Source organism: Rothia sp. HMSC065C12 (assembly GCF_001812085.1).
GTDB lineage: Bacteria > Actinomycetota > Actinomycetes > Actinomycetales > Micrococcaceae > Rothia > Rothia mucilaginosa.
In genome coordinates this window covers 125,689-241,031 of record NZ_KV807679.1, presented here as the reverse complement: position 1 = coordinate 241,031, position 115,343 = coordinate 125,689, and the positions used below count along the sequence as shown (strand labels likewise).

Annotated in this window: 98 protein-coding genes and 1 pseudogene; 83 read left to right on the top strand and 16 right to left on the bottom strand. The window is 58.1% G+C overall.

The window, feature by feature from the left end:
- Positions 1-58 precede the first annotated feature (58 nt).
- From rplK to HMPREF2836_RS06985, 9 genes are all read left to right on the top strand, one after another.
- A complete protein-coding gene (gene rplK / locus HMPREF2836_RS07025) occupies positions 59-487 on the top strand; it encodes a 50S ribosomal protein L11 (protein ID WP_005504870.1) in 429 nt (142 codons plus the stop codon).
- Positions 488-624: 137 nt separating this feature from the next.
- Positions 625-1,320, top strand: a complete 696-nt coding sequence (rplA, locus tag HMPREF2836_RS07020) for a 50S ribosomal protein L1 (protein WP_005504876.1) — start codon at positions 625-627, stop codon at positions 1,318-1,320.
- A 305-nt stretch (positions 1,321-1,625) separates the two neighbouring features.
- Positions 1,626-2,600, top strand: a complete 975-nt coding sequence (locus HMPREF2836_RS07015; RefSeq protein ID WP_005504877.1) for a TDT family transporter — start codon at positions 1,626-1,628, stop codon at positions 2,598-2,600.
- Positions 2,601-2,701: 101 nt separating this feature from the next.
- The gene (locus HMPREF2836_RS07010) at positions 2,702-3,829 is read left to right on the top strand and encodes an ABC transporter ATP-binding protein (RefSeq protein WP_070629937.1); all 1,128 of its coding nucleotides are present in this window, start codon (positions 2,702-2,704) and stop codon (positions 3,827-3,829) included.
- 399 nt (positions 3,830-4,228) lie between these two features.
- On the top strand, positions 4,229-4,759 hold the full coding sequence (gene rplJ / locus HMPREF2836_RS07005; RefSeq protein WP_005504882.1) for a 50S ribosomal protein L10: 531 nt from the start codon (positions 4,229-4,231) through the stop codon (positions 4,757-4,759).
- Between the two features lie 155 nt (positions 4,760-4,914).
- The gene (rplL, locus tag HMPREF2836_RS07000; protein WP_005504884.1) at positions 4,915-5,289 is read left to right on the top strand and encodes a 50S ribosomal protein L7/L12; all 375 of its coding nucleotides are present in this window, start codon (positions 4,915-4,917) and stop codon (positions 5,287-5,289) included.
- A gap of 322 nt (positions 5,290-5,611) precedes the next feature.
- Positions 5,612-7,153, top strand: a complete 1,542-nt coding sequence (locus HMPREF2836_RS06995) for a glycoside hydrolase family 32 protein (RefSeq protein WP_070629936.1) — start codon at positions 5,612-5,614, stop codon at positions 7,151-7,153.
- Positions 7,154-7,392: 239 nt separating this feature from the next.
- Positions 7,393-9,381 (top strand): PTS sucrose transporter subunit IIABC, encoded by a 1,989-nt coding sequence (locus tag HMPREF2836_RS06990; protein WP_070629935.1) that lies wholly within the window; start codon positions 7,393-7,395, stop codon positions 9,379-9,381.
- Between the two features lie 273 nt (positions 9,382-9,654).
- Positions 9,655-10,308 (top strand): GNAT family N-acetyltransferase, encoded by a 654-nt coding sequence (locus HMPREF2836_RS06985; RefSeq protein WP_070629934.1) that lies wholly within the window; start codon positions 9,655-9,657, stop codon positions 10,306-10,308.
- Between the two features lie 103 nt (positions 10,309-10,411).
- On the opposite strand, the gene HMPREF2836_RS06980 is transcribed toward HMPREF2836_RS06985, so the two are convergent.
- From HMPREF2836_RS06980 to moaA, 5 genes are all read right to left on the bottom strand, one after another.
- The gene (locus HMPREF2836_RS06980; RefSeq protein ID WP_005504892.1) at positions 10,412-11,503 is read right to left on the bottom strand and encodes a LacI family DNA-binding transcriptional regulator; all 1,092 of its coding nucleotides are present in this window, start codon (positions 11,501-11,503) and stop codon (positions 10,412-10,414) included.
- A gap of 136 nt (positions 11,504-11,639) precedes the next feature.
- Positions 11,640-12,953 (bottom strand): molybdopterin molybdotransferase MoeA, encoded by a 1,314-nt coding sequence (locus tag HMPREF2836_RS06975; protein WP_005504899.1) that lies wholly within the window; start codon positions 12,951-12,953, stop codon positions 11,640-11,642.
- A gap of 150 nt (positions 12,954-13,103) precedes the next feature.
- Complete coding sequence (locus HMPREF2836_RS06970; RefSeq protein ID WP_005504901.1) at positions 13,104-13,796, bottom strand: molybdenum cofactor guanylyltransferase; 693 nt, start codon at positions 13,794-13,796, stop codon at positions 13,104-13,106.
- Positions 13,796-14,062 carry a MoaD/ThiS family protein gene (locus HMPREF2836_RS06965; RefSeq protein ID WP_005504902.1) on the bottom strand — a complete coding sequence of 89 codons (267 nt, stop codon included), beginning with the start codon at positions 14,060-14,062 and terminating at the stop codon, positions 13,796-13,798. The genes HMPREF2836_RS06970 and HMPREF2836_RS06965 overlap by 1 nt, the downstream gene beginning before the upstream one ends.
- A gap of 126 nt (positions 14,063-14,188) precedes the next feature.
- Positions 14,189-15,400 carry a GTP 3',8-cyclase MoaA gene (gene moaA, locus HMPREF2836_RS06960; protein ID WP_005504903.1) on the bottom strand — a complete coding sequence of 404 codons (1,212 nt, stop codon included), beginning with the start codon at positions 15,398-15,400 and terminating at the stop codon, positions 14,189-14,191.
- A 227-nt stretch (positions 15,401-15,627) separates the two neighbouring features.
- Between moaA and modA the strand changes: the two genes are divergently transcribed.
- From modA to tuf, 22 genes and pseudogenes are all read left to right on the top strand, one after another.
- Entirely contained in the window at positions 15,628-16,434 is an 807-nt protein-coding gene (gene modA, locus HMPREF2836_RS06955) for a molybdate ABC transporter substrate-binding protein (RefSeq protein WP_005504904.1), read from the top strand.
- Between the two features lie 43 nt (positions 16,435-16,477).
- Complete coding sequence (locus HMPREF2836_RS06950) at positions 16,478-17,350, top strand: ABC transporter permease (protein ID WP_044145744.1); 873 nt, start codon at positions 16,478-16,480, stop codon at positions 17,348-17,350.
- 122 nt (positions 17,351-17,472) lie between these two features.
- Positions 17,473-18,852 carry a molybdopterin molybdotransferase MoeA gene (locus tag HMPREF2836_RS06945; protein WP_070629933.1) on the top strand — a complete coding sequence of 460 codons (1,380 nt, stop codon included), beginning with the start codon at positions 17,473-17,475 and terminating at the stop codon, positions 18,850-18,852.
- Positions 18,853-18,960: 108 nt separating this feature from the next.
- Positions 18,961-19,461 carry a cyclic pyranopterin monophosphate synthase MoaC gene (gene moaC, locus HMPREF2836_RS06940; RefSeq protein ID WP_044150196.1) on the top strand — a complete coding sequence of 167 codons (501 nt, stop codon included), beginning with the start codon at positions 18,961-18,963 and terminating at the stop codon, positions 19,459-19,461.
- A 65-nt stretch (positions 19,462-19,526) separates the two neighbouring features.
- Entirely contained in the window at positions 19,527-20,045 is a 519-nt protein-coding gene (locus HMPREF2836_RS06935; protein WP_005504911.1) for a MogA/MoaB family molybdenum cofactor biosynthesis protein, read from the top strand.
- Complete coding sequence (locus tag HMPREF2836_RS06930; protein WP_005504913.1) at positions 20,035-20,541, top strand: molybdenum cofactor biosynthesis protein MoaE; 507 nt, start codon at positions 20,035-20,037, stop codon at positions 20,539-20,541. The genes HMPREF2836_RS06935 and HMPREF2836_RS06930 overlap by 11 nt, the downstream gene beginning before the upstream one ends.
- 113 nt (positions 20,542-20,654) lie before the next feature.
- Positions 20,655-21,847, top strand: a pseudogene (locus HMPREF2836_RS09530) (ThiF family adenylyltransferase).
- 78 nt (positions 21,848-21,925) lie between these two features.
- Positions 21,926-25,645, top strand: a complete 3,720-nt coding sequence (locus HMPREF2836_RS06920) for a nitrate reductase subunit alpha (protein WP_049349235.1) — start codon at positions 21,926-21,928, stop codon at positions 25,643-25,645.
- The gene (narH, locus tag HMPREF2836_RS06915) at positions 25,645-27,258 is read left to right on the top strand and encodes a nitrate reductase subunit beta (RefSeq protein ID WP_005504921.1); all 1,614 of its coding nucleotides are present in this window, start codon (positions 25,645-25,647) and stop codon (positions 27,256-27,258) included. The genes HMPREF2836_RS06920 and narH overlap by 1 nt, the downstream gene beginning before the upstream one ends.
- Before the next feature lie 3 nt (positions 27,259-27,261).
- Complete coding sequence (gene narJ, locus HMPREF2836_RS06910) at positions 27,262-28,002, top strand: nitrate reductase molybdenum cofactor assembly chaperone (RefSeq protein WP_005504922.1); 741 nt, start codon at positions 27,262-27,264, stop codon at positions 28,000-28,002.
- A gap of 26 nt (positions 28,003-28,028) precedes the next feature.
- Complete coding sequence (gene narI, locus HMPREF2836_RS06905; RefSeq protein ID WP_049341119.1) at positions 28,029-28,862, top strand: respiratory nitrate reductase subunit gamma; 834 nt, start codon at positions 28,029-28,031, stop codon at positions 28,860-28,862.
- Positions 28,863-28,892: 30 nt separating this feature from the next.
- Positions 28,893-30,113: an MFS transporter gene (locus HMPREF2836_RS06900; protein ID WP_005504924.1), complete on the top strand. Its 1,221-nt coding sequence runs from the start codon at positions 28,893-28,895 to the stop codon at positions 30,111-30,113.
- 286 nt (positions 30,114-30,399) lie between these two features.
- Positions 30,400-33,240 carry an aminomethyl-transferring glycine dehydrogenase gene (gcvP, locus tag HMPREF2836_RS06895; protein WP_070629932.1) on the top strand — a complete coding sequence of 947 codons (2,841 nt, stop codon included), beginning with the start codon at positions 30,400-30,402 and terminating at the stop codon, positions 33,238-33,240.
- A gap of 172 nt (positions 33,241-33,412) precedes the next feature.
- Positions 33,413-34,531, top strand: a complete 1,119-nt coding sequence (gene gcvT, locus HMPREF2836_RS06890; RefSeq protein WP_049353778.1) for a glycine cleavage system aminomethyltransferase GcvT — start codon at positions 33,413-33,415, stop codon at positions 34,529-34,531.
- A 276-nt stretch (positions 34,532-34,807) separates the two neighbouring features.
- Positions 34,808-36,304, top strand: a complete 1,497-nt coding sequence (locus HMPREF2836_RS06885; protein WP_005504931.1) for an L-serine ammonia-lyase — start codon at positions 34,808-34,810, stop codon at positions 36,302-36,304.
- Positions 36,305-36,561: 257 nt separating this feature from the next.
- On the top strand, positions 36,562-40,068 hold the full coding sequence (rpoB, locus tag HMPREF2836_RS06880) for a DNA-directed RNA polymerase subunit beta (RefSeq protein ID WP_005504932.1): 3,507 nt from the start codon (positions 36,562-36,564) through the stop codon (positions 40,066-40,068).
- Between the two features lie 110 nt (positions 40,069-40,178).
- Entirely contained in the window at positions 40,179-44,081 is a 3,903-nt protein-coding gene (locus HMPREF2836_RS06875) for a DNA-directed RNA polymerase subunit beta' (RefSeq protein ID WP_070629931.1), read from the top strand.
- Between the two features lie 592 nt (positions 44,082-44,673).
- Positions 44,674-46,704 carry a neutral/alkaline ceramidase gene (locus HMPREF2836_RS06870; RefSeq protein ID WP_070629930.1) on the top strand — a complete coding sequence of 677 codons (2,031 nt, stop codon included), beginning with the start codon at positions 44,674-44,676 and terminating at the stop codon, positions 46,702-46,704.
- A 637-nt stretch (positions 46,705-47,341) separates the two neighbouring features.
- Complete coding sequence (rpsL, locus tag HMPREF2836_RS06865) at positions 47,342-47,716, top strand: 30S ribosomal protein S12 (RefSeq protein ID WP_004005292.1); 375 nt, start codon at positions 47,342-47,344, stop codon at positions 47,714-47,716.
- Complete coding sequence (gene rpsG / locus HMPREF2836_RS06860) at positions 47,716-48,186, top strand: 30S ribosomal protein S7 (RefSeq protein WP_005504941.1); 471 nt, start codon at positions 47,716-47,718, stop codon at positions 48,184-48,186. Before rpsL ends, rpsG begins: the two co-directional genes overlap by 1 nt.
- Before the next feature lie 72 nt (positions 48,187-48,258).
- Positions 48,259-50,373 carry an elongation factor G gene (gene fusA / locus HMPREF2836_RS06855; protein ID WP_005508395.1) on the top strand — a complete coding sequence of 705 codons (2,115 nt, stop codon included), beginning with the start codon at positions 48,259-48,261 and terminating at the stop codon, positions 50,371-50,373.
- A gap of 200 nt (positions 50,374-50,573) precedes the next feature.
- Positions 50,574-51,764, top strand: coding sequence for an elongation factor Tu (gene tuf / locus HMPREF2836_RS06850; RefSeq protein ID WP_005508397.1), 1,191 nt, complete (start codon positions 50,574-50,576; stop codon positions 51,762-51,764).
- A 716-nt stretch (positions 51,765-52,480) separates the two neighbouring features.
- Here tuf and HMPREF2836_RS06845 read toward each other — a convergent pair.
- Complete coding sequence (locus HMPREF2836_RS06845) at positions 52,481-55,900, bottom strand: Fe2+/Zn2+ uptake regulation protein (RefSeq protein WP_070629929.1); 3,420 nt, start codon at positions 55,898-55,900, stop codon at positions 52,481-52,483.
- 486 nt (positions 55,901-56,386) lie between these two features.
- Here HMPREF2836_RS06845 and rpsJ point away from each other — a divergent pair, with 486 nt between their 5' ends.
- The 37 genes from rpsJ to glmM all read left to right on the top strand — a co-directional run bounded on the left by rpsJ (position 56,387) and on the right by glmM (position 85,031).
- On the top strand, positions 56,387-56,695 hold the full coding sequence (gene rpsJ, locus HMPREF2836_RS06840) for a 30S ribosomal protein S10 (RefSeq protein ID WP_004005287.1): 309 nt from the start codon (positions 56,387-56,389) through the stop codon (positions 56,693-56,695).
- A 13-nt stretch (positions 56,696-56,708) separates the two neighbouring features.
- Entirely contained in the window at positions 56,709-57,365 is a 657-nt protein-coding gene (rplC, locus tag HMPREF2836_RS06835) for a 50S ribosomal protein L3 (RefSeq protein ID WP_005504955.1), read from the top strand.
- A 6-nt stretch (positions 57,366-57,371) separates the two neighbouring features.
- Positions 57,372-57,989, top strand: a complete 618-nt coding sequence (rplD, locus tag HMPREF2836_RS06830) for a 50S ribosomal protein L4 (protein WP_005504957.1) — start codon at positions 57,372-57,374, stop codon at positions 57,987-57,989.
- Entirely contained in the window at positions 57,989-58,291 is a 303-nt protein-coding gene (gene rplW, locus HMPREF2836_RS06825) for a 50S ribosomal protein L23 (RefSeq protein ID WP_005504959.1), read from the top strand. Before rplD ends, rplW begins: the two co-directional genes overlap by 1 nt.
- A gap of 40 nt (positions 58,292-58,331) precedes the next feature.
- Positions 58,332-59,168, top strand: coding sequence for a 50S ribosomal protein L2 (gene rplB, locus HMPREF2836_RS06820; RefSeq protein WP_005504961.1), 837 nt, complete (start codon positions 58,332-58,334; stop codon positions 59,166-59,168).
- A gap of 12 nt (positions 59,169-59,180) precedes the next feature.
- Positions 59,181-59,462, top strand: a complete 282-nt coding sequence (rpsS, locus tag HMPREF2836_RS06815; RefSeq protein ID WP_004005282.1) for a 30S ribosomal protein S19 — start codon at positions 59,181-59,183, stop codon at positions 59,460-59,462.
- 60 nt (positions 59,463-59,522) lie between these two features.
- Entirely contained in the window at positions 59,523-59,888 is a 366-nt protein-coding gene (gene rplV, locus HMPREF2836_RS06810; protein WP_005504964.1) for a 50S ribosomal protein L22, read from the top strand.
- Positions 59,889-60,686: a 30S ribosomal protein S3 gene (rpsC, locus tag HMPREF2836_RS06805; RefSeq protein WP_005504966.1), complete on the top strand. Its 798-nt coding sequence runs from the start codon at positions 59,889-59,891 to the stop codon at positions 60,684-60,686.
- Positions 60,687-61,106: a 50S ribosomal protein L16 gene (gene rplP, locus HMPREF2836_RS06800; protein WP_005504968.1), complete on the top strand. Its 420-nt coding sequence runs from the start codon at positions 60,687-60,689 to the stop codon at positions 61,104-61,106. It begins immediately after the preceding gene.
- Between the two features lie 5 nt (positions 61,107-61,111).
- Positions 61,112-61,351: a 50S ribosomal protein L29 gene (gene rpmC, locus HMPREF2836_RS06795; RefSeq protein ID WP_005504969.1), complete on the top strand. Its 240-nt coding sequence runs from the start codon at positions 61,112-61,114 to the stop codon at positions 61,349-61,351.
- Positions 61,348-61,620, top strand: coding sequence for a 30S ribosomal protein S17 (gene rpsQ / locus HMPREF2836_RS06790; protein ID WP_005508401.1), 273 nt, complete (start codon positions 61,348-61,350; stop codon positions 61,618-61,620). The genes rpmC and rpsQ overlap by 4 nt, the downstream gene beginning before the upstream one ends.
- A gap of 472 nt (positions 61,621-62,092) precedes the next feature.
- Positions 62,093-64,825 carry an LPXTG cell wall anchor domain-containing protein gene (locus HMPREF2836_RS06785; RefSeq protein ID WP_070629928.1) on the top strand — a complete coding sequence of 911 codons (2,733 nt, stop codon included), beginning with the start codon at positions 62,093-62,095 and terminating at the stop codon, positions 64,823-64,825.
- Positions 64,826-65,747: 922 nt separating this feature from the next.
- Positions 65,748-66,938, top strand: coding sequence for a YncE family protein (locus HMPREF2836_RS06780; protein ID WP_070629927.1), 1,191 nt, complete (start codon positions 65,748-65,750; stop codon positions 66,936-66,938).
- Positions 66,939-67,602: 664 nt separating this feature from the next.
- Complete coding sequence (gene rplN / locus HMPREF2836_RS06775; RefSeq protein WP_005504986.1) at positions 67,603-67,974, top strand: 50S ribosomal protein L14; 372 nt, start codon at positions 67,603-67,605, stop codon at positions 67,972-67,974.
- A gap of 3 nt (positions 67,975-67,977) precedes the next feature.
- The gene (gene rplX, locus HMPREF2836_RS06770) at positions 67,978-68,313 is read left to right on the top strand and encodes a 50S ribosomal protein L24 (RefSeq protein WP_005504988.1); all 336 of its coding nucleotides are present in this window, start codon (positions 67,978-67,980) and stop codon (positions 68,311-68,313) included.
- Positions 68,313-68,873: a 50S ribosomal protein L5 gene (gene rplE / locus HMPREF2836_RS06765; protein ID WP_005505001.1), complete on the top strand. Its 561-nt coding sequence runs from the start codon at positions 68,313-68,315 to the stop codon at positions 68,871-68,873. The genes rplX and rplE overlap by 1 nt, the downstream gene beginning before the upstream one ends.
- A 73-nt stretch (positions 68,874-68,946) precedes the next feature.
- Positions 68,947-69,345 (top strand): 30S ribosomal protein S8, encoded by a 399-nt coding sequence (rpsH, locus tag HMPREF2836_RS06760; RefSeq protein ID WP_005505003.1) that lies wholly within the window; start codon positions 68,947-68,949, stop codon positions 69,343-69,345.
- Positions 69,346-69,372: 27 nt separating this feature from the next.
- Entirely contained in the window at positions 69,373-69,909 is a 537-nt protein-coding gene (gene rplF / locus HMPREF2836_RS06755; protein WP_070629926.1) for a 50S ribosomal protein L6, read from the top strand.
- A gap of 2 nt (positions 69,910-69,911) precedes the next feature.
- A complete protein-coding gene (rplR, locus tag HMPREF2836_RS06750; protein ID WP_005505006.1) occupies positions 69,912-70,271 on the top strand; it encodes a 50S ribosomal protein L18 in 360 nt (119 codons plus the stop codon).
- Positions 70,272-70,300: 29 nt separating this feature from the next.
- Positions 70,301-70,945: a 30S ribosomal protein S5 gene (gene rpsE, locus HMPREF2836_RS06745; protein WP_171840195.1), complete on the top strand. Its 645-nt coding sequence runs from the start codon at positions 70,301-70,303 to the stop codon at positions 70,943-70,945.
- A 2-nt stretch (positions 70,946-70,947) separates the two neighbouring features.
- Positions 70,948-71,154, top strand: a complete 207-nt coding sequence (gene rpmD, locus HMPREF2836_RS06740; protein WP_004005265.1) for a 50S ribosomal protein L30 — start codon at positions 70,948-70,950, stop codon at positions 71,152-71,154.
- A gap of 2 nt (positions 71,155-71,156) precedes the next feature.
- Positions 71,157-71,603 (top strand): 50S ribosomal protein L15, encoded by a 447-nt coding sequence (gene rplO, locus HMPREF2836_RS06735; RefSeq protein ID WP_005505008.1) that lies wholly within the window; start codon positions 71,157-71,159, stop codon positions 71,601-71,603.
- 281 nt (positions 71,604-71,884) lie between these two features.
- Positions 71,885-73,192, top strand: coding sequence for a preprotein translocase subunit SecY (gene secY / locus HMPREF2836_RS06730; RefSeq protein WP_005505014.1), 1,308 nt, complete (start codon positions 71,885-71,887; stop codon positions 73,190-73,192).
- Entirely contained in the window at positions 73,189-73,752 is a 564-nt protein-coding gene (locus HMPREF2836_RS06725; RefSeq protein ID WP_070629925.1) for an adenylate kinase, read from the top strand. Before secY ends, HMPREF2836_RS06725 begins: the two co-directional genes overlap by 4 nt.
- 120 nt (positions 73,753-73,872) lie before the next feature.
- Complete coding sequence (gene map / locus HMPREF2836_RS06720) at positions 73,873-74,712, top strand: type I methionyl aminopeptidase (protein WP_070629924.1); 840 nt, start codon at positions 73,873-73,875, stop codon at positions 74,710-74,712.
- 124 nt (positions 74,713-74,836) lie between these two features.
- Positions 74,837-76,051: a dual-specificity RNA methyltransferase RlmN gene (gene rlmN / locus HMPREF2836_RS06715; protein ID WP_070629923.1), complete on the top strand. Its 1,215-nt coding sequence runs from the start codon at positions 74,837-74,839 to the stop codon at positions 76,049-76,051.
- A 286-nt stretch (positions 76,052-76,337) separates the two neighbouring features.
- Positions 76,338-76,559 carry a translation initiation factor IF-1 gene (gene infA / locus HMPREF2836_RS06710; protein WP_005505018.1) on the top strand — a complete coding sequence of 74 codons (222 nt, stop codon included), beginning with the start codon at positions 76,338-76,340 and terminating at the stop codon, positions 76,557-76,559.
- 124 nt (positions 76,560-76,683) lie between these two features.
- Complete coding sequence (gene rpmJ / locus HMPREF2836_RS06705; RefSeq protein WP_004005257.1) at positions 76,684-76,797, top strand: 50S ribosomal protein L36; 114 nt, start codon at positions 76,684-76,686, stop codon at positions 76,795-76,797.
- Between the two features lie 179 nt (positions 76,798-76,976).
- Positions 76,977-77,345 (top strand): 30S ribosomal protein S13, encoded by a 369-nt coding sequence (gene rpsM, locus HMPREF2836_RS06700; RefSeq protein WP_005505026.1) that lies wholly within the window; start codon positions 76,977-76,979, stop codon positions 77,343-77,345.
- A 68-nt stretch (positions 77,346-77,413) separates the two neighbouring features.
- Positions 77,414-77,821, top strand: coding sequence for a 30S ribosomal protein S11 (gene rpsK / locus HMPREF2836_RS06695; protein ID WP_005505028.1), 408 nt, complete (start codon positions 77,414-77,416; stop codon positions 77,819-77,821).
- Between the two features lie 138 nt (positions 77,822-77,959).
- A complete protein-coding gene (locus HMPREF2836_RS06690; RefSeq protein ID WP_005505031.1) occupies positions 77,960-78,952 on the top strand; it encodes a DNA-directed RNA polymerase subunit alpha in 993 nt (330 codons plus the stop codon).
- 105 nt (positions 78,953-79,057) lie between these two features.
- Positions 79,058-79,711 (top strand): 50S ribosomal protein L17, encoded by a 654-nt coding sequence (gene rplQ, locus HMPREF2836_RS06685; protein ID WP_005505032.1) that lies wholly within the window; start codon positions 79,058-79,060, stop codon positions 79,709-79,711.
- A 175-nt stretch (positions 79,712-79,886) separates the two neighbouring features.
- Positions 79,887-80,852: a tRNA pseudouridine(38-40) synthase TruA gene (gene truA, locus HMPREF2836_RS06680; RefSeq protein WP_070615115.1), complete on the top strand. Its 966-nt coding sequence runs from the start codon at positions 79,887-79,889 to the stop codon at positions 80,850-80,852.
- 364 nt (positions 80,853-81,216) lie between these two features.
- The gene (gene rplM, locus HMPREF2836_RS06675) at positions 81,217-81,660 is read left to right on the top strand and encodes a 50S ribosomal protein L13 (RefSeq protein WP_005505035.1); all 444 of its coding nucleotides are present in this window, start codon (positions 81,217-81,219) and stop codon (positions 81,658-81,660) included.
- A gap of 31 nt (positions 81,661-81,691) precedes the next feature.
- Positions 81,692-82,183, top strand: a complete 492-nt coding sequence (rpsI, locus tag HMPREF2836_RS06670; RefSeq protein ID WP_070541455.1) for a 30S ribosomal protein S9 — start codon at positions 81,692-81,694, stop codon at positions 82,181-82,183.
- A 180-nt stretch (positions 82,184-82,363) separates the two neighbouring features.
- Positions 82,364-83,431, top strand: a complete 1,068-nt coding sequence (ppk2, locus tag HMPREF2836_RS06665) for a polyphosphate kinase 2 (protein ID WP_070541458.1) — start codon at positions 82,364-82,366, stop codon at positions 83,429-83,431.
- A 241-nt stretch (positions 83,432-83,672) separates the two neighbouring features.
- A complete protein-coding gene (gene glmM / locus HMPREF2836_RS06660) occupies positions 83,673-85,031 on the top strand; it encodes a phosphoglucosamine mutase (protein ID WP_070629922.1) in 1,359 nt (452 codons plus the stop codon).
- A 179-nt stretch (positions 85,032-85,210) separates the two neighbouring features.
- Here glmM and mscL read toward each other — a convergent pair whose 3' ends face one another.
- The 3 genes from mscL to coaA all read right to left on the bottom strand — a co-directional run bounded on the left by mscL (position 85,211) and on the right by coaA (position 87,948).
- Positions 85,211-85,591, bottom strand: coding sequence for a large conductance mechanosensitive channel protein MscL (gene mscL, locus HMPREF2836_RS06655; protein WP_049331947.1), 381 nt, complete (start codon positions 85,589-85,591; stop codon positions 85,211-85,213).
- 292 nt (positions 85,592-85,883) lie between these two features.
- A complete protein-coding gene (locus HMPREF2836_RS06650; protein WP_070629921.1) occupies positions 85,884-86,840 on the bottom strand; it encodes a M15 family metallopeptidase in 957 nt (318 codons plus the stop codon).
- A gap of 151 nt (positions 86,841-86,991) precedes the next feature.
- On the bottom strand, positions 86,992-87,948 hold the full coding sequence (coaA, locus tag HMPREF2836_RS06645; protein ID WP_070615103.1) for a type I pantothenate kinase: 957 nt from the start codon (positions 87,946-87,948) through the stop codon (positions 86,992-86,994).
- 183 nt (positions 87,949-88,131) lie between these two features.
- Here coaA and glmS point away from each other — a divergent pair, with 183 nt between their 5' ends.
- From glmS to HMPREF2836_RS06630, 3 genes are all read left to right on the top strand, one after another.
- Positions 88,132-90,015 (top strand): glutamine--fructose-6-phosphate transaminase (isomerizing), encoded by a 1,884-nt coding sequence (glmS, locus tag HMPREF2836_RS06640; RefSeq protein ID WP_049353762.1) that lies wholly within the window; start codon positions 88,132-88,134, stop codon positions 90,013-90,015.
- Positions 90,016-90,292: 277 nt separating this feature from the next.
- On the top strand, positions 90,293-90,730 hold the full coding sequence (locus tag HMPREF2836_RS06635; RefSeq protein ID WP_005505045.1) for a holo-ACP synthase: 438 nt from the start codon (positions 90,293-90,295) through the stop codon (positions 90,728-90,730).
- Positions 90,731-90,800: 70 nt separating this feature from the next.
- Positions 90,801-92,387 carry a bifunctional ADP-dependent NAD(P)H-hydrate dehydratase/NAD(P)H-hydrate epimerase gene (locus tag HMPREF2836_RS06630; RefSeq protein WP_070629920.1) on the top strand — a complete coding sequence of 529 codons (1,587 nt, stop codon included), beginning with the start codon at positions 90,801-90,803 and terminating at the stop codon, positions 92,385-92,387.
- Positions 92,388-92,603: 216 nt separating this feature from the next.
- On the opposite strand, the gene HMPREF2836_RS06625 is transcribed toward HMPREF2836_RS06630, so the two are convergent.
- The 3 genes from HMPREF2836_RS06625 to HMPREF2836_RS06615 form a co-directional block, all read right to left on the bottom strand.
- Positions 92,604-94,085: a sugar transferase gene (locus tag HMPREF2836_RS06625; RefSeq protein ID WP_070615092.1), complete on the bottom strand. Its 1,482-nt coding sequence runs from the start codon at positions 94,083-94,085 to the stop codon at positions 92,604-92,606.
- 507 nt (positions 94,086-94,592) lie between these two features.
- Complete coding sequence (locus HMPREF2836_RS06620; protein WP_070615091.1) at positions 94,593-95,375, bottom strand: phosphatase; 783 nt, start codon at positions 95,373-95,375, stop codon at positions 94,593-94,595.
- 28 nt (positions 95,376-95,403) lie between these two features.
- Positions 95,404-96,666, bottom strand: coding sequence for a glycosyltransferase (locus HMPREF2836_RS06615; protein ID WP_070629919.1), 1,263 nt, complete (start codon positions 96,664-96,666; stop codon positions 95,404-95,406).
- Positions 96,667-96,810: 144 nt separating this feature from the next.
- On the opposite strand from HMPREF2836_RS06615, the gene alr reads away from it, so the two are divergent.
- From alr to tsaD, 5 genes are all read left to right on the top strand, one after another.
- The gene (alr, locus tag HMPREF2836_RS06610; RefSeq protein WP_070629918.1) at positions 96,811-98,124 is read left to right on the top strand and encodes an alanine racemase; all 1,314 of its coding nucleotides are present in this window, start codon (positions 96,811-96,813) and stop codon (positions 98,122-98,124) included.
- The gene (gene tsaE / locus HMPREF2836_RS06605) at positions 98,124-98,729 is read left to right on the top strand and encodes a tRNA (adenosine(37)-N6)-threonylcarbamoyltransferase complex ATPase subunit type 1 TsaE (RefSeq protein WP_070629917.1); all 606 of its coding nucleotides are present in this window, start codon (positions 98,124-98,126) and stop codon (positions 98,727-98,729) included. Before alr ends, tsaE begins: the two co-directional genes overlap by 1 nt.
- Before the next feature lie 23 nt (positions 98,730-98,752).
- Positions 98,753-99,556 carry a tRNA (adenosine(37)-N6)-threonylcarbamoyltransferase complex dimerization subunit type 1 TsaB gene (gene tsaB / locus HMPREF2836_RS06600; protein WP_070629916.1) on the top strand — a complete coding sequence of 268 codons (804 nt, stop codon included), beginning with the start codon at positions 98,753-98,755 and terminating at the stop codon, positions 99,554-99,556.
- Positions 99,557-100,081, top strand: coding sequence for a ribosomal protein S18-alanine N-acetyltransferase (rimI, locus tag HMPREF2836_RS06595; RefSeq protein ID WP_070629915.1), 525 nt, complete (start codon positions 99,557-99,559; stop codon positions 100,079-100,081). It begins immediately after the preceding gene.
- Between the two features lie 144 nt (positions 100,082-100,225).
- Positions 100,226-101,326, top strand: a complete 1,101-nt coding sequence (gene tsaD, locus HMPREF2836_RS06590) for a tRNA (adenosine(37)-N6)-threonylcarbamoyltransferase complex transferase subunit TsaD (protein ID WP_005508428.1) — start codon at positions 100,226-100,228, stop codon at positions 101,324-101,326.
- Between the two features lie 170 nt (positions 101,327-101,496).
- On the opposite strand, the gene HMPREF2836_RS06585 is transcribed toward tsaD, so the two are convergent.
- Positions 101,497-102,645, bottom strand: a complete 1,149-nt coding sequence (locus HMPREF2836_RS06585; RefSeq protein ID WP_070629914.1) for a glutamate--cysteine ligase — start codon at positions 102,643-102,645, stop codon at positions 101,497-101,499.
- Positions 102,646-102,966: 321 nt separating this feature from the next.
- On the bottom strand, positions 102,967-104,454 hold the full coding sequence (locus tag HMPREF2836_RS06580) for a class I SAM-dependent methyltransferase (RefSeq protein WP_246822840.1): 1,488 nt from the start codon (positions 104,452-104,454) through the stop codon (positions 102,967-102,969).
- A gap of 226 nt (positions 104,455-104,680) precedes the next feature.
- On the opposite strand from HMPREF2836_RS06580, the gene groES reads away from it, so the two are divergent.
- The 6 genes from groES (at position 104,681) to HMPREF2836_RS09325 (ending at position 111,938) form a co-directional block, all read left to right on the top strand.
- Positions 104,681-104,968 carry a co-chaperone GroES gene (gene groES, locus HMPREF2836_RS06575; protein ID WP_005505066.1) on the top strand — a complete coding sequence of 96 codons (288 nt, stop codon included), beginning with the start codon at positions 104,681-104,683 and terminating at the stop codon, positions 104,966-104,968.
- A gap of 105 nt (positions 104,969-105,073) precedes the next feature.
- Positions 105,074-106,660 carry a chaperonin GroEL gene (gene groL / locus HMPREF2836_RS06570; RefSeq protein WP_012903087.1) on the top strand — a complete coding sequence of 529 codons (1,587 nt, stop codon included), beginning with the start codon at positions 105,074-105,076 and terminating at the stop codon, positions 106,658-106,660.
- A gap of 309 nt (positions 106,661-106,969) precedes the next feature.
- Entirely contained in the window at positions 106,970-108,487 is a 1,518-nt protein-coding gene (guaB, locus tag HMPREF2836_RS06565) for an IMP dehydrogenase (RefSeq protein ID WP_070629912.1), read from the top strand.
- A 145-nt stretch (positions 108,488-108,632) separates the two neighbouring features.
- Positions 108,633-109,763 (top strand): GuaB3 family IMP dehydrogenase-related protein, encoded by a 1,131-nt coding sequence (locus HMPREF2836_RS06560; RefSeq protein ID WP_005505070.1) that lies wholly within the window; start codon positions 108,633-108,635, stop codon positions 109,761-109,763.
- A gap of 219 nt (positions 109,764-109,982) precedes the next feature.
- Complete coding sequence (gene guaA / locus HMPREF2836_RS06555) at positions 109,983-111,575, top strand: glutamine-hydrolyzing GMP synthase (protein WP_005505071.1); 1,593 nt, start codon at positions 109,983-109,985, stop codon at positions 111,573-111,575.
- 201 nt (positions 111,576-111,776) lie between these two features.
- The gene (locus HMPREF2836_RS09325; protein ID WP_160311328.1) at positions 111,777-111,938 is read left to right on the top strand and encodes a hypothetical protein; all 162 of its coding nucleotides are present in this window, start codon (positions 111,777-111,779) and stop codon (positions 111,936-111,938) included.
- Positions 111,939-112,143: 205 nt separating this feature from the next.
- Here the strand turns inward: HMPREF2836_RS09325 and HMPREF2836_RS09245 are convergent, their stop codons facing one another.
- Positions 112,144-112,632: a hypothetical protein gene (locus tag HMPREF2836_RS09245; RefSeq protein ID WP_141744451.1), complete on the bottom strand. Its 489-nt coding sequence runs from the start codon at positions 112,630-112,632 to the stop codon at positions 112,144-112,146.
- Positions 112,633-112,926: 294 nt separating this feature from the next.
- Between HMPREF2836_RS09245 and HMPREF2836_RS06550 the strand changes: the two genes are divergently transcribed.
- Complete coding sequence (locus HMPREF2836_RS06550) at positions 112,927-113,901, top strand: AEC family transporter (protein ID WP_070616180.1); 975 nt, start codon at positions 112,927-112,929, stop codon at positions 113,899-113,901.
- Between the two features lie 141 nt (positions 113,902-114,042).
- On the opposite strand, the gene HMPREF2836_RS06545 is transcribed toward HMPREF2836_RS06550, so the two are convergent.
- The coding region (locus HMPREF2836_RS06545) for an alpha-amylase family glycosyl hydrolase (RefSeq protein ID WP_070629911.1) at positions 114,043-115,343 on the bottom strand (1,301 nt) is incomplete at its 5' end.

Genomic DNA, 115,343 nt, shown 5'->3' with positions numbered 1-115,343 from the left:
CCGTCTTGCCGGCGTACGCTCCTGTGCGTCGGTTCCCAGCTAAGAAAAGGACCCTACATTGGCTCCCAAGAAGAAGGTCACTGGCCTCATTAAGCTGCAGATCCAGGCAGGCGCCGCTAACCCGGCTCCCCCCGTCGGCCCCGCACTGGGCTCGCACGGTGTGAACATCATGGAGTTCTGCAAGGCATACAACGCTGCAACTGAGTCGCAGCGCGGTAACATCATCCCCGTTGAGATTACCGTCTACGAGGATCGCTCCTTCACCTTCATCACCAAGACCCCTCCGGCTTCCCAGCTGATCAAGAAGGCTGCTGGCGTTGCTAAGGGCTCCGCTGTTCCTCACACCACCAAGGTTGGTTCGCTGACCGAGGCTCAGGTGCGCGAGATTGCTGAGACCAAGATGCCCGACCTGAACGCAAACGACCTGGATGCTGCTTCCAAGATCATCGCAGGTACCGCTCGTTCCATGGGTATCACCGTCGAGTAATTTCGGTTCGCCGAATAGCCGAGTAATCGGCACCGTAGATTTTTCTACACAGAACTTGTAAATGCCCGTCGTATGGACGGGATGTGGCAGAGCCGAGCGCGGCTCACGAGACCACAACTGCATAAGGAGAAAAGCAGATGGCAAAGCGCAGCAAGGCGTACAAGGCAGCTGTAGCCAAGATTGAAGAGGGTAAGCTCTACACCCCCGCTGAGGCAGTTGCCCTGGCGAAGGAAACCTCTTCCACCAAGACCGACGCAACCGTTGAGGTTGCAATGCGTCTGTCCGTTGACCCCCGTAAGGCAGACCAGATGGTTCGCGGTACCGTGAACCTGCCCCACGGCACCGGTAAGACCGCTCGCGTGGTCGTTATCGCAGCAGGCCCCAAGGCTGCTGAGGCTGAGGCAGCTGGCGCTGACTACGTTGGTTCCGACGAGCTGATCGCAAAGATCGCTGGCGGCTGGACTGACTTCGACGCAGCGGTTGCAACCCCCGACATGATGGGCAAGGTCGGCCGCCTGGGTAAGATCCTGGGTCCCCGTAACCTGATGCCGAACCCCAAGACCGGTACCGTGACCATGGATGTTGCAAAGGCTGTTGCAGACATCAAGGGCGGTAAGATCGACTTCCGCGTTGACCGTAACTCCAACCTGCACTTCATCATCGGTAAGGCTTCCTTCACCGCTGAGCAGCTCGAGGAGAACTTCCAGGCAGCTCTGGAAGAGGTTAACCGTCTGAAGCCCTCTTCGGCTAAGGGTCGTTACATCTCCAAGGCAACCGTTGCTACCACCTTCGGCCCCGGCATCCCCGTTGATCCGGCTGCCGTTGCTGCCTAAGGTATGCACCTGTAGCTTCTAGCATTTAGCTAGTAGTCGCCCCCGACGTTTAGGCGTCGGGGGCGATTTTTTTGTGCATGATTTTGTCTGTGCGAAGATTCAAAACACAGCGTGAAGATTCAAGACATTGCGTGACCGGAATCGGTTAAAGTACGTCACGGACTTCCAGCTTGTATAGGCTTAAAAACATAGAATGATTTTCTGGTCCCTGGTTCCTATGGCGTTGCCCATGCTCCGGTACCGTCGAAACACATATTGGGGCTGCGTGCCCCATCCTGCCCTACAACTATGAGAGGTAAAACCTAATGCCTTCTTCCCTTCAGAGCGAGCAGAGCGCCCGTCGCGGTCTCAGCGTGCCGGTCAATTATTTTGCGGTGGCGCTGGGCACCGGTGCTTTGGGTGCTGCCTGGCGTACCGGTGCGTCGAAGGGAATGGCGCCTGAATGGGTGGGGGAGAGCATCCTGGCTTTTAACGCTGTGGTGTGGCTGCTCCTTGTGGGGTTTTTGGTTCATTCGGTGGTGAAGTACCGTGCGTGGGTGCGTAGTTTTTGGGAGCATCCGGCGCGTACCTGCTTCTTTTCGCTGATTCCGGCGACGACGGCGCAGATGGGTGCGGCTCTCTACCCGTATGCTGAGGTTCCGGCTCTGACCCTGGTGGTGCTGGGAGCTGTGGGGCAGCTGTACTTTGCCTCTCACCGCATTGCCGGTACGTGGCGTGGTGGGTATGTGCCTGAGGCCGCTTCGCCGGTGCTGTATCTGCCGACTGTGGCGACGAATTTTGCGACCGCTACGGCGATGGGCTTTGTGGGGTGGCACGATATGGCGATGCTCTTCTTCGGTGCGGGCCTGATTTCGTGGTTCAGTGTCGAGGCCGCGATTCTGAGCCGCCTGCGCACCTTGACTCCGCTACCTCAGGGGGAGCGCGGCATTATTGGTATTCAGATGGCGCCGCCTTTTGTGGGTGGTAACGCGTACCTGGCGGCTAATGGCGGCACGGTGGACTGGTTCTTCCTGGTGCTGACCGGTTATGGCATTCTGCAGCTGTTCTTCTTGATGCGTTTGCTCCCGTGGACTCTTGAGGGTGGTTTCTCGATGAGCATGTGGGGTTTCTCGTTCGGTATGGCTTCCATGGCGGCGAGCGGTATTCGCTTGGCGGCTGCTGGCTCGCTGGGGTTGGTGGGTCCTGCGCTAACGGTGGCGGGTACGGCTTTCCTCATTTTCCTGTGGGTGGGTACGTTGCATCTGGGGTTGAAGGGGCGTTTGCTGGTACGACCGAGCTAGGGCGCTCACATGAGACTCTGGTGCGAGGCTCGCGCGCTGTTTTATGACGGTGCTTATCTTCTGCACCCGTGCCGGGCACAAGTTTCGGCGATAATGGGGGAATGACTTCTGCATCCTACTCTTCTGCCGCGGCGGAGCCTTTTGAAGGCCTGCGTATTCGAGGTGTCGCTAAGACCTTTGGCACCGATACGACGGTTCTGAATGAGATTGACCTGGATGTGCACCCTGGCGAGTTGATTTCTCTGGTTGGTTCTTCGGGCACGGGTAAGTCGACTCTGTTGCGCATTATTGCCGGCCTGGAGGAGCCGAGCGCCGGTCGGGTGACCTACGCCGGTCAGCCTCTGGAACGCGGCTCGGTGGGTGTGGTTTTTCAGCGCCCTATTCTGTACCCGCACCTGAGCGTGAAGGACAATATTCTGTTTCCGACCCGGCTGGGTGCGTTCGCCGGTCGGGTTGATATGGACTACTACCGTGAGCTGCTGGAGGCTTTGAAGCTTGAGGGGCTGGAATCCCGTAAGCCTTCGCAACTGTCGGGTGGTCAGGCTCAGCGTGTGGGTATTGCGCGTGCTTTGATTCGTCGTGCTCCGGTGGTTCTTTTTGATGAGCCGCTGGCGAGTGTGGATGAGCAGATGAGTGCGAGTATCCGCGCCGACATTGTGCGCCTGCATGAGCGTTACGGTTTTACGGGCCTGTACGTGACCCATGATCAGAATGAGGCGCTCATGCTGGGTCAGCGGGTGGCGGTGATGGATGCTGGCTACCTGGTGCAGGTGGACACTCCGGAGCGGTTGCTGGCGCATCCGCATACTCTGCAGGTGGCGAAGCTTTTGGCGGCGCCCGCACTGAACCTTTTGGCCCTTGAGGATTCGGAATCGCTTCCTGCCGGGTGCGAGTTGGCGATTCGTGCGACCGCTTTGTGCCCCGTGGCGGCAGACGCTGCTCATGCTCTGCCGGTGCAGGTGCTCGGTAGCCGCCATCTGGTGGGTGGCATGCTGTACCGCGCGCGTCTGTTGGATGCGGTGTCTCTGCCTCTGGAATCTCGGTGGGCTTCGGCGGATTCTGAGCTGAGTGCCCGAACGTGTGCCCGAGTGCGTGCCGGTCAGGAGCTTGAGTTCTTTATCTCGGATACGCAGGGCGGCTCCTCCCTAAGTGTTGGGGAGCGGGTGCACCTGGGGGTGGCGGCGGAGCGTTGCTTCTTGTTCTCAGGCGGAAAGCGTTTTTACCTCTAGAACACGGTTTCTAGGCTTTTCAACCGGACCTTTTAGGTTGGAGAAAGAGCGGTTAATTGGCTTAAAAGGGGTCTTTAAGTGATTAATCCCGCTTAATCACGTTTTTAACTTGCGACTCGGGCTTTAACCTGAGATGATGAATGAACCAAAGACCGCCGGTCTAGAACTATGTCCTTTATCGCCACCTCGATGGAGACGAAGAACAGAGTTCTGATAAGAGCAGATTTCACTAGAAATCGCCGCCCGCGTAGGTAACTCGAAGTGAATAGCCGTCGCCCTCATGCAGGGTTCCGTCTATCGTGCCTCGTACGCCTACGCGTCGGGGCATTTTTTATTGCTTGCAATAAATACTTCGAGGCTCTACCGGCGACCTTACAAGAATCGGAAGAAGGAACTACCATGGCGACTCAGGAAAAGATCGCTGCAGTATCCGAGCTGAAGGAACTCTTCGAAGCTTCGAACGCAGTCATCCTGACCGAATACCGCGGTCTCACTGTTGCACAGCTCAAGGAGCTGCGCCGCGCACTCGGTGCAGAGACCGAATACGCCGTGGTGAAGAACACGCTGGCTGCTATCGCAGCTAAGGAAGCTGGCATCGACGCATTCGAAGGCCACCTCCAGGGTCCCTCCGCACTGGCATTCATCAAGGGCGACCTGATTGATGCTGCTAAGGGCCTGCGTGACTTTGCCAAGGCTAACCCCCAGCTGATCGTGAAGAACGGTTACTACGAAGGTGCCGCTCTGACCGAGGACGACGTCAAGCGCTACGCTGACCTGGAATCCCGCGAGGTTCTGCTGTCCAAGGTTGCAGGTGGTGCAAAGGCTACCATCGCACGCATCGCACAGGTTGTGGACGCACTGCGCGTCAAGCTGGAGGAGCAGGAAGGCGCAGCTCCCGCTGCAGCCGAGGAGGCTTCGGAAGAGGCATAAGCCCCTTTCGTGCTACTGCACCAGCGCTGAGATACTCAGCAGCGTGAACGCGAATAGCGTGTAACGCACCCTAAATTTGACCGACCCTTTCGGGTAGGTACTGAAGATTTACACCGCGGGCGTCAGCCCGCACCAGATAGTGAAGGAGCCAAACAATGGCTAAGCTGTCCATCGAAGAACTCATTGCAGCATTCAAGGAACTGTCCCTCGTTGAGGTTTCCGAGTTCGTCAAGGCATTCGAGGAAGAGTTCGACGTCACCGCAGCTGCTCCCGTTGCAGTTGTAGCAGGCGGCGCAGCAGGCGAGGCTGCTGAAGAGAAGTCCGAGTTCGACGTTATCCTGGAGTCCGCTGGCGACAAGAAGATCGCAGTGATCAAGGAAGTTCGTGCCCTGACCTCCCTCGGCCTGAAGGAAGCAAAGGACCTGGTTGACAGCGCTCCCAAGGCTCTGCTCGAGGGCGTTTCCAAGGAAGACGCTGAGAAGGCTAAGGAGCAGCTCGAGGCTGCTGGCGCAACCATCACCCTCAAGTAATCGACTTCTTCTCGATTCTTACGCGGGCGGTGCATCCATCGGATGTGCCGCCTCGCGGCATTTAACAGCCCCGAACCCGCCCGGTATGAAGACTGGGGAGGTTCGGGGCTTTGCCGTGTCCGCTCTTTTCTCCTGTAGCAAACGGGGTATGCGCTACATATTCGGCAGGTGGCGGTATAAGCCGCTGTGACCACCCTGTGCCCCGGGTGAGAGAGGCTGAGAGCACTGTGGTGCCTCTCTCCTAGAGCCCGGCAACGGGGCAGAGGTGCCGTATGATGGGATGAGACAACCCAGACATTCCTTTGCACGAAAGCGGATAGACATGAGCGAGCAGAAGAAAAAGAAGAAGAGCGCAACCGAGCGACCCGCCCGCGACTTGGCGGCTGAAGCACAGCAGGTCCTGGACGCTTTCGGTGCCGGTGTTCGTGAAGACCGCGATTACCCGGCTCTACACCTGGCGCCTCCCGTGGGCCGTCTGAATGACCCGAACGGCCTGGTCTTCGATGGTAAGCGTTATCACGCCTTCTACCAGTACTCGCCCCTGCACCCGGAGCGTATGGTCTACTGGCGCCATGCGGTCAGTGAGGACCTGACCCACTGGACCGATGAGGGTACCGCGCTGGTTCCCGATAGCCGCTACGACTCGCACGGCTGCTACTCCGGCTCCGGTATTAAGGTTCCCGGCGGTTTTGAGTTCTTCTACACCGGTAACGTGAAGGACGAAAAGGGCAACCGCGAAACCTACCAGATTCTCGCAACCGCTGGTGAGGACGCGAAGCCGACCCGTCAGCTGCCCCCGCTGATTTCCGGCCCCGCAAAGGGCTACACTGCACACTACCGCGATCCGCACGTTTTTGAGCGTAACGGCGAATGGTGGATGGTCATTGGTGCTCAGCGTGAGGACCTGACCGGCGCTGTGGTCGTGTACACCTCCAAGGATCGCCGCGAGTGGACCTTCCGCGGCGAGCTGGGCATCAAGGACAAGACCCTCAAAGGCACCTACATGTATGAGTGCCCCTCCCTGCTGAGCATGCGCGATGAGCTGACCGGCGAAATCCGCGACGTGCTGATTTTCAGTCCGCAGGGCATGGAGCCCCTCGGCGAGAAGTACAACAACATTTTCCAGAGCGGCTACATTGTTGGTTCGCTGGATAACGAGACCCTCAAGTTCACCGTGGAGACCCCCTTCACCGAGCTGGATGCAGGTTTCGAGTTCTACGCTCCGCAGACCATCTCCGGTACCGGCCTGACTGCTGACCCGAAGGCACCGCACACCGTGAGCGGCGATGCCCCGGTGATGATTGCGTGGCTGGGTAACGCAGCCCAGGACGACCTGCCCTCGTGGAGTCACCGCTGGGTGCACATGTTCACCTACCCGCGTGAGCTGCACCTGCGTAACGGCAAGATTTTCCAGCGTCCGGTTCCGCAGCTGAATGACGCGATGGAGATGAACCCTCTGTACCGTGAGGAGGAGAAGGGCAAGCTCGTGGAGCTGAAGAACGCCCTGACCTTCCGTCTGCGTGGCCGCGTGAACGTCTCTGATGAGCGCGTGAAGCTGAAGATTAAGGACACTCACGGCGTGGCTCTGAGCATTGTGCTGGATAAGGACTTTGTGCAGATGGACCGTGGCGGTACCCGCTACACCGAGGGTGGTAGCCTGCGCCGCCGTACCCTGAAGCGTTCGAAGATTCGCGAGTTTGATCTGCTGGTGGATGGCTCGGCTACCGAACTGTACGTGGGCGGCAAGTTGGTCGCGTCCATGGGTGCTGAGGTTATGACCGCGCGCACCTTCTTCAAGGGTGATAAGCGCCGCGTCCGCTTGACCGGTGGCGAGGTGCTGTCCCTGGAGTACGGCCGTCTCTAAGCCGTTTTCTAAGCGTTAGGAGCCGCCTGCACGGGTGGTTTCTGGTAATTTCTGAACATGTCTGAGGGCTCACTTTCCGTATGGAGGGTGGGCCCTCGCTTTTAAGAACTTTCCCGTGATACCATGTTTTACATCCGATATGTCAAACGTATGACATATGCATGACATGCACACACAGACATATCTCACCTCATTCACAAAGCATCATACGGTGGTGCTCCAAACAAAGGAGAGCGAGCGTGGACCACAAGTCAGTGGCACAGCGCGTGCTGAAGGACGTCGGTGGCGCCGGCAACATCGTTGCAGCCGCACACTGCGCAACCCGCCTTCGCCTCGTCCTGAAGAACCAGGATAAGGTCGACCAGGCAGCAATTGACAACGACGAAGACCTCAAGGGCAGCTTCCTTAACGCTGGCCAGTTCCAGATCATCGTCGGCCCCGGCGACGTCAACGAGGTGCATAAGCACCTCATCGCTGCTGGCGCGCCCGAGGCGTCCAAGGACGAGCTCAAGGAAATTGCCTCCAAGCAGGGCAACATTGTCTCCCGCTTCATCAAGACCATTGCTGACATCTTCGTGCCGCTCATCCCGGTGCTTGTCGGTGGCGGTATGCTGATGGCGCTCAATAGCCTCCTGACCTCTAAGGGTATTTTTGGCCCCCAGGCAGTTATTGAACTTTTCCCTGAGTGGGCTGACTTCGCGGATATCGTTAACCTGCTCTCCGCAGCTCCCTTCGCCTTCCTGCCCGTGCTGGTCGGCTTCTCCGCCACCAAGGTCTTCGGTGGTAACCCCTACCTGGGTATGACCATGGGTGCCGCAATGGTATCCCCGGCACTGATGAACGGCTACAGCGTCGCAGCATCCCTGGCAGGTGCTGAAGGCACCGACCCGATGAAGTACTGGAACCTCTTCGGTCTGCAGGTTCAGCAGGCGGGCTACCAGGGTACCGTGCTGCCCATCATGCTGGTCGCATTTATCCTGTCCCACGTCGAGAAGTTCTTCCACAAGGTCCTCAAGGGAACCATCGACTTCATCTTCACCCCGACCCTCACCATCCTGATCACCGGCTTCCTGACCTTCCTGTTGGTTGGACCCCCGATGTTCCAGCTGGGCACCTGGCTGGGTGAAAGCATCAACTGGCTCTACACCGTTGCCGGCCCGCTCGGCGGTCTGCTCTTCGGTACTGCTTACGCATTCATCGTGATGACCGGTATGCACCAGGCATTCCCGCCCATCGAGATGAGCCTGTGGGCAACCGGCGGTTCCTTTATCTTCGTCGTTGCCTCCATGTCTAACGTGGCTCAGGGTGGTGCCGCAGCCGGTGTTGCACTGACCACCAAGAACAAGAAGATTAAGGGTATTGCTTCGGCAGCCGCACCCTCCGCGTTCCTGGGCATTACCGAGCCCGCAATGTTCGGTGTGAACCTGGCTCTGCGCTGGCCCTTCTACATTGCAATCGTTTCCGCGGGTATTGGTTCGATGGTTACCTCTATTCTTGGAATTAAGGCGGGTAAGCTGGGCGCTGCTGGTTACCTTGGCTTCCCCTCGATTGAAGCAACCGTCGGTGCAGGTATCCCGGGCTTCTTCGGCTGCCTCATTCTGACCACCGTCATCGCTTTCGTTGCCTCCTTCATCTGGGGTAAGAAGGTCGAAGCTGGCAACACTGAGGAAGCTGAGGCACCCGCTGCTGCAGCTCCCGTGGCAGCTACCGCAGCCCCCTCTACTGCTGTAGCAGCTGAGGCTGGCGAGAGCGTCGAAATCGGCTCCCACATGGTCGGTTCCGTGGTTCTGCTGGCTGACGTCAAGGACCCCACCTTCTCCTCCGGCGCACTGGGTGCAGGCACTGCAGTGGAGCCCACCGAAGGTAAGCTCTACGCACCGGCTGACGGCAAGATTACCGTCGCATTCCCCACCGGCCACGCCTACGGTCTGCGCACCGAGGACGGTCTGGATCTGCTGATGCACATCGGCATGGACACCGTTGAGCTCGACGGCAAGCACTTCGAGCCCAAGGTTGCTAAGGGTGACACCGTCAAGCGCGGTGACGTGATCGCTGAGTTCGATATTCCCGCGATTAAGGCTGCTGGCTACCCGCTGGCAACCCCCATGGTGATCACCAACTCCAAGAAGGCAGCTGCTTCGGTTGAAGATGTCCAGGCTTCGGGCGCTTCTGTGACCAACGCGGATTCGCTCCTGAAGGTTGCACTGAAGGCAAAGGCTAACGCATAGTCTGCACTCTTGATGAGTAGATAACCTCAACGTGATGTGCACCCCGTACCGCTCTCCCTAGAGTTGGTGCGGGGTGTTCAATTTTTCCTGCAAGAGCGTGCAAAAAGTGTGTGAATAAATATTCACTAAAATTATGCATATTGGTGCAATATAAGCTGGCACACATTGGTGCATAGCCATGAAAAATGTCTTGATAAGGAACAATTTATTAGCCAGGAGTGAATAATCCAGCTAATATTTATGTATAGTTTCAAGCTTTTGTAAAGGGTGAATATGACCTCAGCTTCCTATACCGTCCGCACCGCCGAGTCTCATGAATATGCAGATGCGCTCGAGGTGCTGATTGCCGCATTCGACGGAGACCCCGCCATGATGGCAGTCATTGCAGGTGGTAGCCGCCGACAGGAACTTGCCAAGCTCCGCGCAATCATGACCCTGCAGGTCTACGGTAACTTCCAGGGCCGCGGACGTATCGACATTGCTATTGATAACACCACCGGAAAAATCGTGGGTGTCTGCCTCTGGAACACCCCCGAATCCCAGGAAGGTTCCTTCGCTAACGAACTCAAGCAGATTCGCGCCTACTACAAGGCGCTCGGCTGCAAGACTCTGCTGAAGGCGATCCTAATGGAGCTACATCTGCTCAAGTACCGCCCCGCGTACAAGCACTGGTACCTCTTCAACATTGGTGTTCTCGAAGAGTATCGTAGCCGGGGCATTGGCTCCCAGCTACTCGACTACGGTACCGAACGCATTGGCGACTACCCCGCCTACCTCGAAGCATCGACCTACGACAGTGCACGCCTCTACGAGCGCCGCGGATTCTTCTCCCTCGGCCCGTTCCACGGCATCTTCTCCAAGGCGCACGCCGTCGGCATGGTCTACCCTGGAACCGGCCCGGCCGAGATTGTGCAGCGCAACTCCTAAAACTTCCGGACGCTCACAAAACCGATAAATGTATATACAAAATCCGCCCCACCGTGAGCACTCGCACGGTGGGGCGGATTTTTATTCTCAGAAGACGAGATTCTTATTGGAGCTCATCCGGAGCAGACATATCAGGCTGAATCTGATCCAGATCTGGGATGGAACGCACCGTCGCCCCCAGATGAAGCTCAACGGGGAGCACATCCTCAGGCTGGCTTATCGGGGGCTGGCTGTTTGGGGGAGCAGCTTCCTCCGCGGATTCTCCCTGCTGCAGCTCAACCAACTCCAGCAGACGCTGCGCGGTACGCTTCGCTATACCCTCAATCGGCTGAACCACGGTCGCTAGTTCCGGCATGAGTAACTGAACGCTCTGCGTGCCGTCATAGCCAATCACCTGGAAATCCTCAGGAACGCGAATGCCTCGAGCACGCGCCCACCCCAGGGTGAGTGCGGCGTAATTATCGTTGGAGGCGAAGACCGCGTCCACCGGCTCGGGGCTATCGGCACGCTCATCCAGGTAGCGGTAGAGCACCTCACGCTTAATGCCCAGCGAAGGGCGGAAGCCCAGCTCTACGAACTCCGGCATGAGCCCCGCCTCAAGCATTGCCTCACGGTAGCCGCGCTGACGCTCATTGTGCTCACCCATGGTAGAAGTTACGTGCACAATATTCTGCGCACCCGTGGCGATGAGGTGCTCCGTGGCGGCGCGGGCACCTCCGTAGTTATCAGAGCGAATATTCGGATAGAAACCGCTTTCGAGACGGTCTACGGTCACTAGGGGAGCCTGCGCATGCGGAATGTTAACCAGCGCGTCTGAGTGGGCGCCGCTGATGATGCCGTCCACCTGATTGGAGAAGAGCATCTCCAGGTAGCGCTTTTCTTGCTCGGGGTGATCATCGCTATTGCAGAGAATGACCCGGTAGCCCTCTTCGGCGAGGTAGCTTTCGAGGCGGTACACCATCTCCCCGTAGAAGGGGTTTGCGACCGTGGGGAAGATGAGGCCCACCATCTGCGAGCGCTGACCCTGCAGGCTACGGGCGATGGCATTGGGTCGGTAGCCGAGTTCCCGCATCGCTTCGTGGACCTTGGTACGGGTATTTTCGCTCAGATAGCCGCGGTTATTGAGTACGCGGGAGACCGTGGTGGGGGAGACGCCCGCTAGGGCTGCAACGTCGCTGAGTTTGGGCTTTGCCACGGGGGCTCCCTTCGATATGTTAAACGATTGACATATCTCTCTACTATACCTTCTTCACAGAAGCTAACGGAGCCTCGAAAATCAGAAAAAGTGCTTTTCCCCTGTGCTATCAAACGCACCGATTCGTCGTACTGGTCTACAGCACCGGAATAATCGGAACGCGAGCCCCCACCTCATGCGCAGAACCCCGCACCGAAGAATCATCCAACACCGCGCAGTGAGTAGCCGCCGCCAACGAGGACAACATATGCGACGCCGACTTCGGCAGAGGATACGCCACTCCATCACGCACCGACACCGGAAGCAGACGAGCCCCCGCCGGCTTACGCAAAGTATCCACCGGATCACCCAGAACCGCCGAATCTAGCTCAGGAAGAGGCATATCCCTCATACCAGCCAAAAGCGGCGGCAAATACGAATACAAAGCCGTGTACGCAGCCAAAGGATTACCCGGCAGACCCAACACAAAACGCTCACGACCCGAATTCGGACCCTTCTCCGGAACCGGCAAACGCGCAGCCAATGCAGGATGACCCGGACGCACATCCACCGACTCAAACAGGTACGTCGCACCCATATCGTTGAGCACCTTACGCACCAAATCAACACCCGAAGTACTCGACCCGCCCGTAAACACCAGCACACGAGCCGTCGATGTGGACAAGAACGTGCGGAACTCAGACTCAACATCCGCCAGGCGAATCGACGGGCGCGCCTCGCAGCCTGCAGAAATAATCGCGTGCTCCATGAAGCCGCCAAAGGCATCACGCACCTGACCCGGCGCAGGCACACCAAAGGTAATGACCTCATTACCCGTAAACGCGCAACGCACCGGAATCGGGGCATACACCGGCAACTCATCAAAACCATTCGTGCCCAAGAATGCCGCCATACGAGCAGATACACGGTCACCGTGGCGCGCCAACAACTCGCCACGTTCCAGCTCAGCACCAGCATGGCGAATATCAGCACCCGGTGCCGGAGGCTCAAAACCCTCCGCCATATCCAGGTAATGAATGCTCGCCTGAGTCTCCAAATGGGCGCTCACGCCCGGATGCGAAGAACCCTCCGCACCTTCATACAGACGCGAATGCTCCTCACGCACAATCGCCTCGGCACCCTCAGGGACCAAACCACCCGTCAGAATCGGGGTCGCCTCACCCGGAACAATCGGCACCGTCAGGCGGTGAATATTCGCGCGAGAATCCTCCGGATACGCCGGAGTCACCAGACGCCACGGAGGCGTACCCGCCACAGCATAGCCGTCCATCGCCGAAGAACTATAGTGGGGCACCGGCATCACTGAATAAATATCGGCCGCCAAATAATGGCCAATCGTCGCCAACAGCGGCAAAGATTCCGTCTTAACATGGGGCGCAACCTGCTGGCCCTCCTCATGCAGAATCTGGCGGGCCTGCTGCCACGAAACAGAAGGAATATGGTGAGACATCGTACCTCGTAAAAGTGTGTGCGGGACGCGCAACAGCGCGCGAGCTCAAAAACATCGCCCGGTCGGGCGTTAAGAACTGAGACCTACCACTAGGGTACTCGTAGCTTGGCGACTAGCGCTCCTGGGCGCCTCAGATGCTAATAACTCGTGCTAATAACTCGACCAGAGCGAAGTCGTATAGCCAAGAGCCTGCGCCTGCTCCCACGTATCAACATCGGCGGTATCAGCGGCAGACATCTCCACCGCCGCGGGGTTCAAACGGCGCAAAAAAGAACGAACAGAAGCGTCAGTCGTGCCGGTCGAAAAGACCGAACGGATCGCCTCAAAACGGTAAATACCCACCAGCGGCTGATAGATGCCCTCAGCGACACCCCAAAAACCTGCAGATGCTTCAGAAGCAGCGGGGGCTGACTGCCCTACAGAAGCCTGCTCGGCAACCCGCGCGGCGGCAATCAACAGCTGAACCGCCGGGGCAATACGCGGAGTATCCACACCCAAAATCAGACACCATTCAGGCAGAGGCACCTGCGATCGCTCGCAATCCGCCGCAATACACTCCAACCCGGCATGAATCGCAGCGGCAGGACCCGAAAACGGTGGATCCTCACGAGTGCGCAACACACCGGACGGCAACGGCAAGCTCTCAGGACCCACCACCACGCGCGGGGACGCGGCGTCCACCGCCTCCAGGGCACAACCCAGCAGGGTATTCGTGCCATCAGACAGGGACGCCTTCGGCACGTGGTTCAGGCGGCGAGAAGCGCCTCCGGCAACAACGACCGCGGCGCACGAAAAATCACCCTCAGCGGCAAGCTCAGAACCGGGTATCTTATCCGCCCGCATTATCCACCCGCAAAGGGAGGCAGAACGTCCACACGATCGGTATCCTGCAGCGGAGCCTGCGCATCAGAACGGGCACCGTTGACCAGGAACGAGCACTGCTCCATGACCTGCGCAAGAGTCAGACCCGAAGGGGTTGTGCCCTCCAAGCTCTGGCCCAGATGCTCAATCAGCGCGCCAAGAGTTGCAGACGACAGCTCAGCCAGGGGCACCGACAGCTGCGCGGTACCCGCCGCAGAACGCGCGGCAGCGAAAAAATGAACCTGCATAATGCTCCTCAATCCTTGAATAAACTCTGAGCAGGGTAGCCGAAAGCCAGGGGGTAAGGTGGCAGTAAAAGACCTTGTCCCACGCATATTTGGGTGTATATCCGGCTAATAAATAGGGTAGCTTCCTTAGCCGCCAATAGCGCTCATCGAGCGGCTCGCCTTGGCGAACTCCTCAATATCGAAGTCAGCGTCTTCCTTGCCGTGAGCGCGCGGCTTGAACCACATGCCTTCACGCCAACGCAGAGCCAGCTGCTGATCGTCAGCACCGGAACGTAGAAGCTGCATCAGGTCAGTCTCAGTGTCAGAGAACAAACACGAGCGAATCTTGCCGTCCGCCGTCAGGCGGGTGCGGGTGCACGCATTGCAGAACGACTCCGTCACCGAAGCGATAATGCCCACACGGCCCAGCGACTCGGTACCGTCAGCCGGGAAGCCCGCCTCATCCAGGGCAGTGCCGAGCGGGTACACCTCCCACAGCTGAGCGGGGGAATCGCCACGTGCCTCAGCCACCGAACCCAGAACGTACTCAGCCGATAGCTTCTCGCGAATCTCAGCGGCAGTAATCGTGCCCTCGCGGGTCCAACGGTTATCGGCATCCAGCGGCATCTGCTCAATAAAACGCAGCTGATAGCCACCCGCCAATGCCCAGCGCAGAAGCTCCGGAGCCTGATCATCATTCAGACCCGGCATCAGCACAGCATTAATTTTGATGGGCCACAGGCCAGCCTCAGCAGCACCGTCAATACCCTTGAGTACAGCATCGAGCTTGTCGCGGCGGGTCAACTCGGCAAAGGTTTCACGGCAAATCGTATCCAGAGAAACATTGATGCGGGTCAGGCCAGCCTCCGCCAGGGCGGTGGCACGCTTCTCCAAACCAATACCGTTCGTCGTAATAGCAAGCGGAACATCCGGATGCGCCTGATGGATACGGGAAATAATGTCCACCAAATCGGCGCGCACCAGCGGCTCGCCACCGGTAAAGCGGATCTCCTCCACGCCCAGCTCAGTAATCGCAATATCGGCAAGGCGTGCAATCTCCTCTGCAGAGAGCAGATTCTCCTTGGGAAGCCACTGCAAACCATCCGCCGGCATGCAATAAATGCAACGAAGATTACATTTATCGGTCAGAGAGATACGAAGATCCGTCGCCACGCGACCCCAACGGTCCAAGAGCGGACCGCTATTCGTAATATTCGGAAGTTTACGCTGGGCCTTTACGCCACTCTCAGATTTTTGGGGCGTCACAAAAGCAGCCCCGTTACCCTCCGCAGAAGATAAGGTGCTTAACATTGGGCCCGCAATGAGCTCAGAAGAAGCTGAATTTGCCGTGTACGCCATGTAAAACCTATGTGGAAAATTTGCATATTTCAGGTGACAATATGATTATTCCATGTTCCGGCGCCCCGCACATAGTGTGTGCAGGGTAAGTTACAACTGCGCCACCGCAGACCACGTGACGAAAACAACGTGTACAAGCTAGGGACGTACACGGAACGTCACACAGAGCCCGAACAGGAAAACACCTCACCACCGCAAGAGTACGAACCACCAAGGAAACAAATTTCATGAAGACCCCCCTCGCAGCCCTCAGCGCGCTCGCCGCCGCAACCCTCGCCCTCACCGGATGCGGCGCCACCCAGAGCTCCTCTTCGTCCACTGCCTCCTCATCGAGTAGCCAGGCTGCCTCCGGCAAGGTCGAAGTCTTTGCCGCCGCCTCCCTGAACAACGCAGGTGCAGACCTTGAAAAGGCATACGAAGCCGCCAACCCCGGCGTAGACGTCACCTTCGTCTACGAAGGCTCCGCAAAGCTCGTCAACCAGATTGAGCAGGGCGCAACCCCCGACCTGCTCATCACCGCAGACACCAAGAACATGGACAAGGCAAAGAAGCTCGACCAGTTCTCCGACTCCAAAACCAACGTCCTGGTCACCAACAAACTCGTGCTCGTCACCGCCGAAGGCAACCCCGGCAAGATCAACAGCCTCGACGACCTCAAGACCACCGACGGCGTCGTCGCAGTCTGCAAAGAAGACGTCCCCTGCGGTACCATCGCTCACCAGGAACTGAAGAAGCACGACATTACCCTCAAGAACGCAACCACCGAAAGCAAGGTCACCGACGTAGCAACCAAGGTCACCACCGGTAACGCCGATGCGGGCTTCATCTACACCACCGACCTCGCCGCCGCCAAGAAGAAGGGTGTCAACCTCGGCTCCGTCGAGCTGACCGATGTGGAACGCAACGAATACCCCGCGGCGCTCAGCAAGACCGGCTCTTCTTCCGAAACCGCGAAGAAGTTCAACGAATGGCTGAAGAACTCCGACGAGGCGAAGAAGATCCTCACCGAGTACGGCTTCAACACCGCACAGTAATTCAACACCGCCACAGTAGGGAACAACCCGCGTCTCATCACCCATGACAGACACTACCGCTACCCATCGCAACGCCGGAACCTCACGCACACCCGGAAGCAGGCTCTTCGCCTCCGTGCCCGTGCTCTTCCTGGTTCCGGCGTCGCTGGGTATTTTCCTCATTGCCGGACCGCTCCTCGGGCTCTTCCTCAATATCCCCTGGAACCAGCTCGGCAGCATCTTCACCCCGCAGGTGCTCGGGGCGGCAAACCTCTCCCTCAGTACTGCCGCCGCCTCCACCCTCATCTGCGGGCTTCTCGGTGCACCCCTGGCGCTCGTGCTCTCCAAAGTGCTCAACCGCTCGCGGCTGCACCGATTCGGATCGGTCCTCTACGCCATCATCTACACCCCGGTGATTCTCTCCCCGGTCGTCTCCGGACTCGGTCTGCTCTTCTTCTGGGGACGCAAAGGCATGATCGGCACCTACCTCTACCAGGCAGGAATCTCTATCCCCTTCACCCCCAACGCGGTGATTATCGCCCAGGTCTTCGTCGCCCTACCCTTCTTCGTTGCCACAGCGGTCACCACCCTGCAGGCTATTCCCCGCGAATATGAAGAAATCGCCCTCGTCGAAGGCGCTAAACCCGCAGAAATCACCTTCAAAGTGCTCCTACCCCTCGCCGCGCCCGGCCTCGCCACCGCCTTCCTGCTCTCCTTCGCCCGCGCCCTCGGCGAATACGGCGCAACCGTCACCTTCGCCGGCAACGTGCAAGGCAAAACCCAAACCATACCCCTCGCCATCGACCTAGCCATCAATAGCAGCGACATCCCCAGCGCCCTCGGAAGCGCCCTGATACTCATCAGCCTCTACTTAGGAATCTTCGGGGTCCTCGGCCTAATCCGCGCCCTCAAAAAACTACGCGAAAGCACCCGATAAGCCACCCCGCCGCTCACCCCACCCACCCTGGCATGCAGAGAGCCTTAGGACAAGCTCCATTTACCAGTCCACAAACACACACCTACACTAGTCATAACCGCCGTCGCACGATTGGAACCGCCATGATTTCCCCCGAATTCATTGGAACCCCCAGCACCGAGGAATACCGCGCCTACCTGGCGCTACTGCTACGCGAAGTCTTCATCGGCACAGCAGAAACGGTTTCCCTCTACCACGCGGCAGGACGCATCCTCGCCCAAGACGTCACCGCACGCATGGACGTACCCAGCTTCGACAACTCCCAAATGGACGGCTACGCCCTCACCGCTGAAGCCGCAGGACGCGAAGACCGCATCTTCACCGTAGGACGCGAAATCCCCGCCGGCCGACCCCTCCAGCGTTCCCGCTCCTCCGACGACCTGACCTACCCCATCATGACCGGCGCGCCCATGCCCAAGGGCTACGATGCCGTTATTCCCGTCGAACAGTCCGAACGCATCGAATACCCCGACCTGCCCGAATCCTTCGGCCGCCCCAGCGAAAAGGTCAAACTTGCCCCCGGCAAGCCCGGGCAGTTCGTGCGCCGCCGCGGTGAAGACGTCGTCACCGGTCAGGTCCTCGCACGCGCCGGTGAACGCGTCACCCCCGCTCTGCTCGGTGCGCTCGCATCCCAGGGCTATGCCCGCTTGACCGTCGCGGCAGGTCCCCGCGTGCTCGTCTGCACCGGCGGCGACGAGATCCTCTCCGGTGTTGAAGAAGACGGCAGCGCCACCACCCAGGAACTCGGCCAGGGCCAGATTTTTGACGCCAACGGCCCCATGCTCACCGCCATGCTCCGCGAAGACGGAGCGGAGGTGCGGCGTATCGCTATTGGTGATGATCCCATCGAGCTGTTGCACCGCCTCACGGCAGAATACGAGAGCTTCAAACCGGACATCATCATTACCTCAGGCGGTATTAGCCACGGTAAATACGAGGTGGTGCGCAACGCCATCGCCAAGGCGCACGAAGCCGATATTCTGGTGCCCGTCTCCTGGTTCGGCCACGTCAGCCAGCAGCCCGGCGGCCCCCAGGGCGTAAACGTTCTCGCTTTCAAGGGTCACCGCGTGCCCATGATTTCCTTCCCCGGCAACCCGGTGAGCACCCTCATCTCGTACGCGCTGATTCTTCGCCCCTACCTGCGTGCCGGTGGCCCCTACGGCGTGCCCCACGCGGTTGCCTCCGAACAGGCAACCCTGAACAACGCACCACGAGGCGTGCTCGTCACCGACACCCCGCTCACCGCACCCGCAACCAAGCGCCAGTTCCTACGCGGCACTCTCGCTATGGTTGAGGTGGAGCCCGGAACCTACAGGGTGGAGCTCTACCCTGATGTGCTCTCCGGCTCGCATCTGCTGCACCGCGCCGCCCATGCGGATGTGCTGATTGAACTGGCACCCGGAACCACCTACACCGGGGGAGAGGCGGTACACTACCACCGCATTCGCCTCACCGATAATTAGGGGCAACACCCCCGCATTGTTCCTTGGTCGAACGACAAGGAATAATTGAGACTCACACTAAGTAACGATTCGCGGCAGAAGAATACCGCGCAGAAGCCAGGAGAAACGATGACCTCTACCTCGCAGCCCAACCAGGAACTGACCCACGTGCGCGCCGACGGCTCAGCACACATGGTGGACGTTACGGAGAAGTCGGTCACCACCCGAACCGCCCTGGCTGAGGCGACCGTGCGCACCCGCGAAGACGTGATCGCCATGATTTTCGACGCTGACCTGCCCAAGGGCGACGCTCTTCCCGTCGCACGCGTCGCGGGCATTATGGGTGCTAAGCGCACCCCGGAAATCATTCCTCTCTGCCACCCGCTGCCCTTGGGTAAGATCACGGTGGACTTTGAGCGCGGCACCGACTTCGTGCGTATTGAGGCGTCCGTGAAGACCCGCGGCGTCACCGGCGTAGAGATGGAGGCGCTCACCGCCGTCTCCTCGGCGGCGCTGACCGTTTTCGACATGATTAAGGCAGTCGATAAGCACGCCGTCATTACCGATATCCGTGTTCTGGAGAAGAGCGGCGGCAAGTCCGGCGACTGGTCCGTCCGCGAGGACTCCTAAGTTACGGCGGCACACCGCCCCCACCGATTCCACCGTCACCTGATAGATACAGAAAAGGAAAGCCAATGAGTAGCGAAGACTACACCATGCCCGAGAACCTCACCGGCCTGGTTATTGTCGCCTCCACCCGCGCAGCCCGCGGCGTGTACGAGGATAAGTCCGGCCCCATCGCCGTGGAGTGGCTGCGCTCGCGCGGCTTCGACACCCCGGATGCCGTGGTCATTGAAGACCGCGATATTGTCGAGTACTTCAACACCTTGGTGACCGAAGGTAAGAAGAACGGTAACCTGCCGACCTTCATCCTGACCAGCGGTGGTACCGGTCTGAACTCTGACGACCAGACCGTGGAGGCGGTTCGCCCCCACCTGGACAAGGAAGTACCCGGCATCATGCACGCTTTCTGGATGAACGGTCTGAAGAACGTTCCCGCGGCGGTGCTTTCACGTGGCGTGGCGGGTGTCATTGACCGCACCTTCGTGATGACCCTGCCCGGTTCTCGCGGCGGCGTGAAGGACGGCGTGGCAACCCTCGACCCGCTTGTTGAGCACATTTGCCGTCAGATGGAGGACTACCATGACCACTAAGCCGCAGAACGAAGAATCCCTGGACCATTCGGGTGCGCACGGTGCTGAGCCGAGCGGCTCGACCGTGGTGTTCACCGATATTACGGAAGCGCCCCTGGAGCCGCTGTACGCGGCGGCTAAGGCTGAGGTCATGACTGACGCTATGGGTGCACTGGTAATTTTTGACGGCATTGTGCGCAACCATGATCACGGTAGCGCGGTGCGCGGGCTGTCCTATAGCGCGCATCCGCAGGCTCGTGAGTATATTGCGGAGGTTGCCGCCGAGGTTGCTGCCGAGCTGGACGGTGTGCGTCTGTGGGCTGTGCATCGTGTAGGTCCGATTGCTATTGGTGAGTCGGCTCTGACCGTGATGGCGGCGGCTGCTCACCGTGGCCGCGCGTTTGATGCCTGTGAGCTGGTGGCTGACCGGGTGAAGGCTCGTGTGCCGATTTGGAAGGAACAGGAACTGCTCGATGGAAGCATCGAGTGGGTTGGTGTGGATACTTCGCCCGCTTAGCCTTCTGAATATTCTGATATCTCTATATAAGCCTGTCAGGGGGATTTCTCTCGGGCAGGCTTATTCTCCTTGAATGCTCAAGTCACCTCTACCACTAGACGCGAGGAATCCCTATGTCTTCTCAGCCTTCAACCGGCACGGGCGCGCTCTCTGCCGCTGAGCGTGCGTTCTATTCTCGTCAGCTGATTCTGCCCGAAATGGGCTACGAGGCTCAGCTGGCGCTCAAACGCGCACGCGTGGTGGTGCTGGGTGCTGGCGGTTTGGGTGCTCCCGCGCTGCTGTACCTGGCGGGTGCCGGGGTCGGTCAGATTGTGGTGGTTGATGATGACGTCGTGGATGCCTCGAATCTGCACCGCCAGGTGATTCATACGCACGCCAGAGTGGGTAATTCTAAGGCTGAGTCTGCCGCAGAGTCTTTGCGCTCGCTGAATCCTTTTATTGAGGTTGTGCCTGTGCGTGAGCGTTTGACGGAGGCGAATGTTGATGAGCTTCTGTCTGGCGCTGACCTGGTGCTGGATGGTAGCGATAATTTTGAATCGCGTTATGTGGTGTCGGCGGCGGCTGCGCGTGCTGGGATTGCGCATGTGTGGGCTGCGATCCTTGGTTTTGATGCGCAGTTGAGTGTGTTTTGGGCTGGTCGCGGTCCGGTGTATGAGGATTTGTACCCTCATGCTCCTGCTGTCGGTAGCGTGCCGTCGTGTAGTACTGCTGGCGTGGTGGGTGCTATGGCTGGCGTGGTGGGTGCTGCGATGGCCATGGAGGCGGTGAAGCTGCTGACCGGGGGGGGGGGCCGCTCATGGGGGAGGTTGGCCTATATTCGGCATTAAGCGGAAGGTGGGAATATATACCTCTTGTAGCTAGCGTGCAAGCTGTACCTAAGAAAAGCGCTGTTTTGCCCCAAGAAACGAGTCATAAGCCCAAAAATCATGTAACAATTCGTAATATTTCTCAGGATTTTACAAGCTCTTCTGCTGACTCGAAGCCCCGCTCGATGAGCGCTCAGGACCTTAAAAAGATGTCATCGGGTGAAAATATTGCCCTTTTGGATGTCCGTGAGCAGGTGGAGTTCAATGCCTTTGCGATTGACGGTGCCATTAATCTACCCCTCACTGAATTGCTTGAAGCGGCTCGAAATGACTCCCTCAAAGCCCTAATTGAGCGTAAAATCCCCGCAAATGCCCAGAAAATCGTTATTTACTGCACCGGATACACCCGAACGGTTGAAGCGGCTCGTGAAATAGCGCCTCTGGAGGAGCGTTCTGTGTACATGCTTGAGGGTGGAATTTCCGCCTGGCTTACGGTCTAAAACACCCTTATTTCGCATGAATTAGGCAAGGTTTTTATCTCGTATTTTCTATGCCAAATTTCCGATATATTGGGCAGTATGGAACAAGCATCACAGATTAAGGGCCCGGATGGCCCCCTTACCGATCAGCTGATCAAGTTCGGTAAGTTCTTCTCCCGCTGGGATGAGACTGAAGACGGCCGCGCCGTCTTCCGTGAAGGCGGCCGCGAAGGTGACGCCTTCTACCGCGACCGTTGGAGCCACGATAAGGAAGTTCGCTCTACCCACGGCGTGAACTGCACCGGCTCCTGCTCCTGGAAGGTGTACGTCAAGGACGGCATTATCACCTGGGAAGCACAGGAAACCGATTACCCCTCGGTTGGTCCCGACCGCCCCGAGTACGAGCCCCGCGGTTGCCCCCGCGGTGCAGCATTCTCGTGGTACACCTACTCTCCCACTCGCGTTAAGTACCCCTACGTTCGCGGTCTCCTGCTGGAGATGTACCGCGAAGCGAAGGCAATCCACAACGATCCCGTGGACGCCTTCCACTCCATCGTGTCCGACCCCGCCAAGCGTGCACGCTACGTGAACGCACGTGGTAAGGGTGGTCTGGTGCGCTCGACCTGGGCTGAGGCTCTCGAGCTGATGGCTGCTGCTCACGTGCACACCATCAAGTACTACGGTCCCGACCGTAACACCGGCTTCACCCCGATTCCGGCAATGTCCATGGCGTCCTTCAGCGCGGGTGTTCGCTACATCCAGCTGGCCGGTGGCGTCATGACCAGCTTCTACGACTGGTACGCTGACCTCCCCGTGGCTTCCCCGCAGGTCTTCGGCGACCAGACCGACGTTCCCGAGTCCGGCGACTGGTGGGACGCTGCATACCTCATCATGTGGGGTGCAAACGTTCCGCTGACCCGTACCCCGGACGCTCACTGGGTCTCCGAGGTTCGCTACCGCGGTACCAAGGTTGTCACCGTGAGCCCCGACTACGCCGACAACACCAAGTTCGCTGACGAGTGGCTGCCCGCACAGGCAGGTACCGACGCGGCACTGGCTATGGCGATGGGCCACGTCATCCTCAAGGAGAACTATGTCGACCAGCGTGTCGAGTTCTTTGAGGACTTCTCCCTGACCTACACCGACCTTCCCTTCCTGGTCACCCTGGAAACCCGTGAAGACGGCATTAAGGTTCCCTCCAAGTTCCTGACCGCTGCAAAGCTCGCTGGCGAGGCTGAGCAGGCTAACGCTGACTTCAAGCCCGTCCTGATGGACCGCGAGACCGGCGAGGTCTTCGTGCCCAACGGCACCATGGGTCACCGTTACGCTCAGGAAGACCAGGGCAAGTGGAACCTGGATTTGCAGGGTCGTAAGCCGATTCTGTCGATTCGCGACCTGCCTCAGGGCCAGTCCGCAGCGGTTGAGATTAAGATGCCGACCTTCGATAACCCGAAGGGTCACGGCGACGTCATTACCCGCGGCGTGCCCGTAACCTACGTTGATGGTCACGAAGTTACTACCGTCTTCGATATCATGCTGGCACAGTACGGTGTGGGCCGTGAGGGTCTGCCCGGTACCTGGGCTAAGGACTACGAGGACTGGAACGTTCAGAATACCCCGGCATGGCAGGAGCAGATTACTTCTGTCCCCGCCGAGGCTGTTATTCGCGTTGCCCGCGAGTTCGCCAAGAGCGCCCTGGATTCCGGCGGTCGCTCCATGGTCATCTTCGGTGCAGGTATTTGCCAGTGGTACCACGCTGACACCACCTACCGCGCTATCCTCGCTCTGCTGAACCTGACCGGTTGCCAGGGCCGTAACGGTGGCGGTTGGGCTCACTACGTGGGCCAGGAGAAGGCACGTCCTCTGACCGGTCTGACCAACATCGCGAACGCTCTGGACTGGAGCCGCCCGCCGCGTCACATGATTGGTACCGGCTTCTGGTATATGCACACTGACCAGTTCCGTCAGGATGCGTACTCCACCGACTACCTGCAGTCCCCGCTGGCTAAGGGCGAGCTGCGCGACGTTCACACTGCTGACGTTGTGGCACGTTCTACCCGTATGGGCTGGATGCCGTTCTACCCGCAGTTCCCTGAGAACTCGCTGGACCTGGCAGACAAGGCAGAGCAGGCTGTGGCACGCGGCGAGGCTTCCTCGAACGCGGACTACATTGCACAGCGTCTGAACTCCGGTGACCTGGAGTTCTCCGTTGAGGACGTTGACAACCCCGTCAACTGGCCTCGTACCCTGACCCTGTGGCGTTCGAACCTGTTCGGTTCCTCCGCTAAGGGTGAGAGCTACTTCCTGAAGCACCTGGTCGGTAGCATGGACAACGTCCAGGGCTCCGACTCGGAGAAGCTGCCGAACGAAGTGAAGTGGGTTGACGACGCGCCTCAGGGCAAGCTGGATCTGCTGGTCACCTCGGACTTCCGTATGACCTCCACGACCCTGCTGTCTGACATCGTTCTGCCGACTGCTACCTGGTACGAGAAGCACGATATCTCCTCGACCGATATGCACCCGTTCCTGCACGCGTTCTCCCCGGCAATTGACCCGCCGTGGGAGGCAAAGACCGACCACGAGACCTTCAAGGCACTGGCGTTTGAGTTCAGCCGCCTGGCTAAGAAGCACCTCGGCGTCCGTAAGGACATCGTTTCGGTCCCGCTGTTGCACGACACCCCCGGCCAGATTGCTCAGCCCGGCGGCCACGCACCCGACTGGAAGAACACCCCCGGTATGGTGGGCGTACCCGGCAAGAACATGCCGAACTTCGTCACCGTCGAGCGCGACTACGGCGCACTGTACGACATGTACACCACCGTTGGCCCGCTGTTCGATAAGCTCGGTGCAACCACCAAGTTCATCACTTACGACCTGAAGGACGAAGTCGCGAAGATGGCTAAGGAATTCGGTGTGATGGACTCCGGTAAGGGCGCAGGTCGTCCGGCACTGGATACCGACGTGAAGATTTCTGAAGCAATCCTCATGATTTCCGGTACCTCCAACGGTGAGGTCGCTGTCAAGGGCTTCAAGGAGCTTGAGAAGCAGACCGGTCTGCACCTGATGGACCTGGCAGAAGGTAACGAGGAACGTCGTATCACCTTCCCCATGACCCAGGCCGCACCGCAGCCCGTGATGACCTCCCCCGAGTGGTCCGGTTCGGAGACCGGTGGTCGCCGTTACGCTCCGTTCACCGTCAACATCGAGAAGAAGAAGCCGTTCCACACCCTGACCGGCCGTATGCACTTCTTCCTCGACCACGACTGGATGCACGAAATGGGCGAGGCTCTGCCGATTTACCGTCCGCCGCTGGATATGACCGGCCTGTACAACGAGCCTGAGCTCGGTACTACCGATGGTGTTTCGGTTGCTGTTCGCTACCTGACCCCGCACAACAAGTGGGCAATTCACTCGCAGTACTTCGATAACCACTACATGCTGAGCATGTTCCGTGGCGGTCCGACTGCATGGATGAGCCCGCAGGACGCTGAGAAGATTGGCGTCAAGGATGGCGAGTGGATTGAGTGTGTGAACACCAACGGTGTCTTCGTCGGCCGTGCGGTTGTTTCGCACCGTATGCCCGAGGGCGTTTGCTACGTCTACCACGCTCAGGAGCGTATGGTTAGCCCGAAGTCTGAAGTCACCGGTAAGCGCGGTGGTATTCACAACTCGGTGACCCGTATTCTTCTGAAGCCCACCCACATGATTGGTGGCTACGCTCACCAGGCGTTCGCCTTCAACTATCTTGGACCGACCGGTAACCAGCGAGACATCGTCTCGTACATCCGTCGCCGTAAGTCCCAGGAGGTAACTTTCTAATGCGCGTTATGGCACAAGTTGCTATGGTGATGGCGCTCGATAAGTGCATCGGCTGCCACACCTGCTCCGTGACCTGTAAGCAGGCATGGACGAACCGAGCCGGTACCGAGTACGTCTGGTTCAACAACGTTGAGACTCGTCCCGGCCAGGGTTACCCCCGCCGTTACGAGGATCAGGAGAAGTGGAAGGGCGGCTGGGTGCTGAACAAGCGCGGTCGTCTGGAGCTCAAGAGCGGTAACCGCTTCCAGAAGCTCTTCACGATCTTTGCTTCCCCGATTCAGCCCGAGCTGAACGACTACTACGAGCCCTGGACCTACGATTACCAGAACCTGACCAGTGCTCCTCTGGGTGATGACTTCCCGGCTGCTAAGCCGGTCTCCCTCATCACCGGTGAGGACACCAAGGTCGAGTGGGGTATGAACTGGGACGACAACCTGGCTGGTGCGACCGAGTACGGTCACCTGGACCCGCTGGTTGAGAAGGTTCGCAAGAAGGCTGAGGACAAGATTAAGTTCGAGTTCGAGCAGACCTTCATGTTCTACCTGCCTCGTATTTGTGAGCACTGCTTGAACCCCTCCTGCATGGCTTCTTGCCCCTCCGGCGCTATCTACAAGCGCGCTGAGGACGGTATCGTTCTGGTTGACCAGGACCGTTGCCGCGGTTGGCGTCAGTGCATCACCGGCTGCCCCTACAAGAAGGTGTACTTCAACCACAAGACGGGTAAGGCTGAGAAGTGTACCTTCTGCTACCCCCGTATTGAGGCTGGTATTCCGACCGTGTGTGCTGAGACCTGTGTTGGTCGTATGCGCTACATCGGTATCTTCCTCTACGATGCAGACCGCGTGACTGAGGCTGCTTCGGTTGAGGATGAGAAGGACCTCTACGAGGCTCAGCTGTCGCTGATGCTTGATCCTTCGGATCCGGCTGTGATTGAGCAGGCTCGTAAGAACGACATCCCCGATGCGTGGATTACTGCAGCTCAGAAGTCGCCCGTGTACAAGCTGGCGAAGGAGTGGAAGGTGGCTCTGCCCCTGCACCCCGAGTACCGCACCATGCCGATGGTTTGGTACGTGCCGCCGCTGTCTCCGATTGTTGACCTGCTCAAGGAGCAGGGCCACGATGCAGAGAACAGCAACAACCTGTTCGGCGCTATTGAGTCTCTCCGTATTCCGGTTGAGTACCTGGCTGAGTTGTTCACCGCTGGTGACACTGAGGTTGTTACTAACGTTCTGCGCCGCCTGGCTGCGATGCGTTCGTACATGCGTGACATCAACCTCGGTGGCGAAGGCAACGAGGAGATTGCTCAGGCAGTTGGCATGACTGGTCAGCAGGTGTACGAGATGTACCGCCTGATGGCTATCGCTAAGTACAACGAGCGTTACGTCATTCCGAAGGCTCACATGGAAGACGCCCACAACCTTGAGGAAATGGGCTGCTCCCTGAGCGTGGATGGCGGACCCGGCATGTACGGCGATGCGTTCAACGACATGGAGGGTCGCCCGACCCCCGTGTCTACCGGTGTCTACGAGGCTAACAACAAGGTCAGCTTGTTCAGCTGGGATGGTTCTTCCCGTCCTGACGGCCTCTTCCCGAATACCACCGGAAAGAAGTAATAAGTGGCTGGATTCTTTTCCAAGCTCATGGGCAAGGCCGGTTCCGAGGCTACTGTCTCGGAGCCGGCTCAGCCGGAGAACCCGTTTGATATCGATTACGGTCCCGGCGAGGATAAGGACTCGGTGATTTACCAGGTGAGCGGTATGCTCCTGGGCTACCCCGATGAGGAGACTCTGAAGGTTCTGCCTGAACTGGTGGAGATTACCGCTTCCACCCAGGATGAGGCTTTCATTGCTGCCGTTGATGCGGTTCAACAGTGGCTGACTTCTAAGGACCTGGAGGATGTGCAGTCCGAGTACGTGCAGGAGTACGACCTTTCGCGTCGTCATTCTCTGCATCTGTCCTACTGGACCGATGGTGATACCCGCCGCCGTGGTGAGACTCTTCTGCGTTTCAAGCAGATGTACCGCGACTCCGGTATGTTGACCGTTTTGAATGGTGAGCTTCCGGACTACCTGCCGTTGGTGCTGGAGTTCTGTGCGTTGGTGGATCGCCGTAAGGGCCGTTCCGCTTTGCAGGCGTACCGTCCGTCCCTTGAGCTTCTTCGTCTGTCCATGAAGGACGGAAATCTGCCCCACTACGGGTTGTTGCAGAGCATCTGCGATACCCTTCCTGGCGTCTCTCCGCAGACTCAGGAGGAGGTCCAGAAGATGGCTGGCTACGGCCCTCCCGTCGAGACTGTTGGCCTGAATGGCTACGCTGATCATCAGCTGCTCCAGCAGGCTTCGGCTCGTTCTAACTAGTTTTATCCCTTGTGAGGAGACAACACGTGTACGTACTTGCTTCTGAGAACGCAGGACATGCTGCACAGGCTGTAGCCGATCCGGGTATTGTTGACATCCTGCTGTGGGGCGTTCTGCCCTATGTTGCACTGGTCATTCTGATTGGTGGCACCATTTGGCGTTACCGTACTGACCAGTTCGGATGGACTACCCGCTCGTCCCAGGTCTATGAATCGAAGCTGTTGCGCATCGCTTCGCCCCTGTTCCATTACGGTCTTGCGGCCGTTTTCCTTGGCCACGTTGGTGGTCTGCTGGTGCCTAAGGCATTCACCGACCTGGTCGTTTCGGATGACACTTACCACATTGTGGCGCTGGTTGGCGGTTCTGTCGCTGCGGTCGCAACCATTGTTGGTATGTTCGTTCTGATTGGTCGCCGCGCTTCGAACTCTCGTGTGCGTTCGGCTACCACTCGTAATGACGTTTTCATGTATGTCGTTTTGGTTCTGGTGATTCTCGCCGGTACTGCGGCTACTCTGATTTCGGCAGTGAACCCCTCGGGCGGTTTGCCTCCGGTGAATGGTCACGAGGTTCACTTCAACTACCGTGAGACCATTTCTGTGTGGTTCCGTTCGCTGTTCTACTTCCACCCTGAGGTGGCTCTGATGGTGAATATTCCTGTGGCTTTCAAGATTCACATCGTGGTGGCTATGGTTCTGTTCATCATTTGGCCGTTTACCCGCCTGGTGCATGCACTGACTGTGCCCCTGCACTACCTCTTCCGCCCCTACACCGTGTACCGCTCTCGTGGCGGCCAGCGTGTTGGTGCACGTCGAGGTTGGGATCCGGTTGGTACTCTCCCGCGTGAGCGCGCCGACCGCTAATACACATATCCATATTGCAAAAGAGGAAATATGAGCACCCCTGCTGCACCGAGCTACGACCTGAAGAATGGTCAGCTCCGTAACGTTCTGCTTGCAACCTTCGCCTCGACCATTGGTTTCTGGGCGTGGACCGTTGTTGGCCCGCTGGCCAAGATGTACGCAAAGCAGATGCACCTGGACGCTGGTATGACCAGCCTTCTGGTTGCTATGCCGATTTTCATCGGCGCTATCGGCCGTATTCCCGTTGGTGGTCTGACTGACCGCTACGGTGGTCGTATTATGTTCACCGCTGTTCTGGCGATTAGCGCACCCCTGGTCTTCCTGGTTGGTGTTGCTGGTCAGATGAACTCGCTGCCCATGCTGCTTGTTGTGGCGTTCTTCCTGGGTATTGCGGGTACCGTGTTCGCTGTGGGTATTCCCTTCAGTTCCGCATGGTATGACGCTTCCAAGAAGGGTTTTGCGACCGGTGTGTTCGGTGCCGGCATGGTGGGTACTGCAATTTCTGCATTCGCTACCCCCCGCCTGGTGCAGGGTATTGGTTACTTCCAGACTCACGTTCTGATTGCTGTTATCTGTGCTGTAACCGCTGCTATCTCTTTCTTCTTCTTGAAGGATTCTCCGGCAACCATCGGCCGTGAGGTTACTCCGCTGATGCCGAAGATTGTTCAGGCATTCAAGGTGAAGACCACTTGGCAGCTGTGCTTCCTCTACGCTGTTGTGTTCGGTGCGTTCGTGGCATTCTCGAACTACCTGCCCACTTACCTGAGCAACATCTACAACTTCAACGCTAACGACGCTGGTATGCGTGCGGCTGGCTTCGCGGTTGCTGCCGTGATTGCTCGTCCCTTCGGTGGTGTTCTGGCTGATAAGTTCGGTCCGAAGATTATCACCCTCATCTCCCTGGGTGGTGTGGTGATTCTGGCAGTTATTACCGCGTTCCAGCCTGATGCTGAGCACGTGTATGGTGCTGTCTTCATCCTGATGGCTGCTCTTCTGGGTCTGGGCCACGGCTCGGTCTTCGGCTGGGTGGCTCGTGCGGCTGATCCGAAGAACGTTGGTGCGGTGTCCGGTGTGGTTGCTGCTGCTGGCGCTCTGGGTGGTTTCTTCCCGCCGCTGGTGATGGGTGCAACCTACAACCAGGCTGAGAACAACTACTTCATCGGTCTGATGCTGCTGGCTGTGACTGCGGCTCTGGCTTTCCTGTCGGCATTCCTGGTGCCGCACGGTGGCAAGCCCAACCACGCTAAGTAGGTTCTTCTAGTACATCCTTCTGCAGGGTGTATGTGAAGTTTGCTTTGACTGAGCCCGGCTCGTTTTCTCTTCGGAGAGGACGAGCCGGGCTTTGCGTATTTTTGCTGTTTTGTCGTCTGACAGGGGTGGGCTTTGGCGGGGCAGAAGAGTTTGATGTTTGGGCATGTCGAATGTTGGTAAAGCTAGCGAAACTTTGTGGAGATGTGGGACACTTTAAAGTGTTCGACTCGTCGCAATAGCGCGACGTGACCCCTCTACGGTTTGCGCCGACCAATAGGAGAATCCTATGTCCTTTATTGATCGTCATCTCGGCCCCCGTTCCGCAGACGCAGAGCAGATGCTCGAAACCCTGGGATACTCTTCCCTGGATGCGCTGATGGACGCTGTCGTCCCCTCCCAGATTCGCCTTGACGGCGAATTGCAGTTGCCTGCTCCGCTGTCGGAGCATGAGGCTCAGGCAAAGATTGCCGGCTATGCTGCGAAGAATAAGGTTCTCGCCCAGATGATTGGTGCCGGATACTACGATGCAGTAACTCCCGCGGTTCTGCGCCGTAACATTCTGGAAAACCCCGGTTTCTACACTTCTTACACCCCGTACCAGGCTGAGATTTCTCAGGGTCGTCTGGAGGCTCTGCTGAACTTCCAGAACACCGTGATGGAGCTGACCGGCCTGGAGATTGCAAACTCCTCCCTGCTGGATGAGGCGTCCGCAGTGGCTGAAGCAGCTGTCATGATGCACCGTGCGAACCGCAAGGTGAAGAACGGCTTCTTTGCTATTGACTCCCGTTGCCTGCCTCAGGTTATTTCGGTGACTCGCGGCCGTGCAGAGATGCTCGGCATTCCCTTCGTCATTACTGATTTCTCTGAGGGTCTGCCCGAGGGTGACCTGTACGGTATCGTCCTGGCGTACCCCGGCAATGAAGGCGATATCCGCGATATTGAGCCGCTGATTAAGGCCGCTAAGGAGCGTAACGCCCTGGTCACTGTGGTCGCTGACCTGCTGGCTCTGACCCTGCTGAAGTCTCCGGGTGAGCTGGGCGCTGATATCGCTGTGGGTAACACTCAGCGTTTCGGTCTGCCCTTCTTCTTCGGTGGCCCCCATGCTGCGTACATGGCTGTTCACAAGGGTATGGAGCGTACCATGCCTGGCCGTCTGGTGGGTGTTTCTAAGGATTCGGCTGGTAAGCCTGCGTACCGTCTGGCTCTGCAGACTCGTGAGCAGCACATCCGCCGTGAGAAGGCTACTTCCAATATTTGTACTGCTCAGGCTCTGCTGGCGATTGTTGCTGGCGCTTACGCGATGTACCACGGTCCTGAGGGTCTGCGCGCTATCGCGAACCGCCTGCACACTAACGCCGCTCGTGTTGCTACCGCGCTGAAGGCTGCGGGCTACGGTATCGCTCACGATACTTTCTTCGACACCGTCGTGGTGGAGGCTGCCGGCCGTGCTGACGAGCTGGTTGCGAAGGCTCTGGAAGCTGGAGTGAACATCCGCCGCTTCGACGAGAACCGTGTTGGTATTTCCGTGGGTGAATCTCACGGTGAGGAGCTGCTCAAGGGCCTGGTTGAGGCTCTGGGCGGCACCCTGGGTGAGGCAGATGCACAGTACGATCTGCCCGCTGAGTTGTTGCGTACCGATGACTACATGCAGCACCCGATTTTCCACAAGTACCGCTCCGAGACCGAGATGATGCGCTACCTGCGTCACCTCGCTGATAAGGACCTGGCGCTTGACCGCACCATGATTCCGCTGGGTTCGTGCACCATGAAGCTGAACGCGGCTGCTGAGATGGAGCCCATCTCCTGGCCTGAGTTCGCGAACATTCACCCGCTGGTCCCGGAGGATCAGGCTGAGGGCTGGCACGAGCTGATTAAGGATTTGAGCGAGTGGCTGGTTGCTATTACCGGTTACGATGCTATCTCGCTGCAGCCGAACTCGGGTGCGACCGGTGAGTACGCTGGTCTGCGCGCTATCCGTTCCTTCCATGAGGCTAACGGTGACCACGAGCGCGATACCGTCCTGATTCCGTTGTCTGCTCACGGCACCAACGCGGCATCTGCTGCTCTGGCTGGTCTGAAGGTTGCCGGTGTGGCAACTGCGGCTGACGGTTCGATTGATGTTGACGACCTGAAGGCAAAGATTGAGAAGTACGGCCCCAAGGTTGCCGGCATCATGATTACCTACCCTTCCACTCACGGTGTGTTTGAGGAGCAGGTTGCTGAGGTTTGCCAGCTGGTTCACGAGGCTGGCGGCCAGGTGTACCTGGATGGCGCGAACCTGAACGCTCAGATGGGCTTCGCTCAGCCCGGTAAGTTCGGCGGCGACGTTTCGCACCTGAACCTGCACAAGACCTTCTCCATTCCTCACGGTGGTGGCGGCCCCGGTGTTGGCCCGCTGGCTGTTCGTGAGCACCTGGCGAAGTTCCTGCCCGGTGACGCATACCGCGCTGATGCTGAAGGTAAGCTCCCCAACGATGCCGCACTGCCGATTTCGCAGGCGTTCTTCGGTTCTGCCGGTGTTCTGCCGATTAGCTGGATGTACATTGCGATGACTGGTGCTCAGGGTCTGAAGGACTCTTCGCAGTACGCGGTTCTGAACGCTAACTACATTGCGAAGAAGCTTAACGACAAGTACCCGGTGCTGTACACCGGCCCCGGCGGTCTGGTCGCTCACGAGTGCATCCTGGACCTGCGTCAGCTGACCGATCAGTCTCACGTGACTGCTGAGGACGTCTGCAAGCGTCTGATGGACTTCGGCTTCCACGCTCCGACCCTGGCGTTCCCGGTTCCGGGCACCCTGATGGTTGAGCCGACTGAGTCTGAGTCGAAGGAAGAGCTGGACCGCTTCATTGAGGCAATGGAGACCATCTACGATGAGATTATCGAGGTGGCTGAGGGCAAGGTCGCTGTGGAGGATTCGGTTCTGCGCAACGCACCGCACACCGTTGATGTGGTGAGCGCTGATGAGTGGGATCGCCCCTACAGCCGTACTCAGGCAGCTTTCCCTGTCCCGAGCCTGCGCGCTAATAAGTACTTCACTTCGGTGGGTCGTATTGATGGCGCTGGCGGTGACCGTAACTTCGTGTGCGAATGCCCCCCGATGGAGGCTTTCGACCTGGAAGCATAAGGAGCCTATAACGCTCCTGGGTAGGCTGTAGCGGTCTACCTGCCTCACCCGTCCTCAGGTTCCTGGGGGCGGGTGGGGACCGCCTCCGCAGCGTATCTCGTGTCTGTGGGGGTGAACTAAATCTACGACGATTGAACGATAACAGCACAAGGCTGTGCGTGAGGAGAATCTAATGTCCCCCAAGAAGACCTCTCTGTACTCTGTCCATGAGAAGCTTGGCGCTTCTTTCACCGACTTCGGCGGCTGGGATATGCCCCTGAAGTACGCTAATGACGTTGCTGAGCATGAGGCGGTCCGTACTCGTGCCGGTATTTTCGACCTGTCCCACATGGGTGAGTTCCGTGTGACCGGTCCGGATGCGGGTGCGTTCCTGGATTACGCTCTGGTGTCGAATATGTCCATCCTGAAGGTCGGTAAGGCAAAGTACTCGATCCTGGTCAACGACAAGGGCGGCGTCATTGACGACCTGATTACTTACCGTCTGGGCGATGAGGAGTTCATGGTCGTTCCGAACGCTTCGAACATTGACACTGACTTTGCTGCGATGAGCGAGCGCCTGGGCGATTTCAACGTTGAGTTCGTGAACGAGTCGGATCAGACTTCTCTGGTGGCTGTTCAGGGTCCTCGTGCTGAGGAGATTCTGCTGGCTGCTGGTGTTTCTGATGAGGAGGCTGTCCGCGAGCTGAAGTACTACGCTTCGGTGCCGCTGACTGTTGCCGGTGTTGATGTTCTGCTGGCTCGTACCGGTTACACCGGTGAGGACGGCTTCGAGCTGTTTGTTCCGAATGAGAACGCTGTTGAGCTGTGGGATAAGCTGGCTGCTGCTGGTGAGCCTTTTGGTATGATTCCTGCCGGCCTGGCCTCTCGTGACTCCCTGCGTCTTGAGGCTGGTATGCCGCTGTACGGTCATGAGCTGGGTCTTGAGATTACTCCGTTTGAGTCCGGTCTGGGCCGTCTGGTCGAGATTGCTCTGGAGAAGAAGGCGGCTGACTTCGTTGGTCGTGAGGCTCTGACTGAGCTGGCTAAGAGCGAGTCGAAGCGCATCCTGGTTGGTTTGAAGGCTCAGGCGAAGCGTCCTGCTCGTGCCGGTTCTAAGCTGGTGGATGCTGAGGGCAATGAGATTGGTGAAGTTACCTCCGGTATTCCTTCCCCGACTCTGGGCTTCCCGATTGCTATGGCGCTGGTGAACCGTGAATTCTCTGAGGTTGGTTCTACCGTGGATGTTGATATCCGCGGTAAGCGTGCTCCGTTTGATGTTGTGGCTCTGCCGTTCTACAAGCGTGAGAAGTAAGAGTTTTTCTGCAGGTAATCTGTAGGGTAGAGGCGTCGTGTCCTGTGTGGGCGCGGCGCCTTTTCTGCGCCGTGAGGTGGGCATTGAACGGTGGGGGAGAGCGCGAGGTGTTCTGCGCCTTAGTTTGTGCTGGTTCTGAAGTGCGTTAGGATTAGAGCGGCCAGTCAAGGGTGATTGTCCGCACTTATAGACCGCAGGTTGATGTGTGGTTCCTCCGTTGAGGGGCGCGTATCTTTTGGTGCGGTGCACAGACATTATTTATTTGAAGGACAGAACGTGGCTATTAACCAGAGCGCACCCAGTAGCGCCCAGAAGAAGGCAGAGGCTCTGCCGTATGACATCAGTGTTTTTGAGATGTTCAGCGTTGGTGTGGGCCCTTCGAGTTCGCATACGGTGGGGCCGATGCGCGCTTCGAACCGTTTTGTGGCGGAGCTGATTGATGAGGGTCTGCTGGACCGTGTGACGGGTGTGCATGTTGACCTGTATGGTTCGTTGGCGGCTACGGGTGCTGGTCACGGTACGATGAGTGCTGCGTTGAAGGGCCTGTGTGGTTTTGTTCCGGAGACTATCAATATCGCTGATTCTGAGGCAATGATTGAGCGCAATAGCGTGGATGGTACTTTGCCGTTGGCTGGTTATCCGTCCTCTGCGTACGGTGTGACTGCGCCCGGTGGTGAGGAGCAGAAGGTGTACGGCCCGGTGGTGAATTACCGTGAGTTGGATATGACTCTGCGTCCGTTGACGGTTCTTCCGCGCCATACGAACGGTATGAAGATTGCGGCGTTTGCGGGTGAGCAGCTGCTGTTGGAGCGCACTTACTATTCGATTGGTGGCGGTTTCATTGTTGAGGGTGATGAGGAGGCGACCGGTGGCGCGTCGTTGATGAACCCTCCGTATCCGTTTGGTTCGGCGGCTGAGCTGCTGGAGATGGCGAATGAGTCTGGTCTGTCGATTGCGCAGTTGAAGATGGCGAATGAGTGTTCTCTGCGTTCTGAGCAGGAGGTCCGTGACGGAATCTTGCACATCTACCGTGTGATGAAGGAGTGTATCGGTTCTTCGTTGGCGCGTGTGGGTTATTTGCCGGGGCCTCTGAAGGTGCGTTGCCGTGCGGGTGCGTGGCATCGCGATTTGATGGTGGAGGATCCTTCGAAGTCTCCTGAGTTCGCTATTGACTGGGTGAACCTGATTGCTTTGGCGGTCAATGAGGAGAACGCTTTTGGTGGTCGTGTGGTGACTGCTCCGACGAATGGTGCTGCGGGTATTATTCCCGCGGTGTTGCATTACGCGATGAATTACACGCAGGGTATTCGCCATTGCGGTCAGGCTGCTCGTGATCAGGCGGTTGTTGATTTCTTCTTGGCGTCTGCTGCTGTGGGTGTGCTGTATAAGAAGCGCGCGTCGATTTCTGGTGCTGAGGTGGGTTGCCAGGGTGAGGTGGGTAGCGCCTCCTCGATGGCTGCTGCTGGTTTGGCGCAGGTGATGGGTGGTACTCCCGAGCAGGTTGAGAATGCGGCTGAGATTGCGATGGAACACAACCTGGGTCTGACGTGTGACCCGGTGGGTGGTTTGGTGCAGATTCCGTGTATTGAGCGTAATGCGATGGCTGCGTCGAATGCTGTGACGGCGGCTCGTATGGCGTTGCGTGGTGATGGTACGCACCGTGTGTCGTTGGATCAGGTGATTGAGACGATGCGTCAGACCGGTTTGGATATGTCTCACCGTTATAAGGAGACGTCCATGGGTGGTTTGGCTGTGAATGTGGTGGAATGCTAGGTGCACGCTGTGGCAGGTTTGCACTCCTGATGAGGGTGTGGTAGACAGAAGGGCTTTCTTCCTGTATCGTTAGTATTTACGCTTTCCCTAACCTTTGTGCCTTCATATAGCGGTGGGCACGGGCTGAAGGTGACGTTTTTCCGTCCGACTCTATAGCTTCGAGCACCGTTCTATTCGGGGGCTGAGGTTGTCGTGTCGCCGGTAATGTCGCCGGGAGGCTGATTGCTAACAGACATGTCTGTGGAAGGATCCCCATTTTGGTCGCTTCGAGCACCTCTAACCATGACGCCGCTAACGGCGCAGAGAACGTCTCGCGCCGAATTTCATTCGCGAAGATTAACGAACCGCTGAAGGTTCCCAACCTGCTTGCTATCCAGACCGATAGCTTCGACCGCCTCGTTGGTAACGAGCGCTGGGCGGAGCGTCTGGAGAAGGCGCAGGCTGCTGGTGACACTTCTGTCCCCGCTCAGTCCGGTCTGGCTGAGATTTTTGAAGAAATCTCCCCGATTCGTGACTTCCAGGAGACTATGCAGCTCTCCTTCTCTGAGCCTGAGTTTGCTGACCCCAAGTACTCTGTTGAGGAGTGCAAGGACCGCGACGCAACCTACTCGGCTCCGCTGTACATTAAGGCTGAATTCATGAACCTCGCTACCGGCGAGGTCAAGCAGCAGACCCTGTTCATGGGTGACTTCCCCCTGATGACCGAGGCCGGTACCTTTGTTATTAACGGTACTGAGCGTGTGGTCGTTTCTCAGCTGGTGCGTTCCCCCGGTGCTTACTTCGAGAAGGCTCCGGACCGTACCTCCGATAAGGACATTTACTCTGCCCGCGTGATTCCTTCCCGCGGTGCATGGTTCGAGCTTGAGATTGATAAGCGCGACCAGGTTGGCGTGCGTCTGGACCGCAAGCGTAAGCAGTCCGTGACTGTTCTACTGAAGGCTCTGGGCTGGACCGAGTCCAAGATTCTGGCTGAGTTCGGTCAGTACGACTCCATCCGCGCAACCCTGGAGAAGGACTCCGTCAAGGACCGCGACGAGGCTCTGCTGGACATCTACCGCAAGCTGCGTCCGGGCGAACCCCCGACGGTTGAAGCTGCCCAGGCTCTGCTGGACAACATGTACTTCACCCCGCGCCGCTACGACCTGGCGAAGGTTGGCCGTTACAAGCTGAACCGTAAGCTCGGTGTGGACGTTCCCATGGATTCCCCCGAGGCTTCCGTTCTGAGCCAGGACGACATCGCTCAGATGATTCGTTACCTTTGCGCTCTGCACGCAGGCGAGACCAGCATCCCCGGCGTCCGTGACGGCGAGGAGATCTCCCTCAAGATTGATATCGACGACATCGACCACTTCGGTAACCGTCGTATCCGCACCGTGGGCGAGCTGATTGAGAACCAGATCCGTACCGGTCTGTCCCGTATGGAGCGCGTGGTTCGCGAGCGCATGACCACCCAGGACGTGGACGCTATCACCCCGCAGTCCCTGGTGAACATCCGCCCCGTCGTGGCGGCTATCAAGGAGTTCTTCGGTACTTCTCAGCTGTCGCAGTTCATGGACCAGAACAACCCGCTGGCAGGTCTGACCCACAAGCGTCGTCTGTCCGCACTGGGTCCGGGCGGTCTGTCCCGTGACCGTGCAGGTATGGAAGTTCGAGACGTCCACCCCTCGCACTACGGTCGTATGTGCCCCATTGAAACCCCTGAAGGCCCGAACATTGGTCTGATTGGTTCGCTGGCAACCTACGGTCGCATCAACTCCTTCGGTTTCATTGAGACCCCCTACCGCGTGGTGACTGACGGCCGCGTGACCGATGAGGTCCGCTACCTGACCGCTGACGACGAGAAGTCTGTTGTTATCGCACAGGCGAACGCACCGCTGAACGCTGACCGCACCTTCGCTGAGAACGAGGTTCTCTGCCGTGCGGGCGATGGTTCTGGCGAAGCTGTTCTGGTTGCTCCCGGCGCCGTTCAGTACATGGACGTCTCCCCGCGCCAGATGGTGTCTGTTGCTACCGCTCTGATTCCTTACCTGGAGCACGATGACGCTAACCGAGCACTGATGGGTGCTAACATGCAGCGTCAGGCTGTGCCCCTGCTGGAGTCTGAGGCTCCCGTGGTTGGTACCGGTATGGAGAAGTACGCAGCACTGGACTCCGGTGACTCCGTGCTCGCGAAGAAGCCCGGTGTGGTTTCCTCCGTGGACGCTAAGACCGTTATCGTCCGTAACGACGACGGCTCTGTCTCCACCTACCCGATCATGAAGTTCTCCCGCTCGAACCCGGGTAACTGCTACAACCAGCGCGTTGTGGTGAAGGAAGGCCAGCGCGTCGAGTACCGCGACGTTATTGCTGATGGCCCCTCCACCGACGGTGGCGAGCTGGCACTGGGTAAGAACCTGCTCGTGGCATACATGCCGTGGGAAGGCCTGAACTACGAGGATGCAATCATCCTCTCCCAGCGCATGGTTTCTGAGGACGTGCTGACCTCGATTCACATTGAGGAGCACGAGATTGACGCCCGCGACACCAAGCTGGGCCCCGAGGAGATTACCCGCGACATTCCGAACGTGTCCGAGGATGTTCTCTCGGCTCTGGACGAGCGCGGCATCATCCATATCGGTGCTGAGGTTGAGGCTGGCGACATCCTCGTCGGTAAGGTTACCCCCAAGGGCGAGACCGAGCTGACCCCCGAGGAGCGCCTGCTGCGCGCAATCTTCGGTGAGAAGTCTCGCGAGGTTCGCGACACCTCCCTGAAGGTTCCTCACGGCGAGTCCGGTACCGTCATCGGTATCCGTATCTTCGACCGCGAGAACAACGATGAGGACGATCTGCCCCCGGGCGTGAACCAGCTGGTCCGCGTGTACGTGGCTCAGAAGCGTAAGATTACCGACGGCGACAAGCTTGCAGGCCGCCACGGTAACAAGGGTGTTATTTCTAAGATCCTGCCGATCGAGGATATGCCCTTCCTGGAAGACGGTACCCCCGTGGATGTCATCCTGAACCCGCTGGGCGTGCCCGGTCGTATGAACATTGGTCAGGTTCTGGAAGTCCACACCGGTTGGCTGGCTAAGCAGGGTTGGAAGATTGAGGGCGAGCCCGAGTGGCTTAAGCACATGCCGAACTTCCCGAAGGAATCCGGCCCGACCCGCCTGGCAACCCCGGTGTTCGACGGTGCCCACGAGGACGAACTGTTCGACCTTATGGACCACTCGAACCCGAACCGCGATGGTGACCGTCTGATCAACCGTTCCGGTAAGGCACGTCTGATTGACGGCCGTTCCGGTGAACCGTTCCCGGACCCGATTTCGGTTGGTTACCAGTACATCCTGAAGCTGCACCACCTGGTGGATGACAAGATTCACGCTCGTTCCACCGGTCCGTACTCGATGATTACCCAGCAGCCTCTGGGTGGTAAGGCGCAGTTCGGTGGTCAGCGCTTCGGTGAGATGGAAGTGTGGGCGCTGGAAGCATACGGCGCCGCATACACCCTGCAGGAAATCCTGACCGTCAAGTCCGATGACGTGGCGGGCCGTGTGAAGGTTTACGAGGCTATCGTGAAGGGCGAGAACATCCCCGAGCCGGGTATCCCCGAATCCTTCAAGGTTCTTATCAAGGAAATGCAGTCTCTGTGCCTGAACGTCGAGGTGCTCTCCACCGACGGCAAGATTATTGAGATGAGCGACTCGGAGGAAGAAGGCTTCCGGGCAGCAGAAGATATGGGCGTGAGCCTGACCCACGACGAGCCTAGCTCCGTCGACGAGGCATAAGCACCGCCTCCTTCTAGGGTGGGAAACCCCGCATGCGCTCGCGTGCGTTGTGGGGTTCCCGCCCGCTAACCCAAGTCTTCAGAAACTTACAGAAAGAGATTAGGACCGATATGTCCAACGAATCTTCGCTTGGTTTGATGCGAATTGGCCTCGCCACCGCCGACGACATCCGTCGTTGGTCCTTTGGTGAGGTTAAGAAGCCCGAGACCATCAACTACCGTACCCTGAAGCCCGAGAAGGACGGCCTCTTCGACGAGCGTATCTTCGGCCCCACCAAGGACTGGGAGTGCTACTGCGGTAAGTACAAGCGCGTGCGCTTCAAGGGCATTGTGTGTGAGCGCTGTGGTGTTGAGGTGACCCGCTCTAAGGTACGTCGTGAGCGTATGGGTCACATTGAGCTGGCTGCTCCTGTTACCCACATTTGGTACTTCAAGGGTGTTCCTTCCCGCCTGGGTTACCTGCTGGATCTGGCTCCGAAGGACCTGGAGAAGGTCATTTACTTCGCTGCGTACATGATCACTAAGGTTGACGAGGAGGGTCGTCACGAGGATCTGCCGATGCTGCAGGCTGCTCACGATCGTGAGAAGCAGGAGCTTGAGGCTGCTCTGAACGCTGACGTGAACGCTATCAGCCGTGAGGTTGAGGCGGAGCTGGCTCGTATTGAGGCTGAGGGCGGCAAGGCTGCTGAGAAGCGTAAGCTGCGCGATAACGCTGAGCGTCAGCTCGCGTCGGTGCGTAAGCGCTACGAGCGTGAGGCTGAGCACCTGGACCGTGTGTGGGATCGCTTCAAGAACCTGAAGGTCGCTGACCTTGAGGGTGATGAGGCTCTGTACCGTTCCATGATTGATAAGTACGGCCTGTACTTTGAGGGCGCTATGGGCGCAGAGGCTATTAAGAAGCGTCTGGAGTCCTTCGACCTGGAGGCTGAGGCTGAGGCTCTCAAGGAGATTATTCAGACCGGTAAGGGGCAGAAGAAGACCCGCGCTCTGAAGCGTCTGAAGGTTGTTAACGCCTTCCTGACCACTAACAACTCTCCGCTGGGTATGGTCCTGGATGTTGTTCCGGTTATTCCGCCGGAACTGCGCCCGATGGTTCAGCTGGACGGTGGCCGTTTCGCGACCTCCGACCTGAACGACCTGTACCGTCGTGTGATTAACCGTAACAACCGTTTGAAGCGTCTGCTGGAGCTGGGTGCTCCCGAGATTATCGTGAACAACGAGAAGCGTATGCTGCAGGAAGCTGTGGACTCGCTGTTCGATAACGGTCGTCGCGGTCGCCCGGTGACCGGCCCCGGTAACCGCCCCCTGAAGTCTCTGTCTGACATGCTGAAGGGTAAGCAGGGCCGTTTCCGTCAGAACCTGCTCGGTAAGCGTGTTGACTACTCGGGTCGTTCCGTGATTGTGGTTGGTCCTCAGCTGCAGATGCACCAGTGTGGTCTGCCCAAGCAGATGGCTCTGGAGCTGTTCAAGCCCTTCGTCATGAAGCGTCTGGTGGAGCTGAGCCACGCTCAGAACATTAAGAGCGCTAAGCGTATGGTTGAGCGTTTCCGCCCGCAGGTTTGGGACGTTCTGGAAGAGGTTATTGCTGAGCACCCGGTTCTGCTGAACCGTGCACCTACCCTGCACCGCCTCGGTATTCAGGCGTTTGAGCCGAAGCTGGTTGAGGGTAAGGCTATTCAGCTGCACCCGCTGGTTTGCTCCGCGTTCAACGCTGACTTCGATGGTGACCAGATGGCAGTTCACCTGCCGCTGTCTCCCGAGGCTCAGGCTGAGGCTCGTATCCTCATGCTGTCCTCGAACAACATCCTGAAGCCGTCGGATGGCCGCCCTGTGGCTGTTCCTTCGCAGGATATGATCATTGGTCTGTTCCACCTGACTACTCCTCGTGAGGGTCAGAAGAACGAGGGTCACGCATTCTCTTCGGTGTCTGAGGCCCTGATGGCGATGGATCGTCACGAGATTGAGCTGTACACCAAGGTGAAGATTCGCCTTGATGGTGACCAGTTTGTTGCTCCTGAGGGCTGGGAAGCTCCTGAGGGTTACAAAGCTGGCGACCCCGTGCTGCTGGACTGCACCGTTGGTCAGGTTCTGTTCAACCAGGCTCTGCCGAAGGATTACCCCTGGTTCTCCGGTGTGGCAGATAAGAAGGGCCTGGGTAGCCTGATTAACGATCTGGCTGAGCGCTACCCGATGGATGTTGTGGCTCGTGCTCTGGATAACCTGAAGAACTCCGGTTTCTACTGGGCTTCTCGTTCGGGCGTGACCGTGGCTGTTTCTGATATTGCTACTCCTGCTGAGAAGCCGGCAATTATGGAGCGCTACGAGAAGCAGGCTGCTGCAATTCAGGACGACTTTGAGATCGGTACCATCGATGACGAAGAGCGTCGTCAGGAGCTGATTAAGGTTTGGACCGAGGCTACCGACGTGGTTGCAGAGGCTATGCGTGAGAACTTGAGCTCTCACGGTGGCCTGAACACCATTTACCGTATGGTGACCTCCGGTGCACGTGGTAACTGGATGCAGGTCCGTCAGATTGCGGGTATCCGTGGTCTGGTGTCGAACCCGAAGGGTGAGATTATGCCTCGCCCGATTAAGTCCTCGTACCGTGAGGGCCTGTCGGTTCTGGAGTACTTCATCGCGACCCACGGTGCACGTAAGGGTCTGGCTGATACTGCGCTGCGTACCGCTAACTCGGGTTACCTGACTCGTCGTCTGGTGGACGTTTCGCAGGACGTTATCGTTCGCGAGCACGACTGTGGCACTCGCCGCGGTTTGGTTCTGCCTCTGATTGATGAGGATGGCGGTCTGCACCAGGATGTTGAGACTTCGATTCACGGTCGTACCCTTGCGGTTGACGTGAAGGACGAGGCTGGCAACGTTCTGGCTGCTGCTGGTTCCGATGTCTCTGATGAGCTCATTGAGAAGCTCTTCAAGGCAGGTGTGAAGGATGTTCGCGTCCGTTCGGTTCTGACCTGTGAGTCCGCTATTGGTGTGTGTGCACTGTGCTACGGTCGTTCGATGGCTTCGAACGTGCTGGTGGACATTGGTGAGGCTGTTGGTATTATTGCGGCTCAGTCGATTGGTGAGCCCGGTACCCAGCTGACCATGCGTACCTTCCACACCGGTGGTGTGGCTTCGGCTGACGATATTACTCAGGGTCTGCCCCGTATTCAGGAGCTGTTCGAGGCTCGTACCCCCAAGGGTGTTGCCCCGATTTCTGAGGTGTCCGGTCGCGTGACCATTGAGGATACCGAGAAGTCCTACAAGATTGTGGTGACCCCGGACGATGGTTCTGAGCCCCAGTCCTACACTGTTCTGCGTCGTGCAGCTTCTAAGCTGCAGAACGGCGATCACGTTCAGGTTGGCGATCAGCTGGCTACCGGTTCTGTTGATCCGAAGGAGGTTCTGCGTATTCGTGGTCCTCGTGAGGCTCAGAAGCACCTGGTGAGCGAGGTTCAGGGCGTGTACAAGTCGCAGGGTGTGGAAATCCACGACAAGCACGTTGAGGTTATTGTTCGCCAGATGCTGCGTCGCGTGACCGTGATTGAGTCCGGTGATACCGATCTGCTGCCTGGTGAGCTGGTTGATAACATTGCTTTCCAGACTGCTAACCGTAAGGCACTGGTTGAGGGTAAGAAGCCCGCAGCTGGCCGTCCGGAAATGATGGGTATTACCAAGGCTTCGCTGGCTACCGAGTCCTGGCTGTCAGCGGCCTCCTTCCAGGAGACCACCCGTGTCCTGACTCAGGCTGCTATGGAGGCGAAGACTGACCCGCTGCTCGGCCTGAAGGAGAACGTGATCATCGGTAAGCTGGTTCCCGCCGGTACCGGTCTGGCACGTTACAACGATATTGAGGTTGAGCCCAGCGCCCAGGCTACTGCTGAGCGTATGCAGGCTCTGGACACTTTCGGTGGTTACCAGAGCGCATTCCAGATGGATAACGAGGTGTACACTTACGGCAACGGCGGCTTTATGGCTGTTTCGCTGGATGAGTACGGTCGTGGTCTGGACTAAGGCTTCTGCCGTGAGGGGTAGGTTGAGGGTTTAGAGCCCCGGCCTGGTCCTTGATAAAGAACGCGGATACTCGAGTTGTCTCGGGTATCCGCGTTCTGTGTTTAACGAATAGGTGGGGGAGGGGCGGCGTTCTTTTAAGTGGTACTTTAATATTCTTTATCCTTCAGCAGAAGGTTGTATATTTTTTGCCTAGTGGACGAATTTATTTATAAAAAATCATTGGAGTGCATTATTTTTTCAAATCGGGAAAATTTCTTGACTGGGTAAGAAATTAGATGATGATCAAATATTGTGAGACCCCTTATAATCCGCTCCAATACCACCATAAATAGAATATTTACTCGTTTTTCTTTATGGTATATAAAGAATGAATATTCTATATTTGAACAATGCTAATTCAACTTGGAAAGCCCTTTGACTAGGTTCTATTCTTGAAGGCATGCATATCACTCCATTCTCTTCCGGACGGGTGACGAATCAGAGCACCCAATTGTCTTCCGGATCGACACTGCCTCACGAATCTGAACAGAATTTCTCCCTGACTGCAGGTGGGCAAAAGCGCTCCTCTGTCTTTTCACGCTTTAAAGCACCCGTGCATTCTCTTGCTCGTATTGGTGCAGCGTGCCTTATTGCGGCATCCGCAATTCTTCCCGCTGGCCAGATTGCGACGGCAGCTCCTGCCTCTCAGCGCTCCAGTGCTACCCCCTACCTGGTTGGTGCAGGTGCGGCGGATATTACCGGTGAGCCCGGTGAGGTCGGCTTCATGGGTTACGGTGAGACCTCTCAGAAGGGTAGCGGTGTGCATACTCGCCAGTACGCACGCGCTTTCATTGCTGTGGATCGAGCCTCGGGTAAGCGCAACCTCATTGTTGTACTCGATACGTTGACCAGTTGGCAGTCTTTGCGTGATGAGCTGGTGAAGCGTATCCGCGCTGAGTTTGGTTCTGTGTACGATGAATCGAACATTATGATTACTGCAACCCACACTCACGCAACTCCTGGCGGTATCACGCACCAGAGCCTGTACAACATTACGACTCTGGGCTTCCATCAGGACACGTTTAATGCACAGGTAGATGGGTCACTGAAGGCGATTCGCCAGGCGACGAAGGACCTTGCGCCCGGTAACCTGACGATTTCTTCTTCAAAGCTGACTGGTGTCGGTGTTAACCGTTCTCGCGAGGCGTTCAACCTGGACTCTCCTGAGATTCGCTCTAAGTTGCCCGGCGGTACCGATCCGACCAATATGACTCTGCGTCTGGAGCGCAACGGTAAGACTCGTGCGGTGTTGAACTGGTATGCGATTCATCCGACGTCTTTGACCTCGAAGAATACTCTGATTTCGAGTGATAACAAGGGTTATGCGGAGTATCTGCTGGAGACTCAGGATCATGGTGTTGATCGCAATGTTCCCGGTAGCGGTGATGGTTTCGTGGCAGCGTTTGCAAATGCTAATGCTGGTGATGTTTCTCCGAATACTTGGTTGAAGCCTGGTCAGGGTCCCACTAATGACCAGTTCAAGAATGTGAAGATTCAGGGTGAGAAGCAGGCTAATGCTGTGCGTTCTCAGCTCAAGAGCGCGGGTACTCCGGTGGGTAAGGGTCTGGATTCGCGTATTTCGTACTTCAATTTCTCGGGTATGAACGTGGATGCCAAGTACACCGGTAGTGGCCATAATGAGCGTACCTGCCAGGGCTTCCTGGGTACTCCGTTTGGTGCCGGCTCCACTGAGGATGGCGGCGGTGGTTGGGCTGTCTATAAGGAAGGCTCTGGTCGCCCCTCTATTTTGGGTACTTTGGTGTTCACTCCGAGTGCTGCGCAGACGCGTTGCCAGCAGCCGAAGGGCATTCTCTTCTCTGCAAAAAATGGAACGATCATTCAGGAAAAGTATCCGGTGCAGATTATGCGCTTCGGTGACTACTACCTGCTGGGTATGCCCGGTGAGTTCACCGGTGCGGTAGGTGTGCGGTATCGTCAGGATGCTGCCAAGCTCTTCGGTGTTCCCGAATCGCACATTATTCTGCAGGGCTACACCAACGCCTACGACCACTACGTGACGACTCCTGAGGAGTATGACTCCCAGCAGTATGAAGGCGGCGCGACCCTCTTTGGTCGTTACACCTCCAGCGCGTTCCGTCAGACCATTAATGTTGTTGGAACTTCGCTGAAGAACGGCACGCCGCTGGGTATTGGCGACCGTCCGAATGATCGTCGCCCGGTAGCCAGCCTGCAGGGTAAGGTCGTCTACGATACCCCGATGTTCGGCACTCGTTACGGTCAGGTGACCCAGCAGCCTCAGGATGCGATTGCTGGCCGCCAGGAAGTCTCTGCTCGTTTCGTGGGTGCGCACCCGAACAACAACATGCATCACGACGGTAGCTACTTTGTAATTGAGCGTCGTGTGGGTAATACCTGGAAGTACTACACCGGGGATAACAACCCGGATACCTTCTTTGAATGGAAGCGCATTGGTGTTTCGGCGTCTCAGGTGACGGTTCGCTGGAAGGTGCCGGCTAATACTCCTAAGGGGCAGTACCGCATTCGCTACTACGGCAATGCTAAGAAGAATTCGAAGACTATCACCCCGTTTGAGGGTCAGACTCGAGTCTTCCAGGTGGTGTAGCTCAGTAGCCGCTGCGGCAGACCTATAACTGAATACTTTCTTGCGGGAGGCGGACGCGGTTCTGTGCTCGCCTCCCGCAAGTATTGAAGCCGTCAAGAATCGTGTGTGTGATTCTTGGCGGCTTTCTGCTTTGGATCGCCTCAGAGAGGGTGCAGGGGAGCGGTAAATCCCAACAATGTAATTTAAGTGAGGTAAATCATCAGCTTTTGCCCTTAGATGGGGGCTTAAAAGCAAAGAATCCCAGTTCTGGCGCTAGATTAAGTGGGATTTAACCTGTATAGTCTTATCCGAAGTACTTGAGCTCGGTGCACAAGGATCCACCCCCGGTGGGTTTACGCGGGATATTTCCCGAGGGCACGGGCATGATGAATCAATGGCAGTATGGATACCGTCCTTTGGCGTTGCTTTTTGCTGACGCCTAAATGCCATTTTTAAGCGTGCCCAAAAACTTTTTCACCTCTGATGGTGGGGAATTTTAGCCTTGAGAACTCGCCGAGATGTCGAGGAACCTATAGAAACCAACCGGATATGCATCCGAGCGTTTCTGATAACCGAGAGCACCCATCCAACGTGATGGGGGCCAGTAAGTTTATACGGGCTTCTCTAACGAGAAACCTGATCAAGCAACGGAGAAAACGTGCCTACTATTCAGCAGCTGGTCCGCAAGGGCCGGACTCCCAAGGTCGTTAAGACCAAGGCGCCCGCACTGAAGGGCAACCCCATGAAGCGTGGCGTGTGCACCCGTGTGTACACCACCACCCCGAAGAAGCCGAACTCGGCACTGCGTAAGGTCGCTCGTGTCAAGCTCAACGGCGGCATCGAGGTTACCGCATACATCCCCGGTGAGGGTCACAACCTGCAGGAGCACTCGATTGTGCTCGTTCGCGGTGGTCGTGTGAAGGACCTCCCCGGTGTTCGCTACAAGATCGTTCGTGGCGCTCTGGATACCCAGGGTGTTAAGGGTCGCGGCCAGGCTCGCTCTCGCTACGGCGCTAAGAAGGAGAAGAAGTAATGCCTCGTAAGGGTCCCGCTCCCAAGCGTCCCCTCGTAAACGATCCTGTTTACGGTTCTGCTCTGGTCACCCAGCTGATCAACAAGGTTCTGCTGGACGGCAAGAAGTCCGTCGCAGAGCGCATCGTCTACGGTGCCCTCGAGGGCGTCGAGAAGAAGACCGGTTCTGACCCGGTCGCAACCCTGAAGAAGGCTATGGACAACATCAAGCCTTCTCTCGAGGTTCGCTCCCGCCGCGTTGGCGGTGCAACCTACCAGGTTCCGGTTGAGGTTCGCCCCGGCCGTTCCACCGCTCTGGCTCTCCGCTGGCTCGTTGGCTTCTCCAAGCAGCGCCGCGAGAAGACCATGACTGAGCGTCTGATGAACGAGATCCTGGATGCATCCAATGGTCTCGGTGCCGCTGTGAAGCGTCGCGAGGACACTCACAAGATGGCCGAGTCCAACAAGGCCTTCGCACACTACCGCTGGTAATTCTCCGTTTAGAGCCTGCCGAGTCGATTCGAGTCGGCAGGCTTTCGGAGTATCTCATTTAGGGAGAATAACGTGGCACTTGACGTGTTCACCGACCTTAACAAGGTCCGCAACATCGGTATTATGGCGCACATCGACGCCGGTAAGACCACCACCACTGAGCGCATTCTGTTCTACACCGGTATTAACCACAAGATTGGTGAGACTCACGACGGCGCTTCCACCATGGACTGGATGGCTCAGGAGCAGGAGCGAGGTATTACCATTACCTCCGCAGCAACCACCTGCTTCTGGAAGGACAACCAGATCAACATTATCGACACCCCCGGTCACGTCGACTTCACCGTTGAGGTTGAGCGCTCCCTGCGCGTCCTCGACGGCGCAGTTGCTGTGTTCGACGGCAAGGAAGGTGTTGAGCCCCAGTCTGAGACCGTTTGGCGCCAGGCTGACAAGTACGATGTCCCCCGTATCTGCTTCGTCAACAAGATGGACAAGATGGGTGCTGACTTCTACTTCACCGTTCAGACCATCATCGACCGCCTGGGCGCACGTCCGCTGGTTGTTCAGCTCCCCATCGGCGCTGAGAGCGACTTCCTCGGTGTTGTTGACCTGCTCGAAATGAAGGCATACGTCTGGCCCGGCGACGCCAAGGGTGACGTGAGCATGGGTGCTTCTTACGAGGTTCAGGACATTCCTGCTGACCTGGTTGAGAAGGCTGAGCAGTACCGCGCTGAGCTGGTTGAGGCTGTTGCTGAGTCCAGCGAAGAGCTCATGGAGAAGTACCTCGAAGAGGGCGAGCTGACCATCCCCGAGATTAAGTCGGGTATCCGTCAGCTTGTTATCTCCGGCGAGGCATTCCCCGTTCTCTGCGGTTCTGCATTCAAGAACCGCGGTGTTCAGCCCATGCTGGACGCTGTGATTGAGTACCTGCCCTCCCCGCTGGACGTTCCGGACGTTGTCGGTTCCAACCCCTCCAACGAGGAAGAGAAGCTGACCCGTAAGGCATCCGCAGACGAGCCCTTCGCCGCACTGGCGTTCAAGGTTGCAGCTCACCCGTTCTACGGTCAGCTGACCTACACCCGTGTTTACTCCGGTGTTGCAGCTCAGGGCCAGCAGGTTCTGAACTCCACCAAGGGTAAGAAGGAGCGCATCGGTAAGCTCTTCCAGATGCACTCCAACAAGGAGAACCCGGTTGAGGAGATTACCGCAGGTCACATTTACGCTGCGATTGGTCTGAAGGACACCACCACTGGTGACACCCTGTGCGACCCCGCACACCCGATTGTTCTCGAGTCGATGACCTTCCCCGATCCCGTGATTTTCGTGGCTATCGAGCCCAAGACCAAGGGTGACCAGGAGAAGATGTCCACCGCTATCCAGAAGCTTTCCGCTGAGGACCCCACCTTCACCGTTTCGCTGAACGAAGAAACCGGTCAGACCGAAATTGGTGGTATGGGTGAGCTGCACCTGGACATCATCGTTGACCGTATGAAGCGCGAGTTCAAGGTTGAGGCTAACGTTGGTAAGCCTCAGGTTGCTTACCGCGAGACCATCAAGAAGGCCGTCGAGAAGGTCGACTACACCCACAAGAAGCAGACCGGTGGTTCCGGTCAGTTCGCAAAGGTGCAGGTCTCCTTCGAGCCCCTGCCCCTGGATGGCGAAGAGCTGTACCTGTTCGAGGACAAGGTCACCGGTGGCCGCGTTCCTCGCGAGTACATCCCCTCGGTCGACGCTGGTATCCAGGACGCTATGAAGTTCGGTGTCCTCGCTGGCTACCCGATGGTGGGCGTGAAGGCAACCCTGATCGACGGTGCTTACCACGACGTCGACTCCTCCGAAATGGCGTTCAAGATTGCTGGTTCGATGGTCTTCAAGGAAGGCGCTAAGCGCGCTAACCCGGTCCTGCTCGAGCCGCTGATGGACGTTGAGGTTCGTACCCCCGAGGAGTACATGGGCGACGTTATCGGCGACCTGAACTCCCGCCGTGGCCAGGTTCGTTCCATGGAGGACGCATCCGGCGTTAAGATCATCAAGGCTATTGTGCCCCTGACCGAAATGTTCGGTTACATTGGCGACCTGCGTGGTAAGACCCAGGGTCGTGCAGTGTTCTCGATGGCATTCGATAGCTACGGCGAGGTTCCCAAGAACGTCGCTGACGAGATCATCCAGAAGAGCCGCGGCGAGTAATTTCCGCGTCTTGCCCGTGGGCCACGGGTCAAAAACCTGTGGCCCACGTCAAAATTTTCAATTAAATCCATTATTGAGAGCATGAACAGTTTCATCTCTGCGGCGTAATCCGCTATTGTAGACGCTAGACCGTTTTATAACGGGATGCGCCGGAGCGAAGATCCGCGTGCATGTTTTCAATCGTTCTAGGAGGAACACTCTTGGCTAAGGCTAAGTTCGAGCGCTCCAAGCCTCACGTTAACGTCGGTACCATTGGTCACGTTGACCACGGTAAGACCACCCTGACCGCAGCAATCTCCAAGGTTCTGGCTGACAAGTACCCGGACCTGAACGAGAAGCGCGACTTCGGTATGATCGACTCCGCTCCCGAGGAGCGCCAGCGCGGTATTACCATTAACATTGCTCACATCGAGTACCAGACCGAGAAGCGCCACTACGCACACGTTGACGCTCCCGGCCACGCTGACTACGTCAAGAACATGATTACCGGTGCGGCTCAGATGGACGGCGCAATCCTCGTGGTTGCAGCTACCGACGGCCCCATGGCACAGACCCGCGAGCACGTTCTGCTCGCTCGCCAGGTTGGCGTCCCCACCCTGCTGGTTGCACTGAACAAGGCAGACATGGTTGACGACGAAGAGCTCCTCGACCTCGTCGAGATGGAGGTCCGTGACCTCCTCTCCTCGCAGGAGTTCGACGGCGACAACGCTCCCGTTGTTCGCGTTTCCGCACTGAAGGCTCTCGAAGGCGACCCCGAGTGGGTTGCTAAGGTCGAGGAGCTCATGGACGCAGTCGACACCTACATTCCGGACCCCGTGCGTGAGAAGGACAAGCCCTTCCTCATGCCCATCGAGGACGTCTTCACCATCACCGGTCGTGGCACCGTTGTTACCGGTCGTGCAGAGCGCGGTACCCTGAAGATCAACTCCGAGGTCGAGATCGTCGGTATCCGCCCGATTCAGAAGACCACCGTTACCGGTATCGAGATGTTCCACAAGCAGCTCGACGAAGCATGGGCAGGCGAGAACTGTGGTCTGCTGTTGCGTGGTCTGAAGCGTGACGATGTTGAGCGTGGTCAGGTTGTCGTGGAGCCGGGCTCCATCACCCCCCACACCGAGTTCGAGGCAAACGTCTACATCCTCTCCAAGGATGAGGGTGGCCGTCACAACCCCTTCTACTCCAACTACCGTCCTCAGTTCTACTTCCGTACCACTGACGTGACCGGCGTTATCACCCTCCCCGAGGGCACCGAGATGGTTATGCCCGGTGACAACACCGAGATGACCGTTACCCTGATCCAGCCCATCGCAATGGAAGAGGGCCTCGGCTTCGCTATCCGTGAGGGTGGCCGCACCGTTGGTTCGGGTCGCGTTACCAAGATCATCAAGTAATTGCCGTAAATTTACGACAATTCGCTAAAGATCTGCCGGAGAGAAAACTCTCCATCAGGTAGCGATACTCAAGGACCCCCGCATCTGCGGGGGTCCTTTTGTTATGCTCTTTTGAAGAAGTGGGGAGCTGAAGCTCTGTCTGCTTGTCTGCAACGGAACCGATACACAACAGCGGTCATGGGGCGTTATAGCGGCTTCTGAGAGCCTCTGAGAGCCTTAGAGAGGAGCCGGAGAATAAAGCCGAAACCCACGGTAGAAAACGCCAAAATTAAGGGTTGCGAGAGCAACCTGTGCTGTATAGCTGATATTTCTTCTGAGGAGCTTATTAAATGCTTCCTGTGGCCCTGCGCTCCGACGCCGAGTCTATAGTTACAAGCCCCGCAGCGAATCTTCTCATTTCCCTCGTATTGCGAAGCTCCACGGGCCCTCTCCGCGTAGAGGAACGCTAGCCCCCAATATATGTGAATCAGGCACCGTACAAGCGCTCGCTCTTGCAGAGCACAAACTGAGCGGGTAGGGTGGGGGAATCTGAGAAGCGAAGAACTAGAGCTGATTTCTTGGTGTGGAGAAAAACTAAAGCTGGCTGTTTGAGAGTAAAGAAAAACGGTTCCCAGCCCGAAGGCTGGGAACCGCGATTCGAATGACTGCCCCTCGTAAGGGACATAGGTAATCCTACTACAGAATGCCGCAGGAAAAGAACCTATACCTGCAACAGGTTAGATATTCTCCCCGTCACGAGGCTGGTATCCCTGCTGAGGAACCGGAGGCAGCTGCATCTGGACATTACCCTGGGGGTACATACCCTGCTGATTTTGAGGCTGTGAGAAATCCCCAAGCTGCTCAGAATCCTGGTGCGGAGCTACTGCATCCTGCTTGTTCTGTCGCACCAGCAGACGCCAGATAACGCCGGCAATAAGCAAGATAGAGATAATCAGCAGGGTCAGCGGGTTCAGACCATTGAGCAAAATTGCCAAATCGAGGGTGACCAAGGCGGTTGCAATATAGGTCCAGACTCGGTCGAGCAGCAAAGCGCTCAGGAGAGTCAGAGCGATGCCGAGTACCAGCACCACAATATCCGGACCATCAGCGGGAACTGCCCACGTTACCAGGGTGAGAAATACCTGCAGACCCAAAGCCCAGTACAGAGGAGAATCCGATACCTGCTCGTCTACAGGCCTCTTTGCGATGAAGTTCTTGAGAACCTTGGCAGCTACAACAGCCAGCAGAATCAGGAGAGCAACCTCAAGAATGACGCTCAGGGGATTGGACTTCGAGTAATCAATGACCAGACGGGCGATGAAGAGGCTGAACGCCGTAGTGCAGACGGTCGGCAGGTTCTTCGCCTTGGTGACAGACACGAAAGACAGAGCGCCCAGACCCCAGAGAAGTGCGTTGAGTTCTACCTGCTTGGGCTCAAAAGCCAGCCCAACGAAAGTGTAGAATCCCAGCACCGCCAGAGCGGGAATCATCAGCAGCGTATTGACCGGTGCATAGATGCTCTGGCTCAGGGGGCGGCGAGACATGAAACGCGCGTAGGGGGCACCCAGCGGGCCGTGCATCGGCAAATCAACCATCGTATTACCGACCGGGACAGCAATGCGAGGACGAACGTTTGCGTTCACACCGAAGACCTCAACCGGGAGCGTGACCTTCAGAACGAACAGGATAACGACGGCAATCAGAGCGTAGTAGCCCAGAAGAGTCATCATCATTGTGCTTTCCCTCGTGTTGAAGAGATTCCATAGAGAACCAATGCAGAAAGTCGTGATACTGATGGAGGCACCAATCTGCATGCGGGGGATCCTGAAGATGAGTGCAAGTACCCATACGGCGATGAAGATCATCGGAGTTGCTACTGCGAACAGAAGATTATCAAAGTCGCCAATGAAACGGCCTACGCTCAGGATAGAACCAAGAGTAAAGAAAGTCGCTGCTGCGTATGCCTCGTAGTTTCGCTTGGAGTACGCGTAGAGTAGCACGCTGCACAGCGCCTGAACCGCCAGCAGGGCAAGTACGAGGAAGTCTACAAGCGATTCCTTCATATTGCCGCTGATAGCGAGCAGAATGACAGACCAGCAGATGGGGAATCGTGCAACGGTGAGTAGTTCCGAACGAATCGAAGAGCCAGCCGGCATAAAGAAACCAAGCGCACCGTAGACGACGGTCAGGAGCGACGGCAGTGCTACAGCGATGTACTCCTTCTGCAAGTCGTACAGCAGGTAGTGTCGCGAGCCAATCGTCGCGATAAGCAGAGTCGAGTAGAACGCGATACGGACAAACATGACAAGCGTGGAGCGGAAGGACCCAACGTCCGAAAGTCGCAACGCGCGAGCCAGAATAAGAGCGCCCAGCACGCTCAAGAAGAGGACGGCACCCGAGAAGAGAGGGAAACCAATCCAGAATCGGCCATGCGCTCCGCCATCAGCATGGTTAGCTACGTACCCGACGAAGAGAGCAAAAACGCCCAAGAAGAGGTAAACCGACATCTCTACAAGACGGTAGCTTGCGTTCTGCGCTGCAACGCCCTGAGAGAGGACAAAAGTCAGTAGCGCAATAACGGCGCAGACCAACGCAAACATCAAAAGCGACTCAGAAGTCTGCATCTCAGGAATGAGAGCGAGGAAGAGTTGAATCATACCAATGGCATAACCGATGTTGCTCAGTACCGCTCCAGCGGTACGTGCCTCAGGGGCCTTAGCACTGACCAGATAGATGACTACTGCCGCGGTAAAGAAGAGGTAGAAAGTACCCTGATTGCCGGGGGACGCGTACATGCCAACAACTGGAATGAGCGCTACAAAACTCATGAGTAGCAGAGGCTGGATTGCCTTGCGGTACAGCAAGAAACTCACAATGCAGAGGACACCAATAACCCAGGGGGCAGGGAAGATACCTTGATTACCTTCTGCATAAGGAAGGAAAGCGCTCCAGCGCGTTGCGTATACAGGGCTATCGGCAGCATGAGCAGTGAAGAAGGCATCAATGAGAGCGAAGAAAGAGAAGAACACGCCGACGCATGCGTCAATTGCCGGCAACCACTCCATCTTGTGAGCGGGATGGTGAGGAGCTTCCTTCGCCCAGGGGATAGCCGGGGTGCTTTGAACCTGCTCGGGCTGTTCATCAGTAGCAGGAGCAGAACCAGCAATAGTCTTCTGCAGACGAGGAATAAATACGTAAGCAGAAATCAGGTTAACAACCAGGACCGAGACGAAGAAAATGCTGGGGAACCACGGGCCGTGATCCGAGTCCATGATGAAGGAGAGAACAGACGCAATCGGGTAGATACGTGCCTGGGCATAGTAATCTGCCGTACCGTTCAGCCACGTGAAAAGAATGGCATGCACAGACATGACTGCAAACGCAATACCCGCATCCGTATAGCTCAAATCGTTGGTGAAGAAGAAAATAGCGATGGCAGTAGCCGGAACAAAAATGCGGGAAGAATCAACAAGACCTTCGCGGATGCCCTTCGGAGCAGCATTCGGGGCAAAATGCAGAACCAAACCCAGAACGGTGGCAACTGCAGTCAGTGAAACAAAATACCAAACGAAAGGCAGAGCCGCTACCTTTGTAGCCGCCAACGAGTCCGAAACAATGAACGAAATCAGCAGGTACGCCATCACACGGTTACGCATGAGGGCACAGGCTCCAACAATGGCTGCAGTGCCAACCAGAGACGTGAGAAGCCAGATGTAGCGTCCTTCAGTCCAAATCTTGAGGACATAGATAGCAACGCCGGTCAGAGGAATAAACGCAAGACCGGTTGCTGCAAAAGAGTAGGAGGCAATACGCAGGCGCTCTACGAAACGGTAGGTGAGCAGACCGGCTCCGTAGAAGACGACTGCTCCAAGCGCCATTGCGAGGACACGGAAGATAGCCGTTTCATCCTGAGAAGACGTCACAGAGGTGACAAAAAGACCCGCAGCACCGATGAGCAGGAGCGAACCGATGTACAGAACAATATTGAGGAAGATGTCCTCATTGACCCGGCGGCGCTGCGCAGGAGGCTGAGGATACGGACCCGACAGGGACGGGGGAACGTACAGACCGAGACCTTGCGGCTGGACATACTGAGGGCTCTGAGATGAAGAGTGAGAGCTAGAGGATGCCTGATGAGGTTGTGTCGGCTGAGACATGGTTTCTCCTTAGGCTGTAGTGATACTTCTACGATACGAGAGTCTTTAGACCTAAAAGCTTTATTACGAGCAATAAAGCGCATGGAACTTACTGAAAGTAGATTGAAAGCTCCCTGAGAGTTGCATTCAGGGAAGTGCCTCAAATTGACAGAGACAGTTAAGTGTTCTTAAGCACTTAACTCGTGTTTGTATTGCGTAAGCGCTCTATCTCTGAGAGAATTGACGACGTTGTCAAAGCGTCTACCTGCACTAAAGGTAGGCCCACGTATGACCCGGTCCGAAGGATGACGGGACGAGTTTGTCTAGAAAATAGGCGACACGCCCGAGTTCGGGGGTCGGTACTCAGGCGGGGTGAGGAACCCGGCAAAGCCGGATTCAGTCCGTTCTGAGTGGCGCACGTGATGAATATATCGCGTTCCTTAAGCGCTATAACAAAGGGGCAAAAGCTCCGATACAGGGAATACATCAAGAAAGAGAGTCCGACAGATGGCGGGACAGAAAATCCGCATCCGTCTGAAGTCCTATGACCACGAGGTCATCGATTCTTCGGCACGGAAAATCGTCGAAACGGTAAAGGGCGCAGGCGCAACTGTAGTTGGCCCCGTGCCGCTGCCGACCGAGAAGAACGTTTACTGTGTTATCCGTTCTCCCCACAAGTACAAGGACAGCCGCGAGCACTTCGAGATGCGTACGCACAAGCGTCTGATCGACGTTGTTGATCCGACCCCCAAGGCTGTTGATGCCCTCATGCGTCTCGACCTGCCGGCAGACGTAAACATCGAGATCAAGCTGTAGAGGATCGCATCTAATGACTAACAAATTCGAGCGCCAGGTGAAGGGCCTGCTGGGCACCAAGCTCGGCATGACCCAGGTCTGGGACGAGGACGGCAAGTTCGTGCCCGTCACCGTCGTCAAGGCTGATTCTAACGTTGTTACCCAGATCCGTAACCAGGAAACTGACGGCTACGAAGCTGTTCAGATCGGTTTCGGTGCAATCGACTCTCGCAAGGTTACCAAGCCCCTGGCTGGTCACTTCGAGAAGGCCGGTGTTACCCCCCGTCGCCACATCGTCGAGCTGCGTACCGCAGATGCTTCTGAGTATTCCCTCGGTCAGGAACTGACCGTTGAGCTCTTCGAAGCAGGCCAGAAGGTCGACGTCGTTGGTAAGACCAAGGGTAAGGGCTTCGCAGGTGTTATGAAGCGTCACGGCTTCAAGGGTGTTGGCGCGTCTCACGGTCAGCACAAGAACCACCGTAAGCCCGGTTCCATCGGTGGCGCATCCTACCCCGCACGCGTGTTCAAGGGTATGCGCATGGCTGGCCGTATGGGCGCAGCACGTCACACTACCTTGAACCTGACTATCCAGGGTGTGGACGCAGAGAACAATGTCCTGCTGATCAAGGGCGCAATCCCCGGTCCCAAGGGCGGCGTTGTTCTGGTTCGTACCGCTGTGAAGGGAGCCTAATACATCATGGCTGTTAAGACCCTTAAGGTAGACCTGCCCGCAGAGATTTTCGACGCGCAGGCATCCGTGCCCCTGCTGCACCAGGTTGTCGTTGCACAGCTCGCTGCTGCACGCCAGGGCACCCACAAGACCAAGAACCGCGGCGAGGTTTCCGGTGCAGGCCGTAAGCCCTTCAAGCAGAAGGGTACCGGTAACGCACGTCAGGGCTCCATCCGTGCACCGCACATGACCGGCGGTGGCGTTGTTCACGGTCCGACCCCGCGTAACTACGCACAGCGCACCCCCAAGAAGATGATCGCCGCTGCACTGCGCGGTGCTCTCTCCGACCGCGCTCGTCACGACCGCGTCCACGTTGTCGAGAACTTCATCTCCGGTGAAACCCCCTCGACCAAGGCTGCAAAGGCTGCATTCGCAGCTATCACCGAGCGCAAGAACATCCTTCTTGTGATTGCTCGTGCAGAGGACGTTGTGGCTCTGTCCGCACGTAACCTGGAGAACGTCCACGTTCTGTACGCAGATCAGCTCAACACCTACGATGTGCTGGTTTCTGACGACGTGGTCTTCACCAAGGCAGCATTCGACGCATTCGTTGCTGCAGCTCAGAAGAAGGAGGGCGCTAAGTAATGAGCGTTTCCACCAAGTCTGTATACGACGTGATCATCGCTCCCGTCGTTTCCGAGAAGAGCTACGGTCAGCTCGACGAAGGTAAGTACACCTTCGAGGTTGCTACCGATTCCAACAAGCTGGAAATCAAGCAGGCCATCGAGAAGATCTTTGACGTCAAGGTTGCTTCCGTCAACACCATCAACCGTCAGGGCAAGCGCAAGCGCACCCGTTTCGGTTGGGGCGCTCGCAAGAACACCAAGCGTGCGATTGTGACCCTCAAGGAAGGCACCATCGACATCTTCGGCGGTCCGCAGGCATAAGCCCCGCGGAGACCACTTTAACGAAGGAAGAAATATCTAAATGGGTATTCGTAAGTACAAGCCGACGACCCCGGGTCGCCGCGGTTCGAGCGTTGCTGATTTCTCCGAGATCACCCGCTCCACCCCGGAAAAGTCCCTGCTTCGTCCGCTTCACAAGACCGGCGGCCGTAACAACACCGGCCGCATCACCACCCGTCACAAGGGTGGCGGCCACAAGCGCCAGTACCGTCTGATCGACTTCCGTCGTCACGACAAGGACGGCGTTAACGCACGCGTTGCACACATCGAGTACGATCCCAACCGTACCGCTCGCATCGCGCTGCTGCACTACTTCGATGGTTCCAAGCGCTACATCATCGCTCCGAACAAGCTCGCTCAGGGCGACATCGTCGAGTCCGGCCCCGCAGCTGACATCAAGCCCGGTAACAACCTGCCCCTGCGCAACATCCCCGTTGGTACCGTGATTCACTGTGTCGAGCTCCGCCCCGGTGGCGGCGCAAAGCTGGCTCGTTCCGCAGGTGCTTCTGTACAGCTGGTTGCTAAGGAAGGTAAGTACGGTCAGCTCCGTCTGCCCTCCGGAGAAATCCGCAACGTGGATGTTCGCTGCCGCGCAACCGTTGGTGAAGTTGGCAACGCTGAGCAGTCCAACATCAACTGGGGTAAGGCAGGCCGTAACCGCTGGAAGGGCATCCGCCCGACCGTCCGTGGTGTGGTCATGAACCCGGTTGACCACCCGCACGGTGGTGGTGAAGGTAAGACCTCCGGTGGTCGTCACCCGGTTAACCCCAACGGTAAGCCCGAGGGTCGTACCCGCCGTCCCAACAAGGAAAGCGACAAGCTCATCGTTCGTCGCCGTCGTACTGGCAAGAAGCGCTAAGGAGCCTGAAACATGCCTCGTAGTTTGAAGAAGGGCCCTTTCGTTGATCAGCACCTCTACCTGAAGGTTGCAGCTCAGAACGAGAAGGGCACCAAGAACGTAATCAAGACTTGGTCGCGTCGCTCGATGATTATCCCCGACATGCTCGGTCACACCATCGCAGTGTACGACGGTCGCAAGCACGTGCCGGTGTTCATCACCGAGTCGATGGTTGGTCACAAGCTCGGTGAGTTTGCTCCGACCCGCACTTTCCGCAGCCACGTGAAGGACGACCGTAAGGGCAAGCGTCGCTAATCGGTTCACACCGATAAGCTAACGTTTCCCTTTCGGCAATAGACGAAAGAGAGATAGGCAATGGAAGCCAAGGCATCAGCGCGTTTCGTTCGCGTTACGCCTATGAAGGCCCGCCGTGTCGTCAACCTGATCCGTGGTAAGCAGGCGGAAGAGGCTCTGGCGATTCTGAAGTTCGCCCCCCAGGCAGCTTCGGAGCCGGTATACAAGATCGTTGCTTCGGCAGTAGCTAACGCTCGTCAGAAGGCAACCCAGCAGGGTCTGCCCTTCCGCGAGGAAGAGCTGTTCATCAGCGAAGCATTCGTGAACGAGGGCCCGACCATGAAGCGCATTCAGCCCCGCGCTCAGGGTCGCGCATACCGAATCAACAAGCGCACCAGCCACATCACCGTGGTAGTTGCTACCCCGGAGAAGGAGGAGGACCGCTAAATGGGTCAGAAAATTCACCCGAACGGTTTCCGACTGGGCATCACCACTGACCACGTCTCCAAGTGGTTCGCTGATTCCAACAAGCCCGGCGAGCGTTACGCTGACTTCGTCCGCGAGGACGTAAAGATCCGCGAGCTGCTGGCTAAGAACCTGGATCGCGCAGGCGTTGCAAAGGTCGAGATCGAGCGTACCCGTGACCGCGTGCGTGTGGACATTCACACCGCTCGTCCCGGTATCGTGATTGGCCGCCGTGGCGCAGAAGCAGACCGCATCCGCGGCGAGCTCGAGAAGCTCACCAACAAGCAGATTCAGCTGAACATCCTCGAGGTTGCTAACCCCGACCTCTCCGCTCAGCTGGTTGCACAGAGCATCGCAGAGCAGCTCGCATCGCGTGTTGCATTCCGCCGTGCAATGAAGAAGGCAATCCAGTCCGCACAGCGTGCAGGTGCAAAGGGTATCCGTATCCAGTGCTCCGGCCGTCTGGGTGGCGCTGAAATGTCCCGTTCCGAGTTCTACCGCGAAGGCCGTGTGCCCCTGCACACCCTGCGTGCGAACATCGACTACGGCTTCTTCGAGGCTAAGACCACCTTCGGTCGCATCGGCGTGAAGGTCTGGATCTACAAGGGCGACCTGACCGACAAGGAGCTGGCAGCTCAGCAGGCAGCAAACAACCGCCGTGGCAACCGCCGCGATGGTGACCGCCGCCGCCAGGGCAACCGTGGTCCTCGTCGCGAGCGCCGCAACGAGAACGCTTCGGCAAAGGTCGAGGCCAAGACTGCAGAGAACGGTGAGGCATAAATGCTTATTCCCCGTCGAGTAAAGTACCGCAAGCAGCACCACCCCAAGCGTAGTGGTCTCGCAAAGGGCGGCACCGAGGTTAGCTTCGGTGAGTGGGGCATTCAGGCCCTGTCGCCCGCATACGTGACCAACCGCCAGATTGAGGCTGCACGTATCGCAATGACCCGTCACATCAAGCGTGGCGGTAAGGTCTGGATCAACATTTATCCCGACCGTCCGCTGACCAAGAAGCCCGCTGAAACCCGTATGGGTTCCGGTAAGGGTTCGCCCGAGTGGTGGGTCGCAAATGTCAAGCCGGGTCGAGTCATGTTTGAACTCTCCGGTGTGTCCGAAGAAGTGGCTCGCGAGGCAATGCGCCTGGCAATCCACAAGCTCCCGATGAAGGCACGTGTTGTGCGTCGCCGCGAAGGTGGTGAATAAGCGAGATGGCAGTAGGATCCAAGGACCTGAGCATCGATAAGCTCGCAGAGCTCTCCAACGAAGAGCTGGCTGCAAAGCTGAGCGAAGCGAAGAAGGAACTCTTCAACATCCGCTTCCAGGAAGTCACCGGTCAGGCTAACGCAGGTCGTCGCCGCACTATCAAGCGCGACATCGCACGTATCTACACCGTGCTGCGTGAGCGCGAGCTCGGTATTCGTCCCGCAACTGAAGGTGAGTCCAAGTGAGTGAAGTAAAGAACGAAGAGCGCGGCTACCGCAAGACCCGCCGCGGCTACGTTGTCTCCGACAAGATGGACAAGACCGTTGTCGTCGAGGTCGAGGACCACGTGAAGCACGCACTGTACGGCAAGGTCGTTCGCCGTAGCTCCAAGATCAAGGCACACGATGAGCAGAACGCTGCTGGCATCGGTGACCTCGTTCTGATTGCAGAGACCCGTCCGCTGTCCGCTTCCAAGCGCTGGCGTATCGTGGAGATCATCGAGAAGGCTAAGTAAGCCCTTTTCACGACTCTCTGCTAGAGCAGTAAAAGAACCCCTCTCCTACTTCGGTAGGAGAGGGGCTCTTTGCGTTTAACCTTTGTTAGGGAAAACTAGGGCGGGCGCCCTATGACATGGGCTAATAACAGACGCTAAGACAATATCTGTCATAAATGTCTTGATATGTCATACGAGAAAACAATATTTTTTCTCTCGCGTTGATGGCGCAATCCACGAGTAGATGCTACTAGAGAAGAAAGCGCATGTGGAGGCGGAATTAGGGCGAAAAATGAAAAGTAATACGTGAGTAAGGCGCCTGGGGACTGCGGAATCCGATGAGCAGCACTTGAAAACAACCTGATTAGGGACTTATTATCAACTTTATAGTTGCTTAGCATAACCTTGCCTAATAATCAGTCGGGTGGCTTTGCACCTTCCGGAGGTTGCACGACCTTTGGAGAAGTACCACTACACATCATTGAGGATCATCATGACTTCTTCACCCAAGCCCTCACGTAAGCTGCTCGCCATTGCTGGCGCACTTTCCGTTGTTGCAGGCTCTTTCGCAGCCGTTCCCGCTACCTTTGCGGCAAACGTCTCCGCATCCGTTCCCGGCGGGAACTCCCAGAACTCCACTGAGGAATGCCGCCACATTGCAGTGAGCGCTACCCAGTACCAGGGCCTGCCCGGCCAGTACCAGCTAGCATACTCGGCAGCAACCTCCTCCCTCTACACCTCCTTCTCTTCCGGCCGCCCGCCGGTACTGACCGGTGGCGTCGGCACCTGGAACGTTGCATCCACCCCGAGCCTTGCCACTGTCTACCAGTTCCCGACCACCGACTTCACCGCACGTGGTGCTACCGCACCGACCGGTAAGCAGATCGAATCTCCCTACGGTATCGCTTACGATGAAGCAACCGGATACGTATGGGTGACCCAGACCCGCGTCAACAAGGTATCTGTCTTCGATCCCGCGACCAACAAGATTATTTGGAGTAGCGCAGAAGGCGACGTCAACCACCCTCGTGAGGTACGCATCGACCCCTCCAGCGGCAAGGTCTTTGTATCTGGCTCCGGCGGCATTAGTGTCTTCGACACCACTCGGCACGCCCTGGTCAAGAAGATTGAATTCACCGACGCCAAGGGCGAATCTGACATCGCAATGAACATGCACGTGGACTCCGCTGATGGCAAGCTCTACGTACCCTCCTTGAGCGCCGGCACCGTGAAGGTAATCGACACCAAGAGCTACGAGGTTGAGAAGACCATTCAGCTGCACAAGGACAATGCTGGAGCCGACCTGAACGCCTCTGACGTCACTATCGACAAGTCTCTGAAGGAAATCTACGTCAGCTCCCAGGGTGACCGTAAGGGCACTAACTCCGGTATTACCGTTTACAATCTGGAAACCGGCGCTTACAAGAAGACCATTCCTTTCGGCTCTCAGGCTCTTGCGATCACCTCCGATGAAGCACGTGACCTGCTGTACGTGACCGATTACGGCACCGGCAATGTCGGTGTTGTTGATGCACGAACCGGCACCGTTGTTTCTCAGGTGTCTACCGGTGCGACCAGCGGCGCAAATGATGTTTTGGTCACTGCAGACGGCAGTGTATACGCTGTAGCACGCAGCATCGAAGGTGCTTCCGCTATCGAAACCGACTACACCATCGATAAGACCACCGGCGAATACCGCACCTCTAGCACCGAGCCCAAGGGCAAGGACAACGCAGACTCCCCGATTACTCCCGGCGTCATGGTGAAGATCAACACCACCGTTGAAACCACCGCGAAGCCTGCTGCACAGACTTCTTCTGAAGAACTGGTGAAGACCTACGCCGACGGCGCTAAGCTCTACGCCGTGAAGGACTGGACCACCGGTGAAACCCTGAAGCTGCGCGGTGAAGGTTTCAAGACTCAGGACGGTTCAAAGGGCTCCGTACTCGCAGTCAAGCTGAACAAGGGCCGCATCTCCGCGAAGGAAGAGCCGAAGCTCAACGGTGCTGAGGGCAACAGCGCCGGCGTCTGGGCGTACATCCAGGCAGATGAGAATGGTAACTTCACCGCTGAGCTGCCGTACCCGACCACTGAAAACTCCAACCTGAAGGAAAACCTGAAGAGCGGCGATAAGGTATCTGTCTTCCTGCTCTCCGGCTCCATGGTTGAAGGCGATACCGCACGTGGTGGTGAAGCGCTCTCCGCAACTGTTGCAGAGAAGAAGGCAGACACCGCTGCGACCTGCGCACCGGCAGAAACTACCCAGGTCGCTGCTGCTCCCTCTGGCGTGACTACCACTTACCCCGCCGGTACTAAGCTGAGCCTGCCTGGTGGCAACGAGCCCACTCCGGCTCCGAGTGAGTCTGCTAAGCCTGAGCCGACTACTCCGGCTCCGAGCGAGTCTGCTAAGCCCGAGCCGAGCACCCCGGCACCCTCCGAAAGCGCAAATTCCAATGAGGTTGTGCACGAGTACAAGGACGGCGCTAAGGTCTACTTCCCCAAGACTTGGGACGGCCAGAAGCTGACCTTCCGCGGTGAAGGCTTCAAGACTCTGGACGGTAAGGGCTCCGTTATCGCGGTCAAGCTGAACAAGGGCGCTATTTCCGCGAAGGAAGAGCCCAAGCTCGAAGGCGTTGAAGGCAATAGCGCAGGCATCTGGGCATACATCAAGGCGGACGAAAACGGTAACTTCACCGCAACCATCGACCGCCCCACCGTGGCAAACTCTAACCTGACTGAAGAACTGAAGACCGGCGATAGCGTTGCTATCTACCTGCTCTCCGGTTCCCTGACCGAGAACGATAACGTGCGCGGTGGTGTGGCTGCAGAATACACCTTCAGCGTTGAAAACCAGGCACCTGCGCCGAAGGTTTCGGAACCGAAGGCATCCGAGTCGGCTAACGCACCTGTAACTAACCCCTCTGAGGCGCCTTCCGCACCGGCAGACTCCAAGGAACAGGTAAAGGAAAACGCTAAGGATCAGTCCAAGGCTCCCGTGGATTCTTTGAACTCCGAGACCCAGAAGAAGGACAACGCTGCTCCGAAGACCTCCGGATCTTCGTCGCAGAACGTCACCTCTTCCAGCAACGGCTCTACCTCTTCGAACTCCTCGAAGTCTTCACTGGCTAACACCGGTGCTTCGGGCGTCGTCATTGCAGCCGGAATTGGCGTTCTTGCCCTGGTCGTTGGCGCAACCGTGCTGGTAGCACGTCGCCGCAAGGCATAGTCCGTACCCCACGGCAGCCCACGATACTACCGCTCGGTAGTAGCTAAAGAGGCAGAGCGGGATCTACTAGATATTCAAGAACCCGATTGACTTTCTGAAACTGCCGATACACATTGAAAGGGGCGGTACCCATCGAAGCGATGGGTACCGCCCCTTTCAGTTTGCATATATGCCTGTTATATAGGCGGAAGGCCTAGACCAGGGGCAGAAGTAGTAGCGGGGGCACCCTATCTGCACTTGCTCGCCCATATTTGACGATTTAACAGCCCCAAAGAATGAAATGTAGGGTTCTAGCGCCTCAGATATAAAGAAAACCCGCACCGAAGTGCGGGTTTAGTGTCAAAGCGAGGTTCGGTCCCTAGACAAACGGATTAGCGAGGAAAAAGGGACCCAAGAAATCTGTCCGATAAGGACCGAACCTCTTATTTGACGCATGCGTCTCTTCTATTATGGTACATCTCGCTGATTTTCGCACCTTGAAGCGTGTTTATTACCAAAAAACTTGATTTTTGAAAAAACAACCCTTAATTTCTAAATTTTTAAGCAGATTTTTTCGGAACGCTGCTTTGAGAAGGGTTCAGAGGTGACGAAATATTACGAAATCCATGGCTCTAGACGCCTCAGGATAAGCATATAAACTCTATAATCTGTCAATATCTCTAGATAGATGTCTTTTGTGCTGATTATATGCAGACTGCAAAGTTTTCGTTGAGTAAATCCACCTCACTCAGATCCCGGGGGAGAGCAATGAGTATTGCCGATATGGGGTATCTTGGCCACGAACGGCGCAGCGCATGGACTACGCCAGAAAAGCCTCAAAGTGGAGGGTGAATCGTAAGATATATAACAGAAAGCTCCGGATGCTAAGCCCGCAAAATATGAGGTGAGCTAGCCTCCAACCTACACAACTCTGGAGATATCTATGGTTCCCTCAGCTTCAGGAGAAGAACAGAAGAGCACCCTGGGCGCCAACCATTTTTCTGTGGATCGTTCTGCGGGGCTCGCTGGGCAGTATCAAGTGGCATACAACCCCGAAGAGAACGTTCTTTTCGTAAGCGGAAGCTTTAATCACACGAAGACCCACGGTACTCTCTGCGCAACAATCGCACGCATAAACGCAGATACCCTGCAGATTGAGAAGACGGCTGTTCTGCCTGCTATCCCGGAAAATAACCCCGGGTTAGAGAACCTCTTCCAAATCCAGGCTGCCTACGGTCTAGCAGCAGACAACGAGCGGGAGCTTCTCTGGACCGGAGGAACCCGCACAAACTCGGTATCCGCATACTCCCAAAAAGACCTAGCGCTCGTATGGGATTCTCTCGCTCTAGGAGTGGAGATGCTAATTCCGCGTGAGCTATACGTTGCACCCAGCGGTTCCGTACTCGTGACCGGAATGGGTGGTTACCAGGTAATCGCTGCACCTAACGCAGAAGGAGAACGCGCGGTTAGCTCTCTTCAAGGGGACGGTCCCGCTATGCTACTAGGACCCGTAGCTGATGAAGCTCGTAGCCGCCTGTACATCCCGAATATTATGCGAGATGAAATCTGGGTTGTGGACATGAACACCTGGGGGCTCGTACGTAGGCTACCCGTAACTGGCGGGGAAGACGCCAATGCTCCAATCGGTGTTCACGGTGTGGAGATTGATTCAACGCGCGGCGAACTGTATGTCTCTGCACAGGGGCGCGAGGGTAAAAACGGCGGTCTATATGTTCTGAGTTTTGAGGGCGAACACCTCGCTTATCTTCCATTCGGCAAAATGCCCACCGATATCTTGCTCGATGCAGAACGCCAGCTGCTCTATGTTGCCGATTTTGGGGGCAAGGGAGACCCAGCCGCTGCTGGCGGCGGAACTGTTACCGTCGTTAACACGCTCAATCGAACCATTGTTGAGACTCTGCAGGTAGCCCCAACCCGTATTAATCACCAGGTCCTGCTGAAGGACGGGAGCGTCATTGCTATCGACAAGGCGGGGGATTACCCTGCAGCTGAGGTTTCCTACGTGCTGGATGCGCACTCCGGTGAATACTATGAGGCGGCGGAAGAGTCTCGCCCCGGAGAAACTCCTCGCGCTATCGTTCGTGATGGTATCGCGAAAGTATATATGTCATAGCTGCAGAGTGAAGAGCAGTTGGTATACCCAAAATAGTCACTGTCGCTCTCTACCCCCTGTGTGTGCACTAGTGGGGTGGGGGAGTAGGACTGGGGTAATCCTATCGCTAGGCCGCGGCAAGTCTGTCGTGGGGGCATATTAAAACGTAGTAAAATATAAATATCTACCATCCTTGTTTGACACATTGTTTGGTAGATTTCTCGAGGCCCCTTCAGTTTCTTATGCGTCAGGAACTACACGAAGGGGCCTCCTGCTTTAAGTGTCAAATAAGCCGCCTTCTCGCTCGGTATTGATGTGGGGTATGAGGTTTTTGGTCTCCGATACATGCATTATCTTGGTGAATAGGGTAGTGGAGACCGAAATCATAGTTAACAAGCCCTTGCGCTAGATACCTGCTTCCTGTACAGTGTTAAGACTGTGTGGCTGTATCCAAATAGCCGCACAACCACGGGCTTCTCGTGCCAGTGCATAATGCCGCTACTTACGGGTGGATACGCCCGCTTCACGCGGGTCCAAATGCTTCTGGCATGGGTTTGCCCCAGGCGTTTCCGCTAACCCCTTCCACAGAGATGGGGCCCGGGGCGTCAACCAATCCCGTAAAAATGTTCCGCAAGGCTGGCTCGCGCCTAAAGCGAGTCGGAACCGGCGAGACGACAGGAGAAATATGATTCAGCAGGAGTCGCGACTGAAGGTCGCCGACAACACTGGTGCGAAGGAAATCCTGACCATCCGTGTTCTCGGTGGTTCCTCGCGTCGCTACGCAGGCATTGGCGACATCATTGTCGCAACCGTCAAGGATGCAATCCCCGGCGGTACCGTAAAGAAGGGTGACGTTGTCAAGGCAGTCGTCGTCCGCACCAAGAAGGAAACCCGTCGTCCCGACGGCTCCTACATCAAGTTCGACGAGAACTCCGCAGTGATCCTGAAGAACACTGATGGTGATCCCCGTGGTACCCGTATCTTCGGCCCCGTGGGTCGTGAACTTCGCGACAAGAAGTTCATGAAGATCGTTTCGCTGGCTCCGGAGGTGCTCTAATTCATGGCTAAGATCAAGTCCGGCGACCTGGTTCAGGTTATTTCCGGTGCAGATAAGGGCAAGCAGGGCAAGGTTCTGAAGGTTCTCCCCAAGGAAAACCGCGTGATTGTTGAGGGCGTTAAGGTCGTCACCAAGCACACCAAGGCTAACCCCCTGACCGGCGCAGCAGGCGGCATTCAGAAGGTTGAGGCACCGATCCACGTTTCTAACGTTGCGATTGTTGACCCCGAGACCAAGAAGCCGACCCGTGTTGGTTTCCGCCTCGAGACTGTAGAGCGTGATGGCAAGGAGCGCACCGTTCGCGTGCGCGTTGCTAAGCGTTCGGGTAAGGACATCTAATGACCGAAACCAAGATCACCCCCCGCTTCAAGACCAAGTACGCTGAGGTCGTCGTTCCCGCTCTGCAGGAAGAGTTCAAGTACGAGAACGTCATGCAGACCCCGAAGATCGTTAAGGTCGTCGTAAACATGGGTGTCGGCGAGGCAGCTCGCGACGCAAAGCTCATGGACGGCGCAATCCGCGATCTCACCGCAATCACCGGTCAGAAGCCGATTGTTACCCGCGCTAAGAAGTCCATCGCACAGTTCAAGCTGCGCGAAGGTATGCCCATTGGTGCACACGTCACCCTGCGTGGCGACCGCATGTGGGAATTCCTGGACCGCCTCGTCACCCTGGCACTGCCCCGAATCCGCGACTTCCGCGGCCTCTCGGACCGCCAGTTCGACGGTAATGGTAACTACACCTTCGGTCTGACCGAGCAGTCCATGTTCCACGAAATCGATCAGGACTCGATCGACCGCGTGCGTGGTATGGACATCACCGTGGTGACCTCCGCGAAGACCGACGAAGAAGGCCGTGCAATCCTGAAGGCACTGGGCTTCCCGTTCAAGACCAACTAACGACTACGTTGTAGGTCCAGACCCCGTTACCGCGGGGTAGGGAAACCACAACGAGGAAGGGCTAAAGCCCACAATGACTATGACTGATCCGGTCGCAGATATGCTGACCCGTTTGCGTAACGCAAACTCCGCATACCACGACACCGTATCCATGCCCTACTCCAAGCTGAAGGCTCGCATTGCAGAGATCCTGAAGGCTGAGGGCTACATCGCCGACGTGAAGGTTGAGGATGCAAAGGTCGGCAAGACCCTGACCCTCGTCCTCAAGTACGGTCCGTCCCGCGAGCGTTCCATCGCTGGCGTGCGTCGTATTTCCAAGCCGGGCCTGCGTACCTACGCAAAGTCCACCAACCTGCCCCAGGTTCTGGGCGGCCTCGGCATCGCAATCCTGTCTACCTCTTCGGGTCTGCTCACTGACAAGCAGGCAGCGAAGAAGGGCGTGGGCGGCGAAGTCATCGCTTACATCTGGTAGTCGGTTAGAAGAGAAAGGAAGAGAATAATGTCACGTATTGGACGTCTCCCCATCTCGGTTCCCGCCGGCGTTGAGGTTAAGGTCGATGGCAACCTGGTCACCGTTAAGGGCGCGAAGGGCGAGCTCTCCCACAAGGTAGCTTCCCCCATCACCGTGGCTCTGAACGAAAACGAGATCGTTGTATCTCGTCCGAACGACGAGCGCCTGTCTCGCTCGCTGCACGGTCTGACTCGTACCCTGATTCAGAACCTGATTATCGGCGTTACCTCCGGCTACGAGAAGAAGCTGGAAATCGTTGGTACCGGTTACCGTGTGACCCCGAAGGGTAACGACCTGGAGTTCGCTCTGGGCTACTCCCACCCGATCAACATCACCGCTCCCGAGGGTATTACCTTCGCAGTGGAGGGTGCTAACAAGCTGACCGTGTCGGGTATCGACAAGCAGCTCGTTGGTCAGGTTGCAGCAAACATTCGTGGTCTGCGTAAGCCCGATCCCTACAAGGGTAAGGGTGTTCGCTACGCAGGTGAGCACATCCGCCGCAAGGTCGGAAAGGCTGGTAAGTAAACATGGCTATCAAGTCGAAGGCAGCGCAGCGTGCACGTCGTCACGCTCGCATCCGCAAGTACGTTTCGGGTACCGCTGCGCGTCCGCGCCTGTGCGTCACCCGTTCGACCCGTCACATGTTCGTTCAGGTTATCGACGATGTCAAGGGCGTAACCCTGGCATCCGCTTCCACCATGGAAGCAGAGCTGCGTGCAGCTGACCTGGACAAGACCGCTAAGGCAAAGCGCGTTGGTGAGCTCGTTGCAGAGCGCGCCAAGGCAGCTGGTGTTGAGGCAGTCGTGTTCGACCGCGGTGGTAACAAGTACCACGGCCGTGTTGCAGCCGTTGCTGACGGTGCACGCGAGGGAGGTCTTGCACTCTAATGAGCGAGCAGAACGTAAAGGAAACTCAGGTGAGCGAAGCAGTAGTAGCTGAAACCGCTGAGACCTCCAACCAGCGCGAGGAGCGCCGCAACAACCGCGGCGAGCGTCGTGGCCGTGGTGAGCGCCGTAACAACCGCGCTCGCGAGGAGGAGAAGGACAAGTACATCGAGCGCGTTGTGACCATCAACCGCGTTTCCAAGGTCGTCAAGGGTGGTCGTCGCTTCAGCTTCACCGCACTGGTCGTCGTTGGTGACGGTAACGGCCTGGTCGGCGTTGGCTACGGTAAGGCTAAGGAAGTTCCCGCAGCAATCTCCAAGGGTGTCGAGGAAGCAAAGAAGAATTTCTTCCGCGTTCCCCGCATCGAAGGCCGCACCATCCCGCACCGCGTGCAGGGTGAAGCAGCTGCAGGCGTTGTGATGCTCCGTCCGGCAACCGCTGGTACCGGTGTTATCGCAGGTGGCCCCGTGCGTGCAGTACTCGAGTGCGCAGGCATTCACGATGTGCTGTCCAAGTCGCTCGGTTCCTCGAACCAGATCAACATCGTTCACGCAACTGTTGCAGCACTCAAGGAGCTTGAGGAGCCCCTGGCAGTGGCAGCCCGCCGCGGCCTGCCCACCGATGAGGTTATCCCCAGCTACCTGCGCAACACCAAGTCTGAAAAGGCAGGTGCGTAGTAATGGCCAAGCGTATTCAGCCCAGCGACGCAAAGCTGGAAATCACCCAGGTCAAGTCCTATGTTGGTCAGAAGCAGAACATGCGCGACACCCTGCGTTCCCTGGGCCTCAAGCGCCCCGGCAACAAGGTAGTCCGCACTGCTGACCCCGTCACCGTTGGCATGGTTAACACCGTTGCTCACCTGGTGAAGGTTGAGGAGGTCAAGTAAAGATGGCAGAAGCTATCAAGATTCACGATCTGCGCCCGGCACCGGGTGCCCACAAGGCAAAGACCCGCGTTGGCCGCGGTGAAGGCTCCAAGGGTAAGACTGCAGGTCGCGGTACCAAGGGTACCAAGGCACGTTACCAGGTTCGTGCAGGCTTCGAAGGCGGCCAGCTGCCGCTGCACATGCGCCTGCCGAAGCTGCGCGGCTTCAAGAACCCCTTCCGCACCGAGTACCAGGTTGTTAACCTGGACCGCATCCAGGAACTGTTCCCCAACGGTGGCGACGTCACCGTCGAGGCACTGGTTGCTAAGGGTGCCGTTCGTAAGAACGAGCTCGTGAAGGTTCTGGGCAACGGCGAAATCTCCGTCAAGGTGAACGTTGTTGTCGACAAGGCATCGGCTTCCGCTATCGAGAAGATCGAGGCCGCTGGCGGTTCTGTAACCGTTAAGTAGTCTTCAAGACGAGAAAGCCCCCGTCCGTACACTATACGGCGGGGGCTTTTTGCTGCTCGGAAAGATTCATAACAAGGGTATATTCCTGTATTCGTATATTTGAACGCTTGGTGCACGCCACATTTAGTGTTCAAAAATCACGCTAAGAGAATATAAAAGCTACATAATCTGCTAGGGAGTTATCGTTACCCGCTCCAAACACGATAGACTGGAAGATGTGTTTACTGCGCCCTAAAACTCCTTGAGAGGGATGGGCGCCCCATAGACTTACAGGAGGACATGTGCTGAGCGCATTCGGGCGAGTCGTTAAGACCGCCGATTTGCGGCGTAAGCTGCTGTTTACCCTGGCAATGATTGTGCTGTACCGCGTGGGCACTTTCATCCCCGCGCCAGGCGTTTCCTACGGAAATGTACAGCAGTGTCTGAACGCCAATGTTACGAGCGGTGGCGTCTACGATATCGTCAACCTCTTCAGTGGTGGCGCACTGCTGCAGCTTTCGATCTTTGCCCTCGGCGTGATGCCGTACATTACCGCGTCCATTATCATCCAGCTGCTGCGCGTGGTCATCCCGCGATTCCAGGAGTTGCACGATGAAGGCGCGCAGGGTCAGGCAAAGCTCACCCAGTACACCCGCTACCTGACCATCGCTCTTGCTCTGCTGAACGCAACCACCATCGTCTCGATGGCGCGCTCCGGCGTTCTGCTGGGCAACTGCCCCGGCATCATCCCCCAGGACGACGTACTGCACATCCTGCTGATTATCGTCACCCTGTGTGCGGGTACCACCGTCATCATGTGGATGGGTGAGCAGATTACCGAGCGTGGCGTCGGCAATGGCATGTCCCTGCTGATCTTCACCTCCATCGCTTCTTCCTTCCCGAGCGCTCTGGGTTCCATCCAGCGCACCCACGGTTGGGGTATCTTCGCAGCTGTCTGCGGCATCGGCCTGCTGGTCATGCTCGCTGTGGTCTACGTGGAGCAGTCTGTTCGCCGTATCCCCGTGCAGTACGCAAAGCGCATGATTGGTCGACGCACCATTGGTGGCACCAGTACCTACATTCCGTTGAAGGTCAACATGGCAGGCGTGATCCCCCTGATCTTCGCCTCCTCCCTGCTGACCCTGCCCGGTCTGATCGCCCAGTTCAACACCCCCACCGACGGCTCCACTCCGCCGGACTGGGTTAACTGGATTAACGCATACCTGGTGCGCGGCGATCACCCGCTGTACATTGCTCTCTACTTCTTCATGATTATTGGCTTCGCGTACTTCTACGTGGCGGTCACCTTCGACCCGGTAGAAGTAGCGGACAATATGAAGAAGTACGGTGGCTTCATCCCCGGTATCCGTGCCGGTAAGCCCACCGAGCGTTACCTCAGCTACGTACTCAACCGAATTACGTTGCCTGGCGCACTTTACCTGGGTGTAATTTCCATGATTCCCCTGGTAGCGCTTATCCTATTCAACGCAAACCAGAATTTCCCGTTCGGCGGCGCCTCGCTGCTGATCGTGGTGGGTGTTGGTCTTGATACTCTCAAGCAGATCAACGCTCAGCTCCAACAACGAAACTACGAAGGACTGCTCCGATGAACCGTCTGCTCATCGTCGGCCCTCCCGGTGCAGGTAAGGGCACCCAGGCCGTCAAGATCGCTGAAGCACTGAAGATTCCCGCGATTTCCACCGGTGATATCTTCCGCAAGAACATCAAGGAAGAGACCGAGCTGGGCAAGGAAGCGAAGTCGTACATCGACTCCGGCAACCTGGTTCCCGACTCCGTCACCAACAACATGGTGCGCGCACGCCTGGAGGAGGGCGACGTCGTCAACGGCTTCCTGCTCGACGGCTACCCCCGCAACACCTCCCAGGTGCACGAGCTGGATTCCATCCTCGACGCCAAGGGCGAGAAGATTGACCGCGTTCTCCTGCTGGTTGCAGACAACGACGAACTCGTCGAGCGTCTGCTCAACCGCGCAGCAGAGCAGGGTCGCACCGATGACAACGAAGAGGTCATCCGTCACCGCCTAAAGGTCTACGAAGAAGAGACCGCACCGCTGATTGCAATCTACCGCGAACGCGGCATCGTCAAGGAAGTTAACGGCCTCGGCGAGATTGCTGAAGTCACCGAGCGCATCCTCGACGCTCTGAAGTAATCTTCTGCTGTACCCCCGCAATTTGGGATGCATGATGCATCACAAAGACTTGCGGGGGTACAGTGCTGTCTGTAGAGTTCTAAGCTTGGGCATACCGCCCCACATACCTAAGGAGCCAGAATGGCACGAGTCGAAATCAAAACCAATGCACAGCTTCAGCAGATGGCTCGTGCAGGCGTCATTACCAGCCGTGCACTCGATGCGGCAGTGGCGGCAGCCCGCCCCGGCGTAACCACCGCAGAGGTGAACGCCGCCTTTGAACGCACCATGCTGGAGCTGGGTGGCACCTCCAACTTCTACGGCTACTACGACTACCCGGCGACCGTATGCACCTCCGTCAACCACGAGGTTGTTCACGGCATCCCCGGCGACTACGTGCTCAAGGACGGCGATATTCTCTCCATCGACGGTGGCGCATACGTCATCGACCCCGCCACCAACCGCCAGTGGCACGGTGACTCGGCACGTACTGTGCTGGTTGGTGACAACGTAAGCGAAGCCCGCGCAGAGCTCTCCGCCGTCACCCGCGAGGCAATGTGGCACGGTATCGCTGCTCTGGCAACCGCAAAGAAGGTCGGCGAAATTGGTCTTGCCATCGAAGCGTACGTGACCGAAGAATACGGCGACAAGTACGGCATCATTGAAGACTACGTGGGCCACGGTATCGGTTCCCAGATGCACATGGCGCCGGACGTACTGAATTACGCAGTACGTGACATGGGCCCGAAGATCAAGCCCGGCATGGCTTTCGCTATCGAACCGATGCTCGTCACCGGTTCCATCGAGACCAAGGTACTCTCTGACGACTGGACCGTTGTGACCGTTGACGGCTCCGATGCATGCCAGTGGGAGCACTCCGTTGCTGTGCACAGCGAAGGCATCTGGGTCCTGACCGCAGAAGATGGCGGCGCAAGCGAACTTGCTCGCTTCGGCGTAACCCCGGTTCCGATCCCCGCCTAAGTCCCACCACTGGGGGAGGGGAACCCACCTTTAGCTGCCCCACCTCCACCCGAAGAAACCGGCGAATCCGGTCTGGTGCGTGATAGCGCATCCGAAAGCATCCACATCACAAGGAAGAAGCTCCATGAGCGAAACTCTCAACAGCAGCGAGGCATCCGCGCCCGCTGCGACCAAGGTGCCGGTTGAAATCTCGAACGTTCGCCCCGCACCCGGCCAGATTGCCCTGAAAGCACCGCGCCGTGCGAAGCCGCCCAAGCACATCGCTGACTTCGATATGGCTGGCCGCCGCGAATTTCTGAAGGAACTGGGCTACCAGTCGTTCCGTGCGTCCCAGCTGTCCAAGCACTATTTTGAGCGTCTGGTCACTGACCCCGCAGAGATGACTGACCTGCCGGCTAAGGACCGCGAGCAGATGGTTGCCCAGGCGATGCCGCAGCTTCTGACCCCGGTCCGTACCCTGGAAGCTGACGGTGGCGACACCCTGAAGGTTGTGCACCGCCTCTTTGACGGTGCGCTCATCGAGTCCGTCATCATGCGCTATGACAACCGTGTGACCATGTGCATCTCTTCGCAGGCTGGCTGCGGTATGAACTGCCCCTTCTGTGCAACCGGTCAGCAGGGTTTGACCCGTAACCTGTCCACTGCAGAAATTGTGGAGCAGGTCGTTGCCGGTGCCCGCTACCTGAAGCAGATGAAGGGCCTGGAAGAAGCAGAAGGCGGTTCTGAGGATACTCGTCCGCTGCGTGTTTCCAACATTGTCTTCATGGGTATGGGTGAGGCGCTCGCTAACTACAAGGCAACCATGGGTGCTGTGCACCGCCTGATTGACCCTTCGCCCGAGGGCCTCGGTATTTCTGCTCGTGGTCTGACCATGTCGACCGTGGGTCTGGTGCCCGGCATTCGTAAGTTTGAGCTGGAGAAGCTGCCCATTACTTTGGCGCTGTCTCTGCACGCTCCGGATGATGAGCTGCGTGATGAGCTAATCCCGATTAACCAGCGTTGGAAGGTTGACGAGACTCTGGACGCTGCGTACGACTACTACCGTACGACCGGCCGCCGCGTCTCCATTGAGTACGCGCTGATTCGCGATATTAACGATCAGGGCTGGCGTGCGGATTTGCTCGGTAAGAAGCTGGCGCAGCGCGGCCGTGGCTGGGTGCACGTGAACCCGATTCCGCTGAACCCGACCCCGGGTTCAAAGTGGACGGCATCCCGTAAGGGCGTTGAGCAGAACTTTGTGGAGCGTCTGCGTGCCCACGGTATTCCGACGACTATTCGTGATACTCGCGGTTCCGATATTGATGGTGCATGCGGTCAGCTGGCTGCTAAGGAAGACTAAGCGGCTGAGCTGCGACCGGTGAACGGTGCCCCTTTCCTGCGGAGGGAAGTCATTAAGACTTCCTGGAGCGTGGGGGAGGGGCTTCTTCCTTTTAAACCTTAAGTGCCTGATGTCATAAAAATCACGGTTGTTTTTCCACGGTCTTTGCCGTAGAGTTAACAGTTGGTTGTTTGTGCCAGTGTTAAGCGCGCCTTAAAACGCCCTAGCGCCTCACCGAGGTGAGCTCACAAACAGAAGATACATTTGCCCGCCGCACCTGCGACGGGCACCGACGTTAGCGGAGGATATGGCTAAGAAAGACGGCGTCATCGAGATTGAAGGCTCTGTGGTTGAAGCTCTGCCCAACGCGATGTTCCGTGTTGAGCTGGATAACGGCCACAAGGTTCTCGCGCACATCTCGGGCAAGATGCGTCAGCACTACATTCGCATCCTGCCTGAGGACCGAGTAGTAGTGGAACTGAGCCCCTACGACCTTTCCCGAGGTCGTATCGTCTACCGTTACAAGTAAACCCGAGATAAACGTCGCCCCTGGCGGCGTTTAAATCGTGTTCAAAGGGATAACGCAGTTCCCCAACGTAAGTGAGGGAACCTCTTATCTCGCCAGTAATCAAGTTGCAATCAAAAGGAATGCGATGAAGGTCAAGCCGAGCGTTAAGCCGATCTGCGATAAGTGCAAGGTGATCCGCCGTCACGGTGTGGTCATGGTGATCTGCGAAAACCCGCGCCACAAGCAGCGCCAGGGCTAATCCCTAGCAGCTGACTTCATAGCCGCCCTATAAGAGGGCGGAATTGTCATAGGCACCGCTCCGAAGCAACGCCAACGAGGCGCCTTCGGATACCTCCGGACTCAGAGGCCGGGGACCGGGTCAGAACAACCCGGGCAGTGATGCTATAGACCTCTGGAAAACAACAAGGAGAAGCCAGTATGGCACGTCTCGCTGGAGTTGATATTCCCCGCGAAAAGCGCGTGGAAGTTGCTCTCACTTACATCTACGGCGTGGGCAAGACCCGTGCACACGAAACCCTCGCTGCTACCGGCGTCAACCCTGACACCCGCGTCAAGGACCTGACCGACCAGGAGCTCGTGGCACTTCGTGACTTCATCGAAGGCAACTACAAGGTTGAAGGTGATCTTCGCCGCGAGGTTGCAGCTGACATCCGCCGTAAGGTTGAAATCGGTTCCTACCAGGGCCTGCGCCACCGCCGCGGCCTGCCGGTTCACGGTCAGCGCACCAAGACTAACGCACGTACCCGCAAGGGCCCGAAGCGTACCGTCGCAGGTAAGAAGAAGTAAGCAACGTTGCTCTGTTGGATATCTCTATCCGACCAACGTATTAGAAAACCTTTGTAGGAGAATCAAAAATGCCTCCCAAGACTCGCGCTGCGGCAGCTCGTAAGACCAACCGCCGCAAGGTTAGCAAGAACATCGTTGCTGGTCAGGCTCACATCAAGTCGACCTTCAACAACACCATCGTCTCCATCACCGATCCCACCGGTGCAGTGATCTCCTGGTCCTCCGCTGGCGACATGGGCTTCAAGGGCTCCCGTAAGTCCACCCCCTACGCCGCACAGCTGGCTGCTGAGGCTGCTGCAAACCGCGCCAAGGAGCACGGCGTCCGCAAGGTTGACGTGTTCGTCAAGGGCCCCGGTTCCGGTCGCGAAACCGCAATCCGCTCCCTGCAGGCTGCAGGCCTCGAGGTCGGTTCGATTCAGGACGTTACCCCCGTTGCACACAACGGTTGCCGTCCCCCGAAGCGCCGCCGCGTCTAATTAGGTTCCTGACCTAATCCCTCGACGGGTACGCTCCACGGAGTTGTGCCCGGAGAGTACAGACACCCGTCTGCTTCCTAAGATATGTTTTCCCCAACCTGTGGGCTCATATAGCGGAGCTCACCGAAAGGAAACAAAGTGCTTATTGCACAGCGCCCCACTCTGACTGAAGAGGTCGTAGCGCCCAACCGCTCGCGCTTCACCATCGAGCCTCTGGAGCCCGGTTTCGGCTACACCATGGGTAACTCCCTCCGCCGTACTCTGCTGTCCTCCATCCCCGGCGCCGCTGTTACTAGCGTCCGCATTGATGGTGTGCTGCACGAGTTCAGCACCGTTCCCGGCGTGACCGAGGACGTCACTGAGATCATCTTGAACATCAAGAAGCTCTCCATCTCTTCTGAGAACGACGAGCCCGTCGTGGCCTACCTGCGCAAGCAGGGCGAAGGTGAACTGACCGCAGGCGACATCGAGGTTCCCGCTGGCGTGGAGATCCACAACCCGGAACTGCACCTGGCAACCCTGAACGCCTCGGCAAACTTCAACGCTGAGCTGGTTATCGAGCGCGGTCGCGGCTACGTGACTGCAGCTCAGAACAAGGTCGGCGATGGCGAGATTGGCCGTATCCCGGTTGACTCCATCTACTCCCCGGTTCTGAAGGTTACCTTCAGCGTGAACGCGACCCGTGTTGAGCAGCGCACCGACTTCGACAGCCTGACCCTGGACGTCGAAACCAAGGAAGCCATCGCACCGCGTGACGCCGTTGCTTCTGCAGGCAGCACCCTGGTCGAGCTCTTCGGCCTGGCACGTGAGCTGAACATTGCAGCTGAGGGTATTGAAGTTGGCCCGTCGCCCGCCGACGAGTCCATGGCCGCTGATCTGGCACTGCCGATCGAGGACCTGAACATGTCCGTCCGCTCCTACAACTGCCTCAAGCGCGAGGGCATCCACACCGTGGGTGAGCTCGTGACCCGCAGTGAAGCTGACCTGATGGACATCCGTAACTTCGGTGCTAAGTCCATTGACGAGGTCAAGGCAAAGCTCATCGAGCTCGGCCTGGCTCTGAAGGACTCCCCTCCCGGTTTCGAGCCTGCTGCACGCCCGCTTGATGACGAAGACGGTTCCGGCGAATAATTTCGACCGAATAGTTCACCCGGTTCCACCGGGATCAGTCAAACTTGATTCCCTAAGAGGCTCCGCTGCTGGGGCGTTAGGGAACGCAACTATGGAGATTTAACTATGCCTACTCCCACTAAGGGTCCCCGCCTCGGCGGTTCCCCGACCCACGAGCGCCACATGCTCAACAACCTGTCGGCGCAGCTGTTCCAGCACAAGCGCATCACCACCACCCTGACCAAGGCAAAGCGCCTGCGTCCGGTGGCAGAGCGCTTCATCACCTTCGGTAAGAAGGGCGACCTGGCTGCTCGCCGTCGCGTGCTGCGTTCCATCACCGACAAGTCCGTCGTGCACGAGCTCTTCACCGTTATTGCTCCGGCAATGGCAGAGCGCCCCGGTGGTTACACCCGCATCATCAAGATCGGTAACCGTAAGGGTGACAACGCTCCCATGGCAGTCATCGAGCTCGTCATGGAGCCCGTTGCAACCAAGGGTGCAGTTGCTGAGGCAACCAAGGTTGCTGAGAAGGCAGCTGAGGCTCCCAAGGCTGAAGCAGCTGAGGGCCTGCCGGCAGGTTCCCACGCACCCCTGGAGTCCGGCGAGGCTCCCGAGGGCTTCGAGGTTAAGGGTAACGCCGATTCCATGAAGTACCACGTGCCCGGTTCCCGCTGGTACTCCAGCACCAAGGCTGAAATCTGGTTCGACTCCGCTGAGTCGGCAGAGGCTGCAGGTTACGCCCCCGCAGGTGGCGCAGCAGCACAGAAGGTTTCCGAGTAATACGGATCCCAGCTGATTTAGGCTAAGCCTAAAATATGTCAATCCGCCGTCCACTGCTGTGGGCGGCGGATTGGTGTATCTGCATACTTAACAAGGAGACGGTTCTTTGCGTATTCGCTAATACAAGAGCCGAACCGTATTCTTCAACCGTCCTTTACCGCTGAAAGGCACACCAATGCATAACGCTACTGCTTTAGAGAACCGTGAAGAACAGCCCTTCACTGCTACGCACCGCGTGCGAATTGATTGTGCCTACGACGGTTCTCTTTTTAGCGGGTGGGCTGCCCAACCGAACCTGGTTACCGTGCAGGGGGTCATTGAGAATGCCCTTGAACTGATTTTGCGGGCGCCTCACCGCGTGGTGGTCGCGGGTCGAACTGATGCCGGTGTGCATGCGGAAGCCCAGACCCTGCATTGCGATCTGAACGATGAGGACTGGACTCGCCTGCAAGGTCGAACGGGGGAGGACGACCCGACGGCTGCCCTGGGCCGCCGCCTCACCGGTGCTCTTCAGCGCTGCCTCTACGATGCGGAAGAGCAGTTGAACTTGCCGAAGAACGTTCGCGGCATTCTGCAGGGCGCTATTCAGATTCACCGCGTCACTGGGGTTCCCTTCGATTTTGATGCGCGCTTCTCGGCTACCGGTCGCCGCTACGTATATCGCATTGCAGATGGCGCGGCGGACGGTCTTAATCCTCTGCACCGTACCTACACCTGGGCGGTACCTGAGCACCTGGATTGTGCTGATCTTAACCAGTCGGCGCAGCAGCTACTCGGCCTGCGTGATTTTCTCTCCTTCTGCAAGCCGCGTGAAGGCGCGACCACGATTCGTGAGCTGCGAGAGCTTAGCTTCACTCGTGCTGAAAGTGGCCTTATTGAGGTGCGTGTGGTGGCTGATGCCTTCTGTCATCACATGGTGCGTTCACTTGTGGGTGCGTTGGTGCTCTACGGCACGGGTAAACGTGACGCGGCCTGGTTGCGTGAGCGGATCGAGAACCCGGGACGCGAAGCTTCGCTGACTCTTGCGCCTCCGCATGCTCTGGCACTAGCTGAGATTTACTACCCTGCCCCGGAGTTGTATGGAGAGCAGGCGGAACGTGCTCGAGCAAAGCGAGAGGACCACGAAGCGCAGAGCGCTTAACGCCCTGTATATATTGAGCCCCGTCACGTTGCTCATGCGCCGTGAAGCGTCGCGGGGGAGCGCAACTACCCCGGGTGAATTACACGGATGGAATTTAAAATGTGTTTAAGACAAAAAAGCCCTATTTTTAAGGCTTTGGCGGTGGATTAAGCACTCGACGTCCTGTATAGTCTTGATATGTTGTGCGTGTTCTACCCGAGCGCGCTCTAAATCGCTGTCTAGTTGCAGGACGTTAAGGCGGTCTAGAGTACGGGCAGAACGGGCGGCAGCTCGGTCCTCACCCGGGTGTTCGTCATGCACGTAAGTAAAAGGCGCGATACCCAACTAAGCGCCGTATGTACATTTCGAGACAAAGGCCAATATTTTGCGCACTTATACTCCCAAGCCCGGCGAAGTCGAGCGCCAGTGGCACGTCATTGACGCCACCGACGTTGTTCTCGGCCGCCTCGCAAGCCAGACCGCTATCCTGCTGCGCGGTAAGCACAAGCCGACTTTTGCTCCCCACGTTGACACCGGTGACTTCGTTATCATCGTGAACGCTGAGAAGGTCGCCCTGACCGGTGCAAAGCTCGAGCAGAAGCGTGCATACCGCCACTCGGGTTACCCCGGCGGTCTGAAGTCCGTGAACTACGCAGAGCTGCTTGAGACCAACCCCGTTCGCGCGGTTGAGAAGGCTGTCAAGGGCATGCTGCCCAAGAACAAGCTTGCTGCACAGCAGCTCAAGAAGCTGAAGGTCTACGCTGGCCCCGAGCACCCGCACGCGGCACAGCAGCCCAAGACCTACGAATTCAACCAGGTCGCCCAGTAATTCGGGCCTACGAGAAACAATAGGAGAAATCGTGGCTCAGAACGAAGAGCTGATCGTAGTCGAGGAAGAGCTGACCAGCTACACCTCGGAGTCCGCTGCTCCCGCAGCGGCTAAGGCAGCACGCCCGGCCCTGACTGTTGCAGGCGCAGCAGTTGGTCGCCGCAAGGAAGCAGTGGCACGCGTTCGCGTTGTGCCCGGTTCCGGCAACTGGACCATCAACGGTCGTAGCCTGGAAGACTACTTCCCCAACAAGCTGCACCAGCAGGACGTCAACCAGCCTTTCAAGCTCCTGGAGCTTGAGGGCGCATACGACGTCATCGCACGCATCAACGGTGGTGGCCCCTCCGGTCAGGCAGGTGCTCTGCGCCTGGGTATCGCTCGTGCACTGAACGAGATCGACCGCGAAAACAACCGCCCCGCACTGAAGAAGGCTGGCTACCTGACCCGTGACGCACGCGTCATCGAGCGTAAGAAGGCTGGTCTTAAGAAGGCACGCAAGGCTTCGCAGTTCTCCAAGCGTTAATCGCTGGTTTTCACGAAGCGTTACGCCCCGCTTCTCCTTCGGGAGATTCGGGGCGTTTTGCGTATCTACTCACCGTGAGCGTTACAAGGTTATAGGGTGCATATAACTGTTACGTTTGTTCATCGAAGAGCACACCGGTAGAGTTAAAGAGTCAAAGCAGACAGGAAGAAAAGAGTACTCATGGCAGAGCAGAATCCCTCCACCCAGCCCGAAGAGAAGGCAGTGGAGGCTCCTCAGGCTGAAGCCCACCAGCACGCCGCTGAAGGCGCACACGCACACACCGGTTCTGAGAAGAAACAAGCCATCAAGGAAGCCCTGAAGCCCCAGGCACGCCGCACCTCCGTTGTCGAAGACTACTCGGCAGAGCTGGACGAAATGGCTTCCCTCACCCGCGCCCTCGGCAAGGACAAGAAGGACGACGAAACCTCGCAGGCATGGAAGAAGGGTTACCCCTACGACACCAAGCTCAGCCGTAAGGCATACGAGAAGGAAAAGCGTGCCCTGCAGATTGAGCTGCTGAAGCTGCAGCTCTGGGCTAAGTCCACCGGTCAGAAGATCCTCATCATCTTCGAAGGCCGCGACGCAGCAGGTAAGGGCGGCTCCATCAAGCGCTTCACCGAGCACCTGAACCCCCGTGGCGCTCGCGTTGTGGCACTGGAGAAGCCGACCGATATCGAACAGACCCAGTGGTACTTCCAGCGTTACATCAAGCACCTGCCCTCCGGCGGCGAAATCGTCCTGATGGACCGCTCCTGGTACAACCGTGCCGGCGTTGAGCGCGTTATGGGCTACTGCACCCAGGCACAGTACTTCGAGTTCATGCGCGAAGTTCCGGACCTGGAGCGCATGCTGGTGAACTCCGGTATTCATATCATCAAGTTCTGGTTCTCCGTCACCCGCGAAGAGCAGCTCGCACGCTTCACCTCCCGCCGTACCGACCCGGTCCGCCAGTGGAAGCTTTCCCCCACCGACCTGGCATCTCTGGACAAGTGGGACGACTACACCGCGGCAAAGGAAGCAATGTTCTTCTACACCCACACCGGTGACGCCCCCTGGACCGTTATCAAGTCCAACGACAAGAAGCGCGCACGTCTGGAAGCAATGCGTTACGTGCTCTCCCAGTTCGACTACCCCTCCAAGGACGAGGCAGTCGTGGGCGAGCTCGACTCGCTGATCGTTCGCTCCGCATCACACGTCTTCGAGGACGAGTCCGGTGACTCCCCCGACGGCTTCCCCGTCGTCAAGTAAGCGTTGATAGATAGGGGAGAGCAACAACTCAACCCTGCGGCGGTATAACCGCTAAACAGCTTGCGCTGTGAAGGTGCCTGCTCTCTTTTCCCTCTCTGGGAACTGAGAACAGGCACCTTTGCGTGTCTATAGAAACATTGGCTATGAAGCAGATATGTAGCCGCTGAAAATCACTTTCTGATTCTGAAGAAAATACGGTGTATACGCCTGAGGAGAGTTATGCACATCGTAAAATAAAAAGGTGACTGAACGACTTTTTGGAACCGACGGCGTACGCGGTCTGGCAAACGATGTAATTACTCCCGCCCTGGCTATGGAGCTCGCGCAGGCGGCTTCTATTGTTCTGGGCTTTGACACGGTAGAAGAGGGTGTACGCCCCCGTGCCGTGATCGCAAATGACTCCCGATCCTCTGCAGACTTTATTGTCTCTGCGATGAAGGCTGGCTTCGCTAGCGCAGGTGTTGACGTGCTGGACGCCGGCATTGTCCCCACCCCCGCAGCAGCTTACCTGGTGGCACACACCGGTGCTGACTTCGGCGTGATGATTTCTGCATCGCACAACCCGGCAGCGGACAACGGCATTAAGTTCCTGGCCCGAGGCGGCCAGAAGCTGGAAGACTCCGTTGAGGACGCCATTGAACGCGTTTACCGCGAGAAGTCCTTCCGCTACCCGACCGGTGGCGCTGTGGGTACCGTCAAGACCCTGGAGAACGGTACCGAGGCTTACGTGAAGCACCTGGTCTCCACCCTGCCCGAAGGCAAGCCCCTCGCAGGCAAGAAGATTGTTCTGGACTGCGCAAACGGTGCGGCATACGCAGCATCTCCCGCAGCTTTCGAAGCGTTGGGTGCAGAGGTTATCGCACTGGCTGTAGAGCCCAACGGCACCAACATCAACGACGGCGTGGGCTCCACCCACCCCGAGAAGCTGCAGGCAGCAGTCGTTGAGCACGGCGCGGACCTCGGCATCGCCCACGACGGCGACTCCGACCGTTGCCAGGCAGTTGACGAAAAGGGCAACCTGGTAGACGGCGACCAGATCATGGCGATCCTTGCTGTTGCTGCTAAGCGCGAAGGCAAGCTCGCAAAGGACACCCTCGTCGCAACCGTGATGAGCAGCCTGGGCCTGGAGCTGTACCTGCGCGAGCACGGCATTACCCTCGGCCGCACCGCTGTGGGCGACCGCTACGTCCTCGAGTCTATGCGCGAGCACGGCTACAACCTCGGTGGCGAGCAGTCCGGCCACGTTATCATGAGCGACTACGCAACCACCGGTGACGGCGTTCTGACCGGCATCCAGCTGGCTGCAGAGGTGGCTCGTAGCGGTCAGACCCTCTCGGAGCTGGCATCCCGCATGCAGCCCACCCCGCAGCGCCTGATCAACGTCAAGGGCGTTGACCGTGCGGCGGTCAAGACCAACGAGGCGCTCGCCACCGCCGTGAGCGAGGCTGAAGGCGTACTGGGTGAGAGCGGCCGCGTGCTGCTGCGTGCATCCGGCACCGAGCCTCTGGTTCGCGTGATGGTTGAAGCTGCAACCCAGGAACAGGCCGATGAGGTTGCTCAGCAGCTGGCTGACGTCGTGGCTAAGGAACTGGCACTCTAAACGTATTCTCTTCCGGCGCGAAGACCGGAATGGAGGATAGAGAAAGGGCTGGGAAGGTAACACCTTCCCAGCCCTTCTTCGTTATCTTGGGCGGGGGGAGGGGGGACGAGGATACGGAAAACCCCCGTATCCACAGGGGATACGGGGGTCTAAAAAATTAGTGGTAGAGAGCAGAGAAATTACTTCTTTGCCAGAGCATCGCGGATCTCCTTCAGGAGGTCAAGCTCGGTCTCTTCCTTTTCAATAGCCTCGTCTTCAGCCTTCTTCTTAGCCAGCGCGAGTTCAGTCAGCTTCTGAGTGGGCACAACAACTGCGAAGTACACAGCAACTGCAATCAGGATGAAGTTGACAATAGCGGTCAGGAACACGCCAACCTTGATCTGGCCGAAGACCAGGAAGTTGTCGAAGTTGGGGGAGCCAACCAGCATGGAGATAGCCGGCATCAGGACGGCCTGGACAAGCGAGGTCACCACAGCGGTGAAGGCGGTACCCATAATCAGACCAACTGCGAGATCGATGACGTTACCGCGGATTACAAAATCTTTAAAACCCTTAAGCATGAGATATAGAATAGCGCCTTTTCGCCTCAGAAAATGCCATATTCTGAGAAAATTTTCGTTGTAAAGCATGTGTTTTTCTTCACAGTGGTTCTGTGGTACCCAATACTTAAGGTCTAGGTCACATAAAGGTGAGTAAAAATCTCTGAAACCTGCGAAAAATCGCGGATTTACGCGGCGTGTACGCGAAAAAATATGCATCTACTGTGCCTATTTATTTCTGACACGGAAGCCAGAAATACGACACGCATCACCACTTGGCGCACCGACCAAAGCCGAAAGATTAGCCCAGACCCTAGCTCGCACTTGCATAATTGGGTGCCGCACCCGTACCGATAAACTCCTCAAAAGTCTTCGCACCCGAAGACACATACTCCTGAGCAATCTGCACACCCACATAACGGTAATGCCACGGCTCAAAACGATAACCGGTCACCGACTGACGACCATCAGGGAAACGCAAAATATATCCGTAACGCGGAGCATTCTTCACCAACCACTGACCAGCCAGCGTATCGCGGTAACACTCCTCCAGACGGCAACCCTCAGGAGAAGCAAAATCAATCGCCAAACCCGTCTGATGCTCCGAATAGCCGGGACGAGCAGACAACTGATCCGCCACCTGCTGACCGTTCACCGAAACCCAATACTGATAGGTCTGCTGCTGCACCGCATACGAACGATACGCGCTAGAAACAAGCAGAGTCACGCCATCGGTCGCCGCCGCATCAATCATCGTGTCCGCCGCCTTAGCCGCCTCAGCACGCAATTGATGACCGTAGAACTCCACCAGGTCACTCGGCTCCCAATCCTGCTGCGCAAAGGGGCGCATCTTATTCACGAGACAACGCAAAGAATCCGGCTGAGACTCAACACTCGGCTGGGCAAGCGCCAACGGGGAAGAAGACGCGCTCGCAGAAGCCGAAGCACTTGCAGAAGCACTGGTAGCAGAAGCGCTGGTTGCAGAAGCAACAGGGGAGGGCGCGGCAGAAGAGGTCGCCGCAGTGGAAGAGGCACTAGAAGAAGCCGCTGAAGCCGTCGCAGACTCAGACGCAGAAGCGCTCGTTGCAGAAGATGAAGAGGAGGCACCCTGACCCTGTGAACCACCCTGCGAGCCACAAGCCGCCAACAACGCGGTACCGCCAACCCCCAAAGCGGCACCCAAGAGGGTGCGGCGGTTCACTGCAGAACTATTAACCGCAGAACTATTAAGAGACTCCTGAGCGGTAGACGTACGGTGCAGAGACTTCACAATAACTCCTCATCATGGCGTAGATGCAAACAAAAAGCGCCGGAAGCCTAAACCCACCCCGCGAGGGAGTGGAGCCTCCGGCGCCTTCTACTAGAATGCACCACAATACCGGCTAAAAGCCGCACACGAACACTAAAAACCTAAAGAACCTCTAGTTCTTACGCAGAAGAACCTGCTCCACGGTATGCTCGGCACCCTTCTGCAGAATCAAATGCGCACGAGCACGAGTCGGCAAAACATTCTGCACCAGATTAGGCTCATTCACGCTCTTCCAAATGCCGGTCGCTACCTCAACCGCCTGCTCATCGCTCAGCTCCGCATAACGCTTGAAATACGACTCCGGATTCGCAAAAGCCGAAGAACGCAGAGTCAAGAAACGATTCACATACCAGCGCTCAATATCCTCAGTGCGGGCATCCACATAAATAGAGAAATCAAAGAAATCGCTCAGCGTCAGATCGGAAGTCTCCGGACCCTCAGCCTGAGAAGGCGCCAAAACATTCAAACCCTCAAGAATCAGAACATCCGGTGCCGTGACCTCAATATGCTCATCCGGCATGATGTCGTAATACAGGTGCGAATACTTCGGCGCCACCACACGCTCGGCACCGGACTTCACCTGCGACACAAAATTCAACAGGGCGCGGCGATCATAAGACTCCGGGAAACCCTTGCGGTGCATAATGCCGCGACGCTGAAGCTCCGCATTCGGGTACAAGAAACCATCCGTAGTCACCAACTGAACCTTCGGAGTCGAAGGCCAGCGACTCAAAAGAGCCTGCAAAATACGAGCCGTCGTCGACTTACCCACAGCAACAGAACCCGCCACACCAATAATGAACGGGACGCGACGCTGAGACACATGCAGAAAATCATTCGTCATATGGTTCAGCGAGGATGCGGCAGTTACATACAGATTAAGAAGGCGAGAAACCGGCAGATAAATACGCTGCACCTCTTCAAGGTCGACAGTTTCACCCAGACCACGAAGAGACTCAATTTCCTCAGCACTGAGGGGGACAGAAATCTCATTGGCTAGGTGCGACCAACGGGAACGGTCAAGATGCATGAAGCGGTCATCGCCAGAAAAATACGGTGCGGTGCTCATTTATCTAAGTGTACGAACTTTCAGCCCGCGGGGAAAATACCCACCCTCACGGTTTGTTTGTAGAAATAAATTGATGGAAAGAAAAGGGTAAAACCTGAAAAGCTAGGAAAGCCACATTAAACGTGACGCATAACGGTATTTCACCGTGCGCATATCTGGATACTTGTGGGATAAACTTATAGCATGTGTGGAATCGTAGGATATGTAGGTCTGGACACTGCTCCGGACGGTAACAAGTTTGACCACAACGCATACGATGTGGTCCTCGAAGGTCTGCGCCGTCAGGAATACCGCGGCTATGACTCTGCTGGCGTGGCACTCGTGTGCCCCGACGGCATCGTATTCCGTAAGAAGGCTGGTAAGCTCCTGAACCTTGAGAACGAGGTCAAGGAACACCCCCTGCCTGACTCCCAGATTGGTATCGGTCACACCCGTTGGGCAACCCACGGTGGACCCACTGACAACAACGCTCACCCCCACGTTGTCGACAACGGCCGCCTCGCCGTCGTACACAACGGTATTATCGAAAACTTCGCAGAACTGCGTGCCGAACTGCTCGCCGAAGGCGTAGAGTTCGCATCTCAGACCGACACCGAGGTAGCTGCAGCAACCATCGCAAGCATCTACAACAAGCTCGGTACCGGTGACCTCACCGAGGCAGTACGCGTCGCATCCAACCGCCTCGAAGGTGCATTCACCATCCTGGCTATCCACGCCGACCACCCGGACCGCGTTGTGGCAACCCGCCGCAACTCCCCGCTGGTTATCGGCCTGGGCGAGAACGAGAACTTCCTCGGCTCTGACGTCTCCGCGTTCATTGACTACACCAAGGAAGCCGTCGAAATGGGTCAGGACCAGATCGTGACCATCACCGGCACTGACTACTCCATCATCGACTTCGAAGGTAACCCCGCAGAGGGCAAGCCCTTCCACATCGAATGGGACGCAGCAGCAGCCGAAAAGGGCGGCTTCAACTCCTTCATGGAGAAGGAAATCCACGAGCAGCCCACCGCAGTTGAACAGACCCTCATGGGCCGCCTCGACGAGAACGGCAACCTCACCCTCGACGAGCTGAACATCGACGACTCGGTGCTGCGCTCGATTGACAAGATCATCGTTGTTGCATGTGGTACCGCAGCATACGCAGGCCAGGTGGCACGCTACGCCATCGAGCACTGGTGCCGCATCCCCACCGAGGTCGAGCTCGCACACGAGTTCCGCTACCGCGACCCCATCGTGAACGAGAAGACCCTCATCGTGGCACTCTCGCAGTCCGGCGAAACTATGGACACCCTGATGGCAGTGCGCCACGCACGCGAACAGGGCGCAAAGGTTATCTCCATCTGCAACACCCACGGCTCGACCCTGCCCCGTGAATCCGACGCTGCCCTGTACACCCACGCAGGCCCCGAAATCGCAGTGGCATCCACCAAGGCATTCCTGGCACAGATCACCGCAGCATACCTGCTCGGCCTGTACCTGGCACAGCTGCGCGGCAACAAGTACAAGGACGAAATCGCTTCGATCCTCGCCGAGCTGCAGAACATGCCCGCAAAGATCCAGAAGGTCATCGACAACGACACCCAGGTCAAGGAACTGGGCGTCGAAATGAAGGATGCCTCCTCCGTGATCTTCCTCGGCCGCCATGTGGGCTTCCCCGTCGCAATGGAAGGCGCACTCAAGCTCAAGGAAATCACCTACATCCACGCTGAAGGCTTCGCAGCAGGCGAGCTCAAGCACGGCCCCATCGCACTGATCGATGAAGGCCAGCCGGTTATCGTGGTGGTTCCCTCCGCAAATGGTCGCGACTCCCTGCACGGCAAGGTCGTCTCCAACATCCAGGAAGTGCGCGCACGCGGCGCCTTCACCATCGTCATCGCCGAGGAAGGCGACGAGGCCGTCAAGCCCTACGCAGACCGCCTCATCACCGTCCCGGCATGCCCCTCGCTGCTACAGCCCCTGCTGGCAACCGTGCCCCTGCAGATCTTCGCATGCGCACTGGCAGAAGCTAAGGGCCTGGACGTTGATCAGCCGCGTAACCTCGCAAAGTCCGTGACCGTGGAGTAATCCTCAGAAGTAATCATCTGGAGTAATCCTCGGAAATTGCCTCGGCGATAACGAAAGGGCGGTGGTTGAGTTCTCTAAGAACTCAACCACCGCCCTTGTCGTTTAATCGGGCGGTTATTCGTGGATTAACCAACAAAAATGACGCTGTGAAACAGACATCAACCATGCGTCATATTTGACGCTATCCCACCTAAAAGAAACGAATCTCGCTAGACTTAAAACAAGAGAAACCGCAAACAGGACGCGGTTACCACCCCTACCGTAAAAGGTGAAGCTCATGATTATGGGAATCGGCGTAGATACCGTCAACATTGAACGATTCGAGCGAATCGTGACCGAAACACCAGCCTTCGTCCGCCGCGTCTTCACCCCCAACGAACGCACCCGGAACGTACGCTCCCAAGCCGTACGATTTGCCGCTAAAGAAGCAGTCGCAAAAGTACTCGGAGCACCCGCCGGACTCAACTGGCAAGACTGCGAAGTCGCCACCGCCGAAAGCGGCCAGCCCTACCTCATCATTCAGGGCACCATCGCCCGCCGAGCCAAAGAACTCGGCATCAACCGCATTCACCTCTCGCTGACCCACGACGAACCCATGGCCATCGCCATCGCAACCGCCGAATACCTCAGCGACGCAGAACTGGCGCACCTGCAAAAGTTCAACCCCGAAAGCTACCGACTCAGCGTCATCGCCGGTGACGACACCGACGACTAACGCAGAGTCACACCAACACCACAACCAGGTGACCCCTAAGGCCCGCACGGTGCCACCCAAGGAGACAGCAATGAAGCTCATCTACACTGCTTCCCAGGTACGCGAAGCAGAAAAGCCCTACATCGAAGCCGTCGACTACGACGGCTACCTCATGCAACGTGCCGCAGACGCCGTCGCAGCCGAAGCGCAGGAGCTACTCCACGGCACAGAAAACGCCAAAATCCTGCTCCTCATCGGCCCGGGCAACAACGGCGCAGACACCATCTACGCCGGCGCCCGCCTCAGCGCCAAGGGCCACCGCGTTGACGCAGTCATCTTCGACCCCAGCGAAAAGAACCTCGAACTCATCGCCCGCGAAGGTGGCGAAGGCACCCGCGTACTCGACCCCGAACACACCCTCGAACACCTTACCGGCTACGACCTGACCATTGACGGCATCCTCGGTACCGGCTCCAGCGGCGCCGTACGCGGTAGCGCCGGCGAATACCTGGGCGTACTCCGTGCAGCGCAGCTCGACGGTAAGCTCGGCGCAGTCCTCGCAGTAGACACCCCCTCCGGAGTCGACAACAACCGCGGAACCGTGCACGAACCCTCCCTGCGCGCCGACCGCACCGTCACCTTCATCGGCCACAAGCTACCGGCAGGCACCTGCCACAGCGTCCACTCCGGAGACATCAAACTCTACGACCTGGGCGTTCCCGAAGCCCTCGATTCCCACAAGCCCGCCCTGCGCGTCCTTGAGCGCGAAGACTACCGCGAACTCATTGAAGTACCCGACGAGCACTCCCACAAGTACACCCGCGGCGTACTGGGCATGCTCACCGGTAGCCTCGAATACCCCGGCGCGGCCCTCATGAGTGTACGCGCAGCCCTCAACACCGGCGTGGGCATGGTCCGCTTCAACGCCAACTCTCACGAGCTACGCCAGCTCATGATTGCTCACAACCCCGAAACCGTCTACTTCAGCGGCGCCCCCGCCCTGCAGAGGGTCACCGTCTGGGCCGGCGGATCTGGCTCTAGCCACGACTCGCTGGATAAGAACCGCTACCTGCTCCACTCGCCCGAACCCGCCATCCTCGACGCGGGCGCCTGCGACCTGGCGGCAGAATACCTGGCAACCGGTAAGCACCTCGGCTCCCACAAGATCCTCACCCCGCACGCCGCAGAGCTCGAACGCTTCCTGCGCATCGTGCACGAGCTCGCCCCCGAAACCTGGAAGAAGCACCTGGGTGACGCCATCGTACCCAGCCGCAAGGATATCGACGCAGAACCCTTCCGCTGGGTACGCGCCGCCTCCGAACTTTCCGGCGCCACCGTCATGCTCAAGGGCGGCTACACGCTCATTGCGGCACCCAACGGCGCCACCTACAGCGTTGCCGGAGGAAGCCCCTGGCTCGCCACCGCAGGCAGCGGTGACACCCTCACCGGCATCTACGGCGCCCTGCTCGCCCAAACCGTAGCCGCCTTCGACGCCCGCGGAGAAGCCCTAGAAGGCTGCACCTTCGCCTCCATCGGCGCGCTCGCAGTCTACCTGCATGGTGAAGCAGCACGCGCCAGCGCCACCGGAAGCGTCAAGGACGCTCTGCCCGGCCCGGCACCCGCAACCCGCGTTGCGCAGATGCTCCCCGAAGTCATCGCACGCCTCATCGCCGAATAGGGGAGCGGAACTAGCGCCCTGATGTTCTGACGCTTGTCTAGAAGCGAAGAGCTGACCAGATACCCTGGGCACACAGAAGGGGCGTGAATCCACCGGAAATGGATTCACGCCCCTTCAACGCGCTTATATCAATACACGATGCCGAGCTGCCTGTGCCGGGACAGCATCACTAAAAACCGGCATACGAACCAGCGGGAGAAACTCCCACCATCCTTCTTAGTACGCGCCTTCCTTAGCGAAAACCGCACGGACAGTACGCAGAAGAATAATGAAGTCACCGGTAAGCGACCAGTTCTCAACATAGTAGAGATCCAGACGAACCGACTCTTCCCAGGAGAGATCACTACGACCCGAAACCTGCCACAGACCGGTAATACCCGGCTTCACCAGCAGACGGCGGTACGCAATGTCCTCGTACTGCTCAACTTCCTCAACCAGCGGAGGACGCGGACCCACCAGCGACATATCGCCAATGAACACGTTCCACAGCTGAGGCAGCTCATCAATCGAGTACTTACGGATGAACTTACCAATGGGAGTAATACGCGGGTCGTCCTTCATCTTGAAGAGCACGCCGTTACCCTCGTTCTGCTCCATGAGGCGCTTCTTGACCTCTTCAGCGTCAGTACGCATCGAACGGAACTTCACCATCTTGAAAAGCTCACCGTTCAGACCCACACGACTCTGCAGGAAGAAGACAGGGCCACCATCACGCTTCACCAGCAGTGCCACCACCAGGAATAGCGGAGAGAGCAGAATCAAACCCAGACCCGAAGACACAACATCCACGGTGCGCTTGAAGAACGCCGACAGGCCGGTAATACGCGGAGTCGACACGTGCACCAGCGGCAGACCGTTCAACGGCTGCATGTGCATACGCGGACCAGCAATATCGGTCGTCGCAGGAGCCATAATCAGCGAAATATGTGCATCAGCCAGCTTCCAACCCAGCAGGCGAACCTGATCCGGGCTCAAGTGGTGACCATTCGTAACAGCAACCATATGAATATCGTTCTCGCGGATAGCATCCATAATGTCAGCCGGAGAAGTGCTGTAACCAAGCACCGGAATCGGTGCGCCAGCAACAGTGGTACCCGGGGTGAAACCGGGCAGATAGAACGCAGCGGGGGACAGACCGGAAGCAACCACGCCCTCCAGGTTCTTATACAGGTGCTGACCGGTCGTCACATCAGAAATAATCATGACGCGAGTGAGCGCACGACCGCGGGTACGCGAACGCACCAGACCCTGACGAATCAGCCAACGCTCAACGAGCAGAAGGAACAGACCCAGCGGGTAAGCAATCAACAAGTACATGCGGGTGACGTCAACCTTGAGGAAGAACGCCACAATAATCAGCAGGCAGAAGAAATAGGTGCTACCGCGAGTAATGAGACGGTACTCCTCGTTGCCGAAACCCATGATGCGCAGGCTACGGGAGCCGTTCACCTGGAGGATAAACCACCAGCCGATGACCATACCGACGCCCAGGAAAATGTAATCAATAGCGGGAATACGGCCATCCAAGGCGTTAATAGGCCAAACGTTCACATAGGGCAGGTCAGCATTCTCCCACCCGAAACGAATCAGATGCGCAGCGACAACCGCGATAACAATGGCGAGAAAATCGCCAAAGTAAAGGGCGCGCTGAACCTTGGGATGCCAGCTTCGCTTGACGACGAAGTCTGCACCCCACATTTTTTTAAGACGATCTTGTACTTTCAACGGTGTAATCTTCCCCGGAAATTTGTCCTGTGTCGTGGACTGAGAGCGGCGAATAGGCACATTTACCCCTAATTATCGGTGTAAGGGAGACGTGTCCTAGTCTATGTTCTGAATGAATGAGTGAACCCTTAATCTTGCTGAGTGAATAATGGCAGAGATTACGGTAAAGGCGCTGGTTAGACGCCTAGTGGAGCGTTATATGAACCCACAGAGCGCATAAACGTGTTCCGTAAACTATTCTACGGGGTCGGGGGTCTTACGTCTCGAAGAATAAAGCCGTAAAGTCGCTCCCGCGTGATGAAATCAATCACAGAAAAAGAAGAGAATAAGAGCCCCCGAGAAGAATGCCTAGTGAAGCTAAGAAACTCCTAAAAACACCAGACTATTTCACACGCCTGCAGAAAAACAATAACCGGCATATAAAACGACAAACCCCGGAGGCTCAACAACAAACCCTACACACACGGTGTAAAAGGGACATTAAGGACGCTCAAGCCCCGCACGATCCAAAATAAAATCAATCATCGGCTCATAACGACGCGGCGGAACGTTATCGTCCATCGGCACGCACACCGGCAGGTCCCCCTGCTCAGCCGCCACAAACAGACCCGGGTCATTACAGTCCGCAATACCAATCGTCAGCAGCTTACAGGTCGAGGACGCATAACCAGCCATACCGTGATCTGAAACCACCAGATCCGGAGTCACACCGCGCGCCTTCAACTGATCCAGCGCGATGCGCATCGGGCCGGGGAAATGCGTATGCTGCAGATTACCGTACTGCTCAAACATCACGACATCCATAATCTGACGGACATCGCCGTCCAGGAAGCGCTCGCCCTCCTCAATCTGAAGAACCTCAGCGCCGGCAGCCTTCGCAGCCGCAGCCATCACCGCATAGATGGGGAACAGACCCGCCGGGTGACCGGTCGCAAACAGAATACGAGAACCCGCACGCACCGCCTCACCGAAGATGCGGGCGTACTCCTCCAGCGCGCTGATGCACTGCTTGGCACCAATAGTGTCCTGACCGTGAGTATGCGAACGATCCGGGTTCAGACCCGCGCGGCGGACCATCACCTCAAACACCGAATCGTAATCCCATTCGCGGGTCCACTGCACACCAAACTCAAGGTGCTCATTACCGTCCAGGAAACCCTGAATATGGTCCAGGTTATTCTCTCGGGCGGTTGCCACCTCGCCGGTAATACGCACAGAATCCAGGTACGCGGCGAACTCATCGCGGCTCATCGAGAAAGACATTAAAACTCCTCACAACGTGAAAAATACATTACTGCGAGATACCCTCACGTACCTCGGCATAAGCTTCCAGGGTCTTACGCGCCGTCTGCTCCCAACCCATCGTGCGGGCACGCGCAGCGGCGTTCGCACCCAACGAATGACGCAGATATGGGGCACGCACCAGACGCTCAATAGCCGCAGCCCAACGCTGCGGAGTACGAGGCGCCACCAGCAGGCCCGTACGGTGGTTCTCCACCGCAAAGCGCAGACCGTCAGCATCCGTAGCGAGCACCGCCGCGCCGCACGCCTGCGCTTCCAAAGCGACCAGCCCGAACGTCTCAGACGACGACGGGGATGCCACAATATCGGCGGCACGGAAAATATTCGCCAACTCAGACGCCGGAACCGGGTCCTTCAAATGCACCCGATCTGCCACACCCAGCTCAGCTGCACGCTGCAACAGGCGGCGCTCATAATCCGAATCGGAGCGACCAATAATATCCACGTCCACCTGCAAGTCGGAGGGGAGCAGTGCGAGCGCCTCCACCAGCAGATGCGGGCCCTTCAACGGCTGAGGCCTACCGGCAAACACAATGCGGCAACGAGTCTCCGAGGTGTCGTTGAGCGGATGCACCCCCGGAATCGTATGGAAAATCGAGGTGTCAACACCCGGCGGGATAATGGCAAGCTTCTGCGCGTCCGTACCGTAGTACTCGCCCATCTGCTGCGCCTCCAGGGGAGTGTTCACAATTACCCGGCTCGCGGAGCTACTCATGAGGCGCTCGGCTCGGTAGCGTTCCTCAGGCTCGGGTGCTTCACCTTCGCCGCGGCGCGCATCCTTGGCGGCAGCCGTCGTATGCGGAGTGAAAAGAACGGGAACCGGGAAGTCAACGCCCTGAGCCGACCACAGCTGGGATGCACGAGCCGCAGCCTGACCAGATAGCCAATAGTGGGCGTGAATAATATCCGGGGTGTACAGTGCCTGTTCCACGCACGCCCGCGCAAAATCATCGGTGACCGTAGCCAACTCGTTCTTCGAAAGACCACGAGCGGACGGAAGATCAAGGCTGCGGCGCACAATGCGCTCGCCGGGCTGAGGAGGCTGACGGAACGGCGAATCAGCCGGAAGCGCCTCACCGCGGTCCAGGGTGAAAACCTCAACCCGCAGCTCCGGATCGAGCTCCAGCATGGCGTGCACCGACCGGGCAATATAGACGTTCATGCCGCCTGCATCTCCGCTACCGGGCTGCGCAAAGGGGTCGGTGTGCATGGAATACACATGAACCGTCCGAACCGGCGGCAGAGTGCTCATCGATGCTTTCCTCTCTCAAAGGTGTACCTGACCTAGTGTAGCGCGATAGGACTTTCGCACACCGGGAGGTCTAGAATTTAGTAGAAGAGAGGCTGACCAAGCGCAGCCTGTAGTACCCGCCCGTCAGAAGGACCGTGAAGGACCATGACTCACCCTCAGCAGCCTGCCAAACCGCTCTACTGCCCGCCCTGTACCCCAGCAGAGGCAGAGCGAAGCGCCACGATTGACCTTGATGCGCTAGAACATAATGTGCGCCGCCTCAAGGAACTTATTGGCGACCGCGCGCTCATTGCAGTGATTAAGGCGGACGCGTACGGTCACGGCGCGTACCCGGTGGCACGTTCGGCTATTGCCGCCGGTGCTGACCTGCTGGGTGTGGTGCACGTGAACGAGGCGCTGGAACTGCGTGCTGACGGTATTGAGGTGCCGCTCATGGCGTGGCTACACACTCCCTCCACCGATTTTGAGGCGGCACTGCAGGAGAAGATCCGCCTGGGTGTTTCCGGTTGGGACCTGGAGGCGGTAGCCGCCGCCGCTGAACGCACCGGCGAGCGCGCTATCGTGCATCTGAAGGCTGATACCGGTCTGGGTCGTAACGGTGCGACCGCGGCGGATTGGCCCGCGCTGGTGGCTCGCGCCGCCTCCCTGGAGAAGTCTGGGCTGATTACGGTTGAAGGTATTTTTAGCCACTTGGCGGTTGCTGATGAGCCGACCCGCGCCGAGACTGCTCAGCAGCTCGACACCCTGGATACTTTTGTGGCTCAGGCTCGTGAAGCTGGTCTGGACCCGAAGATCGTGCATTTGGCGAACTCGCCGGCGACCCTGACCGCCTCGCTGGAGGGCTGGGACACGGAGGAGCGTCTGCTCGGTGACGGTGTGCGTTGCGGTTTGGCGCTCTACGGTCTTTCCCCGCTGCCGGAGGTGACCGCTGAGGACCTGGGGTTGAAGCCCGTCATGACGGTGGGTAGCTACATTGCCGCCGTGAAGGAAGTTCCTGCAGGTCAGGGCGTTTCCTACGGTCTGCGCTACCACACTCCCAAGGCAACCACCCTGGCGCTGGTACCGCTTGGCTACGCTGACGGCGTGCCGCGCATTGCGGAGAACGCGCCGGTGCGCATCTACCCGGGCGCGCAGAACGCGGAGAACGGCTCCGTGCCTAACAACGCGGAAGGTAAGACCTACCGCGTGGTCGGCCGCATCGCCATGGACCAGATGGTCGTTGACCTGGGCGAACCCGGTCTGAGTGACCCCGCCCTGGGCTACCTGGGGGCGCCCGCCATCCTTTTTGGTACCGGTGAGAACCCGCCCGTGGAAGAGTGGGCGGATGCCGCGCAGACCATTAACTACGAAATCGTGACCCGCATTTCGTCCCGCGTGGAGCGCCTCTACGTCGGCGGCTCCTGGGTTGAAGCTGAACTGAACGAGCTGTGGGGTACCGGGCAGGAGCAGGAGGGCTAATGAGCGCTGAGTACACTTCTGCCGCACTCGACCTGGATGTGACCGGCCCCGACCATACCCGCCGCCTGGCGCTCACCCTGGCGCAGCACCTGAACGCCGGGGATGTACTGTTGCTCTCGGGCGAGCTCGGTGCGGGCAAGACCACGTTCACCCGCTCCCTGGGTGAAGGCCTGGGCGTGCGCGAAGGCGTTATCTCACCGACCTTCGTGCTCTCGCGCGTGCACCCGAACCTGCCGGACGGCCCCCGCCCCGGCGGCCCCGACCTGGTGCACGTGGATGCCTACCGCCTCTCCAGTGCCGAAGAGCTCGACGACCTGGATCTGGAGTTCTCCCTGCCGCGCTCTGTGACCGTCATCGAATGGGGCCGCGATAAGGCTGAGCACCTGAGTGATTCCCGCCTGGAGCTGGACTTCACCCGCCTGACCGGCGCGGATGCGCGCTTCGCCTACTCGGGCGCCGAAGAGTTCAGCTGGGACGACGAAGACGAGGACGAAAGCGACGAGGACGCGGACACCCCCGAACCTCGCCTGCTGCGGGTGCGCGCCTTCGGCCCCCGCTGGGAGCACGCTTTTGACGCATTGAAAGAGGCCCTGCAGAGCGCCTAGAGCCCGCGCGTTAGAATGATAGGGTGCTAGTACTTGCCCTTGATTCATCCGCCACCGCATCTGTGGCGCTCGCCCGTGTGCACGGCTCCGAAGCCGGTGCGTCCTTCGAAATCCTCGCCCGCTACGAGAGTGAAGATACCCGCTCCCACGCCGAGGTGATGGGCCCATACGCGCAGGCGGCCCTGCAGGACGCTGGCGTGCGCGGCGAAGATTTGGATGCGATTCTGACCGGTACCGGTCCGGGACCTTTTACGGGTCTTCGCGCCGGTATCGTTACTGCGCGCGCTCTGGGTTTTGCCTGGTCGGTGCCGGTGTACGGCATGATGAGCCTGACCGCGCTGGCTGAGCGTGCTGTGTCTGGCGTGGTTGCCGGTGAAGAGAATGCAGAACGAGCGTTCGCCTCTGCTGAAAGTGCTGAGCTTGTAGAAGATGCTGAGCTGCTCGTACTCTCCGACGCGCGCCGCCGCGAAGTCTACTCCGCCCGCTACCGCGTGAATGCCGAAGGCTACAGCCTGGTGGACGGCCCGAACGTATGCCCCGCCTCCGAAATTCTGCCCGGTGGGGCTCCCTCCTACGCCTACGGCTACGGTGCTGGCCTGTACGCCGAGGCTCTCGAAGAGCACGGCTGGACCATCGTCGATTCTGCCCGCGAGGTTCACCCGCACGCCGAGTACCTGGTTGCCGCCGCGGCGCGCCTGGGCGTAGAGAACCTGAGCGAGGACACCTCCGCCCAGTACCTGCGCGACTCGGACGCAAAGGTCCCCGCCGCAATGCTCGCCCGCCAGCAGAAGCAGGCCGCGCAGGCCGCCGCGCAGAAGGAGAGCTAAATGAGCGCTACCGACAATATCGTGCGAGACGACCTGGCACTGAGTAACCTGGCTATGGGCGCCCGCCTGCGCGTTGCTGAACTTGCCGACGTGCAGGCCATGCACCGCATGGAAACCACCCTGTTTCCCGCCGACGCCTGGCACATCGACATGTTCCTCGAAGAGCTGACCCACCCGACCCGCACCTACTACATGCTCGAATTACCTGCAGAAGGTTCGGAAGATAACGAGGGCGGCTGGCGCGCTATCGGCTACTGCGGAACCATGGTCGTAGCCGACACTGCCGACGTTCAAACCATCGGCGTGCTCCCCGAATATGAGGGCCACGGCTTCGGCCGCGCCATGCTTGAGCAGATGCACGAGCGTGCCCGCGAGCAGGGGGCCGAGCGCATCCTGCTGGAGGTGCGTGCCGACAATCCGCGCGCCCAGCGCCTCTACGAACGCAACGGCTACCGTGCGATTCACGTACGTCGCGGCTACTACGATGACGGAACCGACGCCATCATTATGGAATGTACGTTCTAAATGCTCCGTTGGGCTAAACGGCAACCCATGCGATAGGGGCGAGTATCCGCTGCCCTCTATGCCGCGGCATCCCTACATCACAGCATCCTTATATCACTGCAACTAGAAGCACTACGCGCAGACAGCGCAACAGAAAGATAGACTATGAGCACTCGCGAACCCCTCGTTCTGGGCATCGAATCCTCCTGCGATGAGACCGGTATCGGCATTGTGCGCGGTGCACAGCTGCTCAGCAACACCATCTCCTCCTCCATGGAAGAGCACGTGCGCTTCGGCGGCGTGATCCCCGAAATCGCCTCCCGAGCTCACCTGGACGCCATGATCCCCGCCCTCAAGGCGGCACTTGCCGAAGCGGACATCACCCTCGATCAGGTGGACGCTATCGCCGTCACCGCTGGCCCCGGCCTGGCGGGCGCACTCATGGTGGGTGTCTCCGCGGCGAAGGCGCTCGCTATTGCCACCGGCAAGCCCCTCTACGGCATTAACCACCTGGTCGCCCACGTTGGCGTTGGCCTGCTGGAGGACAACGGCACCGAAGACGGCTCCGACCTGCTGGCGAATGCCGGTTCCGGTGGTCTGGGTGCGCTGCTGGTCTCTGGCGGTCACACCGAAATCCTGCAGGTGCGAGACATTACCTCCGATGTGCGCCTGCTCGGCGCGACCCTCGACGATGCCGCAGGCGAGGCCTACGACAAGGTCGCCCGACTGCTCGGCCTGGACTACCCGGGCGGCCCCGCGATTGACCGCGCCGCCGCCGAGGGTAACCGCAACGCCTTCGTGTTCCCGCGCGGTCTGTCGAACCGCAAGTTCATGGGCACCGCCGAGGAGCCCGGCGCACACCGCTACGATTTCTCCTTCTCCGGTCTGAAGACCGCCGTGGCGCGCGTGATTGAAAGCTTTGAAGCGGCCGGTGAAGAGGTCCCGGTTGCCGATATCGCCGCGTCCTTCCAGGAGGCGGTCGTGGACGTCATCACCAAGAAGGCGATGCTTGCCTGCCGCGAGCAGGGCATGAAGACCCTGCTGCTCGGCGGTGGCGTGGCGGCTAACTCGCGCCTGCGTGAGCTGCTTGCCGCCCGATGCGCCTCCGAGGGGGTGCGCCTGATTATCCCGAAGTTCACCCTGTGCACCGATAACGGCGCGATGGTTGCGGCGCTGGGTGCTCGCCTGGTCGCCGCCGGTCGTGAGCCCTCGGGCGTGGACTTCACGACGGACTCCTCGCTGCCGGTGACCACGGTCTGTTTCTAGGCGGGCTGCCTCTGAAATAGCTACTTCCGCAGGGATTATTAGCGCGAGCCCGTTGATGCGGCTCGCCTCGAAAATGCTCATAGAAATGCCTCGGCACAGTCTCACAAAGGACTGCGCCGAGGCATTTTCTGTATTCAAACTTTAGTTACGGGGGGGGCGGGGGAGCGGCTCTAACGCAGCGCTCGCGCACGAGACTGCGCGGCAACATCCAGCGCCACCTCACGCAGAGAGCCGGTCTTCTCAAAGACCGCACGCTGACGATCCGCACCCGTACCCTCGGCGAGGATGCGACGCACCTGCGCCAGCTCTACCTCGCAGTCAAGGTCGCGTGCTACCGGCTCCAGCTTGGGCAGAAGCAGCTCAAAATCTTCACGCAGGGTACGCTGCACCGGCTCGTTAGAGACCACGATCTTAGCCTCCAGGCCGTAGCGGGCGACGCGCCACTTATTCTCCTGCGCGTGCCAGGGGGCGAGCACCTCAATGCTTTCACCCGCCTCAATCTGGCGGGAGAAGTACTCTACCAGGCACTGCGTGAACGCCACGATCGCCGCAACATCCGGCAGGGAGGCGAGGCCATCGCAATAGCGCATCTCAATGGTGCCGTAACGCGGAACCGGGCGAACATCCCAACGGTCCTCGCTCGGATCGTTAATCACGTCGGTCGCCACGAGTGACTCCAAGTACTCGCTGTACTGCTCCCAAGTATCAAAGTGGAAGGGCAGACCGTTCGTGGGCAGCTGCTGGTAAAGCTGGGTGCGGTGCGAAGCGTAACCGGTATCGATTCCATCCCAGTAGGGGGAAGAACACGAAAGCGCCAGCAGATGCGGCCCGTAGTTGGTCAGCGCGTCAATGAGCGGCAGAACCTTATCGCGGGAGTCAACACCCACGTGCACGTGCACACCGTAAATGACCATGTGGCGGCCCCAATACTGGGCGCGCTCGACCACACGCTGGTAGCGTTCCTTCGCCACGACCGGCTGGTCAGCCCAGTGGGAGAAGGGGTGAGTGCCGGCGGGGTAGAACTCAATGCCGAGCTCATCGGTGATGTCACGCAGGGTATCCGCTAAATCCTGCAGCTGACGGCACGCCTCAGCGACGGTGTGGCAGATGCCGGTCACCACTTCGAGGGTGTTCTCCAGGAATTCGCCGGTCACATGCGCCCGGTCGGAGGCGGGCTCAAGCAGTTCGGGGCGGCGCTCGCGCAGGATGGATAGCACCTCGCTGGCGCGCTGGGTCAGTGCGCCGCTTTCACGGTCGATGAGCGCAATCTCCCATTCCACGCCGAGAGTGGACTGCGGGGAGGTAGCAAAGTCGATCATATTGCCTTTCCTGCGTCTGGAAATAGGGTCGTGCATGGTGCCGACTATGGAAGTTATTATCGGTGGGCTCTACCCGGCTGTGCGCTAGCCGGTGGGAGCCGGCTCCTTGGGGGAGTGCCTCTACTAGGCCGCGTATCTTTAATCAGGCACAGTATCTTTATCGGGCACCGTATCTAGTGTACGGTCTTGCGGTGCCCGGTGCCCTGTCGAGTGCAGAATCCGGAACGGGAAATGTCACGAATCGTCACGAACGGTAACCCGTCCTCGGGGCTGGGTCGTCAGCGCTGGGTAGTTAGGGATGGGCGGCCGGGGCTGGCGAGGTTAGAGCGGGCGCACATGCCAGCCGACGCGGCGTGAATCCCTGCCCGAACCGATGCGGGTAAAGACCAGCGTTGCCGGACGGTACGAGGACTCCTGCGCACCCGCCTGCACACCCGAAGAAGAATTAGCGTTCTTTTTCTGTTTCTTCTTGGAAGGCTTAGAACCCGCAGAACCCAGTAGTCGCGCACGCAACTGCTCCGGAACAATATCCACGCCACGCTTCTTAATCGTCAGCGCCGTAAAGCCCTGCTCACGCACCCAACGCTTCAGTTGCTTCTCCTGCAGGGGAATCTCCTCCAGTACTTCATAGCAGGCAACCAGAGGATGCTCCACCGGCTCGGCAGAACACAGGTACGCCAGGTGCTCATCCAGCAGATGCGCGCCAATACTCTGTGCAAACTCAGCGACCAGATGCGAGCGCACAATCGCCGGGGCGGGCTCCAGCAGGTATTCACCCGGCTGCGGCAAGGATGCCGGAACGTCAACGCTCCGCTCCGCCTCTTCCGCCGTCAGGGGGCTGCGGAAGCTCACCGCCTCGTACGGCGGCAGCAGGGCACCGGTTTCGGCGGAGCCTCCGTGGGAGCCTTCGGCGGAACCTTCGGTGGGGGCAGCCTCTTCAGTGGACAGCTCGCGCACAGAGGTTTCATGCACAGAGGTTGCCGTGCGAGCCACCCCCTCCTGAGCTAGCGCGTTAAACCAGAGCACCAACTCGGCGAGGGAACCCTCCGACTGGATCCACTCCGCCTCAACACGCGGGTTGGGGTTTGCCTCCGACGCAATATCTTCGGGCGAGGGGATGCCCTCATGCGGAAAACCGGGACCCAGCTTCACGCCCATCGGCACGCCCGTACGTGCCAGATTCAGCACGAACGAGAACGGAGGAGAGAACGCCTCCGGATCAAAAAGGCGCTCCGTCTGAGCCTTCTTAGCACCGCGCAACTCGCGGCGTGCCGGGTCCATCCACACAATGCCCACCGGCTCACCGGCAGCGTCCAGAAGCTCACCGTGCACATAATCGGTCACATCCCCCGAATACACGCGCGCCTGCGGGCAAAACTCAAGGTTCTTCGCTGCAAAAGAAGCCGTCAACGGGTCCAACTCCACCGCAACCACGGCACCGCGCTCCGCCGCATACACGGCAGAATCCGACGCAATACCGCAACCCAAATCAGCCACCGTGCCGGCAACCGGGCGCAGGCGCTGAGCACGATAGTGGGCAATCACCGGGCGGGTCGCCTGCTCTGCAGCCTCCTGAGTTAGCATGAGCGTGCGGGCGCGCTCGCCGAATTTGGCGCGCGCACGGGTACGAGCCTGCGCCAGCGAAATAATCTGTGTAGACTCCTCGGGGCTAAAACCTCGCGAACGCAAAGATGTAACGGCGCTGAGCGTGTCCGAGCCCAGCGGGTAGAGCTCATCGGCTGCCGCGAGCGCTTCGGTACTGAACGGAAGCTCGGCGGCGGGAGTAAAAGGGGATGCGGGAATAGGCATGCTCCTCATTTTACGGGGTGCCGGTTTTGGCAGGTGGGGAGCCTGATTTGCCCAGCTTTTTGCTCAGCGTTCGCCTTGCGGTGAAACACCCCGGCAGAGGGGCGCTTTTCTTGACCGAAAGCACAGGTGAAACTAGAGTTGAGGTAGCACTCGAGACAGTCATCGGGCGCGCCACTGCGCCGCTGTCTCGCATTGAACGTAAATCCACAACCCGGAGGAACCGATTATGGCTATCAAGCCCCTGGAAGACCGCGTCGTTATCAAGATCGAGCAGGCTGAGCAGACCACCGCATCCGGTCTGGTCATCCCCGAAACTGCGAAGGAAAAGCCGCAGGAAGCACGCGTTGTCGCCGTTGGCCCGGGCCGCGTGGATGAGAAGGGCAACCGCATCCCCGTAGACATCAAGGAAGGCGACGTTGTCGTGTTCTCCCGCTACGGTGGCACCGAGGTCAAGTACCAGGGCGAAGAGTACCTGATTCTCTCCGCACGCGACGTTCTGGCAATCGTCGACTAATACTTTCAGATGCTCATGCGCCGTACCGCTCATCCGGTACGGCGCATGAGCTATCATCTGCCCCTCAAATTTTCCTTTCTGTGACGCACTAGGAGTAGCGAACACATGGCTAAGCAGCTTGAATTCAACGATGCCGCCCGCAAGTCCCTGCAGGCTGGCGTCGATAAGCTGGCAAACGCGGTCAAGGTAACCCTCGGCCCGCGCGGGCGCAACGTTGTGCTCGACAAGCAGTGGGGCGCACCCGTCATCACCAATGACGGCGTGTCCATTGCCCGCGAAATTGAACTGGACGACCCGTACGAGAACCTGGGTGCCCAGCTGGCGAAGGAAGTCGCCACCAAGACCAACGACGTAGCCGGTGACGGTACCACCACCGCAACCGTGCTCGCACAGGCACTGGTCAACGAGGGCCTGCGCAACGTCACTAGCGGCGCGGCACCCGCCGACGTCAAGCGCGGCATTGAGGCTGCTGTGGAGGCTGTCTCCGCACGCCTGCTCGAGAACGCACGTCCCGTGCAGGGCCCCGAGGTGGCGCACGTTGCCGCGATCTCCGCGCAGTCCGAGCAGATCGGTGAGCTGCTGGCCCGCGCCTTCGAGAAGGTCGGCCAGGACGGCGTTATCACCATCGAGGACGGTTCCTCCACCGAGATTGAGCTGGAGATCACCGAAGGTATGCAGTTCGACAAGGGCTACCTCTCGCCCTCCTTCGTCACCGACGCTGAGCGCGGCGAAGCAGTGCTGGAGAACAGCCTCGTACTGCTCTACCAGGGCAAGATTTCTACCATTGCAGAAATCATGCCCGTGCTCGAGAAGATTGTTCAGGCGAAGAAGCCGTTGACCATCATCGCAGAAGACGTTGACGGTGAGGCGCTCTCTGCACTGGTCGTGAACAAGTTGCGCGGCACCATCAACGTGGTCGCTCTGAAGGCTCCCGGTTTCGGTGACCGCCGTAAGGCAATCATGCAGGACCTGGCAATTCTGACCGGCGGCACCGTCGTGACCGGCGAGCTCGGCATCGACCTGCCGCAGGTCACCCTGGAGCACCTGGGCTCGGCACGCCGCGTGACCGTCACCAAGTCCCACACCACCATCGTGGACGGCGGCGGCGACCCCGAGGCGATTGAGGACCGCGTGCAGCAGCTGCGCCGCGAAATTGAGCGCGTGGATTCCGAATGGGACCGCGAGAAGCTCAAGGAGCGCCTGGCTAAGCTCGCCGGCGGCGTGGGTGTCATCAAGGTCGGTGCCGCAACCGAGGTTGAGGCGAAGGAACGCAAGCACCGCATCGAGGACGCTGTGTCCTCCACCCGTGCCGCTCTGGAAGAGGGCATCGTCTCCGGCGGCGGTTCCGCACTGGTTCACGCGCTGAAGGCACTGGACGGCATGGACCTGGGCAACCACGACGCAAACGTGGGTGTACAGATCGTTCGCCGCGCCCTGGTTCAGCCGCTGCGCTGGATTGCTGAGAACGCTGGCGAAGATGGCTACGTCATCGTCTCCAAGGTCTCCGAACTGCCCGTGGGTCACGGCTTCAACGCCAAGACCGGCGAGTACGTGGACCTCATCGAAGCCGGTGTGATTGACCCGGTGAAGGTGACCCGTTCGGCTCTGCAGAACGCATCCTCCATTGCGGCTCTGGTGCTGACCACCGAGACCCTGGTGGTTGAGAAGCCCGAAGAAACTGAAGAAGACTAAATAGTGTGTGTGCCCGGTGCCGCCCCCTCCACCATGGAGGCGGTACCGGGCACTCGCTGTCGGTAGGCTCGGATGCGCTCGCGTTCGAAAGAGCGTTAGAACCTGCCGACAGCCTCCTGCTGAGGGGCTCTTACTATGAGTGCTTCTCAGCAAAGAAACCTTTAGCGGTTTACTATAGAAGGTAAGCTGTTCCCGTTTGCGCTCAAACCACCTTGTGGGGTGCGAGCAGACGGGTCGTACCGCATCTTGACATACGCAACGTATAGGCTGAGCTTCTCACCGATGAAGCCAGCATCCGAAAGGTAGACAATGACCATTCCCACCGCTCTGTCCGAGGATCCCTTCGGCTTCACCGGCCTGACCTACGACGACGTGCTGCTGCTGCCCGGCAACACCGACGTCATCCCCTCCGATGCGGACACCTCCACCCGCCTGTCTAAGCGCATCACCCTGAACACCCCCATTATTTCCGCCGCAATGGACACCGTGACCGACTCCGCTATGGCAATCGCTATGGCACGTCTGGGCGGTATGGGCGTTATCCACCGCAACCTCTCCATCGAGGACCAGGCTGCACACGTGGACCGCGTTAAGCGCTCCGAGTCCGGTATGATCATTAACCCCGTCACCATCGGTGCTGACGCAACCATCGCCGAATACGACGAGGTCTGCGGCTACTACAAGGTTTCCGGTCTGCCCGTCGTCAGCGAAGCGGGCGTGCTGGAAGGTATCATCACCAACCGCGATATCCGCTACATCTCCCGCTCCGACTACGAGGGCATTCGCGTCCGCGATATCATGACCCCTATGCCGCTGGTCACCGCGCACCCCAGCGTCACCAAGGACGAAGCATTCGCGCTGCTGTCCAACAACAAGATTGAGCGTCTGCCCCTGGTCGACGACGCAGGCAAGCTCGCCGGTCTGATTACCCTCAAGGACTTCGTCAAGACTGAGCAGTACCCCAACGCCACCAAGGACGAGGATGGCCGCCTGCGTGCCGGCGCCGCTATCGGCTTCTTCGGTGACGGCTACGAGCGCGCAATGACCCTGGTCGAGGCAGGCGTCGACGCACTGTTCGTGGACACCGCAAACGGCCACTCCCAGGGCGTGCTCGACATGATTGCCCGCCTGAAGAAGGACCCCGCCGCAGCACACGTGGACGTCATCGGTGGCCAGGCTGCAACCCGCCTGGGCGCACAGGCGATCATCGACGCCGGCGCTGACGGCGTGAAGGTCGGCGTTGGCCCCGGCTCCATCTGCACCACCCGCATTATCGCCGGTGTTGGCGTTCCCCAGGTGACCGCTATCAACGAGTCCGCTAAGGCAGCAATCCCGGCAGGCGTGCCGCTGATTGCTGACGGCGGTATGCAGCACTCCGGCGAGATTGGCAAGGCACTGGTTGCAGGCGCTGACTCCGTGATGCTCGGCTCCCTGCTGGCTGGTACCACCGAGTCCCCCGGTGAGCTGATCTTCATGAACGGTAAGCAGTACAAGGCATACCGCGGCATGGGTTCGCTGGGCGCAATGCAGACCCGCGGCCGCCACAAGTCCTTCTCCAAGGACCGCTACTTCCAGGCTGATGTCTCCAGCGAAGAGAAGCTGATTCCCGAGGGTATTGAGGGTCAGGTTCCCTTCCGCGGCCCGCTCTCCGCAGTGATTCACCAGCTCGAAGGCGGCCTGCGCCAGACCATGTTCTACGTCGGTTCCCGCACCATCGAGGAGCTCAAGTACAAGGGTCAGTTCGTGCGCATCACCCCCGCAGGTCTGAAGGAATCGCACCCGCACGACATCATGATGACCGTTGAGGCACCGAACTACCGCCGCTAAAACGCCTCACCAACGATGATTCGCCGCATGGTGTGCACACCATGCGCCGTTGAGCCCGCCCCATACCCGTTCAGGTATCGGGCGGGCATCGGCGCGAATAACGCCCAGCGGCACCCCTCAAACCGAATTCGAAAGGATTCACCCCATGTCTGAAATTCAGATTGGCCTCTCCAAGAACGCCCGCCCCACCTACTCCCTGGACGATGTGGCGCTGGTGCCTACCCGCCGTACCCGCGACCGCCGCGACGTCGACACCTCCTGGCAGATTGACGCTTTCAAGTTCGACACCCCCATCATTGGTGCGCCCATGGACTCGGTCATGTCCCCGGCGACCGCTATTGCACTGGGTAAGCTGGGCGGCCTGGGCGTGCTGAACCTCGAGGGCCTGTGGACCCGCTACGAGGACCCGCAGCCGCTGCTCGACGAGATTGTTGAGCTGCCCGAGGCGGACCCCGCCTCCGCAACCACCCGCATGCAGCAGATCTACTCCGAGCCGATTAAGCCGGAACTGATCACTGCACGCCTGGAAGAGATCCGTGACTCCGGCGTGGTTGTTGCAGGCTCCCTGAGCCCACAGAACACCCAGGAGCACTACGAGACCGTGGTGAAGGCGGGCGTTGAGCTGTTCGTCATCCGTGGCGCGTCTGTCTCTGCTGAGCACATTTCCACCTCCCATGAGCCGCTGAACCTGAAGAAGTTCATCTACGAGCTGGACGTTCCGGTCATCGTTGGTGGCGTTGCTGGCTACTCGCAGGCTAAGCACCTGATGCGTACCGGCGCAGCCGGCGTGCTGGTGGGCTTCGGCGGCGGTTCCGCACAGACCACCCGCCAGGGCCTGGGCATCTCCGCACCGATGGCAACCGCTATCGCCGACGTGGCTGCGGCACGTTCCGACTACCTGGATGAGTCCGGCGGCCGCTACGTACACGTGATCGCTGACGGTTCCCTGGGTCGCTCCGGTGACATGGTGAAGGCGCTCGCACTGGGCGCTGACGCCGTCATGCTGGGCGCTCCGCTGGCTCGCGCATCCGAGGCTCCCGGCCAGGGCTGGTACTGGGGCAACGAGGCGCACTCGCTGGACTTCCCGCGCGGCGTGCGCACCCCGCTGGGTGTTGTCGGCTCCCTGGAGGAGGTCCTGTACGGTCCTTCGCACCACGTGAACGGCACCAGCAACATTGTCGGTGCGCTCAAGCGCGCAATGGCTAACTGCGGTTACCTGGACCTGAAGAAGTTCCAGAAGGCGGATCTGACCGTGGTTCCTGCGTACCGCGGCTAATGTAGCTTCATGAATCACCGCTTGGCGGTTGGCAGGTTGTGATCTGCCGGTCGCCGGGCGGTGCTTTCTATACGCACGCTCTACCCCCGTTAGAGCATGTAGCGGTACCTCCAGATGGGGGAGCGGCTACGTACCGTCGGCGGCATACAGCAATAGCGTAAAATAGATATATCCCCGCGCAAGTGCGCGGATTAGTACCAACACGTTGAGGTAATTTTCGTGACCAACTCTGTGAACCTGGACCAGCTCGAAGAGCGTCCCGTCCTGGTGGTAGATTACGGTGCACAGTACGCGCAGCTCATCGCTCGTCGCGTGCGTGAAGCCGGCATCTACTCCGAAATCGTCCCCCACTCCATGAGCACCGAGAAGATGCTCGCCAAGAACCCGGCAGCCATCGTGCTCTCCGGTGGCCCCTCCTCGGTCTACGCCGATGGCGCACCCAAGGGCGACAAGGCCCTCTTCGAAGCTGGCGTGCCGATCTTCGGTATCTGCTACGGCTTCCAGGTGATGGCCCAGACCCTCGGCGGCACCGTCGCCCAGACCGGTCTGCGCGAATACGGCGCAACCGACGCTGTGGTCTGCGCTGAGAACTCCTCCTTCCTCACCGGCACCCCCACCACCCAGAACGTGTGGATGTCTCACGGTGACTCCGTGACCGAAGCCCCCGAAGGCTTCGAGGTGCTGGCTAAGACCCCCGGCGCATCCGTGGCAGCATTCGTGGACGAATCCCGCAAGCTCGGCGGCGTGCAGTGGCACCCCGAGGTGAAGCACTCCGACTACGGCCAGGTCGCCCTGGAGAACTTCCTCTATAATGTGGCAGGCCTGAAGCCCACCTGGTCCACTAACAACATCATCGAAGAGCAGGTCGCAAAGATCCGCGAGCAGGTCGGTAGCGACCGCGTCATCTGCGCGCTCTCCGGCGGCGTTGACTCCTCCGTGGCAGCAGCACTCGTGCACAAGGCTGTTGGCGACCAGCTCACCTGCTTCTTCATCGACCACGGTCTGCTCCGTGAAGGCGAGCGCGAACAGGTCGAGCAGGACTACGCAGCATCCATGGGTATCAAGGTCATCACCATCGACGAGTCGGAGCGTTTCCTCTCCGCACTCGATGGCATCACCGAGCCTGAGGCGAAGCGTAAGGCTATCGGCCGCGAGTTCATCCGCTCCTTCGAAGAGGCACAGCGCAAGCTGATCGCTGAAGCGGGCGAAGAGGGCGCAGACATCAAGTTCCTGGTCCAGGGCACCCTGTACCCGGACGTTGTTGAGTCCGGCGGCGGCGACGGCACCGCAAACATTAAGAGCCACCACAACGTGGGCGGCCTTCCCGACGACCTGACCTTCGAACTGGTTGAGCCGCTGCGCACCCTGTTCAAGGACGAGGTTCGCGCTATCGGTCGTGAGCTCGGCGTTCCCGAGAAGATCGTGGCACGTCAGCCGTTCCCCGGCCCCGGACTGGGCATCCGCATTGTCGGTGAGGTTAACCGCGAGAACCTGGACACCCTGCGTGCCGCTGACGCTATCGTGCGTGAAGAGCTGACCGCAGCAGGTCAGGACGAGCACATCTGGCAGTGCCCCGTGGTTCTGCTGGCTGGCGTTCGCTCCGTGGGCGTTCAGGGTGACGGCCGTACTTACGGCCACCCGATTGTTCTGCGCCCGGTCTCTTCGGAAGACGCAATGACCGCTGACTGGTCGCGCCTGCCGTACGACCTGCTGGCTAAGATCTCGAACCGTATTACGAACGAGGTCAAGGACGTTAACCGAGTGGTGCTGGACGTTACCTCCAAGCCCCCGGGAACCATTGAGTGGGAGTAATCCCGCTTTGGGCTACCTAGCTTTGTAGCTGGGAGCCTGTGAAGGAGCCGCCCGGTGCATCCGAATGTGGATGCGCTGGGCGGCTCCTTTTGTGAGTATGTACGTTGCAGATGCCAGGGATGAACGAAATATAATGTGCTTATGCATGCTTCGTCTGACATGCGCAGAGCATTAACCTAATGGCATAAGGAGGGGCTAAAGATGTTAAAAGCTGATAACGAGCACATTCAAAAGCAAGAGTATGAATCCTCCGTCTATGAGTTTTTCGTCAGTTTTCCTGCCCTTGCAGATGACGCAAACTGTTCTGAAGAAATCCCCGTGGCGGAACGTTCTGCCTCGCAGCGCCCTGCCCCAGACTTTTAGCTTAGAAGTAAGCCGCCCGGTGCATCCGAATGTGGATGCGCCAGGTGGCTCCTTGCATTAAGTCGTGTAGAAAAGGGGAGAAGGGTTTTGGGGCGTATTAAAAAATCCTCATTTATTTTTTAAACGCGGGGTCTAAATAAAAGAAATGCATTCCGAAAATACCCGAAAAAACATGCCGAAAAACTACACCCAGATATAAACCTTTTTAGTGTGGGTGATGCGGGTGACGAATCGAATCACGCCAATGAGCGCTCGACCCCAACCCAAAATGCAAAGCAAAAAACGTACCAAAACAGCAGAAGCCAAACGCGCACGCCATGTACACACCATAGGTCAGCATCACAAACTCAGAATCATGGCTCAGACCCGACGCCACAATCATCGTCAACGAAACAGCCAGAATGACAAGCCATGCAGCGCTCGCAGCCGCAATCAGCCACGAGATAGCACTCAGCACCGGGTGCGGGACCCTAAACGTACGCTCGGGGCCGCTCACAGGCGCTATGGGCGCGGCAGAAGCTACGGTAGCCTCAACCACCATGCTCGAAGTATTAGGGGTTGAGGGAGCCGAAGAAGAACGCCACGGAATATGGGCATCAGCATGCTGACTGGGAACCTGCGCCGGACGCTGCGGGACGCCTCCAGATTCGGGAGGGGACGAAAGATACGGCTGCTGCATTGCGGGCTCCTGCATATTTAGCCTCACGGGAGAAGGAACAGCCTAGTTCCTAATCTCGTAAGAAATGAGTGTCGGTGATAGAACGAAAGAATGTGGTGGAAAATATATTCTCTCTATATTTCAAGATTAGAAGCGAGCAGTATAAAAAACGAGAGCATCAGCGAATATGATGCAATATGACGCGAAAATTTCGAAAAATACAACGAAAAAGCAGTAAACCTCAACCTGAAGGTTCAGGGTAGGGTTATTAGACAGGGACCATAGCCGTAAAACAACGGCACAGACACAGCAACAGCGAAAGGAACGAGCATGGGAATCATCCTCCCACTCCTCTTCTTAGGGGCAGGATTCGGGCTCGCAATGTTGCTACCTGAGCACTGGGGCAACCGCCTGAAAGAAAGCGCCTCCGCCCTGCTGACCCGCTGGATCATTCCCGCCGTCATCATCTACACCGTCGCCACCAGCCGCCCTGAGCTTTTCTTCGTTGCAGCCTCCACCATGGTGCTGATGCTCCTCGGAGTGCTCTGCGCCGGGCGCATCACCCGCGACCCCGTGCAGAAACTCGCCTTCGTCTATCTGAACGCGGGACTCTTCGGCATCCCCGTGGTCGCCGGGTTCTGGGGTGAGGAAGCCGTGCGAGTCTACATCGGCGCGTATATCGGCAACTCCATCATGGGTAATATTCTGGGCACCTCGCTACTACGAGGCGGTTCTAATACAGATGTAGGGGCAGGGGATGGCAACGCGCCGGATACACGAGCCACCAGGAGCCGTGGTGAAACCCTCCACACGGTGATGCGGGGGCTGCGTACCAGCCCGCCGGTTATCGCCGTGGTGGTGGGTCTGCTCTGCCTGCCCGCCGGCTCTTTCCTGAGCGTTCACGGGGCAGGTTTCTACCGGGTACTGACCTGGATTTTCAGCTTTATCGGACTGATTGTTCTGGGCATGTGGCTCGGTGTCGCCAAGCTACACCGCGCCGACCTGACCCGCGCCGCCGGATGGGCGCTCCTACGCGCCGTGCTCGTAAGCGTCTACAGCATCGGCGTGCTGGCACTCGCCCGCTGGGCACACGATACGGCGGGCATGCACTTTGACCAGTTGCTCGCGCATCCGCAGGTGCTTTTCCTTCTGGCTGTTCTGCCGCCAGCAGCTAATATCGTCATTCTGGAAACCCACTACCGGCACGAAGGCACCGCAGCCCCCGTCATTGCCGCAGGGGCGGCCGTCAGCGTGGGAATGATAGCGCTCGCCGTGCCGATCCTGCAGTTCGTCTTCGCCAGCTAAGTAGAGCCAAGAAAGCACGCCAGGAGAACACAGGAGACCACGCAGAAGACAACACAAAAGGAGGGCGGGGCATAAGCCTCACCCTCCTTCTGTTGTCTATCACCTTATCGGCACGCGGTAGCACTCAACGAGCTACAGCGCTTAGCGAACGATGTGGTACACCTTCGCCTCGTAGGGGCGCAGGGTCGAACCCGCGTCGTCCTTGTAGTTCGAGCTCACCAGCTCAACACGAGCACCAGCCTCACGAGCCTCAGAAAGTACCGCGAAGTCGCGCTCCTGCTCCTCGGCAGTGAAGTTCGAAACAACAAGCAAAGACTCGTTCGCGGGGCTGCCATCCGCACCACCGGTACGGGTGTACGCGTACACAGCCTCATCCTCGTTGTGCGGAACCTGAACCGAATCCACCGGAGCGAAGGCTGCGTAAACCATCAGGTCCTTCAGCTTGCCGCGGCGCAGAGCCACCAGCTGCTGGTAGTGGTAGAAGATCGAATCCTCATCCGCCAGAACAGCCTCAGCGTTAATCGCCGGGTAGTTCGGGTTCACAGCAATCCACGGGGTCACACCCTCGGGGCTGAAACCACCGTTAGCGGAGGCATCCCACTGAACCGGGGTACGAGCGTTATCGCGGCCCTTAATGTAAATCGCCTGCATCGCCTCTTCGTGGCTCAGACGCTTGTGGTCAACGTGCATGTCCTCGTAGAAGCGAATCGAGTCACCATCGCGGTAATCCTCAATCGAATCAAACTTCACGTTGGTCATGCCCAGCTCTTCACCCTGGTAAATGTACGGGGTGCCCTGCATGAAGTGCAGAGTGGTCGCCAGCTGCTTAGCGGACAGGGTGCGGAACTCATCCGAATCGTTACCGAAGCGGGAGACAACGCGCGGCTGGTCGTGGTTGTTCCAGTACAGCGAACCCCAAGCGTTACCCTCCAGGGTGGTCTGCCAGTCGTTCAGGATGCGCTTGAGCTCGGTCAGCTTGTACGGCGCGTAGGACCACTTGCCGCCCAGCTTGCCGTTCGGGTCGTTATCCACGCCCATGTGATCGAAGTGGAAGATCATGTTCAGCTCACCGGTGTGGTAGCCAGCCCACAGCTTAGCGTCCTCGGGGCTGGTTGCGCTGGTCTCGCCCACGGTCATCACATCGTAGCGGCTGAAGGTCTCGCGGGTCAGTTCCTTCATCCACGGGTGCACCATGGTGCCGTTAGAGATGACGAACGGAATCGAGGAGGTGTGCTTCTCAAAGTCGGTGGAGGGGTCATCCGGGAAGCCCTCGGGCTTGGAGATGATGTTGATAGCGTCCAGACGGAAGCCGTCAACGCCCTTGTCCAGCCACCAGCGGACCATGGAGTACAGGTCCTCGCGAACCTTCTCGTTCTCCCAGTTCAGGTCGGGCTGTTCCTTGAAGAAGATGTGCAGGTAGAACTGGCCGGTCGCCTCGTCCC

What these genes read in the sequence shown, in the direction of transcription:
- gcvP (WP_070629932.1), top strand. Translation starts at nt 30,400, where the DNA reads ATGTCCTTTATTGATCGTCATCTCGGCCCCCGTTCCGCAGACGCAGAG.
- tsaE (WP_070629917.1), top strand. Translation starts at nt 98,124, where the DNA reads ATGAGCGCTGAGTACACTTCTGCCGCACTCGACCTGGATGTGACCGGC.
- rpsJ (WP_004005287.1), top strand. Translation starts at nt 56,387, where the DNA reads ATGGCGGGACAGAAAATCCGCATCCGTCTGAAGTCCTATGACCACGAG.
- HMPREF2836_RS06875 (WP_070629931.1), top strand. Translation starts at nt 40,179, where the DNA reads ATGTCCAACGAATCTTCGCTTGGTTTGATGCGAATTGGCCTCGCCACC.
- HMPREF2836_RS06785 (WP_070629928.1), top strand. Translation starts at nt 62,093, where the DNA reads ATGACTTCTTCACCCAAGCCCTCACGTAAGCTGCTCGCCATTGCTGGC.
- rplN (WP_005504986.1), top strand. Translation starts at nt 67,603, where the DNA reads ATGATTCAGCAGGAGTCGCGACTGAAGGTCGCCGACAACACTGGTGCG.
- HMPREF2836_RS06945 (WP_070629933.1), top strand. Translation starts at nt 17,473, where the DNA reads ATGATTTCCCCCGAATTCATTGGAACCCCCAGCACCGAGGAATACCGC.
- rpmD (WP_004005265.1), top strand. Translation starts at nt 70,948, where the DNA reads ATGGCCAAGCGTATTCAGCCCAGCGACGCAAAGCTGGAAATCACCCAG.
- rplC (WP_005504955.1), top strand. Translation starts at nt 56,709, where the DNA reads ATGACTAACAAATTCGAGCGCCAGGTGAAGGGCCTGCTGGGCACCAAG.
- HMPREF2836_RS07015 (WP_005504877.1), top strand. Translation starts at nt 1,626, where the DNA reads ATGCCTTCTTCCCTTCAGAGCGAGCAGAGCGCCCGTCGCGGTCTCAGC.
- rimI (WP_070629915.1), top strand. Translation starts at nt 99,557, where the DNA reads ATGAGCGCTACCGACAATATCGTGCGAGACGACCTGGCACTGAGTAAC.
- rplJ (WP_005504882.1), top strand. Translation starts at nt 4,229, where the DNA reads ATGGCGACTCAGGAAAAGATCGCTGCAGTATCCGAGCTGAAGGAACTC.
- map (WP_070629924.1), top strand. Translation starts at nt 73,873, where the DNA reads ATGGCACGAGTCGAAATCAAAACCAATGCACAGCTTCAGCAGATGGCT.
- HMPREF2836_RS06950 (WP_044145744.1), top strand. Translation starts at nt 16,478, where the DNA reads ATGACAGACACTACCGCTACCCATCGCAACGCCGGAACCTCACGCACA.
- HMPREF2836_RS09245 (WP_141744451.1), bottom strand. Translation starts at nt 112,632, where the DNA reads ATGCAGGAGCCCGCAATGCAGCAGCCGTATCTTTCGTCCCCTCCCGAA.
- HMPREF2836_RS06935 (WP_005504911.1), top strand. Translation starts at nt 19,527, where the DNA reads ATGAGTAGCGAAGACTACACCATGCCCGAGAACCTCACCGGCCTGGTT.
- HMPREF2836_RS06580 (WP_246822840.1), bottom strand. Translation starts at nt 104,454, where the DNA reads ATGCCTATTCCCGCATCCCCTTTTACTCCCGCCGCCGAGCTTCCGTTC.
- rlmN (WP_070629923.1), top strand. Translation starts at nt 74,837, where the DNA reads ATGAGCGAAACTCTCAACAGCAGCGAGGCATCCGCGCCCGCTGCGACC.
- rplQ (WP_005505032.1), top strand. Translation starts at nt 79,058, where the DNA reads ATGCCTACTCCCACTAAGGGTCCCCGCCTCGGCGGTTCCCCGACCCAC.
- HMPREF2836_RS06625 (WP_070615092.1), bottom strand. Translation starts at nt 94,085, where the DNA reads ATGTGGGGTGCAGACTTCGTCGTCAAGCGAAGCTGGCATCCCAAGGTT.
- HMPREF2836_RS06725 (WP_070629925.1), top strand. Translation starts at nt 73,189, where the DNA reads ATGAACCGTCTGCTCATCGTCGGCCCTCCCGGTGCAGGTAAGGGCACC.
- HMPREF2836_RS06975 (WP_005504899.1), bottom strand. Translation starts at nt 12,953, where the DNA reads ATGTCTCACCATATTCCTTCTGTTTCGTGGCAGCAGGCCCGCCAGATT.
- guaB (WP_070629912.1), top strand. Translation starts at nt 106,970, where the DNA reads ATGACCATTCCCACCGCTCTGTCCGAGGATCCCTTCGGCTTCACCGGC.
- rplB (WP_005504961.1), top strand. Translation starts at nt 58,332, where the DNA reads ATGGGTATTCGTAAGTACAAGCCGACGACCCCGGGTCGCCGCGGTTCG.
- rplL (WP_005504884.1), top strand. Translation starts at nt 4,915, where the DNA reads ATGGCTAAGCTGTCCATCGAAGAACTCATTGCAGCATTCAAGGAACTG.
- modA (WP_005504904.1), top strand. Translation starts at nt 15,628, where the DNA reads ATGAAGACCCCCCTCGCAGCCCTCAGCGCGCTCGCCGCCGCAACCCTC.
- rpmC (WP_005504969.1), top strand. Translation starts at nt 61,112, where the DNA reads ATGGCAGTAGGATCCAAGGACCTGAGCATCGATAAGCTCGCAGAGCTC.
- rplP (WP_005504968.1), top strand. Translation starts at nt 60,687, where the DNA reads ATGCTTATTCCCCGTCGAGTAAAGTACCGCAAGCAGCACCACCCCAAG.
- rplW (WP_005504959.1), top strand. Translation starts at nt 57,989, where the DNA reads ATGAGCGTTTCCACCAAGTCTGTATACGACGTGATCATCGCTCCCGTC.
- rplV (WP_005504964.1), top strand. Translation starts at nt 59,523, where the DNA reads ATGGAAGCCAAGGCATCAGCGCGTTTCGTTCGCGTTACGCCTATGAAG.
- moaA (WP_005504903.1), bottom strand. Translation starts at nt 15,400, where the DNA reads ATGGCGTACACGGCAAATTCAGCTTCTTCTGAGCTCATTGCGGGCCCA.
- rpsG (WP_005504941.1), top strand. Translation starts at nt 47,716, where the DNA reads ATGCCTCGTAAGGGTCCCGCTCCCAAGCGTCCCCTCGTAAACGATCCT.
- HMPREF2836_RS06920 (WP_049349235.1), top strand. Translation starts at nt 21,926, where the DNA reads ATGGAACAAGCATCACAGATTAAGGGCCCGGATGGCCCCCTTACCGAT.
- rplF (WP_070629926.1), top strand. Translation starts at nt 69,373, where the DNA reads ATGTCACGTATTGGACGTCTCCCCATCTCGGTTCCCGCCGGCGTTGAG.
- HMPREF2836_RS06550 (WP_070616180.1), top strand. Translation starts at nt 112,927, where the DNA reads ATGGGAATCATCCTCCCACTCCTCTTCTTAGGGGCAGGATTCGGGCTC.
- HMPREF2836_RS06965 (WP_005504902.1), bottom strand. Translation starts at nt 14,062, where the DNA reads ATGCAGGTTCATTTTTTCGCTGCCGCGCGTTCTGCGGCGGGTACCGCG.
- tsaD (WP_005508428.1), top strand. Translation starts at nt 100,226, where the DNA reads ATGAGCACTCGCGAACCCCTCGTTCTGGGCATCGAATCCTCCTGCGAT.
- HMPREF2836_RS06845 (WP_070629929.1), bottom strand. Translation starts at nt 55,900, where the DNA reads ATGTCTCAGCCGACACAACCTCATCAGGCATCCTCTAGCTCTCACTCT.
- HMPREF2836_RS06560 (WP_005505070.1), top strand. Translation starts at nt 108,633, where the DNA reads ATGTCTGAAATTCAGATTGGCCTCTCCAAGAACGCCCGCCCCACCTAC.
- glmS (WP_049353762.1), top strand. Translation starts at nt 88,132, where the DNA reads ATGTGTGGAATCGTAGGATATGTAGGTCTGGACACTGCTCCGGACGGT.
- rplX (WP_005504988.1), top strand. Translation starts at nt 67,978, where the DNA reads ATGGCTAAGATCAAGTCCGGCGACCTGGTTCAGGTTATTTCCGGTGCA.
- HMPREF2836_RS06985 (WP_070629934.1), top strand. Translation starts at nt 9,655, where the DNA reads ATGACCTCAGCTTCCTATACCGTCCGCACCGCCGAGTCTCATGAATAT.
- rpsH (WP_005505003.1), top strand. Translation starts at nt 68,947, where the DNA reads ATGACTATGACTGATCCGGTCGCAGATATGCTGACCCGTTTGCGTAAC.
- HMPREF2836_RS06630 (WP_070629920.1), top strand. Translation starts at nt 90,801, where the DNA reads ATGAAGCTCATCTACACTGCTTCCCAGGTACGCGAAGCAGAAAAGCCC.
- ppk2 (WP_070541458.1), top strand. Translation starts at nt 82,364, where the DNA reads ATGGCAGAGCAGAATCCCTCCACCCAGCCCGAAGAGAAGGCAGTGGAG.
- rplD (WP_005504957.1), top strand. Translation starts at nt 57,372, where the DNA reads ATGGCTGTTAAGACCCTTAAGGTAGACCTGCCCGCAGAGATTTTCGAC.
- coaA (WP_070615103.1), bottom strand. Translation starts at nt 87,948, where the DNA reads ATGAGCACCGCACCGTATTTTTCTGGCGATGACCGCTTCATGCATCTT.
- rpsK (WP_005505028.1), top strand. Translation starts at nt 77,414, where the DNA reads ATGCCTCCCAAGACTCGCGCTGCGGCAGCTCGTAAGACCAACCGCCGC.
- mscL (WP_049331947.1), bottom strand. Translation starts at nt 85,591, where the DNA reads ATGCTTAAGGGTTTTAAAGATTTTGTAATCCGCGGTAACGTCATCGAT.
- rpsM (WP_005505026.1), top strand. Translation starts at nt 76,977, where the DNA reads ATGGCACGTCTCGCTGGAGTTGATATTCCCCGCGAAAAGCGCGTGGAA.
- HMPREF2836_RS06780 (WP_070629927.1), top strand. Translation starts at nt 65,748, where the DNA reads ATGGTTCCCTCAGCTTCAGGAGAAGAACAGAAGAGCACCCTGGGCGCC.
- truA (WP_070615115.1), top strand. Translation starts at nt 79,887, where the DNA reads ATGCATAACGCTACTGCTTTAGAGAACCGTGAAGAACAGCCCTTCACT.
- HMPREF2836_RS06635 (WP_005505045.1), top strand. Translation starts at nt 90,293, where the DNA reads ATGATTATGGGAATCGGCGTAGATACCGTCAACATTGAACGATTCGAG.
- HMPREF2836_RS06585 (WP_070629914.1), bottom strand. Translation starts at nt 102,645, where the DNA reads ATGATCGACTTTGCTACCTCCCCGCAGTCCACTCTCGGCGTGGAATGG.
- moaC (WP_044150196.1), top strand. Translation starts at nt 18,961, where the DNA reads ATGACCTCTACCTCGCAGCCCAACCAGGAACTGACCCACGTGCGCGCC.
- rpsC (WP_005504966.1), top strand. Translation starts at nt 59,889, where the DNA reads ATGGGTCAGAAAATTCACCCGAACGGTTTCCGACTGGGCATCACCACT.
- rpmJ (WP_004005257.1), top strand. Translation starts at nt 76,684, where the DNA reads ATGAAGGTCAAGCCGAGCGTTAAGCCGATCTGCGATAAGTGCAAGGTG.
- HMPREF2836_RS06615 (WP_070629919.1), bottom strand. Translation starts at nt 96,666, where the DNA reads ATGAGCACTCTGCCGCCGGTTCGGACGGTTCATGTGTATTCCATGCAC.
- HMPREF2836_RS09325 (WP_160311328.1), top strand. Translation starts at nt 111,777, where the DNA reads ATGTTAAAAGCTGATAACGAGCACATTCAAAAGCAAGAGTATGAATCC.
- groL (WP_012903087.1), top strand. Translation starts at nt 105,074, where the DNA reads ATGGCTAAGCAGCTTGAATTCAACGATGCCGCCCGCAAGTCCCTGCAG.
- alr (WP_070629918.1), top strand. Translation starts at nt 96,811, where the DNA reads ATGACTCACCCTCAGCAGCCTGCCAAACCGCTCTACTGCCCGCCCTGT.
- HMPREF2836_RS06930 (WP_005504913.1), top strand. Translation starts at nt 20,035, where the DNA reads ATGACCACTAAGCCGCAGAACGAAGAATCCCTGGACCATTCGGGTGCG.
- rplO (WP_005505008.1), top strand. Translation starts at nt 71,157, where the DNA reads ATGGCAGAAGCTATCAAGATTCACGATCTGCGCCCGGCACCGGGTGCC.
- HMPREF2836_RS06995 (WP_070629936.1), top strand. Translation starts at nt 5,612, where the DNA reads ATGAGCGAGCAGAAGAAAAAGAAGAAGAGCGCAACCGAGCGACCCGCC.
- HMPREF2836_RS06900 (WP_005504924.1), top strand. Translation starts at nt 28,893, where the DNA reads ATGAGCACCCCTGCTGCACCGAGCTACGACCTGAAGAATGGTCAGCTC.
- groES (WP_005505066.1), top strand. Translation starts at nt 104,681, where the DNA reads ATGGCTATCAAGCCCCTGGAAGACCGCGTCGTTATCAAGATCGAGCAG.
- gcvT (WP_049353778.1), top strand. Translation starts at nt 33,413, where the DNA reads ATGTCCCCCAAGAAGACCTCTCTGTACTCTGTCCATGAGAAGCTTGGC.
- rpsS (WP_004005282.1), top strand. Translation starts at nt 59,181, where the DNA reads ATGCCTCGTAGTTTGAAGAAGGGCCCTTTCGTTGATCAGCACCTCTAC.
- HMPREF2836_RS06970 (WP_005504901.1), bottom strand. Translation starts at nt 13,796, where the DNA reads ATGCGGGCGGATAAGATACCCGGTTCTGAGCTTGCCGCTGAGGGTGAT.
- HMPREF2836_RS07010 (WP_070629937.1), top strand. Translation starts at nt 2,702, where the DNA reads ATGACTTCTGCATCCTACTCTTCTGCCGCGGCGGAGCCTTTTGAAGGC.
- HMPREF2836_RS06620 (WP_070615091.1), bottom strand. Translation starts at nt 95,375, where the DNA reads ATGTCTTTCTCGATGAGCCGCGATGAGTTCGCCGCGTACCTGGATTCT.
- rplR (WP_005505006.1), top strand. Translation starts at nt 69,912, where the DNA reads ATGGCTATCAAGTCGAAGGCAGCGCAGCGTGCACGTCGTCACGCTCGC.
- rplE (WP_005505001.1), top strand. Translation starts at nt 68,313, where the DNA reads ATGACCGAAACCAAGATCACCCCCCGCTTCAAGACCAAGTACGCTGAG.
- infA (WP_005505018.1), top strand. Translation starts at nt 76,338, where the DNA reads ATGGCTAAGAAAGACGGCGTCATCGAGATTGAAGGCTCTGTGGTTGAA.
- narH (WP_005504921.1), top strand. Translation starts at nt 25,645, where the DNA reads ATGCGCGTTATGGCACAAGTTGCTATGGTGATGGCGCTCGATAAGTGC.
- rplA (WP_005504876.1), top strand. Translation starts at nt 625, where the DNA reads ATGGCAAAGCGCAGCAAGGCGTACAAGGCAGCTGTAGCCAAGATTGAA.